This is a genomic window from Pseudomonas sp. MNR3A, assembly GCF_009650575.1.
In the GTDB taxonomy this organism is placed as follows: Bacteria; Pseudomonadota; Gammaproteobacteria; order Pseudomonadales; family Pseudomonadaceae; genus Aquipseudomonas; species Aquipseudomonas machongensis.
Genome location: NZ_VZZS01000008.1, coordinates 57672 through 170121 on the forward strand (window position 1 = coordinate 57672; position 112450 = coordinate 170121).

Below are 112450 nucleotides of genomic sequence, written 5' to 3' on the forward strand. Positions count from 1 at the left end.
AGCCGAGCAGCGACCAGTCCATGTTGCCCATGCCGGCATGGCCCAGGCCCGCGACCAGGGTCAGTGGCACGGCGTGGGCGATTTCGGTACCGACCAGGCGCCGGGTCACCAGGAACGGGTAGAGCAGGAACAGCGCCACGGTGCCCAGGGCGCCGGCACCGATCGAGGTCAGGGTGACCATGACCCCGAGCACTACACCGGTGATCACGGTGAGGAGGTTCAGGCTGCGGTCGCTGAGATGGTAGTGGTCGCCTGCATGCTTGCTGGCGAAGGCCTGCAGGCGCGACTTGAACAGGATCGCCAGGGCGGTAAGGATCAGCACCACCGCCAGGCCCTGCTTGATGATGGCGTTGAGTGCCGAGGTATCGGCATGCAGGGTGCTGAGGAACCACAGGGTCAGCGCTGCCGCGGGCACGCTGCCCAGGCTCAGCCAGCCGGTGATCTTCCAGTCGATGTTCTTGTTGCGTGCATGCACCCAGACGCCACTGGCCTTGGTGATTGCCGCGTAGAGCAGGTCGGTGCCCACGGCGGTGGCGGGATTGATACCGAACCACAGCAGGATCGGCGTCATCAGCGAACCGCCGCCGACGCCGGTCATGCCAACGATGAAGCCCACGACCAGCCCGGCAATGGTGAAACCGAAAGAACCTACATCCATACGCTACTCAATCTGCCCGCTAGCCCGTTGTCGGATGGCAGCAGGATATAGATTGTTCTTTATAGCCAAATAGAATTGTTGGTTATTAGGTTATAACGCGGCAGCGCGACAGGTCTCCTGTAGGAGCGGGCTTGCCCGCGAAAAGAACACCGCGGAGCATGGCACCGGCTGCGCCGGTGATCGCGGGGCAAGCCCGCTCCCACAGGGGATTGGGCTGACCTTTAGATTTTGAGTAAGACAGTGACTCCCACAGGGATTGAGCTGGCTGTCAGATTTTGAATAAGACAGCTGCTCCTCCAAGTGCAGTGAAGCAGTTTCAGATCCTGAAGCTGCCCACCAACTGCTTCAAGCGTCCCGCCTGCTGGGTCAGCGCATCGCAGTGGCGCAGGGTTTCGTTGAGGTTCTGCACCCCTTGCTGGTTGAGTGCGTTGATCTGGGTGATATCCAGGTTCAAGCTCTCGACCACCGCGCTCTGCTCCTCGGTCGCCGTGGCCACCGACTGGTTCATGCCATCGATCTCGCCGATGCGCAGGGTCACGCTGGCCAGGCGCTCGCCCGCCTGGTTGGCCACCTGCACGGTCTGCTCGCTGGAGACCTGGCTGGCGTTCATGGTGTGCACCGCCTCGCGCGAGCCAACCTGCAGGCTGGTGATCATGCGGTGGATCTCTTCGGCCGACTCCTGGGTGCGGTGTGCCAGGTTGCGCACCTCGTCGGCGACCACGGCGAAGCCTCGGCCCGCTTCCCCGGCGCGCGCGGCTTCGATGGCGGCGTTGAGCGCCAGCAGGTTGGTCTGCTGGGAGATGCCCTTGATCACGTCGAGGATCTTGCCGATCTCGTCGGTGCTGGCGTTGAGGGTTTCGATCTGCTCGCACGACTCGCTGATCTTGTGCGACAGCGCGGTCATGGCATTGATCGCATCCTCCACCACCTGGCGCCCGTCGTTGGCCTGATCGCTGGCGCCGCTGGCGTGCTGCGAGGCATCGGCGGCATTGCGTGCGATTTCCTGGGTGGCGGCGCCGAGCTGATTGATCGCTGCCGCCACGCTGTTGGTACGCAGGCTTTGTTCCTCAGAGCCGTTGATCGAGGCGTTGGAAGCACTCATCACCTGTTCGGACAGGTCGTGCACCTGCCGCGTGGCCGAGGCCACTTCGCTGATCGAGGCATGGATACGCTCGACGAAGCGGTTGAAGGCCATGGCCAGCTCGCCGAACTCGTCCTTGTGCTGCACCTGCAAGCGACGGGTGAGGTCGCCTTCGCCTTCGGCGATATCGTGCATGGCGCGGCCCATGGTGGTCAGCGGGCGCATCAGCAGTGGGATCAGCAGGCCGAGCACGGCAGCGATGGCGGCCACGGCAATGATCATGGCGATGATGGCCGAACTGCGGAACTGGCCGAGGGCGGCGTAGGCCTTGTCTTTGTCGATGGACAGGCCGATGTACCACTGCGCCGAGGGTAGCCCCTTGACCTGGGTGAAGGAGACGATCCGCTCTTCGCCGCCGAGGGTCACGTCCTGCATGCCCGGCTCGACCCGCAGGCCGCTGCCGGGGTAGATGTCCTTGAGGTTCTTCATCAGCTGGTCCTTGTCGGGGCTGACGATTACCTGGCCTTCACGGTCGACCAGGAAGGCATGGCCGATACCGCCGAAGTCCACCGCGTTGATGATGTCGACCAGGCTGTCCAGGCTCAGGTCGCCACCGACAACTCCGAGGAGCTCGCCATTGTTGCGGGCCTTGACCGGTATGGCGATGGTCACCACCAGGCCGCCCACCGATGCCTGGTAGGGCGGTGTCAGCAGGGTCTGGTTGGCGCTCACCGCGGCGGTATACCAAGGGCGTTTGCGCGGGTCGTAGCCTTCGGGCATCTGTGCGTCGGGGCGCTGGGTGAACAGCCCGGTGTTCTGGCCGAAGTAGGTGAACTGGAAGTTGCCGGTGTATGAGGGTTGGTCGACCAGCCCGGCGACCTGATTGCCGGTGCCTTGCTGGGCGATGTCCTGGGCGAGGTTCTCCAGGATCAGGATGCGTCCGCCCATCCAGTTCTGCACGCTGCTGGCGGTGAGCGCGCCGGCCTGCTGGACCGAGGATTCGATGTTCTGGCGGATGGTGTTGCGCTGCAGGTAGTCGTTGTAGAGGGTGAACAATGCGAATGCCAATACCACGACACCGCAGGCGCTGAGGAGGATCTTGTGGCGGAACTTCAGGTTCATGTTTCGAGACCTTGAGCCGATGCTGGGGAGGCCGCCATGCACTTTTGGCGCGTAGCGGCGCCTGTCGGGATCGGTATCGGCCTGCCGGTCAAAAGGTTGAGTTAGACGTTGTTCTGGCCGACGAGCGGCCATGTGCGGATCAACCGCCAGCCAGCAGCTCCACCAGCGCCCGCGCGGCCTGCCCGAGGGGCTGTTGCTTGAGCCACAGCGCATGCACCGGCAACTGCAGTTCGTTGCGGGTGTTGCGAAACGCCAGGCGCACCAGCCGCCCGGCTTCCACCAAGGGGGCGACCCGTGTTGCCGGCAGGTCGCCCCAGCCGAGGCCTGCTTCGACCATCTGCAGGGCCAGGTCGACGCTGTCGGTGCGCCAGTGCGTGGTGCCGATCAGCGAGCGGGTGTCGCGCAGCGGCAGGTCGCGGCTGTGTACCAGGATCTGACGGAGGCTGACCAGGTCTTCGAGGTCGCGGATGCGCCCCTGACGCAGGGCTGGATGGTTGGGCGACAATGCTGCCACCAGCGACTCGCTGCCCAGATGCTGGAAGCTGCGCTGCGGATCGACCTGCAATCCGGCAAAGGCCAGGCACAGCCCGACGCGGCCGCTGTCCAGCAGGTGCAGGGCGTCCTCCTGCGGTGCGCTGAGCAGTTCGATGTCGAGCAGCGGATAGCGTTCGCCCAGCCGCGCAATGGCGGCCAGTAGCGGACGCGGGTCGATGTCCGGCACCACGGCGATGGCCAGGCTGCTTTCCAGTCCTCGCGACAGCTCAAGCGCATGCACTTGCAGTAACCCCAGTTGCTCGGCGATCAGCCGTGCGTGCGGCTCCAGAGCGCGGGCGCGGTCTGTGGCGCGGACCTCGCGCGCTCCGCGCTCGAACAACGCGTAGCCGAGTTCGGCCTCGAGATTGCCGATGGCCATGCTCACCGCCGATGGCACTCGCCCCAGCACTCGTGCGGCAGCGGAGAACGAGCCGCGGTCGAGCACGGCGAGGAACAGTTGGATGTTGTCGCTGGAAAAGTTCATGCGGTTCTCCTTTCAGTCAATCTGAAAGGTGCTGACTTTTTCTGTCAAGAATATTGATTCAATCTCGTCGCCTTCATTCACTGCATTCCGAGGTAACCACGGTGCAAGGCGTCAAGCGCAAACTGGTCTACGTGACCTTCTATGAACTGATCGGCCTGGGCATGTCGACCCTGGGGCTGGCCTATCTCTCCGATACCCCGGCCTCGCACACCGGCCCCCTGGCGGTAATGATCACCACCATCGCCATGTTCTGGAACCTGGTCTACAACAGCCTGTTCGAACACTGGGAAAGCCGTCAGGCCAAGCGTGGGCGCAGCCTGGCACGTCGTGTGGCGCACGCGGTGGGCTTCCAGCTGACGCTGGTGCTGTACCTGATTCCGCTGATTGCCTGGTGGCTGGACATGAGCCTGGTCGAGGCGTTCGTGGTGGACCTGGCGTTCATCGTGCTGGTGCCGTGCTACACCTTCGCCTACAACTGGGCGTTCGACCGCATCTTCGGTCTGCCGACCTCGGCCATGGCAGTGGCCTGAGGCGTCAGGGCCGGCCTGTGCCCGACAACAGGCCATCCTCGATCTGCCCCGACAGGTAGTACACCCCCGAGAGCGCGCCGCTCTGGCGGTTTTCCATCAGCTCGCGCCATTCCTCGTTCAGCGCCACGTTGAGGATCACCCGCAGTTGCTCGACCATCTGCGGTTGTTCGCGGTCATGGGTCATCATGCCGAAACCGGCCACCGCCACCGAGATCATCGCCCCGGCGGCCTTGCCTACTGCGGCCGCCACCGCGCTGGCGATGCCGCGCGGAGCCAGGGTGGCGCCGAGTTTTTCGCTGGCGCGGGTGGCCACCGACGACAGCCCCACCTCGGTTTGCCCGGGAGCCTTGGCAGCCTGGTCGTGCAGGTGCTGGCGCAGCGCCTGCCAGGCGGGCTGCTGGTCCAGTGACTGGGCGCGCAGCAGTTGGTAGAGCGTCGCATCCCTGGCCGCGGGCGGCCCCAGGGCGATGGCCGCAAGGTGATTCAGACGCTGGCTGACCTGATCGGGCGGGGCGTTGTAGCGTTGGATGATTGTCGGCAACTGCTGGGCGAACAGTTCCAGGTACAGCGCGCTGGCACGGTCGCGGATGCCTTCGGGGTTGATCTGCTCGGCGACCGGTTCGATCACCCGCTCGTGGTACTGCGCCTGCAGGTAGAGCGCCAGGCGTTTTTCCGGCGGGTCACTGCCGTTGCCGCTGTTCATCTTGTACCAGGCAACCTTGAGGGTCAGCCATTGCTGGGTCCAGTAGCCGGTGAACCAGGGGATGAAGTCGCTTTCGGTGCGTTGCTGCACCTGTTCGCGCCAGACCCGCATCGAGCGACGGGCATAGTCGCTGGCCGAGCCGGTGGCGGCAACCGAGGCGCTAATCAGGTCCTGGTCGATCTGTTGCCAGAGGGCGGGGGTGAGCGTGGCCGGGGGCGGGGCGGGTGGGGTGCGTTTGCCGGCACAGCCAGCCAGGGCCAGCAGCAGGCACAGCAGCAAGAGGGGGATGCGCGGGTTCACGCCGGTAGCCTCCCTGGGTAGAGGCTGGATGAGGTCTTCTGATTATAGGAGCGGGAAGGGCCGCAGAGCGGCCCCTTTTTGCAGTGCGAAAGCCATGTTCAGCCCTCGCGTTTCAGATGCAGCAGCGGATACGGATCGCCCTGCCCATCGACTTCGCTGCGTCCGGTCTGGACGAAGCCCTGGCTGAGGTAGAAGCCCACGGCCTGCGGGTTCTGTTCGTTGACATCGACCTCACGCACGCCCAGCTCGGCGACGACGTCAGCCAACAGCGTCTTGCCGATGCCCTGGCCGCGGTAGATCGGATCGACGAAGAGCATCTCCAGCTTGCCCTCATGTACCCCGGCGAAGCCGAGGATCTGCCCCTGTTCATCGTATGCTGCGCGCAGCTGGACGAAGCCCAGGTACTGGTCGCGCACCAGCGGGCGCAGGCGTTCGATGTAGCCTTCGGGAAGAAAATCGTGCGTAGCCCGCACCGAAGCTTCCCACAGTTCGGTCAGTCGCTCGAACTGCTCTGCGCCAACTGGCGCGATGGTGTGTTGCATAAAACCTCCTGGCGTGTGATTTGCCGGGCGCATGGTAAGGCGCCCGGCAAGCCTTGGCCAGCGAGGCCTCAGCTCGGCCAGCAGGACTGGCGGATCACACTGCAGAAATTGCCGGGATGGAAACCCGGTTCCTTGTCGGCGATGACATCGCCCTTGACGTTGCCGAAGGTGGTCTGCGGCTTGTGGCGGATGCCATCGTAGAAGGCCTGGATGATCGCTTCCTTGAACTGCTCGCCGCGAGGGTGGGCCTGGACCACGGCGTCGCGCTCGGTGGCGCTCAGCCCCTCGTGGTGCAGGCCGAGGACGTCGGTCTCGACACCGGCGGTCACCAGTGCGATCAGCGGGTGCATGAACTCGGGAATACCCGGTGTGGTGTGCAGGGCGATGGCGGTCCAGACCCGCTCGATGTCGCGTTCGGCGATGCCATGGCCCTTGAGGAAGTCACGGGCGGCGTTGGCGCCGTCGACCTCGAAGCGGCAGCAGTCGCTGCTGTGCTGATGGGTCAGGCCCATATCGTGGAACATGCAGCCGCAGTACAGCAGTTCGCTGTCGAACTTCAGGCCCAGGCGCTTGCCGGCCAGGGCGGCGAAGTAGAACACCCGGCTGGAGTGGTGAAACAGCAGCGGCGAGGCGGTGTCGCGGACCAGTTCGGTGATTTCACGGGCCATGGCGCTGTCAGGCACCTGGATACCGGCGATGGAGGTGGACATGGGTGACTCCTGGGGTGGTGTGGTGGTGGAGTCAGTGTGGCGGGGCGGGTGGCTGTCCTCAATTGACGTTATGCGCCATATCCTGCCATTGTCGGTCTGCGACAGACATGGCCTGCGCATGGGGTCGGTCGGGGTTTTATGCTGTCGCTACCCACCCTTTTGCGTGCCTACAGGATCTCCAGATGCCCTCGCTGACCCTCGCCATCCTTGCCATGCCCGGCGTCCAGTTGCTCGATGCCAGCGGCCCGCTCGATGTCTTCGCCGAGGCCAACCGCCAGGCCGGTCGCGAGGTGTATCGCCTGCGCCTGCTGGCCTGCGAACCCGGCCCACTGGTCAGTTCATCCGGCGCACGCCTGCTGCCCGATGGCTGGATCGGCGACACCCACGAGCCCATCGACACCCTGCTGATCGCCGGTACGCCGCAGGCGGCCAGCCAGCACCTGCGCAGCGGCATCCTCGACTGGCTGCGGGGGCGCGCCGCCAGTTGTCGACGCTACGGATCAGTCTGTACTGGCGCCTTCGCCCTGGCGGCTGCCGGCCTGCTCGATGGCCGACGCATCACCACGCACTGGGCCGTCGCCGAGGCCTTGGCCGAGCGCTATCCCGAGGTGCAGGTGGACGCCGATGCGATCCAGGTCCATGACGGCAAGGTGCGCACTGCGGCGGGGGTGACGTCCGGGCTGGACCTGGCGTTGAGCCTGGTGGAGGAGGACCTGGGGCGAGAGCTCGCCAAGCAGGTGGCAGGGCAGTTGGTGATGTACTTCAAGCGTCCGGGCGGACAGTTGCAGTTCAGTCGCCAGGGCGCCTCGTCGCCGGTCGGGCGCTCGGTGCTTCAGGGGTTGCAGCGCTATGTGGCCGCCAATCCGGCCGAGGATCACAGCATCGCCAGCCTGGCGCAGCGGGCGGGTCTCAGCCCGCGGCACTTCGCCCGGCTGTTCCAGGCCGATGTGGGCATGACCCCGGCCGCCTGGGTGGAACTGGCACGGGTCAATGCCGCCCGTGAGCGCCTCGAGGGCGGACGCGAGCCGCCCAAGCAGGTGGCCGCCTTCTGTGGCTTCGCCAATGTCGACACCCTGCGCCGCGCTTTCGTGCGGCATGTCGGGGTCACCCCGGCGGACTACCGCAAACGTTACGCGCGCACGCTCTGATCGAGGTCGAGCTTGGCTTCGAGGCGGTCCAGGTGCTGGTGCATCAACGCCAGCGCCGCGGTGCTGTCGCCATCTTCCACCGCGTCGATGATTGCTGCGTGCTCTTCCCAGGCGCAGTGCTCGCAGCAGGGCGACTCGTAGCGGGCGATGATCAGCGAGGTCATCGGCACCAGGCCATTGAGAAAGCGCGCCAAGGGTGCGTTGTTGGCCATCTGCGCCAGCTTGAGGTGGAATTCGCCGCCCAGACGGATGGCCGTGCAGCGCTCGCCGCGTTCGTGGTGCAGGCGCTCGCGCTCGACCAGTTGGCGCAGTTGGCGGATCTGCCCCGGACGCGCGCGCTGGGTGGCCAGGCCGATCAGTGTGGTTTCAGCCAGGCGCCGTGCACTGAGCACCTGGCGCGCCTGCTGTGGATCGGGCGCGGCCAGGTGTGCGGTGTGGCTGGGGCGCTGCACCACCACCTGCTGGTCGGCCAGGCGCCCGAGCACCCGGCGGATCACTGTGCGGCTGACGCCGAAGGCATTGCCCAGCGCTTGCTCGGGCAGGGCGCTGCCAGGTGGCAGGCGCTGTTCGAGGATGGCGTCGAACAGGCGCGGGTAGATCTGTTCGGCTCCCAGGCGGCCTTCGCCGGTCTTGATCAACTGGGGCAGGCACGGGTCGGCGTGGGCGAAGGCGGTCATGATCGCTCTCCTGACGTCAAAGATGCGGGTCCGGATGGTCGTCCGGGATGTTCAGTTCGATGCCCATGCGCTGGCCTTCGGCGAGGATGTGCCGGCGCATCTGGGCGCTGGCCTGGGCGCTGTTGCGTGCGCGGATGGCGCGCACCACCGCCTCGTTCTCGTCGAGCCGTGCGGCCAGGTGTTCGGGGGAGTCGCGCAGCATGGCCGCGCTCTGCTTGAGCGCGTTGCTGGTCTGCTGCACCACGCTCTGGAAGATCGGGTTGGTGGTCAGCGCGAACAGCGCCTCGTGGAAGGCGATGTAGGCGGCTACGCCTGCCTCGCTGTCGCAGGCGTCAACGGCTTCGCGCAGGTCCATCAGGGTCAGGCGCAGCTGACCGATGTCCTGGTTGCCCGCCGATTGCGCGACCAGCCCGGCGATGAAGGGCTCGAGGGTGTAGCGCAGCTCCAGCACATCGGCCAGGCTGGCAGCGCCGACGCTATCGGTGCTTTGTACCAGCGTGGCGTCGGCGTCCAGCACCAGCACACCTTTGCCAGGCATCGAACGCACCAGCCCGAGGGTTTCCAGTACGGTCACCGCTTCACGCAGGCTGGGGCGGCTGATGCCCAATTGTTCGGCCAGCTCGCGCTGGCCTGGCAGCATTTCGCCGCTGCGCCACTGGCCGCGGGCCAGGGCCTTGCGCAGCTTTTCCACCACGGAGTTGACGACGGTCGATGAGCTGATCACGGTTCGCTCCCTGATTGAAACCTGAGTCTTGGCGCCTGTGGGCCGGCGCTGAACCCCGGCCCTGGCACGGTCAGAATTCCTGCTGATGGGCCTGGCCCGGTTTGCGCGCTACCGGTGCGAAGCCGGGCTTGCCGGCCAGCACGTTGTTGGCGCGCTCCATGTCGATGTCCTTCTCCCAACGGGCGATGGCCACGGTGGCGACACAGTTGCCGATCAGGTTGGTCAGTGCCCGGCCGATGCCCATGAACCAGTCCACGGCCAGCACCAGCACCAGGCCGACCACCGGGATCGCCGGCACAGCGGTCAGGGTGGCGGCCAGGATCACCAGCGCCGAGCCCGGGATGCCGTGGGCGCCCTTGGAGGTGACCAGCGACACCAGCAGGATGGTCAGCAGGTCGGTCATGGCCAGCGGCGTGCCGGTGGCGTTGGCGATGAACACGATGGCCAGGGTGAGGTAGATCGAGAAACCGTCCAGGTTGAACGAGTAGCCGGTCGGAATCACCAGTCCCACGGTGGAACTGCCGATCCCCAGGTGTTCGAGCTTGCGCATCACCTGTGGCAGTACGGCGTCGGAGGAGGCGGTGCCGAGGACGATGGTCAGTTCCTCGCGCAGGTACTTGATGAACGGGATCAGCTTCAGGCCCGACACGCGCATTACCGTGCCCAGGATCAGCAGCACGAAGCCTGCACAGGTGATGTAGAACAGCGCCACCAGCCCGCCCAGGTGCTGCAGCGATTCCAGGCCGTACTTGCTGGTGGTGAAGGCGATGGCGCCGAACACGCCGATCGGCGCCAGGCGCACGATCATGCCCATGATGCGGAAGATCACATGGCTGAGTTCGTTGATCAGGCGCGAGATGCCCGAGGCCGACTCGCCGACCAGGTTCAGTGCACTGCCGAACAGCACGGCGAACAGCAGGACCTGGAGGATGTTGTTGTCGGCGAAGGCACCGATCACCGAGGTCGGAATCAGCTCCATGAAGAACGCCGTGGCGCCGTGGATGTGCGCACCGCGATCGGCCAGGGCGCCGGCATCGGCGCTGGAGAGCTGGTCGAGGTGGATGTTGGCACCTTGACCAATGCCGGTGGAGAAGGCCAGCACCAGGCCGATGACCAGGGCGATGGTGGTGAGGATTTCGAAGTAGATCACCGACTTCAGGCCGATGCGTCCGACCTTCTTCAGGTCGCCCGCGCCGGAGATGCCGCTGACCACCACGCAGAACACGATGATGCCGATGAGCATCTTGATCAGCTTGATGAAGCCGTCACCGAGGGGTTTGAGCTGCAGGGAAACTTCGGGAAAGCTGAGACCGCAGATAACGCCCAGGGCTAGGCCCAGGACAACTTGGAGGAAGATCGAACGCGAGCACCATTTGAGCATGGGAGGGATCTCTGATTCGGTGTCCCTGCTTCGATGCACGCCAGGGGATGGCGGGCGAAAGAGCGCAGGACTTAATTATTGTGGTCTTACCGGTTTGTCCAGTGCGGGGTAAATGTAAGCGCGAATTTCCGAGCTTGGCAAGGGCTTTTGGACTTACCGGTCTGACCAGTTGCAGGCTGGTGCACTGCAGGCGCTCTGCGTGGGGTGTTGGAGGGAAAAATAAATTTTGACGGGTGTGGCGTCGCTGGATACCGGGCCGACAGGCGGCCCGATATCAGCGAATGGGGGATTTTGAAGGGGTCAGGCTTGTGGTGCGAGGCTCTTGACCGACGCCAGTTCCGGGTGGGCGACCAGCTTGTCGATATGCAGTTCGTCGTCGTTCATCCAGGCTTCGGTCAGCACCCGGTAGTGCTCCATGTCGCGGCAGCGCATGCGCAGGCTGTAGTCGAAATGGCCGCTGATCAGTTGGCATTCATAGACCTGCGGGCAGGCCCGCACGGTGGCCTCGAAGGCGCGCTGGGCGGAACGTCCGCTCTGGTTGGACAAGGCCACCAGGACCAGCAGCGACAGGCCAGGCGACACCTGCTGCAGGTCGATGATCGCACCGTAGCCGCGGATCACACCTCGGCGCTCCAGCTTGCGCACCCGCTCAAGGCAAGGCCTGGGCGTCAGGTGCACGAGGGTCGAGAGCTTCTCGTAGGTGATCCTGCCGTGGTGGCGCAGCACATCGATGATCGCTTCATCGATGCGGTCCAGCGGCGGGTTGGCGGGGGAGCGGGTGGCCTTGCTATCCATACGGCGTGACTTCACTTCAAACGGTTTGAGAGAAACTGTTGCAGGCGCGCGCTCTGCGGGTGGTCCAGGATGTCGGCACTGCCGTGCTCCTCCACCAGTCCCTGGTGCAGGAACAGCACCTGGCTGGACACCTGGCGGGCAAAGCCCATCTCGTGGGTGACCATGAGCATGGTACGTCCTTCCTCGGCGAGCGTCTGTATCACCTTGAGCACTTCGCCGACCAGCTCGGGGTCGAGCGCCGAGGTCGGTTCGTCGAACAGGATGATCTCCGGCTCCATGGCCAGTGCGCGGGCGATCGCCACCCGCTGCTGTTGGCCGCCGGAGAGGAATGCAGGGTATTGCTCGGCGGCGCGCGCGGGCAGGCCGACCTTGTCCAGGTAGGTGCGCGCTCGCGCCTGGGCCTCGGCGGCACTGATGCCCAGTACCTTGCGCGGCGCCAGGCAGATGTTTTCCAGCACGGTCAGGTGGCTCCACAGGTTGAAATGCTGGAACACCATCGCCAGGCGTGTGCGCAGGTTCTGCAGTTGTGCAGGTGGCGGTGTGCGGGTGCCGGGGCGGATCTGCAGGGTCTGGCCGTCGAGGGTGATGCTGCCGGCATCGGGCTGTTCGAGGAAGTTGATGCAGCGCAGGAAGGTGCTCTTGCCCGAGCCACTGGCGCCGATCAGGCTGATCACGTCGCCCTTGCGGGCTTGCAGCGATACGCCCTTGAGCACCTGGTGCTCGCCGTAGTGCTTGTGCAGGCCGTCGACGCTGAGCTTGATCGCGCTCGCATGGGCCTGGGTGGAGGGCGCGTGTTCGAAGTTCAAAGGCAGTGCGGTGGCGGTCATGGAATCAGCCTCGTACGGGATCAAGGAAGCGCATCCAGCGGCGCTCGGCGAGTCGGAACAGGCCGACCAGGGCGAAGGACAGCAACATGTACAGCAGCGCAGCCACGCCGAAGGCCTGGAAGGTCAGGAAGGTCGCGGCGTTGGCGTCGCGCGCCACCTTGAGGATGTCGGCGACGGTGGCGGTGAAGGCCAGCGAGGTGGCATGCAGCATGAGGATCAGCTCGTTGCTGTAGGCCGGCAGCGAGCGGCGCAGGGCCGCCGGCAGTACCAGGAACAGGTTCAGCTTCCATCCGCGTAGGCCATAGGCCTGGGCCGCCTCCAGTTCGCCGGCGGGCAGGTTGCGGATCGCCCCGGCGAAGATCTCCACGGTGTAGGCGCCGGTGTTGAGCACGAACGCAAGCAGGGTGCAGTTGAGTGCGTTGCGCAAGAACTGGTCGAGCACCGCGTGTTCGCGTACCACCTCCAGGCTGTAGAGGCCTGTGTAGCAGATCAGCAACTGGATATAGAGCGGTGTGCCGCGGAACACGAAGGTGTACACCTGCACCGGCACGCGCAGCCAGCTGTGGCGCGACACCCGCGCCAGCGCCAGGGGTAGCGAAAGGACGAAACCCAGGACCATGCTCGCCAGGAACAACCACAGCGTCATGGCCAGGCCCGACAGGCCACTGCCATCGTTGTACAGATAGGCGATGCCGTATTGCTGAAGGAGTTCGATCATCGTGCCAGTCCCCGCACGCCGGTGTTGTAGCGCCGCTCAAGGTGCTTGAACAGACGATTGGAAAGGGTGGTGATCAGCAGGTAGACCAACCCGGCCACGCACAGGAAGAACAGCATGTCATTGGTGGTCTTGCCGGCGTTCTGCGCGGCCTTGACCAGGTCGGCCAGGCCGATGATCGACACCAGTGCAGTGGACTTGAGCAACACCAGCCAGTTGTTGCCAAGGCCTGGCAGGGCGAAACGCATCAGTTGCGGGAACAGCACCAGGCGAAAGCGCTGGGCACGGCTCAGGCCGTAGGCGGTGGCTGCCTCCAGTTGACCCGCTGGCACACTGAGGATCGCGCCGCGAAAGTTCTCGGTGAAGTAGGCGCCGTAGATGAAGCCCAGGGTCAGCACGCCGGCGCCGAAGGGGTCGATCTCCACGTAGTCCCAACCCAGTGCTTCGGTGAGGTCGTTGAGCCAGATCTGCATGCTGTAGAACAGCAACAGGATCAGCACCAGGTCCGGGACGCTGCGGATCAGTGTGGTGTAGAGGGTGGCCGGGATACGCAGCAGCTTGGAGTGCGACAGCTTGGCGCTGGCGCCGACCAGGCCGAGCAGCAGGCTGAGCAGCAACGACAGGAATGCCAGCTTCAGGGTCATCCAGGTGCCTTGGGCCAGCAACGGGCCGAAGCCTTGCAGAGAAAGCAAGTCGTTCATGAGAGGGGTCTCGTGCGACGGGATGGCTTGGGGATTGAAGCTGTCTGCGCTGGCCGCTTCGCGGGCAAGTCGGGGCCAGCGCTGGCAGCGACGATCACTCGTTGTAGATGTCCAGGTCGCCCACGTACTTCTTCTGGATTTCGGCGTAGGTGCCATCGGCGTGGATCGCCGCGATACCCTTGTCGAGCAGGGCCTTGAGCTCCGGATCGGTCTTGCGCAGGCCCATGGCGATGTCCAGCGGCAGGCTTGGGTCCTTGATCGCCGGGCCGCTCTTGAAATCGGCGCCCTCAGGCTTGGAGAGGAAATTCAGCTGGGCTTCGAGGCGGTCGGTGACGGTAGCGTCGAGACGACCGTTCTGCAGGTCGGCGTAGTTCTGGTCCTGGGACTGGTAGGCCTTGACCTGCGCGCCGAGCGGAGTCAGCACGGCGCGGGCATAGGCCTCCTGCAGCGAACCCTGCAGCACGCCAACCTGCTTGCCCTTGAGCGACTCGGGGGTGTCGCCGAAGGTGGCGGACTTGCGCGCCACTACCGAAGTGGGGCTGAGGAACAGACGGTCGGTGAAATCGATCTGCTTCAGGCGCGCGGGCGTGACCGCCATCGATGACATGATGGCGTCGAACTTGCGCGCACGCAGCGCCGGGATCATGCCGTCGAACTCGTTGTGCACCCAGGTGCACTTGACCTGCAGCTTGGCGAAGATGGCATTGCCCAGCTCGATGTCGAAGCCTTGCAGGCTGCCATCGGCGGCGACGGATTCGAAGGGTGGGTATTCGGGGAAGACGCCGAAGCGGATTTCTGTCCATTCCTTGGCCTGGACGGCAGTGGCACACAGCGAGAACAGCAGGACGCCGAAGCGTTTTCGCATGGAGAGCATAGGTGTGGTCCCTGGGTGTTGTTATTGGTTGTAGGGCGGCGCAAGTGCGTAGGTCTGTCCGTGACTCTGGAGTCGGGGTCAGGATGCGCGAGGCAGAGGGGTTTTTTGTGTCGTTTGTGCGGGTGCTGGAGACCGGATTCGGTCGTTAACGGCGGAGCGACGGCGGAATCCGCTGTCATGACATCGATTTACAGATGTGCGACAGCGGTTTTGGTGGGTGGGCCCGGAAATAGGGCGGGTGCGATCCTGGTCGTCGCTATTCGGTCGCCGCTATTCCAGGGTGCGTCCGGCCCGCCAGTAGCCCATCAGCGTCAGGCTGTCGCGTGCCAGGCCACGCTCTTTGATCAGGTAGCGGCGGATCTCCATCACCGTCGCTGACTCGCCGGCGATCCAGGCGTGAAAGGCGGCGGCCTGGTCGCTGGCCAGCTCCCAGAGGCGCTGGTCGATGTCGACCTCCTCGAGCTCGGCGTTGCGGGGCGCTGTCGCGTTCGGCAGCGTGGCAAGTTCGTGTATCGCGTGCAGCATGCCTTGGCCGTGATCGCAGGCCAGCACGTCGCGGGGCAGCCAGTGCACCCGGGTGGCCGGGCCATGGCGCAGATCAAGGCAGTCGAGTTCCAGGGGAACCTCGATAAAGGCTTCGACCGCCAGGTGCGGGCGGTTGTCGGCCAACTGTTCGAGCGCCCCGGCGATCGCCGGCAGCGCGGTCTCGTCGCCTACCAGCAGAATTTGCCGTGCCTCGCGTGGGGGCTTCCACTCATAACCGCCGGGGTCGCCGTCATAGGCGAGGTTCGGTGCAACCATCTGCAGCCGATCACCGGGACGCGCATGGGTCGCCCAGGCCGAGGCGGGGCCATTGATCCCATGCAGGACGAAATCCACCTCCACCTCATGCTGCTCGCGCCGCAGCGCGCGCAACGTGTAGGTGCGCATTGGGGGCGTCTGCTCCGCAGGGAGGTCGCGCCGTGCCTGCTGCCATTTCTCGTGCCGGGGGAGTCGTGGCGGCTGGCCGTCAGGGGAGGGGAAAAACAACTTGATGCGCTGGTCCGGCGCCAGGGTGGTCATCTGCCCGATGTCTTCGCCGGTGAAGACGAAGCGACACAGCGAAGGGCTCAAAGGCACGATGGTCTTGAGTTCGACATCGAAGATCCGGTAGGCGCTGGCGCGATGCGGGCGTATCAGGCGCGATAGGAAGGAGGTCATCGGCAGCCTCTGCTGGCAAGGAGTCTTCTGAAGGAACGAGTGCCACCTGCGGTGAATTAGCCCCGGTAAATTTTGCCCGCCAGCGTACGTTCTAGCTTGGATAGAAGCCGCAGCATGGCTGGAACGGATAGAGGCGCAATGACCATTTCCCGACGAGGATTCATCGCAGGCCTGGCAGTGGCGGGGGCCGCGGGTACCGCCGCCTACTATGCGCACAAGGAGCTGACCCACGACCCTGAAGACGACATCGTCACCCCGGGCGAGGCCAGCGTCGAGCTTGCCGACCTTGCCGGGCAACTGCTGGCCGACCATTTGCGCGGTGTCTGGGATATCCGTTTCGAAGGCGCCGATGGCGGCCTTGAAGGCCTGCCGCGTGAGGGGGTCGAAGTGTTCTTCGACGTCGCCACCAAAGGCCGTGGCCTGCGCGGTTTCGTCGATACCGGCGAGCGCCTGCGGGCTGATGGGCCCGCCGCCTACCGGGTGCTGGGCGATCTGGTCGGCGCGTCGTCTGCCCAGGTGCGCTGGCGTCTGCTCAGTGAGAAAGGCGGGCCGGGCTATGAGTGCGTGGCCAGCCTCGACGAGGTCTGGGGCGAGTTCGCCAACGCCGGCAGCGGCACCCTCAGCGGCCGCTTGCAGCGCCTGGATCGGCCCTTGACCTTGCCGGTGGCGGACAGCCGTTTCGTTGCCGTCAAGCGCCTGTTCCCAGAGGCGCGTGAGCGCCTGCCCTATACCCCGGCCATGCAGGCCTGGGTCATCAGCCCCGAGCACCGTCTTTTCCATCAGCTCTGGCATGCGACCCGCGATCAGTGGCACAAGATTCCCGAAGACAAGCGCAATGCGTTGCGCGGCCTGGGCTGGCAGCCAGGGCCGCGGGACCGCGAACGCGATGCCCGCGGGCCGCGCAAGCACCGCAATGGTTCGGGCGTGGACTTTCTGTTCATGCACCGGCACATGCTCGATGCTGCACGCGCCCTGCAGGACCTGCCCTCCTGGCAGCGCTTTCCGCTGCCGCAGCCCAATGTCGAGTTCGACCGGCAGGGTTTTGCCCGCTATTACGACAACCACGACGGCTGCTGCGTGCCGCCGCCCTGGCAAGCGCCGGGCGACGACGAGTATGGCCAGTGGGTGTCGGCGATCAAGGCCGGGGAGACCTTCTGCAGCAATTTCCAGGTCTGGGAATCGCAATACCAGGACCCGCAGTACCTGTCGAAGCTGAGCCTGGGCACCTTCGGTTCGGAAGTGGAAATGAACCTGCACGACTGGCTGCACATGTGCTGGGCCTCGGTCCCTCGGGACCCGTCCAACAGTGCACCGGTGCCCTTTGCGCGCGACCCGTCGGATTTCGCCGGGCGCTGGTTCGGCCGCGAGAACGACTTCCTGGGCGATCCGTTTTCCTCCCACGTACACCCGGTGTTCTGGGGTTTCCACGGCTGGATCGACGACCGGATCGAAGATTGGTATCGCGCCCATGAGCGCTATCACCCGGGCCAGGTGCGGCGCCTGGAGGTCAATGGCGTGAAGTGGTTCGCGCCGGGCCCTTGGGTGGAAGTCGCAGACCCTTGGCTGGGGCCGGACACGCATGGGTGCAGCACCACGCCGGGGATTCGTCCGGGCAAGACGGTGGAGATGGATGTCGAGGTGATGAAGCTTGCGCTGCGTATCACCTTCGGCGAAGAGGACGGCATCGCCGACCTGCTGCGGCGGGTGCCGCGTCGGCCTTGGTACGCGCGTAACCTGTCGATGAAAAATATTCTTTCCTGAGTAACACCGAGTCGTGCTTTTCGCGGGCAAGTCGCAGCGGCGGTTCGCCGCTGCGACTTGCCCGCGAAGAAGACAACCCGCGCCTTCTCAAAGCCTCCACCCTCCGCCCAACGCCTTGTACAGCGCCACGCTCCCCTGCAACCTGGCCAGGCGCAGTTGCGCCTGCTGGTCTTCAGCCAGGTACAGGGTGCGCTGGGTTTCCAGTACCGTCAGCAATGTCTCGGCCCCCGAGGCATAGCGCTGTTCGGCGAGGCTGAAGGCGATGCGCGCCTGTTCCACTTCCTGATCCTGCCACTGGCGTTGCCGGTCGACGCCGTCGATCGCATTGAGCGCCTTTTCCACGTCGGCAAATCCCGCCACGATCTGAGCGCGATAATTTTCCAGCAATTCTTCCTGGCGCGCCTTGGCCTGGTCACGTTCGGCGCCGCGTCGGCCTCGGTCGAAGATGGGCGCGGTGAGGGCGGTGGTGAGGGTATAGAAGGGGCTGTCGAGCACGTTGGCGAAGGTCCGGGCGCCACTGCCCAGGTCGGCGCCCAGTACCACGCGCGGCAGCATGGCGGCCCTGGCGACCTGCACGTCGGCGCTGGCCGCCGCCAGGCGTGCCTCGGCGGCGGCGATGTCCGGGCGGCGACTGAGCAGTGCGCTGGGTACGCCGCTGCCGATGTCTGGCCAGTTCAGAGCACTGATCGACTCCTGGCTGGTGGCCAGGCTCTGCACCGGGTCACCGAGCAGGGTGGCGAGTGTGACGCGGTTGTCCTGCCACTGTTGCTCCAGCAACGGCACCTGGCGCTCCTGGGCGGCGACCAGGCCGCGTTGCTGGGCCAGTTCCAACCGGGTCGCCGAACCGGAGCGTTCACGGGCTTCGACCAGGCGCAGGACATCGCGCGCGTTGTCCAGGTTGAGCCGGGCGATACGCCGCTGCTCTTGCAATGCCAGCCCTTGCAGGTAGCTGTCGGCGACAGCGCTGAACAAGGTGAGCTCGACCGTCTGGCGATCGAATCGGCTGGCGTCGAGGTTGCGCAATGCACTGTCGCGGGCGGCGCGCAGGCCGCCCCAGAAATCGATTTCGTAGCTGGCGCTCAGGCGCGTGGCGAAGGCGGTACTGGTGCGTTCGCTGCTGGTGGCGTCGAGTTGGTCGTTACCGTCGCCGCGCAGCAGGCGTTGGCGGCTGCCGTCCACCCCCAATTGCAGTTCGGGCAACAACGGCGCTCCGGCGATCACGGCGCGGGCCTGGGCCTGGCGCACCCGTGCGGCAGCGGCCGCCAGGTCGTGGCTGTTGCTGCGGGCGCGCTCGATCAGGCGATCCAGTTCGCGGCTGGCGAACGCCTGCCACCAGGCGCTGTCCGGCAGCGCCTGGTGGGTGTCGGTGGCGCCTTGCCAGGTGGGCGGTGGTGTGATGTCGGCCTGCGGCGGCGGTGTGCTGTTGCAGGCGGCGAGGCAGAGGCTCAGGGTCAACAGGCTGATGCGGCTTGGCAATGTCATGGGCTACACGCTGGTAAGGGCTTTGACCGGGTCGAGTCGGGCGGCTTTGCGCGCCGGCATGAAGCCGAACACGACACCGGTGATCACGGCGCAGGCAAAGGCGCCGAGGATGGCGGGCAGGGCGAAGGCCACGGCGATATCGGCCAGCAGCAGCGCACCGCCGATGGTCAGGGCCAGGGCGATGCCGGTCACGCCGCCGACCATCGACAGCATCACCGCCTCGGTGAGGAACTGGCGCAGGATGTCGCGCTGGCGAGCGCCGGTGGCCATGCGGATACCGATCTCGCGGGTACGTTCACGCACGGTCATGAGCATGATGTTCATCACCCCGATGCCGCCGACCAACAGCGAGATGGCGGCAATCGCGCCGAGCATCAGCGACAGGCTGTTCTGGGTGCGCGCCTCGGCCTGGATCAGCGCCGCGTCGTTGGTCAGGTCGAAATCCTGCTTGCCCTGGTGACGCTTGCGCATCAGGTGGGCGATGGCCGCTTCGGTCTCCGAGATCCGGCTGGAGTCGGCAGCGGTGATGATCACGTATTCGGGATCGTGCTTGCCGAACAGGCGCATGGAGGCGGCCGAGTAGGGCACCACGATGCGCTCGTCGCTGTCCTGGTTGCCAGAGCTTGCGCCTTTGGCCGCGAGCACGCCGACGATCTGGAAGGGCACGTTCTCGATCAGCAGGTACTGGCCCAGCGGATTGCTGCCGGGGGGCAGGAGCTTTTCCTTGACCTTCTGGCCGATCACCGCCACGGCGGCGCCGCTGCGCTCGTCGGCGTCGCTGAACAGGCTGCCTTCGACCACCGGCCAGTTGAGAATGTGCGGGAACTCGGTGTTGTTGCCCCCCACGTAGAACGACTGGTTGTTGTTGCCGTGGCGAACCATCAGCTCGCCACCGATCACCGGCATGATGCGCTGCACCTGGGGCAGGCCGGCGATGGCGGCAACGTCGTCGAGGGAGACCAGGCCCGCCGCTTCGCGGGCGGTGGCGTGCTTGCCGCTCAGATAGAGGATGTTGGAGCCGAAGGCGGCCATCTGCGCCATCACCTGGCGCTTGCTGCCTTCGCCGACGGCGAGCATCACCACCACCGAGGCCACGCCGATGACGATGCCGAGCAGGGTCAGGGCGGTGCGGAAGCGGTTGATCCACATGACCCGCCAGGCGGCCTGCAGCGATTCGACCAGCTCGCCTTTCCAGGCGCCGCGCAGGCTGGCGCCGCGGTCCAGACGCCGGCGCAGATCATCGGCCTGCAAGCCAGGTGTGGGCGCAGCGGGGGAGCGATCGGCGGCCGAGTCGCTGATGATCGCGCCGTCGCGGATCTCGATGATCCGCCGCGCCCGCGCCGCCACCTCACGGTCGTGGGTGATGAGGATGATCACGTGACCTTGGCTGGCCAGTTCGTCCAGCAGTGTCATGACCTCGGCGCCGCTGTGGCTGTCGAGGGCGCCGGTGGGTTCGTCGGCGAGAATGATGTGGCCGCCATTCATCAGTGCCCGGGCGATCGATACCCGTTGCTGCTGGCCCCCGGACAACTGGTGCGGGCGGTTGCCGGTGCGGCTGGCCAGGCCAAGGCGTTCGAGCAGCGCGGCGGCGCGAGCATGGCGTTCGGCTGCAGGGGTACCGGCGTAGATCGCCGGCATCTCGACGTTCTCCTGGGCCGAGCCTGAGGGAATCAGGTGATAGCCCTGGAACACGAAACCGAAGGCCTCGCGGCGCAGCCAGGCCAGTTCGTCGCTGTCGAGTTCGGCGACGTCACGGCCAGCGAAGCGATAGCTGCCTCGGGAGGGGCGGTCGAGGCAGCCCAGGATGTTCATCAGGGTGGATTTGCCGGACCCGGAGGCGCCGACGATGGCGACGAACTCGCCAGGCTGGATGCTCAGGCTGATACCACGCAGCACCTGGACCTCGGGCGAGTCGATGCCGCCGTAGACCTTGTGGATGTCATCGAGCTCGATCAGCGGTGCGTTCATTCAGCCTCCGCTGGCGCGTGGTGCGCCGATGACCAGCTGTTCGCCTTCGCTCAGGCCGTCGAGGATCTGTACCCGCAGGCGATCGCTCAAGCCGGTGCGTACCTGGCGCTGTTCGACCTTGCCGTTACGGTTCAGGACCTGCGCCAGGCGCATGCCTTCGGTGGGCGCGTCGTCCAGCGCCGCCAGCGGCGCGGTGAGCACCTGGCTGGCCTGGCCTGCGACGAAGAACACCTGGGTGGTCATCTCGGCCATCAGTGCGCCGTCAGGGTTTTCCACGTCGAGCAGTACCGTGTACTGCACCACCTTGCTGCCGGTGGTGCCGCTGCTGGCGCTGGCCGGGCTGCCGCCGCCCTGGCTGGTCTGGTCGAGCGGCTTGGGTGGGATCGGCAGGATCTGGCGCACGGTGCTGGTCCAGCGGCGTTTGCCACCGGCCAGTGTCGTGAAGTAGGCGGTCATGCCAGGCTTGACCTGGCCAATGTCGGCCTCCGAAACCTGGGCCCAGACGGTCATCGGCGACAGGCGGGCAATGCGCAGGATCAGCGGGGTCTGCTGCTGGGCGTTGAGGGTCTGGCCCTCGCGCGCGTCCACCGCCACCACGGTGCCGTCCATCGGTGCGTAGATCCGCGTATAGCCGAGTTCTGCCTCGTCGCTGCGCAGGCTGGCCTGGGCCTGGCGGATCTGCGCCTGGTACATGTCGATGCGTGCCTGGGTCACCTTGAGCTGTGCCTGGGCCTGCTGGACATCCTCCTGGCGGGTCGCGCCGGCCCTGGCCAGTTCGTGCTGGCGCTGAAACTGCTGTTGGGCCAGCAGGTACTGGGCACGCTGTTCGGCAAGCTGGGCCTTGAGGTTCTCGATCGAGTAGCGGCCGGCGTCCAGGCGCGCCTGTTGAGTGGAGGGGTCGATCTCCACCAGCAGTTGGCCCTTGCGCACTTCATCGCCGGCTTCCACGTGCAGTTTGCGGATCTGCCCGGAGGCCTGGGCGCCGACATCCACGTAGCGACGGGGCTGCAGGGTGCCAAGGGCGGTGACGCTGCTTTCGATGTCGCCGCGGGTGACCTGCACGGTGCTGACCGGCAGAGTGCCGAACGGCAAGGCTTTCCAGGCCAGCAGGCTGCCCAGCGCGATCAGGCCCAGGCCGCCGAGAACGAGGCGGCGACGGAGTGTGGATGTACGTCTCATGCAGACTTCCAGCCAGGGATGAAGGGCGTGTCGCGCCTTACAGGGCACGCACGGAGGTCACAGTTAGACGAACGCTGGGGAAACGGATTTAGCCGCAGGTGAGAGGGTGTGTTGCTGAGAATGGTTGTAATTTGTAAGATGACACGCTGATATCACTGATGTGTATTTTCAATCGCATTGACGTTGCCCAACGGGAGAGGCAAGGGCCGTGGTGGAACATTACTATCGCGAACTGGTGAGTTTCCTCTCCTCGCGTCTGGGCAGCCGGCACGCGGCAGAAGATGTTGCCCATGACGCCTGCCTGCGCCTGCTCGAGCGCGGCGGTCACCCGCCGATCGAGCGACCCCGTTCCTTCCTCTATCGCACGGCGCTGAACCTGGTGATCGACCGGCACCGGCGTCAGTCGGTGCGCCAGTCCGAGCCGCTTGAAGTGCTGGACAGCGACGAGCGCTGGCACAGTCCGGCACCGTCCCAGCTGCTGCACCTCGATGAGCGCCTGGAGATGGTTCGGCGCGCACTGGACGAGTTGAGTGCGCCGTGCCGCGAGAGTTTCCTGCTGCGCAAGCTCGAGGGTCTGTCGCATCCGCAGATCGCCGAGCGCCTCGGGGTTTCGCAGAGCGTGGTGGAAAAGCACATTGTCAATGCCATGAAGCACTGTCGCCTGCGCATGCGTCAGTGGGAGCAGTGAAAAGCGCGTGAAACAGGGGTGAAAAATCCCTGTGCAGCGCCTTGATTTATCGTCGGTTCCCGACAACTATCAAGACAGAGACCCGTCATTGCCCGCACAGGCGCAGCAAGGCCAGGCAGTGTCTCTGACCACCTTGCCGCCAGGGTCCGGACCATGCCGAACAAGTCCATGCGTATCCTCATCGCCGACGAGCATCCCGCTCAGCGCCTGCAGCTGGAACGCATGCTCAATGGCCTGGGCTATTACCGGATCGCCCCGGTTGAAAACTTCGAAGACCTGCAGCGCCTGGTGCAGAGCGCGTTGCACCCGTTCCAGCTGTTGGTGGGCAATATCGAACTGGGCAGCCATGCCGGCGTCGATCTGGCCCGCTTCTGCCGCGTCAGCCCGCAGATCCAGCATGTGCTGCTGTACCACTCCCAGCATCTGAAAGTGCCGAGCGTCGCGCAGAGCGAACGCCAGGCGGTCAGTGTCAGCCTGCCCAAGGTGCCCGATAGCGAGGCACTGGAATCGTTCATGGCGATCATCGACACCCCGCAGTTGCTGGGGCAGGTTGCGCTGCCGTCGGCGCTGGCTGGCGGCGCAGGCTGCTCCTGGCGGCGGATGAACTTCTCGCACACCGCCTTCAGCCGTTCCAGCTGAGACGCATCGGCTTTTGCTATCCTCTTGCCCTTTGCCGATCTGCGGAACCCAGAAATGACTGCCATCGATACCGCCCGCGCGCCTCGTTTCAGCCGCGGCGATCACCGTACCCTGGGCCTTGCGGCCCTTGGCGGCGCGCTGGAGATCTACGATTTCATCATCTTCGTGTTCTTCGCCCTGACCCTGAGCCAGCTGTTCTTCCCGCCACAGATGCCGGAGTGGCTGCGCCTGCTGCAGAGCTTCGGGATCTTCGTCACCGGCTACCTGGCACGCCCTCTGGGCGGCATTCTCATGGCGCACTTCGCCGACCACCTTGGGCGCAAGCGCGTGTTCAGCCTGAGCATCCTGATGATGGCCCTGCCATGCCTGCTGATCGGAGTCATGCCGACCTACGCCGACATCGGCTACGCCGCTCCTCTGCTGCTGCTGGCCCTGCGCATCCTGCAGGGCGCTGCGGTCGGCGGCGAGGTGCCCAGCGCCTGGACCTTCGTGGCCGAGCACGCACCGCCTGGGCGTCGCGGCTACGCCCTGGGCTTCCTGCAGGCGGGGCTGACCTTCGGTTACCTGCTTGGCGCGCTGGTCGCCACCTTGCTGGCGCGGCTCTACACCCCACAGGAAATCCTCGACTTCGCCTGGCGTTATCCCTTCCTGCTCGGTGGGGTGTTCGGCGTGTTCGGTGTCTGGCTGCGCCGTTGGCTGAGCGAGACGCCAGTGTTTCTTGCCCTGCGTGAGCGGCAGGCGCCGCCCGTGGCTTTTCCGCTGCGCACGGTGCTCACCGGCCACCGCGCTTCGCTGATCCCGGCCGCGCTGCTGACGTGCGTGTTGACCTCTGCGGTGGTGGTGCTGGTGGTGATCACCCCGACGGTCATGCAGCAGCGCTTCGGGATCGACGCCGGGCATACCTTCGCGCTCAGCAGTGTGGGTATCGTCTTTCTCAATATCGGTTGCGTACTGGCGGGGCTGCTGGTCGACCGCATCGGCGCCTGGCGCGCGGTGACGATCTACAGCCTGTTGCTGCCGCTGGGGATCGGCGTGCTGTATGCCAGCCTGGTAGGGCAGTGGGGCTGGACCTGGGCGGCTTATGCGTTAGCCGGGTTGTCGTGTGGCGTGGTGGGGGTGGTGCCATCGGTGATGGTCGGGCTGTTCCCGGCGCAGATCCGGGTGTCGGGGATTTCCTTCACCTACAACCTGGCCTATGCCCTTTGGGCGAGCACCACGCCCTTGGCGCTGATTGCGCTGATGCCGTGGAGCCCCTGGGTGTGCGTCGGGTTCTGCCTGATCATGGGCGTGGTCGGGGCCTTGACCAGTGTCTTCTACGCCCAGGCCACGCCCCTGTGTGCCGAGGAGCGTGCGGTCGGTTGTTGAGTGTGCAGGCGCGCGGCACGTCGGGGCGCCGAACCGGCGCCCCACAAGGAGGGTCAGGACTTGAAGTGCCCGACCAGGCCGTTCAACTCTTCCGATAGCTGCGACAGCCTGCCCGAGTCCGATTGCGCCGAGCTGGCCAGGCCTTCCACCAGCCTTGCCTCGTCGTAGATCTGCTGGATGTGCCGGTTGATCTCTTCGGCCACGCTGTGCTGCTCTTCGGCAGCCGCCGAGATCTGCAGGTTCTGATCGCGGATCTCGTTCACCGACAGTTGGATACCCTCGAAGCTGTCCCGCGCACGTGCGATCGACGACACGCTGGCCCGCGACAGGTCCAGGCAGCTTTCCATCTTCTGCGACACCTCCTGGGTCTTGTTGCCCAGGGTGTTGAGCAATTGGTCGATCTCGCCGGTGGAGTCGGCGGTACGCTTGGCCAGCGCCCGCACTTCATCGGCGACCACGGCGAAACCGCGGCCCTGGTCACCGGCACGGGCAGCCTCGATCGCTGCGTTCAGTGCCAGCAGGTTGGTTTGTTCGGCGATGGCGCGGATGGTGCCGAGGATCTGGTTGATGTTGCGGCTGCCTTCCTCGAGCTCGACCATCGCCTGCGACGACTCGCTCAGACGGCTACCCAGGCGATTGACGTTGTCGGTGGTCAATTCGATCTGCTGCTTGCCCTCGGCGACGCGGTGATGGCCGTTCTCTGCGGCGTCGGCTGCGCTGCTGCAGGACCGCGCGACCTCGTTGGCGGTGGCGACCATCTCGTTGAAGGCGGTGGACACCAGTTCCACGGCTTCACGCTGGCGCCCTGCGGCTTCGTTCATGTTGCCGGCCAGTTCGCTGTTGGCCCGCGATGCCTCGTGCAGGTTGCCCGAGGCGGCGCCGATGTGCTGGATGAGTTGGCGGATCGCCGCGAGGAACTTGTTGAACCAGCCGGCCAGCTCGGCGGTTTCGTCCTTGCCCTGGATCACCAGGTCCTGGCGCAGGTCGCCTTCGCCCTGGGCGATCTGCTGCAAGCCCGTGCTGACCTGGCCGATAGGCTTGACGATGACCCGCGAGAACGCGGCTGCAACCAGGGCGAAGACCAGTGCCAGCACCAGCACGATGACGGCGGTGAGGTAGGTCATGTGGGTGGCGGCGCCCATCACTTCGCTGTACTCGATCAGGCCGACGAAGCGCCAGCCCAGGTCAGGCGAGGTCCAGACATTGGCCATGTAGCGCACACCATCGATCACCACCTCGGTGGATCCTTGCTCGGTGGCTGCCAGTTGTGCGTAGGGCTCGCCCAGGTCCTTCAGTTGCTTGAAGCCATGGCTGGCATCACGTGGATCAACCAGTACGGTGCCGTTCTCGATCAGCATCACGTAGCCGCTCTTGCCCAGCTTGATGCTCTTGACCAGCTCGGTGAGGTTCTTCAGCGACACGCTGACCACGAACACCCCCTTGGGCTTGCCGCCGGCATCGTTGAGCGTACGCGCGGTGCCGACCAGGGCGACGTCGTCCTTGTCGTAGTAGTAGGCGGCGGTGCGCACGGTCTTGCCTGGGGTCGCCATGGCGGCCTTGTACCAGGGGCGTGCGCGTGGATCGTAGCTGGCCAGTTTCGGGTCATCCGGCCATTTGGCGTAGGTGCCATCTTCGAGGCCGATGGAGATGATGGCGGCCGCAGGATGAGTGGCGCCGTAGCGGGCAAAGGCGTCGATGACCTGTTGGGTGGCTGCAGGCAGGGGGTGGCTGGCAGCGTCGGCAGAGGTGTAATCCTTGAGTGTACCCACTGATGTGTATACAGGATCCGTCGCCATTTGTTCTACGTTCTGCAGCGTGCCGTCGAAGAACTGCCGCATGTTGCCGTCGATCTGGCGAATTTCGCGGGTGCTGCCGTCTAGGAACTGATCCACCGCCTCAGCGCGGATGTTCACTACGGAAATCACACCGACCAGGGCCACCGGGATGAAAGCCACCAATACGAACGCAAGCACCAGCTTATTTTTTATCTTCATCGGGACGAACCATTCGTGGGAGTGAAAAGCAGGGAGCCATTTCGCATGCGTGATGGCTATCTGCTATTTATCCTGTTTCGGCGCGTCTCTGGGAAATCTTTAACGCATATTTCGTATACAAAAAAATAAATGATTGTTCCGGGTTGTCGGGCCTGCCCGGGGCGCAGAAACGAAAAACCCGGCGCGAGCGCCGGGTTGTAAGGGATTCATTGGCTTTTCAAGCCTTGCGGACTTTCTCCACCCGGCTCTCCTCGAGTTCCTTGCAGGCCTTCTGGATCATCTGCTCGGTGATCGGAACCTCACGGCCCTGGGCATCGATGATCGAGCCACACACCTGCGGCTTCGGGGGCTGGGCGTTTTTCACGGTGTCGCTGCTATGTTGCAAGCTCATTTCCTGTCTCCTCATCAGGTTGCAAGCTCAGGGTAACCACTCGCCGTGACTGACCTGTGACAGCTCCTTCGGTATCACGACAGGCACAGTGCAACAGAAAGTGCAGTAAAGCTCCAGTGACGGGTTAGATCGATAAGCTATAGCCACTGGCCCTACCGAACTGCGACCCCGCGGCGGCTGCAGGCGTTCCACTCGGGCAGATGAATGGTAGTCTGCAGGTTTCCCGCTCACCGGTCCGCACCATGTCCGATCCGCTTTCCTCCCGCCAGCGCCGCGCCTTGGGGCTGGCCTGGCAATTCGTGCGTCCCTATCGCCGACAGGCCATGCTGGCCTTGCTGGCGCTGATCGTCACGGCAGCCATCACCCTGTCCATGGGCCAGGGTATTCGCCTGCTGGTGGATCAGGGTTTCATGACCGGTTCAGCGCACCAGCTCAACCAGACGATTGCGCTGTTCATGGTGCTGGTGCTGGCCTTGGCGGTTGGAACCTTCAGCCGCTTCTACCTGGTGTCGTGGATTGGCGAGCGTTGCGTCGCCGATATCCGCCGTGCGGTGTTCGATCACTTGATCAGCCTGCATCCGGGGTTCTTCGAGGATAACCGCAGCTCGGAGATCCAGTCGCGGCTGACTGCTGATACCACGCTGCTGCAATCGGTGATCGGCTCGTCGCTGTCGATGTTCCTGCGTAATGCGCTGATGGTGCTGGGCGGGGTGGTGTTGCTGTTCGTCACCAATCCCAAGTTGACCAGTATCGTGGTGCTGGCGCTGCCGCTGGTGCTGTCGCCGATCCTGCTGTTCGGCCGCCGGGTGCGCAGCCTGTCACGCCAGAGCCAGGACAGGGTCGCTGACGTCGGCAGCTACGTCGCCGAGACGCTCGGGCAGATCAAGACCGTGCAGGCCTACAACCACCAGGCCCATGATCGCCAGTTGTTCACCGATACCGTCGAGGCGGCTTTCGATGTGGCGCGCCGGCGCATTGCCCAGCGGGCCTGGTTGATCACCGTGGTGATCGTTCTGGTCCTGGGCGCCGTGGCCGTGATGCTCTGGGTGGGCGGCATGGATGTGATCGCCGGGCGCATCTCCGGGGGCGAGCTGGCCGCGTTCGTGTTCTACAGCCTGATCGTGGGCAGCGCCGTGGGCACCTTGAGCGAAGTGATCGGTGAGTTACAGCGGGCTGCCGGGGCCGCCGAGCGTATTGCCGAGTTGCTCGCGGCAAGCAGCGCGATCGTACCGCCGTCGCAGCCCTCGACACTGCCCGGCGCACGGGCCAGCGGGCAGATCGAGTTGCGCGATGTGCACTTCGCCTATCCGTCACGCCCGTCGGTGGCTGCCATCGATGGCCTGAGCCTGGTCATAGCACCTGGGCAGACCGTGGCGTTGGTGGGGCCATCGGGGGCGGGCAAGTCGACGCTGTTCGACCTGCTGCTGCGTTTTCACGATCCACAGTCCGGTAGCATTCTGCTCGATGGACAGCCGATTGCAGCGCTCGACCCCGACGACCTGCGTCGCCAGTTCGCCCTGGTGGCGCAGAACCCTGCGCTGTTTCGTGGCACGGTCGAGGCCAATATCCGCTACGGAAGGCCGCAGGCGAGTGCCGCCCAGGTCGAGGCGGCGGCGCGCAGTGCCCATGCTCACGAATTCATCCAGCAATTGCCCCAGGGCTACCAGACGCCGCTGGGCGAGGGTGGCGTCGGCCTATCGGGTGGTCAGCGCCAGCGCCTGGCGATTGCCCGGGCGCTGCTGGTGGATGCGCCGGTGCTGTTGCTCGATGAGGCCACCAGCGCGCTCGACGCGCAGAGCGAGCACCTGATCCAGCAGGCCTTGCCGCAGTTGATGGCCGGGCGTACCACCTTGGTGATCGCCCACAGGCTGGCGACCGTGCAGCATGCCGATCGCATTGCGGTGATCGACCAGGGTAGGGTGGTTGCTGTCGGCAGTCATCGCCAACTGGTCGAGGAAAACCCACTCTATGCCAGGTTGGCGGCGCTGCAATTCGCTGCAGGCAGCGCCTGAATGGCGATCACCCAGGCACGAAAAAGCCCGCACTAGGCGGGCTTTTTCGAAGGATCTGGTCGGAGAGACAGGATTCGAACCTGCGGCCTTCTCGTCCCGAACGAGACGCGCTACCTGGCTGCGCTACACTCCGATTTCGAAAATCCTACTGCATCGTATTTTTGAACGCAAGCCCTTGTTGTTAAAAGGCCGTTTGCTCAAAACGAGGTGCAGATCAGAGCTCTTTCACGGTGCGAATCTGATCCTTGTTGATGCGTGTACGCTTGCCATCGAGTTGTTCGAATTCGTAGAAGCCGGAGTCTTCGTCATAGGAAGGTTTGTCCACGGCCTGAATCTCGCGGCCGTCGTTCAACGTGATGACGGTTGGCGAAGCGCAACCGGCGAGGGTGGCCAGGCCCAGGGCGAGCATGAAGGCGGGAATTGTCCGTTGAATCATCGTGTTTCTCCAGTGCGATGGTGCTTGATGACGTTATGACGCGAGGCGTCCTTGCAAAGTTCCTCGCATAGTCGAGCATAGCGGCAATCAGCGGGCATTGACCAAGAACAAGGCTGCGCTGTGATATAACTGGCGCATTCTTTCCCCCTGCGACGGACCCTCATGAAAGCCAAGGCAGATACCCCCTTCGTGCCATTGAACATTGCCGTGCTGACGGTCAGCGACACCCGTACCTTCGACAACGACACCTCCGGGCAGATGTTCGTCGATCGCCTCAGCGCCGCAGGCCACCGCCTTGCAGAACGGGTGCTGCTCAAGGATGACCTTTACAAGATCCGCGCCCAGGTCGCCACCTGGATCGCCGACGACCAGGTACAGGTGGTGCTGATCACCGGCGGCACCGGCTTCACTGGCCGCGACAGCACCCCCGAAGCCGTCGCCTGCCTGCTGGACAAGCAGGTCGATGGCTTCGGCGAGCTGTTCCGGCAGATCTCGGTGCCGGACATCGGCACGTCCACCGTACAGTCCCGCGCCCTTGCGGGCCTGGCCAACGGCACCCTGGTGTGCTGCCTGCCCGGCTCGACCAACGCGGTGCGCACGGGCTGGGACGGCATCCTCGCCGAGCAGCTCGACGCCCGCCATCGTCCCTGCAATTTCGTCGCGCACCTGAAGCAGGCGCAGGCCTGTGACAGCCGTGGCTGAGGCTGCGCCGAGCCGGCCGTTGATGCCGGTGGAAGAAGCGCTGGAGCGCCTGCTGGCGCTGGCCGAGGCGGCGCCGATCAGTGAAACCGAAGAGGTCGAGCTGGCCGATGCCGAAGGCCGTGTACTGGCGCACGACCTGTTCGCCAGCGTCGACCTGCCGCCCTGGCCGAACAGCGCCATGGACGGCTACGCCTTGCGTCTTGCCGACTGGCAGGGCGAACCGCTGCCGGTGAGCCAGCGCATCTTTGCCGGTCACGCTCCGGCACCGCTGCAACCTGGCACCTGCGCGCGGATCTTCACCGGTGCGCCGCTGCCTGAAGGTGCCGACTGCGTCGAAATGCAGGAAAACGCCGAGGTGCTCGACGATGGCCGCGTGCGCTTTGTCGAAGCTTTGGCGCCGCACCAGAATGTGCGCCCCCAGGGCCAGGAAACCCGCGCTGGCGAGCAGGTGATGAACGCCGGCACGCTGTTGGGCCCGATCGAACTGGGTCTTGCCGCCACCCTGGGCCACGGCTACCTGCGTGTGCGGCGCCGGGTGCGGGTCGCGGTGTTGTCGACCGGAGACGAGCTGGTCGAGCCGGGGCTGCCGCTGGGCCCGGGGCAGATCTACAACAGCAACCGCCGACTGCTGGTCAGCTGGTTGCAGCGCATGGGCTGCGAGGTCATCGATGCCGGCATCCTCGCCGATGACCTGGCGCTGACCCGCCAATGCCTGGCCAGTCTGGGCGACGTCGACCTGATTCTTTCTACCGGCGGTGTGTCGGTAGGGGAGGCCGACTACCTGGGCATGGCCCTGCGCGAGGCTGGCGAGCTGGCGCTGTGGAAGCTGGCGATCAAGCCGGGCAAGCCACTGACCTTCGGGCATTTCCGTGGCGTGCCGGTGATCGGCCTGCCGGGGAATCCGGCGTCCACCTTGGTTACCTTCGCCTTGCTGACACGTCCCTACTTGCTGCGTCGCCTGGGCGTCGAGCAGGTCACGCCGCTGCGTTTCGACGTGCCGGCAGGTTTCGACTGGCCCAAGCCGGGCAATCGTCGCGAATACCTGCGTGCGCGGATCGAGGGTGGGCAGGTACGCATCTACTCGAACCAGAGCTCGGGTGTACTGCGCAGCGCAGCCTGGGCCGAGGGGCTGGTCGAGGTGCGTGAGGGCACGACGGTGAGCCCAGGCGACAGCGTGACGTTCATCCCCTTCAGCGAGCTACTTGGCTAGCATCCCGCCGAGCGGCGCGGCCTGCGCCGGTGCCAGTTGGGTCAGGCGCATGTGCACGTTCTCCAGTTGCTGGGCGGCAACGCTCCAGTCATGGCGCTGCCGGGCGAACTGTCGCCCGGCTTCCCCCAGTTGGGTCATGCGCCAGGGCTGGTTGAGCAACTGGGTCAGCAGCAGCGCCAGTTGGCTGCTGTCGTCACTGCCCAGGTAGTGTTCGCCATTGTTCACTGCCAGGCCCGAAGCGCCCTTGCCGGTGGTGATCACCGGCATCCCGGCGGCCATCGCCTCGAGAATTTTCACCTTCGACCCGCCGGCATAGCGCAGCGGCGCGAAGAACAGCGCCGAGCGCCGTTGCACTTCGCGAAGGTCGGGGCGGTAGCCAAGCCATTCGATGCGCGGGTCGTTCCAGTGCAGCTTCCAGTGCGCGGGCAGGGCGTGCCCGGCGATGGCCAGGCGCACTGCCGGATTGCTCTGCCAGACCTGGGGCAGGATGTCTTCCAGTGCCCACTCGATGGCCTCCAGGTTCGCGCCGTATTCGAAGTTGCCCACGAACAGCAGACGCTGACTGTGCAGGGCCGGTTGCACGTGCTGGTAGTGATCGCAGTCAACGCCATTGACCACCACGTTCACCGTCCGCCCGCTGATCTGCCCGATCAGCTCGGCGTCGTGCGGGCTGACCGCCACGACTTCGTTGGGCTGGCGCAGCACGCGCTGCTCCCAGCGCCGGTAGCGCCAGCGATCGAAGGCGTTGAGCGGACGCAACCACAAGGGCAGGCGATCATGGCAGGCTGCGCCCATCACCGACTCGAGGGTGTGTTCGCTGAGCAGGTAGGGCAGGCCGCGCCGTTGCAGGGCCTTCTCGAAGGGCTGGAAGGCGTAGCTGTGTTCGATCTGGATGACATCCCAGGGCTCGTCGAGCAACTGCTCGAAGCGGTGCCGAAGGCAGGGCGCCAAGCCATTGATGATGGCGCGCATGGGGTAGTCGATGATGGGCGAGGCGAGCAGGTTAAGCGGGCTCTGCACGGGGCGCCGTGGCAACACGATCAGGCGTTCGAGCAGCGGTTCGAGGGCTTGGCGCGCGGGATCGGACAGAGGCACCTTCGATTGCACCAGCAACGTGATGCGGTGGCCGTGATGTGCCAGTTCGCGCAGCAAGTGGTACTGGCGGGTCTTGCTGCCGCTGGTGGTGGGCCAGGGCAGGTAGGGCAATGTCCAGAGAATACGCATGACCGCTCCTGTCAGGTGAGGCTGCACAAGGGTCAATAATATGACTGTGTGGCGGGGCTCTCTTAAGCGTAGCCAATTATTTGTCGAGTGATGGCCTGGGTTGAATTTTGCGTTGCCGTGCAGCAATTGCCGGTTGCCTGTGGTCGAGATTGAGGTTGGCGTGTTCTAAGGAGAATCTCGTATGCACGGGCACAAGGCGATGTTGATCCTGCATGGCAAGCAGGCCATGAACGAAGAGGTGCGCAGCGCCGTGGGCGTGCGACGCGAGCGCGGGCAGGTACTGGATGTGCGTCTGACATGGGAGGCGGGCGATGCCCGGCGCTTGGTCGAAGAAGCCCTGGCGGGCGGTTACACGCACGTGGTAGCCGGCGGTGGCGACGGTACCCTTCGCGATATCGCCGAGGCCATGGCCCAAATGCAGGCCGACGCCAGCCTGGCCTTGCTGCCGCTGGGCACTGCCAACGACTTTGCCCGCGCCGCCGGTGTGCCGTTGGAGCCGGCGGCCGCCCTGGCCTTGCTGGATGTACCGGCCCGTCCCATCGACCTGGGGCGGGTGGGTGAGCAGATGTTCCTCAACATGGCCACCGGCGGCTTTGGCAGCCAGGTGACAGCCAATACGTCCGAAGACTTGAAGAAGGTACTGGGTGGGGCGGCGTACCTGTTCACCGGGCTGTCGCGCTTCAGTGAGTTGCAGGCTGCTTCGGCGACCCTGCACGGGCCTGATTTCCACTGGCAGGGGCAGTTGCTGGCCTTGGCCATCGGCAACGGTCGCCAGGCCGGCGGCGGCCATGTGCTGTGCCCCGAGGCGCTGGTCGATGATGGCTTGCTGGAGGTCGCGATTCTGCCTGCACCCGAGGCGATGGTGGGCGCACTGCGTGACTTGCTGACGGGCGAGGAGCTGTTCGTGCGTGCGCGCCTGCCCTGGGTCGAGATCGGCCAGGCCGAGGGGCTGGACATCAACCTGGACGGTGAGCCGTTGCAGGCCGGCAGCCTGCGTTTCGAGGCGGCGCCGGGCGCCCTGCGCGTGCACCTGCCCGCCGATTCGCCGCTGTTCAGTCGTCCAGGCTGATGATTTTCTCGCGCACCGCGAACAGCACCAGGCCCGCGACATCGTAGATCTGCAGACGCTTCATGATTTGCGAGCGGTGAGTTTCAACGGTCTTGATCGACAGCCCCAAGCCTGCGGCGATCTCGCGCGTGGACTTGCCACGCACGATCAGGCGCAGGATTTCCAGTTGTCGGGCGGTGAGGTTGTGGCGATCGCTGCTCGGCTGCTTGCTGGCCTGCGCGCGCAGCAGGGCCTGGTTGATTACCGTGTGGGCGATGGCCGGGCTGAGGTAGCGCTCGCCGTTGCGCAACGCGGCCAGGGCGTGCTCCAGCTCGTTGGCGGTGGTGTCCTTGAGCAGGTAGCCGTGGGCGCCGCTTTCGAGGGCGCGCATGATCAGGTCGGGGTCGGTGTGCATCGACAGGATCAGCACCTTGCAGGTGCAACCGTTTGCGCGCAATTGCGTCAGAGCGTCGAGGCCGTTGGTCGAGCGCATCGAGATGTCCAGCAGGACGATGTCGGGGCTCAGGCGCTGGACCATCTCCAGCAGGTGCTGGCCGTCGTCGGCTTCACCGACCACGGTGTAGTCGGGAATATCGGACACCAGTGCGCGCACGCCCGCGCGAATCAGCGAATGGTCGTCGATCAACAGCAGTCTAATCATCGGTGGCGGGTGTCCTGGCACGTTCCTGGCTGCGTGCAGGCCAGGGGAACAGCGCTTCGATTCGGGTGCCCGCTCCAGGCTGGCTGGTCACGCTCAGACTGCCCTGCAGGGCGGTGGCCCGCTCCTGCATGCCGGCCATGCCACGTTGCCCGACTTCGCCCGGTTTGCTGGCCGGGACGAAGCCCACACCGTCATCGAGGATCGTCAGCAGCAACCCGGCGGGGGTGCGTTGCAGGCTGATCAGCAAGTTGCGGGCCTGGGCATGGCGCAGCACGTTGGTGACCGCTTCCTGGGTGATGCGAAAGGCGGCCATGGTCACTTCCTCGGAGATGCCGCCCAAGCGCTGTTTGCATTCCAGGCTCCAGTGCACCTCGCTGTTCTCGAGGGCACGCAGCAGGTGCGCGCGCAGGCTGGCCTCCAGGCCCAGGCTGGCCAGTTGCCGTGGGTTGAGCAACGCCGAGACGTCACGCACGTTGCCCAGGGTGTCGTCGAGGGTCTTGCGCAGCGTGTCGCACTGCGCCTGCAGCGGTGCAGGCACGCGACGTTGCAACCAGTCGAGCTGAAGCTTGGCGGCGGTGAGCAACTGGCCGATGTCATCATGCAACTCGCGGCTCAGGTGCTGGCGTTCGCTTTCCTGGACTTTGAGCATGCGGTCGGCCAGCTCCGCCGGCAGCAGGTTGATCGATCGGGCGCCACGGCGCAGGTGCCAGCCGGCCCCGAGCAGGGCGGCCAACTGCAGCGCCAGGGCACCGGCCGATACAGGTTGCCCGCTGCTGTAGAGCACCAGGTTGGTGACCAGCGATGCCACGCACAGCACGGCGGTTGCCGCACGCAGCAAGGCGGTGCGAGAGCGACAACGCAGGGAAATCTTCAAGCGTGGAAGCATAGATAGGAAAGCCACTGAATTATTGCTGGCGCAGGTCGCCAATCTTTCTGAAGAATCGTGAATGTCCTGCCTTTCAACCAGGTACGAGCCCTGTTGTAATCGCTGAAGATCCGTTGGGCGTTCGTTCATTTGCGCGCATGGTATCACTTCGAGTTGGTTTGGTCCCGGCTGGTTAGTTGCCTGAAACCAAGGTGTTTCCGAGGCATGGCAGTGGGGTGCAATGCCTGTAGAAGTGGCAATAAGCCATTATCGTTTGAGAAGGCAGTAACTTCCAAACTCAACTAACGCGGCGAGTCTGCGGAACTAGACAGAACTTGTACAAACTTGCCAAGTTGCCATGTGTTTGGGGCCGCCCAGTCACACGAGTTACGCGGGGCCACATCACTAGGGGTCTGTCTGAAATGTGTCTGCACATTTCAGACAGACCCCTAGTCTTTGCGAGTTGATGTGCCGTAGGCGTGCTTGGGCTCAATGGGCATATTAAGCAGCTGGGGGTGCACGCAGTGGCGCTCGTTTTCGTCGCACAGGGCACAGGCCTGCGGGAGTGGCTGATCCAGCACACCCGCCAGGGTGACCAGCAGCAGGTGTTGCTCGCTGCTGTCCAGGTTCAGGTGTCCGGTGCGTTCATCGACCAGTTCCAGTTGCCAGGCCAGCAGTGTCAGGCAGTCGGCCAGTGCCGGCAGCGCGCCCTGCGGCAGGTTGCGGCTGGTGCAGCCAGGCGCCAGCAGGCGGTGCAGGGCCGAGGCGTAGTGGGCGATCTCGAGTACGCCCGAGGCGTCTGCTCGACGGGCGAGTGTCTCGAGGGCTTTGCTCAGGCAATGGCAGGCGTCAGCGTCATTGCTGATCAGCTCCAGGTGTTGCAGGCATTCCTGGGACTCGTTCAGCAGGACCTGCGCATCCAGCAGGAAGTCCTGCAGGACCGCTGTGTTCGAGAGCACCCGCTCCATCATGAAACTCCAACGTGCGGGGTTGGAGCAGGGGTTGGCCACACCGAGATGTTCGCTGACAAGAGCCTGACTCCGTTCATGCAGTGAGAATGGCGTCACATTAATGGCTAATGGATATTGCGAATATCAGGTTGCTCCCGATTGCTCCTAGGGGTTTCCCTGATGAGGTCTCAGAGGCAGTGGTACGTCCGCAGCGCGGCGGATGAGGAGGGATGTGGCAGCAGTAAAGCATGATGGTAAAGTGATATCAATCGCCGTTCAGGCATTTTTCTGCAGGGGTCAAGCTCTGGCGGATTGTGCCGATACAGGGCGGATGTATCCACTTTTTCCGGCTCAGAGCCAGGGGGTTGCGCAATGGCTGGCATTCTCGACACGGTAGATCAACGCACGCAATTGGTAGGCGAGAACCGCCTGGAAATCCTCATGTTCCGCCTGGCGGGGCGACAGCTGTTCGCGATCAACGTGTTCAAGGTGCAGGAGGTGCTGCAACTGCCCAAGCTGACCCTGATGCCGCAGCGCCACACCTTCGTCTGTGGCGTGGTCAACCTGCGCGGCCAGACGCTGCCGGTGATCGACCTGTCCCAGGCGATCGGCATGCGCCCGCTGCAGCCAGGGCCGGACAGCACCATCATCGTCACCGAGTATAATCGCTCGGTACAGGCCTTCCTGGTGGGCGGCGTCGACCGCATCGTCAACATGAACTGGGAAGCCATCATGCCACCGCCTACCAGCGCCGGCCGCCAGCATTACCTGACCGCGATCACCAAGGTCGACGAGAAACTGGTGGAGATCATCGACGTGGAGAAAGTGCTGGCCGAGATCGTGCCCTACAGCGCCAAGGTGTCGCGCGACAAGCTCGAAGACCCGGTGCTCGCCCGTGCCCGCGGTCGTGAAGTGCTGCTGGTGGATGACTCCAGCGTGGCCCTGGCCCAACTGCGTGACACCTTGTCGCAACTGGGTGTGAAGCTGCACATCGCCAGTGATGGCCTGAAGGCGCTGCGTATGCTCAAGGGCTGGGCCGATGCCGGAGAGGACGTCTGCGAAAAACTGCTGATGATCTTCACCGATGCCGAAATGCCGGAGATGGACGGTTACCGCCTGACCACCGAGATCCGCAATGACCCGCGTCTGCGCGGGCTCTACGTGGTGCTGCACACGTCGCTGTCGGGCAGCTTCAACGAGTCGATGGTGAAGAAGGTCGGCTGCGACAACTTCCTCTCCAAGTTCCAGCCGGACCGCCTGGTAGATGTGGTGCGCGAGCGTCTGTCGCTCGATCATGCGCCAGCCTGATACCTGCACACGCCCCGTGGTGGGTATAAGCTTGGCTTTTTGACTGGCACAAGGCGGGCGGGGATGTTTCTGAGTGCGTTGTATCGGTATCCGGTGAAGTCTTGCCAGGCGCAGAGCCTGGGCGAGTCGACGGTGGATGCCATGGGGCTGTCGGGCGACCGGCGCTGGATGGTGGTCGAGCAGGACACCGGGCGCTTCCTTACCCAGCGCGCCTGGCCGCAATTGGGACGGCTCACGGCCACCGCTGGCGATGAAGAAAGCCTGCTGCTGCAAACCCCTGGGCAGGCGCCGCTGACGGTCAAGGTGCCGGGTGCCGACGACGACCTGCGCGGGGTGACCATCTGGCGCGACACCTTGCGCGTGCCCGATGCCGGCGACGAGGCCGCTGCGTGGCTCAGTCAGATGCTCGGCAAGGCGGTACGCCTGGTGCACTGTCCGCAGCAGCGAGCACGCTACCTGCCCAGCGGCTATGGGCTCAACAGTGACCGTGCGGCCTTCCCCGACGGCTTTCCTTTATTACTGATCGGCCAGGGCTCGCTCGATGAGCTCAACCGGCGCATCGGCCGGCCGATGCAGATGCTGCGTTTTCGTCCCAACCTGGTGGTCGAGGGCGCCGAGGCGTTTGCCGAAGACGGCTGGAAGCGTATCCGTATCGGCGACCTGACCCTGCGGGTGCTCAAGCCCAGTGTGCGCTGCATCCTTACGACCCTCGACCCACAGACGGGTGAGCGCAGTAGCGACCGGGAGCCGTTGACCACCCTCAAGACCTTTCGTGAGCGGGAAGGGGACGTACTGTTCGGGCAGAACCTGGCGGTCGATGGCAGCGGGCGACTTGAAGTCGGCATGCCGGTCGAGGTACTCGAGTAATCGACGGCTGGCGCAGGCGACGAAACGCGGGGTGAGGTTCATAATCGGCGCTTAATCCCGTTTTGTTGCACTGCGCATCCACCTACCCGGAGATTTCCCATGCACGTACTGCTCTGCGAGGACGACGACCTGATCGCCAGCGGCATCTGCGCCGGCCTCACGGCCCAGGGCCTGACCGTCGATCGGGTCGCCAGCGCCTCGGCGGCACGTGCACTGCTCCAGGCGGCCCAGTTCGACGTGATGATCCTCGACCTGGGGTTGCCCGACGAAGACGGCCTCAAGCTGTTGCGCCGCCTGCGCCAGCAGGGCGAGGTGCTGCCAGTGCTGGTGCTCACGGCCCGTGATGCGGTCACCGACCGGGTCGATGGTCTGCAGGCCGGCGCCGACGACTACCTGCTCAAACCTTTCGACCTGCGCGAGCTGGCGGCGCGCCTGCACACGCTCCTGCGCCGCGTGGCCGGGCGCGCCGTGAATGTCATCGAGCACGGCCCCTTGGTCTATAACCCCAGCAGTTGCGAGGCGACCCTGGCCGGTCGTGCGGTCGATCTGTCCCGACGCGAGCAGGCCTTGCTTCAGGCCTTGCTGCAGAATCCCGGGCGCGTGCTGTCCAGCGAACAGCTCAAGGATTGCGTCTATGGCTTCAGCGATGAAGTCGAGAGCAATGCCCTGAACGTTCACATCCACCACCTGCGGCGCAAGCTTGGTAACAGTATCGTCGAGACCGTACGCGGGCTGGGCTATCGCCTGGGTGCAGCGCAGGCCCCGCAGGAGACCGCGCCATGAGCCTGCGGGTTCGTCTGTCGCTGATCCTGGGCAGTGCCTTCATCCTGATCTGGATCCTGGCCGCGGCCTGGATGTTGCGCGACCTGCGCCAGCAGATGATGTTCTCCCTCGACCAGCGCCTGGTGGCTTCGGCACGGATGGTGGCGGGCCTGGTCGACCAGTTGCCGCAGCCGTTGGGGGCCAAGGGCCGGGACGCGCACTTTGCGGCCGACCAGTTCAGCGTGCCGGACGGCATGGCCTGCCAAGTCAGTTCCCTGCGCGGCGAGATCCTGGCCAGCAACCACAAACACGATGGCAGCATGGACGATCAGCGCAGCGGCTTCCGTGACCAGACGATCGATGGCAGTTCATGGCGCACCTTCACCTACAACCACGGCGATGTGCGGATCACCACGGCCGATCGCCATCAGGAACGCGAGGCGCTCAACCAGTCGATCCTGCTGGCCGCTTCGGCACCGGTGCTGATGGCCTTGCTCGGCAGCCTGGGGCTGCTGTGGATTGGTCTGGGCAAGGGGCTGGAGCCGCTCAACCGCATGCGCGATGCCCTGCGCAAGCGCCGCGCAGACAGCGTCGAACCCTTGCAGGTGGCGGGCATGCCCAGCGAGCTGCAGCCATTGCTGGAAACCCAGAACCAGCTGTTCCTGCGGATCGCCCAGACCATCGAGCGCGAGCGACGCCTGACCGATGATGCCGCGCACGAACTGCGCAGTCCTCTGACCGCCATCAAGACCCACCTGCAAGTGGCGCGCATGACCGATGGAAGCGTGCGCGAGCAGGCCCTGGAGCACGCCGAGCAGGGCGCCGACCGCATGCACCGGACCTTGGAGCAACTGCTGATGCTGGCCCGGGTCGAGGGTAGCCTGTCGTTCGAAGATGGCGTGCTGTGCAGTGCCGAGCAAGTCGCGCGCCAGGCGGTGCAGGACGCTGGTGGCGGCGACAACCGGCGGATCGTCCTGCGCCTGCCCGAAGAGGCCACCCGCATCTACCTGGGCATGCCCGCGCCCCTGGCGGTGGCGGCGCTGCGCAACCTGCTGGACAACGCCCTGCGCCATGGTGGCAATGAGGCGGTGGAGCTGGAGGTGCAGATGGCCGATGGGCAGGTGGGCTTCCTGGTTCGCGATCATGGCCCGGGCATTGCCGACGAGGATCTCAAGCACCTGACCGAGCGTTTCTGGCGCAACAGCAAGAGTGTCGGCAGTGGGCTGGGATTGGCGATTGTCCAGGCGATCGTCCAGCGCTGCGCGGGCAGCTTGCGTTTCGACAGTCGCAGTGACGGGCTGCGGGTCTGGCTGCAGGTGCCTGCGCGGGAGGCTCGGGCCTGATCATCGGTGCATGTGGCTTTTCGCGGGTGCGTCTGTGAAAAGCCACCTTGGCCCCAAAATGTGCTAAATCCACACCCTACTCAAGCGTCTCCCAAGCGATGACTTCCCGACACACATCCGGTTACAGGGACGTGGCGGGCATTCCTACTTGCTTGCGAGGGTTCGCCGATGTCTACCGCTTCCAGCCTTGCCCAGGCACTGCCGGCTGTTGCGCCGGAATCTCTGTACCAGTTCGAGGATTCAGCCTTGCTGCTGCGCCAGCAGCAACAGGAGTCCAATGCCCGCAGCTACCCACGTCGCATTCCGCTGGCGCTCAAGCGCGCCCGGGGCATCCATGTCGAGGACGTCGAAGGCCGTCAGTTCATCGACTGCCTGGCCGGTGCCGGTACCCTGGCGCTGGGGCACAATCACCCGGTTGTGGTCGAAGCGATCCAGCGCGTGCTGGCCGATGAGCTGCCGCTGCACACCCTCGACCTGACCACGCCGGTCAAGGATCGATTCGTTCAGGACCTGTTTGCGGTACTGCCCGAGGCATTGCGTCGCGAGGCGAAGATCCAGTTCTGCGGGCCGACTGGCACCGATGCGGTGGAAGCTGCGTTGAAGCTGGTGCGTACCGCCACCGGGCGCAGCACGGTGCTGGCTTTCCAGGGGGCGTACCACGGGATGACCCAGGGCGCCCTGAGCCTGATGGGCAGCCTGGGGCCGAAAAAGCCCCTGGGTGCACTGCTCAACAGCGGCGTGCAGTTCATGCCCTATCCCTATGACTACCGCTGCCCGTTCGGTTTGGGCGGCGAGGCGGGGGTGCGTGCCAACCTGCATTACCTGGAAAACCTGCTGCTCGACCCGGAGGCCGGGGTACAGCTGCCGGCGGCGGTGATTCTTGAGGTGGTGCAGGGCGAGGGCGGTGTGATTCCGGCCGATATCGAGTGGCTGCGCGGTGTGCGCCGTATCACCGAGCAGGCTGGGGTGGCGCTGATCGTCGACGAGATCCAGAGCGGCTTCGCCCGCACCGGGCGTATGTTCGCCTTCGAGCACGCGGGCATCGTGCCGGACGTGGTGACCCTGTCCAAAGCCATTGGCGGCAGCCTGCCGCTGGCAGTAGTGGTCTACCGTGACTGGCTCGACACCTGGGCGCCTGGGGCTCACGCCGGGACCTTCCGTGGCAACCAGATGGCCATGGCCGCAGGGTCGGCGGTGATCAATTACCTGGTGGAGCATCGCCTGGACGAACACGCCGCCGCCATGGGCCAGCGCCTGCGCGGCCATCTGCAACTCCTGCAGCGTGACTACCCGCACCTGGGCGATATTCGCGGCCGAGGCTTGATGCTGGGGGTCGAGTTGATCGATCCGGACGGTGCGCTGGATGCCCTCGGCCACCCGGCGGCCTCACGCAGCCTGGCACCGAAGGTTCAGCGCGAGTGCCTCAAGCGCGGCCTGATTCTCGAACTGGGTGGCCGGCATGGCGCTGTAGTGCGTTTCCTGCCGCCGCTGATCATCAGCGCCGAGCAGATCGACGAAGTGGCCGACCGCTTCGCCCGTGCCGTCCAGGCTGCAGTAGCCGGCGACTGAACCAGGCCTGCGGGGCTGTGCACTACAGCCCCCCGCTTTTTTATGCTGCGCTGGCCTTGCGCGCCGAGGCTTGTGGTTGCAGCAGGGCGAACAGGTCCTTCGGGTTCTCGAGCTCGGGCACCAGGGCAATGTCGTGGCCGATATCCAGCGCCTTGGCCACATCCAGCACATAGCGCAGCGCGGAGTAATCCTCCAGGGCAAAGCCCACCGAATCGAACAGGGTCACCTGCGCGGCGTTCTCGCGACCGGCAGCGATCCCTTCGACCACCTGCCAGAATTCTGTGGTCGGCGAGTCCGCCGGCATCTGCTGGATTTCACCCTCGATGCGGCTCTGCGGTTCGTACTCGACGATCACCCGTGCGCGCTCGACGATCTCGCGGTGCAGTTCGGTCTTGCCCGGGCAGTCGCCGCCCACGGCGTTGAGGTGCATGCCCGGTTCGATCATTTCGGGGGTGAGAATGGTGGCATAGGCCTTGTCGGCAGTGACCGTGGTGACGATGTCGGCACCGCGTACCGCATCGGCCACGGATGCTGCGATGATCAGCTTGAGCTTGGGGTAGCCGGCCAGGTTGGCCGCGAGTTTCTGCGAGGCGGCGCGGTCGATGTCGAACAGGCGGATCTCTTCGATGCCCAGCAGGGTGTGGAAGGCGATGGCCTGGAACTCGCTTTGCGAACCGTTGCCGATCAGCGCCATGCTTCGGCTGTCCTTGCGTGCCAGGTAGCCTGCGGCCAGGGCCGAGGTGGCGGCGGTGCGAATAGCGGTGGTCAGGGTCATTTCGCTGAGCAGCACCGGGGCGCCGGTGTCGACATCGCCCAGCGCACCGAACGCCATCACGGTCAGCAGCCCGTTGTGGGTGTTCTTCGGGTGGCCGTTGACGTACTTGAAGGCGTACAGGTTGGCGTCGGACACCGGCATCAGTTCGATCACGCCATCGGGCGAGTGGTTGGCCAGGCGCGGGCACTTTTCGAAGTCGTGCCAGCGCAGGTAGTCGTCACGAATGTATTCGGCCATCTCGGCCAGGCAGGTGGGCAGGCCCTTGCGGTTGACCAGGCGGGCGAGGTCTTGCACGTCGATATAGCGGGTCATGGGGTGCTCCTTTGGGGCTCAGTGGCGCGAGGGAAGGTGGACTTCGGCGAGCATGCAGCGTGCACTGCCCCCGCCAATGCGTTCGATGTGGTCGATATCGACCACCAGCGGATGACTGTGACGCTCGACCTGGCGGCGTTGGCTGGCGTCCAGCGAGCGCCAGGCGTTGCGCGACATCACCAGCAGCGAGCGACCGCTGCGGTCGTGCACTTCGAGCATGTTGCCGGCGAAGCCCTCCAGCTGGTCGAAACCCAGTGCCAGCACCTCCTTGCCGGTGTCGCGCAGGGAACGTTCGAGGGTGCGGCGTTCGTCGGCGTGGGGCAGGGCGTCAAGACAGGCCACGGCCAGGGTGCGGCCGACGTTCATCATCACGTTGCTGTGGTAGATCGGTGTCTGCTGGCGATCGAGGGCGTGGAACAGGCACAGGCGGTAGCCGAGGCGTTCGGCGAACTGGCGCAGCGCCTGTTCGTGGGTGCGGCCGGAATGGCAGGCGTAGCTGATACGGTGCTCGCGATCCAGAACCATGCTGCCAGTGCCTTCGAGGAACAGATTCTGCTGTTCCAGTGGGCTCAGGTCGATGGTGCGTTCGATGGCGAAGCGTTCCTCGATCACCTGCAGCACACCCTTTTCGCGCTCCAGGCGACGGTTGTGACCTTCCATCGGGTAGAGCACCAGGCTGCCATCGGCATGGCTGCTCCACCAGTTGTTGGGGAAGATCGAATCGGGTGTGTGCGGTTCGGGCGTGTCCTGCACCACCAGAACCTCGACGCCGTGCTGGCGCAGGGTCTGCACATAGCCGTCGAACTCTTCGAGGGCTTTGCTGCTGGCCGCGTCAGGGTCCAGCGGTGCGTTCTGGAAGCGGTTGTTCAGGGCGGTGTCGGGGTTGAAGGCGAACCGCGCCGGGCGAATCATGAGGACGGTATTTGTTGTTTGCATTGGGCACGCATCCACAGGTGGCTGTGTGTCCATTTTCCGGTGCGGAAGTAGGAAAAGCCTGCTGAACGGCAGGTGACGGGCAGCGGCTCCAGCTGAAATGGTGGGCGTTGCAGCGGAATCGGCTGCGCTGCCCTGGCTCAGCCTGCGGCCGTCGAGCGCAGCCGCTTGTACAGTGTCGTACGGCTGATCCCCAGCGCCCGCGCCACTGAGGAAAGATTACCGTTGGCTTCGCGCAGCAGCGTATTGAGGTCTTGCCCGGTGTCGGCCCGTTCGGGTGCAGGCAGGGGGGCCGAAGCTTCCACCAGGAACGCCGCTGGCAGGTGCTCTTCGCCGATGGCATCAGGCCCCGCCAACGCCAGGGCCACCTGCATCACGGTCACCAGCTCGCGCAGGTTTCCCGGCCAGGGATGCTGCTCGAGCAGCGCCAGCATCCGTGGCGACAAGCGTTGTACCTGTCCGGGTTCGCGGTAACGTGCGTGCACCTGCTCGATCAGTGCCCGCCGATCGCTGCGCTCGCGCAACGGGGGCAGTACCAGTGCCAGCCCGGCGATGCGGTAGTAGAGGTCCTGGCGAAAACGCCCGGCGCGGACTTCGGCAGCCAGGTCGAGGTTGCTCGCCGAGACCACGCGAATGTCCACCGCCACCGGCTCGCCGCTGCCCAGCGGCTGTATGCAGCGCGACTGCAGCACACGCAACAGTCGGGCCTGGGTTGGAAGGGGCATGTCGCCAATTTCGTCGAGAAAAAGGATGCCGCCGTCAGCCTTGCGGATCAGCCCGGTGTTGCCTTTGTGGTGGGCACCGGTGAAGGCGCCTTTCTCGTAGCCGAACAGCTCCGACTCCACCAGTTCTGCCGGGATCGCTGCGCAGTTCACCGCGATCAACGGCTGGCCGACGCGGCTGCTGGCCTGATACAGGGCATTGACGAAGACCTCCTTGCCGACGCCCGTCTCGCCCTGAATCAGCACCGGAATATCCTTCTCCAGCAGCAGGCCGGCCTGGGCCAGCGCCTTGCTCACGCGCGGGTCGCTGCTTGGCGGTGTGCTGCGCATGGGTTGATGCGGTGCGCGCCACTGGCAGTGGAAACGGTGGCGACCGGCGACTTGCAGGGCGAAGGCGCTCTCCTGAGGGTGGGCGAGGATCTGTTTGAGCGAGGTCTGGAATAGCTGTTCGAGCGTGCATTGCCGCGGATCCTGGCCCAGCAGGCTGTCTGCGCGATGATTGGCTGCCAGCACCCGGCCACGTTCGTCGAACAGCAGCAAGCCGGCCCAGGGGCTGTCGAGGTTGTCGGGCGCGGTATTGAACACCAGTTGCCCATGCCGGTCGCCGTGGGCGGCGAGGATCAGGCGGTTCTCCAGGCTCTGGCCCATCATGCGCACCAGGCCGAGGGTCTGGGCGACGGGCAGGTAGCCATCGCTTGAGACATCCAGTACGCCCACCAGGCGGCGCTCGGCATCGAACAGGGGCGCGGCAGCACTGGCCATGTAGCGGTTCTGGCGCAGGAAGTGTTCGTCCTGGCCGACGTGGATGGCCTCACCGCAGGCCAATGCCGTGCCCAGCGCGTTGGTGCCCACGCCGCGCTCCTGCCAGTGTGCACCCGGTATGAAACCGTGCTGCTGGCGCGGTTCGACGAAGCGCCGCGTGCCCCAGGCGTCGAGCAGGCAGCCTCCGGCGTCGGCGAGCATCACCAGGTAGCTGGAATTGCCCAGCAGGTGCGTGTACTGCGGCAGCACGGCGTCGCGGGTCAGTTGCAGCAGGGCCTGGCGGTGCTCGAGCAGTTCGCTCAGTTGCGCGCCGGTCAGGCAGTCGAAATCCGGCGCGCTGTGCGGTTGCAGGCCGTATTCGCGGCAGCGGGCCCAGGAGGCCTGGATCAGGTGGGCGTGGGTCGGGGTATCAGCGGCCATGGGCCTGTCCCTGTGTGATTGTTGTTGTCGACGACCGCCCTTGAGTGTCGTTCACAACTGTTCATTGTCAATGCCGTGGTTGTTCAACTGTCCAGCGAAACTGTTCATTTGTGTTCGCAGGCGAACAGGGCGCTGCTGCGTGGAGCCGGTGCCAGAGCGTTCGGCGGTTTCTGGCACGGTTCTGGCTCCGTTCGGCGGACAACAATCACAAGAAGGCTACGCCATGACCCTGGTGCTGGAGCAGGTCAGCCGCCACGTCGATAACCAGGCCTGGATCGCCGAGGCCAGCCTGCGTTTCGAGCCGGGCTCGTTCAATGTGTTGCTTGGCCGTACCTTGTCTGGCAAGACCAGCCTGATGCGCCTGATGGCCGGCCTGGATCGGCCGGACAGCGGGCGGGTGCTGATGGACGGCGAGGACGTTACCGGGCGCCCGGTGCGTGAACGCAATGTGTCGATGGTCTATCAGCAGTTCATCAATTACCCCACCCTCAGCGTGTTCGAGAACATCGCCTCACCGCTGCGCCAGGCGCGCCTGCCAGAGGCGCAGATTCGCCAGCGGGTGCTCCAGACCGCCGAGATGTTGCGTATCGAAGCCTACCTGCAGCGCTTGCCGCTGGAGCTCTCCGGTGGCCAGCAGCAGCGCACGGCAATGGCTCGCGCGCTGGTCAAGGACGCTTCGCTGATCCTCTTCGACGAGCCGCTGGTCAACCTCGACTACAAGCTGCGTGAAGGGCTGCGCCAGGAGCTGCGCGCGCTGTTCGCCGAACGCAACTGCATCGCCGTGTACGCCACCACCGAGCCGAACGAAGCCTTGGCCCTGGGTGGCACCACCACCATCCTCCACGAAGGGCGGCTGCTGCAGAGCGGCCCGACCGCCGAGGTCTACCACAAGCCTTGCAACGTGCTGGCTGCCGAGCTGTTCTCGGAGCCGCCGATCAACCTGGTCAGCGGCCGGGTCGCGGGCAACGAGGTGAGTCTGGCCGGCGCCGTGCACTTCGCCCGTACCGATGATCTGCGCGCCCTGGCCGATGGCGACTACCGCTTCGGTGTGCGGCCCAGTCACATCACCCTGGTGCCCTCCCATGACGACGACCTCGAGCTGACCGTGCTGGTCGAGCTGGCTGAAATCAGCGGCTCGGAGACCTTCCTGCATGTGCGTAACGAGCACTGGCGGATGATCCTGCATCTGCCGGGGGTGCACGAATATCAGGTGGACACCCAGGTCCCGGTGTTCATCCCCACCCACAAGCTGTTCGTCTTCGACAGCACCGGTCAACTGGTACAGGCCCCCGGCCTGCGTCAGGGGAGGCGCCGCTGATGGCCGAGATCCGCTTGCATCGCCTGGCCCACAGCTACAGCCGCCAGCCCTCCGGCGCTGGCGACTATGCCTTGCACGAACTCGAGCATGTCTGGGAGCAGGGCGGGGCCTACGCCTTGCTCGGACCGTCCGGCTGCGGCAAGTCGACCTTGCTCAACATCATTTCCGGCCTGCTCAGTCCGTCCCAGGGGGAGGTGCAGTTCGACGGTCAGCCGGTCAATGCGCTGTCGCCGCAGCAGCGCAACATTGCCCAGGTGTTCCAGTTCCCGGTGGTGTACGACACCATGAGCGTATTCGACAACCTGGCCTTCCCCCTGCGTAACCAGGGCCTGGATGAGCAGCGGGTGAGGGCGCGCGTCGAAGAGATCGCCGAGGTGCTCGACCTGGGGCCGGTGCTGAAGAAAAAGGCGCGCAACCTGAGCGCCGACGAAAAGCAGAAGGTTTCGATGGGCCGCGGCCTGGTGCGCGACGATGTGTCGGCGATCCTTTTCGACGAGCCGCTGACGGTGATCGACCCGCACTTGAAGTGGAAGCTGCGGCGCAAGCTCAAGCAGATTCACGAGCAGTTCAACATCACCATGATCTATGTCACCCACGATCAACTGGAGGCATCGACCTTCGCTGACAAGATCGCGGTGATGCACGGTGGGCGCATTGTCCAGTTCGGCACCCCGCGCGAATTGTTCGAGCGCCCGCGCCATACCTTCGTGGGCTACTTCATTGGCAGCCCCGGGATGAATCTGATCGAAGTGCGTGCCGAAGCCGATGGCGTGAGTTTCGGCGGTCTGCACCTGCCATTGCCGGATGGCCTGCGCGAGCGCCTCGCCGAGCAACCGCGCGAGCGCTTGCAGGTAGGGATTCGCCCGGAGTTCGTGCAGGTCTGGGACCGTCCGATCGATGATGCCTTCGAGGCTCAGGTCCTGGATATAGAAGACCTGGGCACCTACCGCATCCTCACCCTGGAGCTGGCTGGCGTCACCCTCAAGGCTCGCATGGGTGAGGACCGTCCCCTGCCTGAAGGGCGCGCGTGGGTCAGCCTGCCAGCGCAATGGCTGATGCTCTATGCCGATGACCTGCTGCTGGAGGCCACGCCATGAACAAGGTGCCGAACAACAAGGCCTGGTGGCTGGTGCTGCCGGTGTTCCTGCTGGTGGCCTTCAGCGCCGTGGTGCCGATGATGACGGTGGTCAATTACTCGGTGCAGGACATCTTCGACGCCTCCAACCGCTATTTCGTTGGCGCCGACTGGTACCGCCAGGTGTTGCGCGACCCCGCGCTGCACGATGCACTGCTGCGTCAGTTCATCTATTCAGGCTGCGTGCTGCTGATCGAGATCCCGCTGGGGATCGCCATTGCCCTGACCATGCCGACCAAGGGGCGCATGGCCTCTGTGTGCCTGATCATCATGGCTATTCCGCTGCTGATCCCGTGGAACGTGGTCGGCACCATCTGGCAGATCTTCGGCCGCGCCGATATCGGGCTGCTTGGCGCCACCCTGGCCAAGCTTGGGGTCAGCTACAACTATGCGGGCGATCCGCTGGATGCCTGGGTCACCGTGCTGGTGATGGATGTCTGGCACTGGACCTCGCTGGTGGCACTGCTGTGCTACTCGGGGTTGCGCGCCATTCCCGACGTGTATTACCAGGCTGCACGCATCGACCGCGCCTCGGGTTGGGCGGTGTTTCGCCATATCCAGCTGCCAAAGCTCAAGAGCGTGCTGTTGATCGCGGTGATGCTGCGCTTCATGGACAGCTTCATGATCTATACCGAGCCTTTCGTGCTCACCGGTGGCGGGCCGGGCAATGCCACCACGTTCCTCAGCCAGACCCTCACGCGCATGGCGGTAGGGCAGTTCGACCTGGGGCCGGCGGCGGCGTTCTCGCTGGTGTACTTCCTGATCATCCTGCTGGTGTCGTGGCTGTTCTATACCGCCATGACCCACGCCGACAAGGATTAGGCCATGACTTTGCGCAAAGCGGTGCCGCTGCTGCTGTACTTCTTCTTCCTGCTGGTGCCGATCTACTGGCTGTTGAACATGTCGTTCAAGAGCAACACCGAGATACTGGGCGGGCTGACCCTGTGGCCGCAGGCGTTCACCTTTGACAACTATCGCGTCATTTTCACCGACCCGAGCTGGTACAGCGGCTACCTCAACTCGCTGTACTACGTGTGCCTGAACACGGTGATCTCACTGGCGGTGGCCTTGCCGGCCGCGTATGCCTTCTCGCGCTATCGCTTTCTCGGTGATCGCCATTTGTTCTTCTGGCTGCTGACCAACCGCATGGCGCCACCGGCGGTGTTCCTGCTGCCGTTCTTCCAGCTGTATTCGTCCATCGGCCTGTTCGATACCCACATTGCCGTGGCCCTGGCCCACTGCTTGTTCAACGTGCCACTGGCGGTATGGATCCTGGAGGGTTTCATGTCGGGGGTGCCGAAAGAGATCGATGAAACCGCCTACATCGATGGTTACAGCTTCCCGCGCTTCTTCGTGAAGATCTTCATACCGCTGATTGGCTCCGGGATCGGCGTGACGGCCTTCTTCTGCTTCATGTTCTCGTGGGTCGAGCTGCTGCTGGCGCGCACCCTGACATCGGTGAGTGCCAAGCCGATCGCGGCGGTGATGACCCGCACCGTGTCGGCCTCGGGGATCGACTGGGGGGTATTGGCTGCGGCCGGGGTGCTGACCATCCTGCCTGGCATGCTGGTGATCTGGTTTGTCCGCAACCATGTGGCCAAGGGCTTTGCCCTGGGTCGGGTATAGGAGGGCGCAACGATGGAGTGGATGGCCTGGACCTTGCCCACGGCGCTGTTCTTTGTCGCCGTCGGTGTGCTGCTGTCGTGCATGACAGTGTTCGAGCTGCGTCGCCCCTGCGTGGAGCGGCGCGGTTTCCTGCCGCTCGTCACCAGCCGTGGCGATCGGTTGTTCATCGGCCTGCTGGCCAGTGCCTACCTGCACCTTGCGGTGATCGGCGCCAGCGACTGGCCGCTGTGGGTGGCCTCGCTGCTGTCGCTGGCCTGGCTCGTGGTGGTGCTGCGCTGGGGTTAGCCCGGGGCGGCGGATCATTTCAATCGGGAGATCACAATGTTCGATAACGACAACAAGCGGCGACATTTGACTCTGGCCGCGGCGCTGCTGCTCGGCGGCCTGCAGGGCACGGCGTGGGCCGATCAGTACGAGGACGCGGCGAAAAAATGGATCGGCAGCGAGTTCAAGCCCTCCACCTTGAGTGCCGAGCAGCAGATGGCGGAGCTCAAGTGGTTCATCAAGGCCGCCGAACCGTTTCGTGGGATGAAGATCAACGTGGTGTCGGAAACCCTCACCACCCATGAGTATGAATCCAAGGTCCTGGCCAAGGCATTCAGCGAGATCACCGGCATCCAGCTCACCCACGATCTGTTGCAGGAAGGCGATGTGGTGGAGAAGCTGCAGACGCAGATGCAGTCGGACAAGAACATCTACGACGGCTGGGTCAACGATTCCGACCTGATCGGCACGCACTTTCGCTATGGCAAGGTGCAGTCGATCACTGACCTGATGGCCAACGAAGGCAAGGACTACACCTCGCCTACGCTCGACCTGAAAGACTTTATCGGCATTTCCTTCACCACCGCGCCAGACGGCAAGGTCTACCAGTTGCCTGACCAGCAGTTCGCCAACCTTTACTGGTTCCGCGCCGACTGGTTCGAACGCCCTGACCTGAAGGCCAAGTTCAAGGAAAAGTACGGCTACGAGCTGGGCGTGCCAGTGAACTGGTCGGCCTATGAAGACATTGCCAAGTTCTTCACCGAGGACGTCAAGGAGATCGATGGCAAGCGTGTCTACGGCCATATGGACTACGGCAAGAAAGATCCCTCGCTCGGCTGGCGTTTCACTGATGCCTGGTTCTCCATGGCCGGCGGCGGCGACAAGGGCCTGCCCAATGGCTTGCCGGTGGACGAGTGGGGCATTCGCGTTGAGGACTGCCACCCCGTTGGCTCCAGCGTCACCCGTGGTGGCGATACCAACGGCCCGGCAGCGGTGTTCGCGACGCAGAAGTACGTGGACTGGATGCGCGCCTATGCGCCGAAGGAAGCGCAGGGCATGACCTTCTCCGAGTCAGGCCCGGTGCCGGCCCAGGGCAATATCGCCCAGCAGATCTTCTGGTACACCGCCTTCACCGCCGATATGGTCAAGCCCGGGTTGCCGGTGGTCAACGCCGATGGCACGCCGAAGTGGCGCATGGCGCCGTCGCCGAAGGGGCCGTATTGGGAGGAGGGCATGAAATTGGGTTACCAGGACACCGGTTCCTGGACCTTCTTCAAGTCCACCCCGGAAAAGCAGCGTCTCGCGGCATGGCTGTACGCGCAGTTCGTGACCTCGAAAACCGTGTCGCTGAAGAAGACCATCGTCGGTCTGACGCCGATCCGCGAGTCGGACATCAACTCCCAGGCCATGACCGAGATGGCGCCCAAGCTGGGTGGGCTGGTGGAGTTCTATCGCAGCCCGGCACGGGTGCAGTGGACCCCGACCGGCACCAACGTGCCCGACTATCCGCGCCTGGCGCAGCTGTGGTGGAGTCATATCGCCGAGGTGGCCAGTGGCGAGAAGACCCCGCAGGAGGCCCTCGACGGCCTGGCCCGCGACCAGGACCGCATGATGGAGCGGCTGCAGCGTTCCAATGCCCAGGCCACCTGTGCGCCGAAGCTCAACCCAGAGCGTGATGCGCAGTACTGGTTCGACCAGCCAGGTGCGCCGAAACCGAAGCTGGCCAACGAAAAGCCCAAGGGCGAGACGGTCAGCTACAACGAGCTGCTCAAGTCGTGGGAGGAGGCGCGCAAGTGATCAGTTGCCGAGCGTACTGACCTCTACGCAGGCAGCCCTGCGCTCCCGCAATAGCGTCGGTAGATTCACCGCTTGATGAAAAACGGCACCCTTGGGGTGCCGTTTTTCATTGCTGCGCCGCTGGAACCTAAATCCAGTGTGCCAAGAACAGTTACTTGTGCAGCTCTTCAGCCGCATACAAGGTGTTCTCCAGCAGGCACGCACGGGTCATGGGCCCGACGCCACCTGGAACCGGCGTGATCCAGCCGGCGCGGGGCAGGGCGGTCTCGTAGACCACATCGCCCACCAGCTTGCCGTCTTCCTGGCGGTTGATGCCCACGTCGATGACGATGGCGCCTTCCTTGACCCACTCACCCTTGACCAGGCCCGGTTTGCCGGCCGCTACCACCAGCAGGTCGGCGCGGCCGACGTGGCCGGCCAGGTCCTTGGTGAAGCGGTGGCAGACGGTGACGGTGCAACCGGCCAGCAGCAGTTCCATGGCCATCGGGCGACCGACGATGTTGGAGGCGCCGACGATCACCGCGTTCATGCCGTACAGGTCTTGCCCGGTGCTCTCCAGCAGGGTGATGATTCCCTTCGGGGTGCATGGGCGCAGCAGCGGGATGCGTTGGGCCAGGCGACCGATGTTGTAGGGGTGGAAACCATCGACGTCCTTGTCCGGACGAATGCGCTCGAGCAGCAGCGAAGCGTCCAGATGCGCTGGCAGCGGCAGTTGCAGCAGGATGCCATCGACGGCCGGGTCGTCGTTGAGACGGTCGATCAGCTCGGTCAGGGCTTGCTGCGTGGTGTCGCTGGGCAGGTCGAACGCCTGGGAGATGAAGCCGACTTCCTCACAGTCCTTGCGCTTGTGCGAAACGTAGACTTGGGAGGCCGGGTCGGTGCCGACCAGGATCACCGCCAGGCCTGGCGTGCGCAGGCCTTGCTGGCGGCGCTCGGCGACACGTTGGGCGATCTGCTTGCGCAGGTTGGCGGCGATCGCCTTGCCATCTATAAGGTGTGCAGTCATAGACGCGTGATTAACCATCGAGAAGGGAACAATAAAGAGGGCGCATTCTCGCACGAGCCGGGCCGAGGGCAAAGGCGCGTGGTCGGGCAAATCCCCTAACCCCTTAAATAATTTAAATTTTTTTGAAAAAAGTGTTGACGACCTTTCGGCTCGTCTATAACATTCGTCGCACTTGTCGGGCACAACCTAGCACTGGTTAGCAAAGTCAGGCAGAATGAGCGGATTTGCTAGCTCGTTCGGTAAGGCTGAAAATTGATTTGCAATCGTAATGGAAAGCAGATTGAATATGCGCCCGTAGCTCAGCTGGATAGAGCATCCGCCTTCTAAGCGGATGGTCGCAGGTTCGAGTCCTGCCGGGTGCGCCATAAGGCAGCTTAGGCAAGCAAGTAGGTAACGTAACACCGCAATATGGTGGGCGTAGCTCAGTTGGTAGAGCGCTGGATTGTGATTCCAGTTGTCGTGGGTTCGATTCCCATCGTCCACCCCATATTCTTCGAAGGCGCCTTGATTGTATAATCAGGCGCCTTTGTTTTAAGCGCATCACGCGGACGTGGTGAAATTGGTAGACACACTGGATTTAGGTTCCAGCGGCGCAAGCTGTAAGAGTTCGAGTCTCTTCGTCCGCACCATCTTCTGTTTTCAATGCGCGCTCAAACGCATGAAAACCTCCTGAAAATGCCGCCTTGTGCGGCATTTTTCATTTCTGCAGCAAATTCCCAGGGCAGCGGAATTCTGGCGCATCCGTGTCAGTTCGCTGGCGCGATTTTTTGTGTTCATCATTCGGCATCACCTCCCAGCCCAGTGTTCATGCGGGTTGTGCCTCGGTGTTGGCGCCTGGTCGGATTCTTGCTTGGCGTTTGGCGTTGATGCGATTCCGCGAATAAAAGGAACGAACATGAAAGTCTGCAGCACGCATAGGGACAGTCTGTATTACGTGGTTGGCGCGGTCTTCAATGCGCTGGAAAAACGCCCGGTGGTTGCCGAGCTTGGCGTGCTGCGCGGCGAGAACGCCCTCAAGCTGCGCGCAGCCCTGACGCCAGAACGCATGGTGCTGGCCGACAGCTGGAGCAAGGAGTCGAACAAGGCTTACAGTCCATTCGATCAGTTGCCGCCCTGGGTCTCTCCGGTGGAGGACTACGAGTACTACTATGGTGGCTCGCTGCACGATGACGCGACCTGGGACCGCTTGTACGAAGAGTGCGTGTCCAAGTTCCTCGATATGCCCGAGGTCACGGTGATTCGCTCCGACACCATCGGTGCGATCGACAGGATCCGCGAGCGGACCGGCATCGAGCAGTTCGATTTCGTCTACGTGGATGCCAACCACCAGTACGAGTACGTCCTGCGCGACATGATGTATTACCAGGAAATGCTTGGTCCGGACGGCATCATGATGCTCAACGACTGCTGCTTCAGTGCCAATGGCACCAAGCAGAACCTGGGCGTGCTCGAAGCGCTCGGCAGCTTCATGAAGCGTTCGGACTTCATTCCGGTGGCGATGACCAATACCGATTGGTCTGATGTGATCCTGGTGCGCCGCAATTCCGTGCTGGTGCAGCTGTTCGACATGGCGCTGAGCAACTCCGACGTTCCTTACGTCGAGATCCCTCACCAACTGATCACCGCTGCACGCGTGGTCTATGGCGCGCAGCGTCACAACCTCAGCTTCGTCTGATTTCGATGTGGGGCAGGGGTGTACTGGCTGTTGTGGGTGCTCTTGTGCTCGCTGCGTGCCAGTCGCCGCGCGAATCGCTGGAGCACAGGGCTGCCGAGTACGGTCGTGAGGTACAGGTGCTGGCGCTGGGAAGCTTTCCACTGCTGATCGTGGCGCCCGCGCGGATGCCCGCAGCCAACGTGCTGCGGGTTTATCTGGAGGGTGATGGCCATGCCTGGGTCACGCCCTCGCAGCCGAGTCTGGATCCTACGCCGCGGCAGACTCTGGTGGTCGACCTGGCGATGCAGGATCCGACACCTTCCTTATATATGGCCAGGCCCTGTCAGTTCGTCAGCGTCCCTGGATGCACGCCGGCGCTGTGGACCAGTCGGCGCTTCTCCCCTGAGGTGCTGGGCGCTCTTGGTCGGGCGCTCGATGACGTGAAGTCGCGTTATGGCAATCAGGGCTTCGAGCTGGTGGGCTACTCCGGCGGCGGAGCGCTTGCCTTGTTGCTGGCGGGTCGGCGTGAGGATGTGTGGCAGGTCCAGACCCTTGCCGGCAATCTGAGTCCGGCCGAATGGGCGCGAATGCTTGAGCTGACGCCGCTGGAAGGTTCGCTCGAGCCTTTACAGTATCGGGAACGCCTGGCGCGTATTCCCCAGCGCCATTTGCTGGGTGCCGAGGATCGCCAGATGCCTGCTGGCGTTGCGGCGTTTTATGCTCGGCAGTTGGGAGAGGCGCCTTGCCTCGAACTGGTTTCCCTGTCGGGTGTGACGCATGAGCGGGGTTGGCAACAGGCCTGGCCGAGCTGGCGGCAGCGGTCGCTGGCGTGTGCACCTGTCGAGCGGAAGGATTGAGGGGCTTGCCCTCTGGTGGCCACGCTATAAAAGCTGATAGATTTCAGCCGGTTGAAACACCGGTCGGTGACCGGCAGGGGAAATATCGATGATTGCCAAAGAAGCGCGCCAGGCGTTGGCGCTGCAGCGCTTTCGCGAAGCCAACCCGCAATTGCTCGAGGAGATCCGCGAGCTTGACGCGCGCGAGCAGGCCCAGCAGGTCGAGTGGGCGTTCGAGGATGCGGCTCAGGAGCAGGGTATCGAGCCCTGGGAGCTGGCCTTGCAGTTGATCGCCGAAAACCCGGAGCAATTGCAGGCCATGCGCCTGGAGACTCACCGCGAGGTGGCCGAGGCGCTGGGCATGTCTTGGGAAGAATATTGCCAGTTCAATGAAATCGACTCGCAGTAACGGGCCGATTCTGCAGTTGTAACTGTTTGACAGGTTTTTTCGGCATGCGCCTCAAAGATGGCGCGCAGCCCTTGAGTAACGAGGCCTGGCGCGTTTTTGCGCCGGCCTGTAAACGAAATCGACCGGCGTGGTTGTCCGTCGTCCCGAGTGGGGTGACTTCTGGTGCGTGAGTCACTAGAATATTCGCCCTTGATTCTGGAGTCGGGCTATCGCCGGCTAACGTCTGTGCAACGAGGAATATCCATGCAAGTTTCTGTTGAAAACACTTCCGCTCTCGAGCGCCGCATGACCATCGCCGTTCCGGCCGAGCGCGTCGAGAACGAAGTCAACAAGCGTCTGCAACAGACTGCCCGTCGCGCCAAGGTCCCGGGCTTCCGTCCAGGCAAGGTGCCAATGAGCGTTATCCGTCAGCGTTACGAAGACGCTGCCCGCCAGGAAGCCTTCGGTGACCTGGTCCAGGCCTCCTTCTATGAAGCCGTGGTCGAGCAGAAGCTGAACCCGGCTGGCGCCCCGGCTGTCGAGCCTAAGTCGTTCGAGAAAGGCAAGGACCTCGAGTTCGTCGCCGTCTTCGAAGTCTTCCCTGAATTCACCGTTGCCGGCTTCGAGTCGATCAACGTCGAGCGCCTGAGCGCCGACGTCGCTGACGCCGACCTGGACAACATGCTGGAAGTGCTGCGCAAGCAGAACGTCCGTTTCGAAGCCGTCGAGCGCGCTGCCGAGAAAGACGACCAGGTCAACATCGACTTCGTCGGCAAGATCGACGGTGAGGCCTTCGCCGGTGGTTCGGCCAAGGGCACCCAGCTGGTACTGGGTTCCGGCCGCATGATCCCAGGCTTCGAAGATGGCCTGGTTGGCGCCAAGGCCGGTGAAGAGCGCGTCGTCAACGTGACCTTCCCCGAGGACTACCAGAACCTGGATCTGGCCAACAAGGCCGCCGAGTTCACCATCACTGTCAACAGCGTTTCCGCACCTGTGCTGCCAGAGCTGAACGAAGCCTTCTTCGCCCAGTTCGGCATCAAGGAATCCACCCTGGAAGGCTTCCGCACCGAGGTTCGCAAGAACATGGAGCGCGAACTGCGCCAGGCCATCAAGGCCAAGGTCAAGAACCAGGTCATGGACGGTCTGCTGGCCGCCAACCCGGTAGACGTGCCGAAAGCCCTGCTGGAAAACGAAGTCAACCGTCTGCGCGTGCAGGCTGTCCAGCAGTTCGGTGGCAACATCAAGCCTGAGCAACTGCCGGCCGAGCTGTTCGAAGAGCAAGCCAAGCGCCGTGTGGTCCTGGGCCTGATCGTCGCCGAGGTGGTCAAGCAGTTCGAGCTGAAGCCGGACGATGCCAAGGTTCGCGAGATGATCGAGGAAATGGCTTCCGCTTACCAGGAGCCTGAGCAGGTCATCAACTGGTACTACAAGAACGACCAGCAACTGAACGAAGTCCGTTCGGTTGTGCTGGAAGAGCAAGTTGTAGATACTGTCCTGCAGAAAGCGACTGTGACCGACAAGTCGGTCTCGTACGAAGAGGCTGTCAAGCCAGCACAGGCTCCTGCCGAAGCTGAGTGATTTGCTACTCTCGTAGGAAACCCCACAAGCCAGCCTTCGGGCTGGCTTGTGCGTTATTAAAGCCATGACTATTTGGGAGTGAGTGCAGGACATGTCCCGCAATTCTTATATTCAGCAGAGCTCTGACATCCAGGCCGCAGGCGGTCTGGTCCCGATGGTTATCGAGCAGTCCGCCCGTGGCGAACGTGCCTACGACATCTACTCGCGCCTGTTGAAGGAGCGTGTGATCTTCCTGGTGGGTCCTGTAGAGGACTACATGGCCAACCTGGTTGTGGCGCAGCTGCTGTTCCTTGAAGCGGAAAACCCGGACAAGGATATCCATCTGTACATCAACTCGCCGGGTGGCTCGGTCACCGCAGGCATGTCGATCTACGACACCATGCAATTCATCAAGCCGGACGTCTCCACCATCTGCATCGGCCAGGCCTGCAGCATGGGCGCCTTCCTGCTGGCAGCCGGTGCGGCAGGCAAGCGTCACTGCCTGCCGAACTCGCGCGTGATGATTCACCAGCCGCTGGGCGGCTTCCAGGGCCAGGCGACCGATATCGAGATCCATGCCCAGGAAATCCTCAGCATCAAGGCGCGCCTGAACGAGCTGCTGGCCTTCCACACCGGCCAGGACCTCGAGACCATCAAGCGCGACACCGAGCGTGACAACTTCATGAGCGCCTCGCGCGCGGCCGAGTACGGCCTGGTCGACTCGGTCTACGACAAGCGGCAACTGGTATCCTGAGCCCAGGCGCCAGAGCGGGCGGGCGCCGAAAGGGCCCGCCTGCGGACTTGAAAAAGCCCGCAATTGCCTTCATCTTGTGTTGCAAGCCTACCGGATTGGATCGATCGAATGACTGACACCCGTAACGGCGAGGACAACGGCAAATTGCTCTATTGCTCCTTCTGCGGCAAAAGCCAGCACGAAGTGCGCAAATTGATTGCCGGGCCCTCGGTATTTATCTGCGACGAGTGCGTCGACCTGTGCAACGACATCATCCGAGAGGAGGTGCAGGAAGCCCAGGCCGAGAGCAACGCGCACAAATTACCTTCGCCGAAAGAAATCAGCGGTATCCTGGACCAGTACGTCATTGGTCAGGAGCGCGCCAAGAAGGTGCTTGCCGTAGCGGTGTACAACCACTACAAGCGCCTGAACCAGCGTGACAAGAAGGGCGACGAGGTCGAACTCGGCAAGAGCAACATCCTCCTGATCGGGCCTACCGGCTCGGGCAAGACCCTGCTCGCCGAAACCCTCGCGCGCCTGTTGAACGTGCCGTTCACCATCGCCGACGCCACCACCCTGACCGAAGCCGGTTATGTGGGTGAGGACGTCGAGAACATCATTCAGAAGCTGTTGCAGAAGTGCGACTACGATGTGGAAAAGGCCCAGATGGGCATCGTCTACATCGACGAGATCGACAAGATCTCGCGCAAGTCGGACAACCCGTCCATCACCCGTGACGTCTCGGGCGAGGGCGTGCAGCAGGCATTGCTGAAGCTGATCGAGGGCACCGTGGCTTCCGTGCCGCCCCAGGGTGGCCGCAAGCACCCGCAGCAGGAGTTCCTGCAGGTCGACACGCGTAACATCCTGTTCATCTGCGGTGGCGCATTCTCGGGTCTCGAGAAGGTCATCCAGAACCGCTCCACCAAAGGTGGTATCGGTTTCGGCGCGGAAGTGCGCAGCAAGCAGGAAGGCAAGAAGGTGGGTGAGTCGCTGCGCGAAGTCGAGCCGGACGATCTGGTCAAGTTTGGCCTGATTCCGGAATTCGTCGGTCGCTTGCCGGTTCTGGCCACGCTCGACGAGCTGGACGAAGCTGCGTTGATGCAGATTCTCACCGAGCCGAAGAACGCCCTGACCAAGCAGTACGCCAGGCTGTTCGAGATGGAAAGCGTGGACCTCGAGTTCCGCAGCGACGCGCTCAAGGCCGTTGCTCGCAAGGCTCTGGAGCGCAAGACCGGCGCCCGTGGCCTGCGTTCGATCCTCGAAGGCGTGCTGCTCGACACCATGTACGAGATTCCTTCGCAGAAGGATGTCAGCAAGGTGGTGATCGACGAGAGCGTCATCGACGGTACTTCGCAGCCGCTGCTGATCTACGAGAACAGCGAGCCGCAAGCCAAGGCCGTGCCTGACGCCTGAGTCGCACGCCTGACACGTTGAAGCAGAAAGGGGCCGCGGGCCCCTTTCTGCTTTTCTGGCGCCAGCGCTTGTATTTTTGCGGACCTGCCCCCACATTAGCTCCAAGCACTATTTCCACCGGTTTCCGGCCCCAAGGCCGCTGTAGAGGCGAAATCATGAAGACCACCCTCGACTTGCCTCTTTTGCCATTGCGCGATGTCGTCGTCTATCCGCACATGGTTATCCCGCTGTTCGTGGGACGCGAGAAGTCCATCGAAGCCCTAGAGGCCGCAATGACGGGCGAAAAGCAGATCCTCCTGCTGGCCCAGAAGAATCCAGCCGACGATGATCCGGGCGAAGATGCCCTGTATCGCGTCGGCACCATCGCTACCGTCCTGCAACTGCTCAAGCTGCCTGATGGCACCGTCAAGGTGCTGGTCGAAGGCGAGCAGCGCGGTGCGGTCGAGCGCTTCACCGAGGTCGAAGGCCACGTTCGCGCCGAAGTCAGCCTGATCGACGAGGTCGAGGCGGCCGAGCGCGAGTCCGAAGTGTTCGTGCGCAGCCTGCTGTCGCAGTTCGAGCAGTACGTTCAGCTGGGCAAGAAAGTGCCTGCCGAGGTGCTGTCCTCGCTCAACAGCATCGAAGAGCCGGGGCGCCTGGTCGATACCATGGCCGCGCACATGGCGCTGAAGATCGAGCAGAAGCAGGAAATCCTCGAGATCATCGACCTGTCTGCCCGTGTCGAACACGTACTGGCGCTGCTGGACGCCGAAATCGACTTGCTGCAGGTCGAGAAGCGCATCCGTGGCCGGGTCAAGAAGCAGATGGAGCGCAGCCAGCGCGAGTACTACCTGAATGAGCAGATGAAGGCCATTCAGAAGGAGCTCGGCGACGGCGACGAAGGCCACAACGAAGTCGAGGAGCTGAAAAAGCGTATCGATGCTGCTGGCCTGCCCAAGGATGCCCTCACCAAGGCCCAGGCCGAGCTGAACAAGCTCAAGCAGATGTCGCCGATGTCCGCCGAGGCCACGGTGGTGCGCTCTTACCTCGATTGGCTGGTGCAGGTGCCCTGGAAAGCCCAGAGCAAGGTGCGTCTGGATCTGGCCAAGGCTGAAGAGATCCTAGATTCGGACCACTACGGCCTGGAAGAGGTGAAGGAGCGTATCCTCGAGTACCTCGCGGTCCAGAAGCGCGTGAAGAAGATCCGTGGCCCCGTCCTGTGCCTCGTCGGGCCGCCCGGCGTGGGCAAGACATCGCTGGCCGAGTCGATCGCCGCGGCCACCAATCGCAAGTTCGTGCGCATGGCCTTGGGTGGTGTGCGTGACGAGGCCGAGATCCGTGGTCACCGCCGTACCTACATCGGCTCGATGCCGGGTCGCCTGATTCAGAAGATGACCAAGGTCGGGGTGCGCAACCCGCTGTTCCTGCTCGACGAGATCGACAAGATGGGCAGCGACATGCGCGGCGATCCGGCCTCGGCACTGCTCGAGGTGCTCGACCCGGAGCAGAATCACAACTTCAACGATCACTACCTGGAAGTCGACTACGACCTCTCGGACGTGATGTTCCTGTGCACCTCCAACTCGATGAACATTCCGCCAGCGTTGCTGGACCGGATGGAGATCATTCGTCTGCCGGGCTACACCGAGGACGAGAAGGTCAACATTGCGGTCAAGTACCTGGTGCCCAAGCAGGTCAAGGCCAACGGCCTCAAGAAGGAAGAGCTGGAGGTCGACGTCGCCGCGATCCGCGACATCATCCGCTACTACACTCGAGAAGCCGGTGTGCGTGGTCTGGAGCGCCAGATTGCCAAGGTCTGCCGCAAGGTGGTCAAGGAGCATGCGGGCAACAAGCAGGTGAAGGTCAAGGTCACCGGCGACCAGCTCGAACACCTGCTGGGTGTGCGCAAGTTCCGTTATGGTCTGGCCGAAACCCAGGACCAGATCGGCCAGGTCACAGGCCTTGCCTGGACCCAGGTCGGCGGTGAGCTGCTGACCATCGAGGCGGTCGTGATTCCTGGCAAGGGGCAGTTGATCAAGACCGGCTCGCTCGGCGATGTCATGGTCGAATCGATCACTGCCGCACAGACCGTGGTACGCAGCCGCGCCCGCAGCCTGGGTATCGCTGCCGATTTCCACGAGAAGCACGACGTGCACATCCACATGCCTGAGGGCGCCACGCCGAAGGATGGCCCGAGTGCCGGTATCGGCATGTGCACTGCACTGGTCTCGGCGCTGACCCAGATTCCGGTGCGTGCCGACGTGGCGATGACCGGTGAAATCACCCTGCGCGGTCAGGTGCTTGCCATCGGCGGGCTGAAGGAAAAACTGCTTGCGGCGCACCGCGGCGGGATCAAGACAGTCATCATTCCCGAGGAAAATGTGCGTGACCTGAAGGAGATTCCTGAAAATATAAAACAGGATCTGCAAATCAAACCGGTTAAATGGATTGACGAGGTCCTGCAAATTGCGCTGCAATACGCCCCGGAGCCCTTGCCAGATGTGGCTCCGGAGATTGTCGCGAAAGAAGAGAAGCGCGACAGCGATGCTAAGGAAAGAATTAGCACGCACTAGTTCGTATCTCATTGGGGGCCTTCGGTTGACAGCTTTTTCGGGCCCTTGCTATAAAGCGGCACGCCAGTGTCAACAGGCCACCCAATGATCGTTTCATAAGCTTTTCATTACATACTTAGAAACAAACTCAATAGAGATATGAGGGGACTTAGAGTGAACAAGTCGGAACTGATTGACGCTATCGCCGCTTCTGCTGACATCCCGAAAGCTGTAGCCGGCCGCGCGCTGGACGCAGTAATTGACTCCGTAACCGGTGCCCTGAAAGCAGGCGACGACGTCGTTCTGGTTGGCTTTGGTACCTTCTCCGTCAAGGAGCGCGCTGAGCGCACCGGCCGTAACCCGCAAACCGGCAAGGCGATCAAGATCGCTGCTGCCAAGGTTCCAGGCTTCAAAGCTGGCAAAGGCCTGAAAGACGCCGTCAACTAAGTCGTCTCTTTCAGCCGGACCCGGCCTGGCCAGGTCCGAGCACGTAGCGGCGGGGGCCGCAAACGTTCCCGCCTGCCACGTTTGCTAAGAAAAGGCGCATCCTCGGATGCGCCTTTCTTTTATCAGGATTCTACCCACTCTCCGCGGTTGTCGATGCAGTGGTACGACCGTTTCTGGGGGACGCATGCTGCAGAATATCAGGGACAATTCACAGGGTTGGATTGCCAAGACCATCATTGGCCTCATCGTCGTGCTGATGGCACTGACCGGTTTCGAGGCCATCTTCCAGGCCGCCAGCCACAGCCAGGATGCCGCCAAGGTGAATGGCCAGACCATCAGCCAGAACGAGCTGAGCCAGGCCGTCGACATGCAGCGCCGCCAGCTGATGCAACAGCTGGGCAAGGATTTCGATCCGGCGATGCTGGACGAGAAGATGCTGCGTGAGGCCGCACTCAAGGGGCTGATCGACCGCAAGCTGCTGTTGCAGGGTGCCGAAGACGCCAAGTTCGCTTTCTCCGAGGCGGCACTGGATCAGTTGATCCTGCAGACGCCTGAGTTCCAGGTCGATGGCAAGTTCAGCGCCGAGCGCTTCGACGCCGTCATCCGCCAGATGGGCTACGGCCGCATGCAGTTCCGCGAAATGCTCGCCCAGGAAATGCTCATCGGCCAGCTGCGTACCGGCCTGGCAGGCAGCAGCTTCGTTACCGACAAACAAGTCGACGCCTTCGCCCGTCTGGAAAACCAGACCCGCGATTTCGCTTCGCTGACCTTCAAGGCCAACCCGGCCGCAGTCAAGGTGAGCGATGAAGAGATCAAGGCTCATTACGATCAGCACGCCAAGGAATTCATGACCCCTGATCAGGTGGTCATCGATTACATCGAGCTCAAGAAAGCTGCGTTCTTCGACCAGGTTTCGGTCAACGAAGACGAGCTCAAGGCGCTGTACGAAAAGGAAATCGCCAACCTCGCGGAACAGCGCCGCGCTGCGCACATCCTGGTCGAAGTCAACGACAAGACCGATGATGCCCAGGCCAAGGCCCGCATCGAAGAGATCCAGCAGCGCCTGTCCAAGGGTGAAGACTTCGCCAAGTTGGCCAAGGAGTTCTCCCAGGATCCGGGCTCGGCGGCCAATGGCGGTGACCTCGGCTTCGCAGGTCCGGGTGTCTATGACCCGGCCTTCGAGGATGCCCTGTACAAGTTGAACAAGGACCAGGTGTCGGCACCGGTTCGCACCGAGTACGGCTACCACCTGATCAAGCTGCTGGGCGTCGAGGCGCCTGAAGTGCCTACCTTCGCCAGCCTGAAGGACAAGCTGACCCACGAGCTGAAAACCCAGCAGGTCGAGCAGAAGTTCGTCGAAGTCACCAAGCAACTGGAAGACTCGGCCTTCGAAGCCTCCGACCTGGCGCAGCCTGCGCAGGAACTGGGCTTGAAGGTACAGACCTCGGCACCGTTCGGCCGTGAGGGCGGCGAGGGCATCACTGCCAACCGTTCGGTGATCCAGGCTGCGTTCAGTGAAGAGGTGATGGACGAAGGCGCCAACAGCAGTGCCCTGGAGCTGGACCCTGAGACCGTGGTGGTACTGCGTGTGAAAGAGCACCGCAAGCCGGAGCAACTGGTGCTGGAAGTCGTGTCGAAGAACATCAGAGAACACCTGGCCAAGGAGAAGGCGACCGCCGAGCTCAAGGCCAAGGCGGACAAGCTGATTGCCGGCCTGCGTGATGGTTCGATCGCCAAGGGCGCCGACCAGGAAGGGCAGAAGTGGAAGGTGCAGGAGGCGGTGACCCGCAACCAGGAAGGCATCGACCCAGCCGAACTGCAGGCCGCGTTCCGCATGGCCAAGCCTGAGTCCAAGGACAAGCCGGTCTACGGCAGTGTCGTCCTGGGTGACGGCAGCCTGGTAGTGCTGCAGCTCAAGGGTGTCAACGAAGGTGCTGCCGCCTCCGACGAGGAGAAGGTGCAGATTCGTCGCTACCTCGCTTCGCGCGCAGGCCAGCAGGACTTCGCTGCCTTCCGCAAGCAACTGGAAGCCAGCGCCGACATCACCCGTTACTGAGTGCTTTCGTCGTGACGAAACAGGCCGCTTAAGCGGCCTGTTTCGTTTTCGGCATCTCCAGGTATTTTCGCGGTCAGGCCCGCGAAAAAGTCAGCGCCGATACTCCTGCCTAGCGCGGCTCCCCCTCATGACTGTCCAGGGTATCCCGCGCAATCTCACGCCCCAGTGCGATCAGCTCCGGCGCCTTGTAAAACTCGAAGAACCGGCATACCCGCTTCGGCACGTTGATCAGTACATCCGGCGGATACCCGGCGATCTTGTACTGTGCCAGCGAGGTCTGCATCACCTCGAAGCTCTGGTTGATCAGGTCGAGTAGCGATGCAGGTCCGACGTTATCGATGATGAACGAACCGGTCGCCGACTTGGGGGCGCCGTCGCGTTCCGGGGCCGCTGCCGGTTGCTGGCTTTCCGGGTCGGCGGGGTCGCTCAGCCACGGGTTTGTCTGGCTCATGCGTTCGGCGACGATTTCCTGCTCGATGCGCATCAGCTGCTCGGCCGGCTTGCGGCGAAACGGCATGCGCGACCCCAGCGAACTGATCACCGATTCGAAACGCATCCTGAACGCCGCCGGGCGTTCGATCACCGGCAACTGGTACTGTTTCTGATTGGTGGCGTTGAGGTTGACCGCGATGATCAGGTCGCAGTGACTGGACACCACCGGCACGATCGGCAATGGATTGAGAATACCGCCATCGACCAGCATGCGGTTGCCCTGCATGACGGGCGTGAACAGGCTGGGAATCGCCGCCGAGGCGCGCATGGCCTGGTGCAGGCAGCCTTCCTGGAACCAGATTTCCTGCTGGTTGGTCAGGTCGGTGGCGACGGCGGTATAGGGGATTCGCAGTTGTTCGATGTTGATCTCGCCGACGATCTTGCGGATTTGTCCAAATACCTTGTCACCACGAATGGCGCCCAGGCGAAAGCTCACATCCACCAGGCGCAGCACGTCGAGGTAGTCCAGGCTTTCTATCCAGCGACGGTATTCGTCGAGCTTGCCGGCGGCATAGATGCCACCAATCACCGCGCCCATCGAGCAACCGGCGATGCAGGCGATTTCGTAGCCGCGACGCTCGATCTCCTCGATCACGCCGATGTGCGCATATCCCCGGGCACCGCCCGAACCGAGCACCAGTGCGACACGCTTGCTCATACTTTTCCCCCCAAGGCATTTCGCGCGTATTCCAACAATGCACCCATTGGTGCCGGTGCTTCAATGTCGTTGCGTGCTGGGCTACGCTGAGCATGGCACTTTTCACGTTGCCGGCCGTCGAACAGCGACTGTTTTGTCCTTCTTGAGGTAATGCCCGATGAAAGCCTGGATCTGCCTTCCCCTGATTGCCCTGGCCCTTGCTGGCTGTGCGGGCAAGACGGCCTATCGCGACAGTTGCGCGACTCAGTTGGATGCGGCCTGGAAGGAGCTCGACCTCGCCAAGGCCGAAGGGTTTGCCGGTACCGTGAGCTACTCCAAGGCGCTGTCATTGCTGACTGGAGCCAAGACCCAGCAGCAGTTCGAGGCGTTCGAGGGGTGCAGCAGCAAAGCCGAGCGAGCACGTTTCTATATCCGTGAGTCCCGTGCAGGCCGTTGACCGAGGAGGCTGATATGCCCGCGATGCTCGATCATGTAGTCGCTCAGGTCCTGGCCCTGCAGGTGCGTCTACTGGCCTGCCGGGAACGCCTGGCCGCCGATACCGACAGCGAAGCCCTGCACGACCTGCGCACCAGTGTCAGGCGCCTGCGCAGTCTGCTGCGACCCTTGCGCGCGCTGCCGGGTGTCGAACAGTTGGAGGATGCAGCGAAATCGCTGGGCACGCTCACCACGCCTCTGCGCGACCGTGAGGTGCTGGCCGATCAGTTGATCTCTGCTGGGTACGCGCAGGCCGGGCAGCGGCGTTTGCAGGGCAGGGCAGCGACGTTCGCCAGCGTGGCTGCCAGCCCGCAGTTGACCCGGCTGCTGGCGATACTGGATTCATTCCCCCTGTTCCTGCGTGCTTCGCAACGCGAAGGCCTGGCGAATGACTTGGGCACGCGCATCGACAACCGCCTGCGCAAGCAATGGCGCAAGCTGGAAGCGGCCATCGACGATCCGGCCCACGACCGGCATCGCTTGCGTCTGTTGATCAAACGGGTGCGCTACGGCGATGAGGCCTACCCGCAGTTGCGCCATGCAGGGAAGAAGCTTCAGAGGCTGCTCAAGCAGGCGCAAGGCGACCTGGGCGATTGGCATGATCGTGTTCAATGGCTGCTGCAATTGCGCGAGCATCCCGACCTGGCGCCGTGCGAGGCGGCTTGGGAAACCGAGTTGCATGAGACCGAGCGTGCCAGCGATGCCACCTTGGCGTCGTTGCGCAAAGCCCTGTCGCGTCGATAACTCCAGTAAATGACCGATATGCGGGCTGCCCTGTGCCAGCCTGCTGGTTACCATGCGCCTTGACCCCGTTGTCGATAGAGGCCAAGGACTTCCATGAATTTCGATGAACTGCTAGAGGCCGTGCGCCGCCACCCGGCGTCGGTCAGTATCCCACCAGACTGGGCCCAGGGCCGCGCTTCGTTTGGCGGGTTGATGGCGGCGTTGGTCTATGAGGTGATGTGCCAGAAGATCAGCGATGGGCGGCCAGTGCGCTCTTTGGCCATCAGTTTCGTCGGCCCGGCGGCACCGGATGTGCCGATACGCTTCGAGGCCGAGGTGCTGCGTGAGGGCAAGGCTGTGAGCACGCTGCTGGGGCGTGCGATCCAGGATGGGCAGGTGGTGACGTTGGTGCAGGGCAACTTCGGTGCTGGACGCCCGTCGGTGGTAGAGGTGCAGGCCGAGCCAGCGCCACCGTTCAAGGCTCTGGAGGATTCGGCGCCGGAGTTACCCTACATCAAGGGCGTCATGCCTGAATTCATGCGCAAGGTGGCGCTGCGCTGGGCGATCGGGGGGCTACCCTTCAGCGGAAACGCATCGCGCCAGATGGGCGGTTGGGTGCGTCTGCGCGACCTGCCGGAGGCCCCGCTCGAAGTGTCGCACCTGCTGGCGCTGGTCGATGCCTGGCCGCCGAGCCTGATGCCTTATCTCAAGCAACCTGCCGCAGGCAGCACCCTGACCTGGACCATCGAGTTCGTCCAGCCATTGCCGGAGCTGAGCACGCACGACTGGTACCAGTATTGTGTAGAGACCGAGCACGCCCGTGATGGTTATGGGCATGCCGCAGCCCGCTTATGGTCGGCCGATGGCCGTTTGTTGGCCTTGAGCCGGCAGACGGTGACGGTGTTTGCCTGAGCCTTGCCGCGTGTTCAGGGCCGATGCTTGTGTCTCTCGCGCCAGGCACGCCACCAGCCACCGCTCAGGACGAAACGTGGGAAGGTGATGAACTGTTCGGTCAACAGACGTTTCAGGGCGTCCTGTCGATCACTGAACGGCTCGGGTTGCTCGGCCTCCAGGCGATGGCCCTGGCGCTGCATGGCAAGCCCTGCGATCAGCGCGATCACGCCTACGGCAAGCTGGGTGATGTCGAGCGAGAACAGGCCTGAAAGCACCAGCAGGGCACCAAGGATGAACAGCGGTACGGCAATCAGGTGCAGCACCAGGTTGGTCGGGTGGCGGTGATTATGGTGGTAGCCGCGCCATTGCCAGGCGTGCAGATTCGGCAGACGTTTGCTCATGGACGATTCCCCTTGGTCATGTCCAAAGCTTAGTGCGGCCCCCCGCAGGGGGCCAATCGAGGCTGTTTATCGGGACTATAGCTTGAGCTGGCCGATGGCTTTGTTCAGTTCGCCGGCGAGGGTCGCCAACGCATTGCTGGTGGTGGCCGATCCAACGGTCTGCTGTACGGTTTCTTCGGTAACGTCGCGGATGCTCACCACTGCCCGGTTCATCTCCTCGGCGACCTGGCTTTGCTGCTCGGCGGCCACGGCGATCTGTGTGTTGCTCTCGCGCATCTGCGCCACCGCGCGGGTGATTTCGGCCAGCGCATCGCCGGCTTCGCGGGCCTGCTTGACGCAGTCGTCGGCCTTGTAGGAGCTCTCTTGCATGTACTCCACGGCATCACGGGTGCCGTCCTGAAGCGCGGACACCATGGTGGTGATCTCGTTGGTGGAGTTCTGCACGCGCTTGGCCAGGTTGCGTACTTCGTCGGCCACCACCGCGAAGCCGCGACCCAGGTCGCCGGCGCGTGCGGCTTCGATGGCGGCGTTGAGGGCCAGCAGGTTGGTCTGCTCGGCGATACTGTGGATCACGCTGACCACGCCGTTGATCTTCTGGCTGTCGTCGGCCAGTTGGCGAATCATCTCGGCAGTCTGCTGCACGCCACTGGACAGCCCGGCAATGGAATCTTGTACCCGGCTGACCACTTCCTGGCCGCTGCCGGCGAGGCTGTCGGCGCTTTGCGACAGGTCGCGGGTGGCGCCGGCGTGCTGGGCGATGTGATGCACGGTGGCGGACATCTCGTTGATCGCTGTCGCGGCCTGGTCGGTCTCGCTCTGCTGGCCGATCATGCCGTGGCGTACTTCGTCCATGCTTGTGGCCAGACGTGCGGCGCCTGAGTCCAGTTGCGCGGCAGTGTGGGCCACGGTGCTGACCACGCGGTGGTAGGTCGTCTGCATGGCATTGAAGGCCCCGGCCATCTGGCCCACTTCGTCGCCACAGGCCAGCGGCACGCGCGCCGACAGGTCGCCGGTTTTTTCCACGTGCAGCATCACATCCTTGAGGGTGTTGAGCTGGCTGAGCAGGAAGCGGATCAGCAGCTGCGAAGCGCAAAGCATCGCCAGCATGAGAATCAGTACGCACACCGCGTAGTTGCTGAATCGGTCGATGAATACCTGGCGCAGGCTTGGCGATTGCGCCAGCACGGCGATGTGCTGGTTGCCCTGGCGCAGCACCTGGGCGCCGCGCAGCGGATCGTCGCCAAACAGCCAGGCGGCGGGCAACGCGACCCAGCCTTGGCCGTCACGCAGTGCCTCGACGGGCTCGCCTTTGAAGCTCGGGGTCTGGCCTTCCTGCCAAGTGATCATATGTGGCAGGTGGGGGAAGGGTTGTGCAGCGGGCCAGGTGGCCAGCAGTTCGGCCTGGGCGACGGCATGCGCCTGGGCCGATTCGGCGCGGGCCTGCTGCTCCAGGTAGACCGCGTAGAGCACCAGCAGCAAGGTGGTGACGAAGGCCACCGCATTGACTGCCCAGAATTTGTACTTCAGGGAAATATTGCTAAGCCAGGCACCCATGGTAGGTCTTCTCTGAGTTGAGCGGAAACATTATTGGCAAGGTGCCATCATTGTGTCCGCTCGCGCGCGAAGCCTTCATGACATGCGTCAAGGGAGCTTGAAGAAATCCTTGGCCGTGGCCGTGGTGTGCTGGGCGCAGTGCTCAAGGCTTTCACCCCGGTGCAAGGCGACTTCACGCAGTACTTCAGGCAGGAACGCCGGTTCGTTGCGTCCGCTCTTCGGTTTCGGCCGCAGGGTGCGCGGCAGCAGGTAGGGCGCATCGCTTTCGAGCATCAGTCGGCCTTCGGGAATATTGCCTACCAGTGGATGCAGGTGCGTCCCGCGTCGCTCGTCACAGATCCACCCGGTGATGCCGATGTGCAGGTCCAGGTCGAGGTAGGCGAACAGCGCCTGGCGCTCGCCAGTGAAGCAATGCACCACGGCGGCTGGCAACTGGTCGCGGTAGTGCCTGAGGATTGCCAATAGCCGCTCGCTGGCATCGCGTTCATGCAGGAAGACCGGCAACTGCACTTCGGCGGCCAGGGCCAGTTGAGCTTCCAGGGCTTTTTCCTGCTGTGGACGGGGGGAGAAGTCACGGTTGAAGTCCAACCCGCATTCACCCACGGCAAGCACCCGCGGCTGAGCCAGCAGATCGCGCAGGGTGCGTTCGCTGGCGCCTTCCCAATGGCTGGCATCGTGAGGGTGGACGCCGGCCGTGCTGAACAGGTGTTGGCCAGCCTCATCCAGGCGCTGGCACAGGGCCACGGCCTCTTCGCTGACAGCCAGGCTGGTGCCGGTCAAAACCATCTGCGCCACGCCGGCGGCCAGGGCGCGTTCGACGATCGCCGCCTGCTGGTCGTGAAAGCTGCTGTTGGTCAGGTTGACGCCGATATCGATCAGTTGCATGGTGCTACCTCGTGCCGCGGGGCGGCCAGCATAGCAAAATCTGCAAGTTCGCAGAAAAACCAAGAACTTCAAACGTTTGCCATGGTCTCTTGCCGTCATTTGTCATGCGCACCGCTCGGCGCATGGTTTCGCCAACCGCTTCTGGACCCTTCTTCATGCTGCGAACCCTGCTGACGACCTTGCTGTTGCTCGGGCTGATCGCCGCGGCGCCTGCCATCGCCCGCGAAACCGGCCCGTTGCAGCATGTGCCGGCGAGCCAGAGTCGCGACCTTGCGCAGATTCGAGCGAGCAAGGTGTTGCGGGTGCTGGTCAACCAGAGCCGCAACAGCTCAGGCGAGGTCAAGGGCGAACCGGTGGGTATCGAGTACTATCGCCTGCGCGCGCTGGAGCATTTTCTCAATGCGCGGGTCGCGGACGGTCAGGAAATCACGCTGCAGATCGTCCCGCGCGCCAAGGAACAACTGATAGGCGCCCTGCAGCGCGGTGAAGGCGACCTTGCCGCGCCTGGCGAATTGCTCGATGCGGGGCTGGTGCAGGGCGTCGGAGTCAGTGCGCCGGTGCTTGACCAGGTGCCGCTGATGCTGGTCGGACGCAAGGGTGAGCGAGCCTTCAGCCGGGTCGAGCAGCTGTCCGGGCGCACCATCGCCCTGACCACCGCCAGCGCTGCCGGTGCGGTGATCGAGCAGATCAACCAGCAGCTGGCCCTGCGCAAGCGCCCGCTGGTGAAGATCGAGTGGGTCGACCCGACCCTGGCAGTCGAGGATGTACTGGAGATGGTCCAGGCCGGCATCTATCACCTGACCGTGGTGGAGCGTCCCATCGCACAGCGCTGGGCGCGGGTGATGCCCAAGCTGCGCCTGGACACCCAGTTGCGTCTGAGCCAACCTCAGGCCATGCGCTGGTATGTGCGCAAGGATGCCGAGCAGTTGCTGGCCAGCGTGGACCGCTTCCTTGCCGTTTACCGCGCGCCGGACAACCAGGATGCAGCCTTCGAGCGCATCTATCGACGCCAGTACCGCGTGCACAATCCGCTGGCCCGCCAGGACCGCCAGCGCCTGGAGTCGCTGCGCGCGGTGTTGCAGAAGCACGGCGCCGAGCAGCAGATCGACTGGCTCAACCTAGCGGCCCTGGCGTTCAAGGAGTCGACATTCGATCCCAAGGCCCGTGGTACAGGAGGCGCCCATGGGCTGATGCAGATCACCCCGGCCGCCGCGCAACGGGTGGGCGTGAGCAATACGGCCACGGTCGACGGAAATGTTCAGGCCAGCGCGCGCTACCTCGCGCTGATCCGACGCAAGTTCTTCTCCAACCCGCAGCTCAATGAGCGTGAGCGCATGGCCTTCATTCTTGCCGCCTACAACCTCGGCCCGGAACGCGTCCAGGCAATGCGCGCCGAGGCCCGTCGCCGTGGCCTCAACGGTAACCAGTGGTTTTTCCAGACCGAGCGCATCGCCATGGAGCAGGTGGGTATGGGGCCGGTGAACTTCGTCAACAGCGTCAACAAGTACTTCCTGGCATTCAACCGGGAGCGCAGCGCCTTGGAGCGGGTCGCGAAACGCTGATAAATCGACTTTTTCGATTTGTTTGTTAGGTTTTTTGCGGTTTTCTTATTCGTTGGTTTGATTAAGATGGCGGCCATTCCAACCTGACATTTCAAGGAAGCTCACCCGATGAACCCCTCCCTCAACGCCCTGTTCGTCACCCGTGCCGGTTTCGGCCTCAGCATCATCCGCATCCTGGTCGGCATCATCTTCATGGCGCATGGCTCACAGAAGCTGTTCGGCCTGTTCGGTGGCTATGGCCTGGAAGGCACCGGTCAATGGATGGAGAGCATTGGCCTGGCCCCTGGCTATCTGATGGCCCTGCTCTCGGGCAGCGCGGAATTCTTTGGCGGCCTGGCACTGCTGCTCGGCCTGCTGGCCCGCCCGGCTGCGCTGGCGCTGAGCGTGACACTGGTGGTCGCGATCTTCTCGGTGCACATCGGCAATGGCCTGTTCATGTCCAACAACGGCTACGAGTTCGCCCTGGCGCTGTTGGGCGGCACGCTGGCGGTGCTGGTCGAAGGGGCAGGGCGCCTGTCGCTGGATCGCCTGATCGCCCGCTGACATCTCGCTGCAACCCGGCTGCGGCAAGCTGCAAGTGAACGCCCACTTGCAGCTTGCCGTTCGACGCTCTACGATACCGCTTGCGCCGATTTAAACAGCTACTTGCGGGGCGCAGGAGAGTCCCCAGGGCAATCCAAAATACCGCTAAAGCGCTGGTTCGGTGACGCCTCCCACCGCTGCCCAGCGGGATTTGCGAGGCGCAGAGATACCACCATGAGTTGCCCACGTACCAGTGTTTGCCTGACCCCACTGCCTGCTGACCAGGCATCCCGCACACCGCGCATCCTGCTCGGTGGCCAGCATCAACCCACACTTCTGCGTAACCTCGACGGCTTTTCGCGCCGCAAGGGCCAGGCCCGTGCCTTCCTCATCCAGTTCGCCGAAGCGGCTTGCAACCTTGCCCATTACGCCAACGACCGCTTTGACCTGGCTGTGATCCAAGCCCCGATCGGCGAGGATGCCGGCGAGATCATCGGCCAGTTGACCCGCATTGCACGCCAGGGCCTGATCACCCGCCGCTGAGCGAGATGTGGCGGCGCCTGTTTTTGGTTAAGCTCGGTAACCCGGCAGGCCCAAGGCGCCTGCTGTGGCTGTGCCGAGGAGAGCAAGCGGTTTGAGTACCAACATCATCACCACCGAAGGTCATGAAGCCCTCAAGAAGGAGCTGGATCACCTGTGGCGCGTCTACCGCCCCGAGATCACCCAGAAGGTGACCTGGGCTGCGTCGCTGGGGGATCGCAGCGAAAACGCCGATTACCAGTACAACAAGAAATTGCTGCGCGAGATCGATCGGCGGGTCCGCTACCTGCGCAAGCGCCTCGAGGATGTGAAAGTCGTCGCCTATTCCCCGGAGCAGGAAGGCAAGGTGTTCTTCGGTGCCTGGGTCGAGATCGAGAACGACGACGGCGAAACCCTGACGTTTCGCATCGTCGGTTACGACGAGATCTATGGCCGTAACGACTACATTTCCATCGACTCGCCCATGGCCCGTGCGCTGCTGAAAAAAGAAGAGGGCGATGAGTTGCTGGTGCAAACGCCCACGGGTGAAGCGACCTGGTACATCAATCGCATCCACTACGGCGCCCAGTGAGCGCATTCAGGTACAGCCGCCCCAATGTGTCCCCCGCCACCGCAATCTGCGCCTCGCTCAACGAGGCGTAACCCACCAGTACGCCCGCCGGCCAGGCATGTTCACGGGTGAACAGTCCGAGCGGCTGAAGCATCAGGCCCTGCTCGTGGGCCTGTTGGCAAAATTGCTGTTCGTTGCAGCCTTCAGGCAACCAGAGGATGAAATGCAGCCCTGACTGCTCGCCTGCAATCCGCACCTCAGTGTGCCGGCGCAGCCTGTCGATGAGCAGGTCGCGGCGCTGCTGGTAGGTCTGCCGGGCAATGCGCAGGTGGCGTGCATACTGGCCGTTGCCGAGCATCTGCTCCAGCGCCCGCTGGCCGAGGGCGCCAGGCGCCTGCCCGGAGATCGTCAGCGTGTCCAGCATTTCGGCGTGCAGGCGCCGGGGAACCACGGCAAAGCCCAGGCGCAGGTTACTGAACAAGGTCTTGTTGAAACTGCCGCAGAACAGCACTTGGTCGTGGTGGTCGATCGCCTTGATCGCCGGCAGCGGTGCACTCGCATAGTTGTACTCGCTGTCGTAATCGTCCTCGATGATTATCGCGTCCCGAGCCTGCGCCCAGTCGAGCAGGGCCTGGCGGCGTTCGACGCTCATGCAGATGCCCAGTGGCGCTTGATGGGCGGGCGTAACCTGTACCGCCCCGAGTGTTTCATGGTCGGCAAGGGCATCGACGCGCAGGCCCTGTTCGTCGAGCGGCGTGCTGAACAGCCTGTGCCCCGAACGCTCGAAAATCCGCCTGGCCCAGGCATAGCCTGGGTCCTCAACGGCGAGCGCTCGGTGCTTGGGCAGCACGCGGCTGAACAGGTCGAGGGTGTGACGAATGCCGTGGGTGACCAGGATGTCATCCGCCTCGCAGTCGATACCCCGATAGAGCTTCAAGTGCGCTGCGATGGCCTGGCGCAGGCGTGGGTCACCCTGCGCAGGGAGGCTTTCAAGCAGGCCGGCGCCGTCCAGGCGTGCCGGAAAAAGAGGCTGCTCCAGCAAGTTCGGGTCGGGCAGGCGGGCGACGAAGGGGACCCGCGCTTGCACCTGCGCCTGCACCGACTGCGGGTCGGGCATCGGCCGAGGTAGCGACGCCTGGCCGGCCGGGTTGCCGGATGCGATCAGGGTATCGGGCAGTTGCAGGGTGACCTGCGACCCTGCGCCCTGGCGCCGCTCGATGAAGCCTTCCAGCTTGAGCTGCTCGAACACCGCCTCCAGCGTGCCACGCGCCACGCCCCAGCGCTGTGCCAACGTGCGTGTGGAGGGCAGCAGGGTGCCGGGTGGCAGATGGCCGCTGACCACCAGCTCCTGGAGAAATCCATGCAGCAGCCGGTGCTTGCCGGTAGCGCTACCGGCAGACAGCTCGAACGGCAGGGCGAGATCGAGGGCAATGGCTTGTTTGCCTCTGGCCATAGTGGTCCATATTCGGGAACGCCTAATGGGCCTTCATCTTATGCAGCGCCGCCCCTAACCTCAATCGCGTGACGCAGAGCCTTTGCGTCGTACCTGCAGGACCTCCTGACCTTCATTCAAGGAACATCGAATCATGTGTATAGCGGTGGGGCTGCGTTCGCCCGTCCGATTGTCTTTTGCCTTGCGGGTGCAGCCATGAACCGGCCCGGATTGTCAGTGGCCTTGCTGGCCGCAGTGGTAGTGCCGCAGGTCGGGCTGGGCATCATGGTGCCGGCCTCGGCGCAACTGGCCGAGCAGTTGCAGGTTGGCCTTGGCCAGGTGCAGAGCACACTGGTGATGTACATGGTCGGCTATGCGCTGTCGATGGTGCTGGCCGGGCTGCTGTGTGATCGCTACGGCCCGCGGGCAGTACAACTGGGCGGGCTGCTGCTGGCAGCGTGCGGTACCGGGCTTGCGGCCAGCGCCACGTCCTTCCTGCCCTTCATGATCGGCCGCCTGCTGCAAGCATTGGGCGGCTGCGTCGGCACGGTGACCACCCGTATGGTGGTGCGCGAGGTGTTCACCGAGCGCGAGCGCATGGGCATTCTCACCACGCTGGCTTCGGCCATCGCCATCACCCCGTGCCTGGCGCCGTTGCTGGGTGGCGCGTTGCTGCCGCCGTTTGGCTGGCGCGGGATTCTGGGGCTGGTGGGGGTATTCAACCTGCTGGTACTGCTGGTGTTCTGGCGTCTGGTGCCGAGCCTGCCGGGGGCAGGCCAGGGCGTTACTCCGGGCCTGGTGCTGCGGGTGTACGGACGCAACCTGGGCAACGCTGCGTTCGTTTTTCATGCAGCCTGCATTAGCCTGGTTTGGATGAGCTACTTCGGCTTCCTGTCTTCATCGTCCTACGCCTTCCAGGTTGTCCTGGGGTTCAGCGCATTCGAGTACGGCGCGCTGATCGCCATCTGTGCACTGGGTTATGTCACCGGCAGCTTTCTGGCCCGGCGCCTGAGTCGCCAGCATGACCTGGCGCTGATCCTGGCGGTCGGGGCCGCTGTCGGTACTGTCGGCTGGGTTGGCCTGTGGTTGGCCGTTCACCTGGCAGGGCCGGTGGCGGGAGCGTTCGTGGCTCCGATGATGGCAATCCTGTTGAGCACTGGCATGGTGATTCCGGCGACCCAGGCAGGGCTGCTGCGTTGTGTGCAGCGGGATATCGGGCTGTCCACCGGTCAGTTCTTCTTCCTGCAGATGGTCAGCGGTGCGGCGTATGGCTTTCTTGCCAGCCACTGGCCGCATTTGGATGTGAGCCAGTTGGCATGGCTGGTGGGCGCGCCGATGGTGCTGCTCACCGCGCTCACAGGCACGGCGAGCATGCGCCGTCGGCTCAGGTCTCGCGCAGAACGCTCAGTGGCGTTGCATTGAGTGCCCGCCGGGTGCCGAAGACACCGGCCCCGCCGACCAGGACCGCGCCCAGCACGGGCAGTACCAGCAGCCAGGGATGCGGCGCCCAGTGCAGGTCGAAGGCATAGCGGTACAGGGCCCAGGTGATCAGTTCGCAGCCCAGGGCAGCGAGCAGGCCGCTGGCGGCGCCAAGCAGGCCGAACTCGATGCGCCGGGCCTTGACCAGTAGCGCACGGCCGGCGCCCAGGGCGCGCAGTAGCGCGCCTTGGCGGATACGCTCGTCCAGGGTGGCCTGCAGGCCGGCGAACAACACCGCAAGGCCCGCCGCGAGCACGAACAGCAGTACGTACTCCACCGCCAAGGTGACCTGGGCGAGGATGCTGCGCAGTTGCCCAAGCAGCGCATCGACCTGGAGGATGGTCACCGCCGGAAACGCCCGCGACAGGGCGACCACGTCGGTATCGTGCCCGGGCGCGAGGTAGAAGCTGGTCAGGTAGGTGGCGGGCAAACCTTGCAAGGTGCCGGGCTGGAAGATCATGTAGAAGTTCGGCTGGAAGCTGTCCCAGTGCACCGTACGCAAACTGCTGACCCGTGCCTGGCGGTGCTCGCCGCCGATGTCGAAGGTCAGCAGGTCACCCAGCTTGAGCTTGAGGCTTGCGGCCAGCTCGGCTTCGACCGATACCGCGGGTGGTCCATCGGTCGGCGGTGGCGTCTGCCACCAATCGCCTTCGCTCAAGGCATTGCCCTGGGGCAGGTCGGCGGCCCAGGTCAGGCTCAGGTCGCGCTGTACGGCACGATCGCCCGTAGATTCCTTGCTCACCAGTTGCCGTACCGGCTGATCGTTGATGTGGGTGAGGCGCCCGGGGATCACCGGGTACAGCGGCGCCGAGGTGGCATTGACCTCGCGCAGGCGCTGGGCAAAGGGTTCGCGCTCGTCTGGCAGGATGTTCAGCGCGAAGTGGTTGGGGGCATCCTTGGGTAGTTGCGCCTGCCAGTTATCCAGCAGCTCGGCGCGCAGTAGCGCGACCAGGGCCATGGCCAGCAGGATCAAGCCGAAGGCCAACGCCTGGCCGGCGGCTGCCAGCGGATGGCGCAGCAACTGACCCAGCCCCAGGCGCCAGGGCAGCGGCGAGCCGACCAGCAACCGGCGTAGGCTGCGCAGGCCCAGCAGTAGCAGGCCACCAAGCAGCAGCGCGGCGATCAGGCCGCCGCCGAGCAGGGCGAAGGTCAGCAGCAGGTCCAGGCTCAGGCGCCACATGATCAGGCCAAGGGCGAACAATGCGGCGCCATAGACCAGCCAACTGCTGGGCGGTACCGGCAGCAGGTCACGGCGCAGCACGCGCAAGGGCGGTACCCGGCCCAGAGCGGCGAGCGGAGGCAGGGCGAAGCCGGCCAGCGCCACCAGGCCGGTGCCGATGCCAGCCAGTGCCGGGGCGATGCCGCCCGGCGGAACGGTACTGGGCAGCAGCCCCTGCAGGAGGGCGAACAGACCCAGTTGCGCGAGCCAGCCAAGCAGGGCGCCGGCGAGCGCCGCCACCAGCCCCAGCATCGCCAGTTGCAGCGAGTACAGGCCCAGCGCCTGGTGTCGTGACAGCCCCAGGCAGCGCAGCAGGGCGCTGGCGTCCAGGCGGCGGGCGGCATAGCGACTGGCCGACAGCGCCACGGCCACACCGGCCAGCAGCACCGCGACCAGGCTGGCCATGTTCAGGTAGCGTTCGGCGCGACCAAGGGCGCCGCCGATCTGGCGGTTGCCGTCACGGGTGTCGAGCAGCCGCTGGTTGGCGGCAAGATCCTTCTCCACCGCCTGGCGATATTGCACCAGGGTGTCCGGCTCGCCGCGCCACAGGTCGCGATAGGTGACACGGCTTCCTGGCTGGATCACACCGGTGGCGTCCAGGTCTGCGATGTTCATCAGCACGCGTGGGGTGAGGCTGTAGAAGTTGCCGGCGCGATCCGGTTCGTAGGTCAGCACGCGGGTCATGCGCAGGGTCTTCATGCCGACGTCGATGCTGTCGCCCAGTGTCAGCCCCAGTGCCGCCAACAGGCGCGCCTCGACCCAGGCTTCGCCGGCCGCCGGCCCCCCGCCGGGCGTCTCGCTGCCATAGGGCGTGGCGGCGCTGCGCAGTTGGCCACGCAGTGGATAGGCCGGGTCGATGGCCTTGATGCTCGACAACTGGATACCGGCATCGGCGGCCACCACGCTGGTGAACTCCACCACGCGGGCGTGGGTCAGGCCACGCGAAGTACCGGCATCGATCTGCGCCGCCTGGGCGGCGGACGACCCTTGCAGCACAAGGTCAGCAGCGAGGAATTCGCTGGCCCGCAATTGCATGGCACCGTTGAGGCGGGCGCCGAAGTAACCAATGGCGGTGCTGGCGGCGACGGCCACCAGGAGCGCGAAGAACAGTACTCGCACTTCACTGGCGCGGGCGTCACGCAGCAGTTGGCGCAGGGCCAGGGCGCACAGGCGCATGAACGGCAGGCGGGTCATCATGGCTCCAGGGGCGCCACCAGGCGTCCGGCGTCCAGGCGGATCAGGCGACGGCAGCGCTTGGCCAGCCGCTCGTCATGGGTCACCAGCACCAAGGTGGTGCCGCGTTCCTTGTTGAGCTCGAACAGCAGGTCGCTGATGCGCTCGCCGGTATGGCTGTCGAGATTGCCGGTGGGCTCGTCGGCGAACAGTACTGCCGGGTGCGCCGCGAACGCACGGGCAATCGCCACCCGTTGCTGCTCGCCGCCGGACAGCTGGCGTGGGGTGTGGCTCAGGCGCTGGCCCAGGCCGACCCGTTCGAGCAGGGTGCGGGCCTGCTCGCGGGCGTCGCGGCGACCGTCCAGCTCCAGGGGCAGCATGACGTTTTCCAGGGCATTGAGGCTGTCGAGCAACTGGAACGACTGGAACACGAAACCGACGTGTTCGGCACGCACCCGTGCGCGCCGGTCTTCGTCCAGGGGGCCAAGGTCGTGGCCGGCGAGCACGACACTGCCATCACTGGGGCGGTCAAGACCTGCGAGCAGGCCGAGCAGGGTCGACTTGCCCGAGCCGGATGCACCGACGATGGCCAGGCTGTCGCCCTGGTCGAGGTCGAGAGAAAGCGGGTGGAGGATGGTGAGGTCGCCTTCCGCGCTGGGGACCACTTTGCTAAGGTTCTGCGCAACGAGAATGCTGGGGCCCATGGAGAATCCGATGCGAATGTGGTGGTTGAGTGCCGGTCTGGCCCTGTGTTGCCTGGCCCAAAGCGCGGCGGCGGGAACGTTGCTGGTTGTCGGCGATAGTATCAGTGCCGGTTTTGGCCTGGATACCCGCCAGGGATGGGTCACGCTCCTGGAACAACGCCTGAAGGACGAGGGTTTCACCGACCGTGTGGTCAATGCCTCGATCAGTGGCGACACCAGCGCAGGTGGCCAGGCGCGGCTGCCGGCGCTGCTTGCAGCGCACAAGCCTGATCTGGTGGTGCTGGAGTTGGGCGGGAACGACGGGCTGCGTGGGCAACCTCCACAACAATTGCAACAAAATCTTGCCTCGATGATCGATCGCTCCCGTGAGGCCGGCGCCAAGGTGGTGTTGCTCGGCATGCGCCTGCCGCCGAATTATGGCGTGCGCTACACCACCGCGTTCGCCCAGGTCTATGAGCAGCTGGCGAAGGAAAAGAAGGTGGCCTTGGTGCCGTTCTTTCTGGAGGGCATAGGTGGGGTGGCGGAGATGATGCAGGCCGATGGCATCCATCCGGCCCAGGGCGCCCAGCAGCGCTTGCTCGATAATGCCTGGCCGACGATAAAACCCTTGCTCTGACGCTTTTATCGGGGGCCGCTTTCGGCTAATGTTGCGCCCCCCGTTTCGAGTGCCCCCGATGCCACGCCCCGCCTGGTCCCTGTATGCCTACCAATTGATCGAGCCCGACGAGCAGCTCGACCTGTTCGCCTGCCAGGAAGTCCGTGTCCATCTCGCCGCCCGCCAGCTCGAACTGGGCGCTCCGGTCGACCGCACTTTGTGTGGCGGCCTGCTGCCGGCGCAGCCGCGCTGGTCGTCGGTCGAGCGCGCGGTCTATCGCGACGAACGCCTGTGCCCGCTATGCCGGGCCATTCTCGATGCCCAGCGGCGGGGTACGCGTCCGGTGTGGCCGGAGCTCTGAGCTCACCTTTCATCATTTGTAACCCTTGCAACGCCTGCCGATGCCTCCCGCTTGAATCCGGGCGGGTGTACAATCGAATGTCTTGAACCCTCTTTCGAAGGATTTACCGGATGTTGCCGCGCTTTCCCGCCGTCACCCGTTGCCTGTCCCTGGCCGCCTTGCTGCTGACCGGCCCTGCCGTCGCGCTGGAGCTGCCATTGCCACCGCCCGGCGAAGACGTCGTCGGCCAGGTCCGGACGATCAAGGCCAAGTACGAAGACACCTTCGCCGACATCGGCACCGCCAACGACCTGGGCTACCTGGAGATGATCGCCGCGAACCCTGGCGTCGATCCCTGGTTGCCTGGCGCCGGTACCGAAATCATCCTGCCGACCCGTTACGTCCTGCCACCCGGGCCACGCGAGGGGATCGTCATCAACCTGGCCGAGTACCGCCTGTACTACTATCCGAAAGGCGAGAACGTGGTGCACACCTTCCCGTTGGGGATCGGTCGTGAAGGCTGGGGTTCGCCGATCGCGATCACCAAGATCACTGCCAAGACACCAAACCCGACCTGGACGCCGCCGGCCTCGATTCGCGCCGAACACGCCGCTGACGGCGATATCCTGCCTGCCGTCGTACCGGCTGGCCCGGATAACCCGCTGGGTCCGTTCAAGTTCACCCTGGGCCTGCCGGGCTACCTGATCCACGGCTCGAACAAGAAGTTCGGCATCGGCATGCGCACCAGCCATGGCTGCTTCCGCATGCTCAACAACAATGTTGTGGCACTCTCCAAGATGGTGCCGGTGGGCACCCCGGTGCGGATCATCAACGAGCCTTACAAGTTCGGTGTGAGTGGTGGCAAAGTCTATCTCGAAGCTCACACGCCGTTGGACGACCACGGCAATCCGTCGGTGGTCGACAAACATACGGCCGTCATCAATGCGCTGCTCAAGCGTGAAGACCTGGCCAACAACCTGCGCATGAACTGGGACATGGTTCGTGACGTGGTGGCCGCCGAGGATGGCATGCCGGTCGAAATCGCCGTCCCGGTGAATGGCCAGGGTGCCGCACCGATGGTGTCGAGCATCCCGCCAGAGCTACAGTAAGCCCTTGCCTGCGTGAACCGAAAGGCCTGCCATCGTGCAGGCCTTTTTGTTTTTCGGGTGACGGGAGTGGCGTGGAGAAGGGGCGTTCTTCGGGCAATAAAAAAGCCGGCCCACAAGTGGGCCGGCTCCATAACAATCCGTGAGGATTATTACTTGCGGCTGGCTTTGTCCAGCATACGCAGAGCGCGCTCGTTGGCTTCGTCAGCGGTCTGCTGAGCCTTCTGAGCGGCTGCCAGAGCGTCGTCAGCCTTACGGTAGGCTTCGTCAGCACGGGCTTGAGCGCGAGCTGCTGCGTCTTCAGTCGCAGTCAGACGAGCTTCGGTTTCTTTGGATACGCTGCTGCAACCGGTAGCCAGAACTGCGGCCAGAGCCAGAGCAGAGAATTTCAGAACGTTGTTCATCGTGTTCCCCTTCAAGGACTTTCTATTAAATAGCCATCTCTCGGAAAAGAGAAACTGGCCGGCGTACATAGTACCCATTACTTGTAGTAAGTAAACTGACAGAGCGCAAGAACTGCAAAAAAAATGTTGCCAGGGGCCGCGTGTGACGGGGTTTGTAAAGAAAGTGTGAAGGCCATGCAAATCGGACGCAAGCGGTTGTACCAAGGAAACTTTTTGTTGAACTAAGGGTGACTTTCACGGTCCTCAAACGTCTTAACCCGTAGAACATCCGGCAGGCTGTTTGGTGTCGACCGGCGCCGGCGGCCCAACCCGCTTTCATGGAATTTTTAGCCATGTGCACCTTGAGCAATCCCGCGTTGCACGCCTACTATTTGGGTGTCCCGGGCGTCGAACGATTGCTGATGGACCACGGTCCAAGGGGCATGAGTGGCGTTGAGGTTCCTCCGCCGGATAAACCATCGGTCAAGGCAAAGGTCTGCCAAAAGACCTGCGAGGAGTAGTGATGAGTGAAGCGCTGACCATCCACCATGACCAGGCCGGTCATCAGTTCGAGACCAATGTGGACGGTCATCGTGCCTACCTGACGTACATGGACCTGGGCAAGCAGACGCTGGATATCTATCGCACCTTCGTTCCGAACGCCCTGCGCGGTCGCGGTATCGCCGCGGCCCTGACTGAAAAGGCCCTTGAGTACGCCGAGCAGATGGGCTACACCGTCATTCCATCATGCTCATATGTCGAGCGTTACATGGAACGCCAGCAGCGCCATTCGACCAAGGCCTGAATCGACACCGCACCAACGAAAACGCCGGGCAGATGCCCGGCGTTTTCGTTGGTGCGTATCAGCCGCGCTGGCGCTTGGGCAGCACGTCCTTGAGCTTGGCGTGCATGCTGCGCAGGCTCTTCTCGGTGGCCGCCCAGTCGATGCAGGCGTCGGTCACCGAAACACCGTATTGCAGGTCTTCCAGGTTTTTCGGGATGGCCTGGCAGCCCCAGTTCAGGTGGCTTTCGACCATCAGGCCGATGATCGACTGGTTGCCTTCCAGAATCTGGTTGGCCACGTTCTCCATCACCAGCGGTTGCAGCGCCGGGTCCTTGTTGGAGTTGGCGTGGCTGCAGTCGACCATGATGTTGGCCTTGATCTTGGCCTTGGCCAGATCCTGTTCGCACAGGGCAACGCTGACCGAATCGTAGTTGGGTTTGCCGTTGCCGCCACGCAGCACCACGTGGCCGTAGGCGTTGCCTTTGGTGGTGACGATCGACACGCCGCCTTCCTGGTTGATGCCCAGGAAGCGGTGGGGCTTGGACACCGACTGCAGGGCATTGATCGCCACGGTCAGGCCGCCGTCGGTGCCGTTCTTGAAGCCGACCGCCGAAGACAGGCCCGAGGCCATTTCACGGTGGGTTTGCGATTCGGTGGTACGGGCACCGATGGCCGACCAGCTGATCAGGTCCTGAAGGTATTGCGGGGAGATCGGGTCGAGGGCTTCGGTCGCGGTCGGCAGACCCTTCTCGGCCAGGTCCAGCAGCAATTGGCGACCAATGTGCAGGCCGTCCTGGATCTTGAACGAGTCATCCAGGTACGGATCGTTGATCAAGCCTTTCCAGCCGACGGTGGTACGAGGCTTCTCGAAATACACACGCATGACCAGATAGAGGGTGTCGGAGACTTCTTCGGCCAGTACCTTGAGGCGATCGGCGTACTCGTGGGCGGCCTTGATGTCGTGGATCGAGCAGGGGCCGATCACGACGAACAGGCGATGGTCCTTGCCGTCGAGGATGTTGCGCACCACTTCACGGCCGGCAGTCACGGTCTGCAGGGCCTTGGCGCTGAGGGGAATCTCTTTCTTCAGCTGATCGGGGGTGATCAGGGTCTCGTTGGAGGCAACGTTGAGGTCATCGATCGGTAAATCAGCCATCGTGTTACTCGTCAGGTCACGGGTGCCGGCCGCCAGCAAACCCCGTGCGGCCCAGCAGCAGATTGTTCGCAGCGGGGAGCCGAACCTTAGCGCGTTACATCGGGCGCGACAATGGGCAGGGGGCCGTCAGCGCTGAAAAGGTGCCCTGGCCGTGCGCGAGCTGCCTTGCAGGCCGATCGCGATACAAGGATCGCGCAGGGGGCTCGCCGAGGGGGTCGACATCAGGGGGTGTTCGCCCACCAGCGCTGCTTCGGAAAATTCGGCGCCATGCTGGGCGATCCACTGCTGCGCCAGCACCTGCGCCTGTTCGCCGTGCAGGTCATGTTGCTGATGCACTTGGCAATAATGATGAATATGGCAAACCTGCTCACCCATGCGCGCGCCGAACAGGGCCTGGTCGTCGGTGAAGGCAATGCCCACGCGGTAGCCTGCATCCAGCTGCTGGCACCAGGCAACATAACCGGCATAGCGCGCCTGTGCGCCCAGTGACGGAATGACCACTTCCACCGCAGTGCCGCGACGGTAGGCACGCGGGTGGTTGCAAGCGATGCCGCCAAGCCCCAGGGTATGCAGGTGCCGACGGAACAGGCTGGGAGACGGGCGAAGATTCAGCTCGAGCGGAATCCCGTCAGGGTGCGGCAGAAATCCACACATCGTCGACTCCGTGTCGATTATTTGACCTTTATCGCCTGAGTATAGTGAAGGATCGCAAACCGGCTGATTCGCTGTAAAAAATCGGACAGACAGTCATCGCTTCGACAGGAGAGCGGTATGGATCCTCGTAACAAACGCATCGGCATCATCGGTAGCGGTGCCATCGGTGGCTTCTATGGGCTGATGCTGGCGCGTGCCGGTTTTGACGTGCACTTTCTGCTGCGCAGCGAATATGGCGTGGTGCATGAGCACGGGCTTACGCTGCGCAGCGCTGTGCACGGGGAGTTGCAGATGGACGTCCAGGCTTATGCCTCGGCCAGCGACATGCCGCCGTGCGACTGGTTGCTGATCGGCACCAAGGCCACCAGTAACGCCGAATTGGCGCCGCTGATCGTCCAGGCGGCTGCGCCCGGTGCCAGGGTGGTGTTGCTGCAGAATGGCCTGGGCGTCGAGGAGCAGTTGCGTGGCGCGTTGCGCGACGACATGCACCTGCTCGGGGGGCTGTGCTTTATCTGTGTGAACCGTGAAGCGCCCGGGGTGATCCGCCACCAGGCGCTTGGCGCGGTCAACCTGGGTTACCACAGCGGTCCCAGCGATGACCGCGGCGCAGCCATCGTCGCCGAGGGCGCCGAATTGTTCCGCGCGGCGGGCGTCGACTCGCAGCCAATGGACAACCTCGCTCAAGCGCGCTGGCAGAAGCTGGTGTGGAATGTGCCGTACAACGGCCTGTCGGTGTTGCTGCAGGCCAGCACGACGCCTCTGATGACTGATCCCGACAGCCGCGCGCTGGTTCGCGGGCTGATGGCCGAAGTGGTCGAGGGCGCACGGGCCTGCGGGCATATCCTGCCGGAGGGCTATGCCGAGCACCTGTTCCGGGTCACCGAGCAGATGCCTGACTACTGGCCGAGCATGTACCACGATCACGCTCAGCAGCGGCCGCTGGAGTTGCAGGTGATCTACGGCGAGCCCCTGGCCCGTGCTCGCGAGGCCGGTTGCCACTTGCCGAAGATGGAGGCGCTGTACCAGGCGCTGGCGTTCATCGACCGGCGCAACTGCGCGGGCTGAAGCCTATGGCTGGCCGCTGCGCCGGACGGCGAAGCGGCTCTCCACGGCACTGCTAAGCTGTAGCTTGCTCTGCCCCCGCGGCAGTGGAGGAGGCCGAATGATCCGTTCCATGCTGTACGCCACCGATCTCGGCGTGTATGCGCCCTTCGTCATGCAACACGCCCTGGCCTTGGCGCGGACCTTCAACGCAGAGTTGTACGTGATCCACGCCGTCGAACCCATGGGCCAGTTCGCCGAGTCGTTGCTGCAAAGCTATCTCGATGAGCAGACCCTCGACCGCCTGCACTCGCAGGGGGTCAATACGGTGATGGCCAACATCGAGCAGCAGGTGCTGGAAAATTTTCGCGAGGAATTGGGCGAGGCGGCCGATCTGGCGGTGATCAAGGCCGTGCGCGTGCGCCAGGGCGATCCGGCGCAAGTGATTCTGGAGCAGGCCCAGCGCCTGGCGGTCGACCTGTTGATCTTCGGCAGTCATGCCGAGGGCGCGGGTGTCGATGTACCGATTGGTCGCACAGCGGTGCGGCTGCTGCAACTGTCCCCGGTGCCGGTGTACATGGTGCCGTTGGCACAGCATTTGGGGCGTAGGAAAGTCTGATGCTGGCGGTAGGTCTTTTCCTTGGGGTGTAACAAAATAGTTCTAGATTTATTTCTCTTACCACTAATATAGTTATAAATCGTTGCTGCCAGCAGCCGGTGACCTACCGCTGATTCGAGGGGAATCTATGAAGCTTCAACAACTGCGCTATATCTGGGAAGTAGCGCACCACGACCTCAACGTCTCCGCGACTGCGCAGAGCCTGTACACGTCTCAGCCCGGGATCAGCAAGCAGATCCGTCTCCTCGAGGACGAACTGGGCGTAGAAGTCTTCGCCCGCAGCGGCAAGCACCTGACCCGCGTCACCCCGGCGGGCGAGCGCATCATCACCACCGCTGGCGAGATCCTGCGCAAGGTCGAAAGCATCAAGCAGATCGCCCAGGAGTTCTCCAACGAGAAGAAGGGCACGCTGTCCATCGCGACCACCCACACCCAGGCCCGCTATGCCCTGCCTCCGGTGATCAGCAACTTCATCAAGCAGTACCCCGAAGTATCCCTGCACATGCACCAGGGCTCGCCGATGCAGATCGCCGAGATGGCCGCTGACGGCACTGTCGATTTCGCCATCGCTACCGAGGCGCTGGAGCTGTTCGGCGATCTGATCATGATGCCGTGCTACAAATGGAATCGTTGCGTGGTGGTGCCCCAGGGGCATCCGCTGACCAAGCTGCCGAAGCTGACCCTCGAAGCGGTGGCCGAGTACCCGATCGTCACCTATGTGTTCGGTTTCACGGGCCGCTCCAAGCTCGACGAAGCGTTCAACCATCGCGGCCTGACGCCGAAGGTGGTGTTCACCGCCGCAGACGCCGACGTGATCAAGACGTATGTGCGCCTCGGTCTGGGCGTGGGTATCGTCGCGAAGATGGCGGTCGATCCGAAGCTCGACAGCGACCTGGTGTGCCTGGATGCGAGCGAGCTGTTCGAAGCCAGCATCACCAAGATCGGCTTCCGCCGTGGCACCTTCCTGCGTGGCTTCATGTGCGATTTCATCGAGAAGTTCGCACCGCACCTGACCCGAGAAGTGATGGCCAAGGCCATCCAGTGCCACAACAAGCAGGAGCTCGAAGAGCTGTTTGAAGGGGTTGAGTTACCCGTGCACTGAGTTGGTATGAAGCAGGGGCCGCGTTGCGGCCCCGTCGCGGGGCGAGCCCGCGCCTACAGGTCTTGTGTAGGCGCGGGCTTGCCCCGTTTGTTTTCAGGCCTTGCTGATCAGGTTGCCCGCGTGCAAGCCGCATTCCTTCTGCGTCGACTCCTCCCACCACCAGCGCCCCTCGCGCTCGTGCTGGTTCGGCAGCACCGGGCGCGTGCAAGGTTCGCAGCCGATGCTGATGAAGCCGCGCTCATGCAGGCTGTTGTACGGCAGCTCGAGCATGCGGATATAACCCCAGACTTCCGCGCTGCTCATCTGTGCCAGAGGGTTGAACTTGTACAGGGTGCGTTCGGGCGTCGAGAATGCCGAATCGATCTCCAGTGCTGCAACCTGACTGCGGGTGCCAGGGCTCTGATCGCGGCGCTGGCCGGTTGCCCAGGCGCTGACGGTGGCCAGCTTGCGACGCAGCGGCTCGATCTTGCGGATGCCACAGCATTCGCCATGGCCATCCTTGTAGAAGCTGAACAGGCCCTTTTCCTTGACGAATGGGTCGAGCTTGGCGCGGTCCGGGCTGAGGATCTCGATCGGCAGGTTGTACTGCTCGCGAACCTGATCGATGAAGCGGTAGGTTTCCGGGTGCAGGCGACCGGTGTCGAGGCTGAACACCTTCACTTGCTTGTTCAGCTTCCAGGCCATGTCGACCAGCACCACGTCCTCGGCACCGCTGAAGGAGATCCACAGGTCGTCGCCGAAGTGTTCGAAGGCGAGCTTGAGAATGTCCTGCGGGGACTTGCTGGCATAGGTCGCGGCCAGGGCGGCGACGTCGAAGGGTTGGCTCATCAGGCGGTTTCCATCGTGTGTATGGCGCTGTGCGCTCGTAATGGGTCGATGGTAACAAAAAATGGCGGGGTAGACGGGCTCGAATAGGTGACGCCCGCTTTGCGGGCGGATCATCGGCTATAGCCCCTGCAAGGTCTCCATCAGCACCCGCACTTTGGCGATCGACTCCTCGTACTCGGCCTCCCACGCCGAATCAGCCACCACCGCGCCACCGCCCCAGCAACTGACCTGACCCTCCTTGACCAGCAGGCTGCGGATGGCGATCGAGCTGTCCATCTCGCCGCGCACGTCGATGTATAGCAGCGAGCCGCAGTACAGGGCCCGGCGTGTCGGCTCCAGTTCATCGATGATCTGCATGGCACGGATCTTCGGAGCCCCGGTGATCGAGCCGCCGGGAAAACTGCCGGCGATCAGGTCCAGTGCATCCTTGTCGGCGGCCAGGCGCCCGGTGACGCTGCTGACCAGGTGGTGGACGTTGGGGTAGCTCTCGAGGCTGAACAGCTCCGGCACCTTCACCGAGCCGATCTCGCAGGTACGGCCGATGTCGTTGCGCAACAGGTCAACGATCATCAGGTTCTCCGAGCGGTCCTTGGTGCTGGCTTGCAGCTCGCGGGCGTTGCGCAGGTCTTGCTCCGGGTCCGCCGAGCGTGGTCGGGTGCCCTTGATCGGGCGGGTCTCGACGTCGCCCTGGCTGACGCGGATGAAGCGCTCCGGCGAAAAGCTCAGCAGCGCGCTGTCGGGGCTCAGTTGCTGGAAGCCCGAGAACGGCGTCGGGCAGGCGCTGCGCAGCGCCTGGTAGGCGTGCCACGGATCGCCCTGGCAGGGGGCGCGAAAGCGCTGGGTGAGGTTGATCTGGTAGCAGTCGCCGGCGTGGATATAGCGTTGTACCTGATCGAAGGCTGCGTGGTACTGCTCGGCACGAAGGTCGCCCTGCATTGGAGACAGCAGCTTGAAGGTTCCGCTGAGTGACGCGTCATCCTCCTCGAACAGGCGGATCAGGCGCTGGCGTTCGCTGTCGGCCAAGGCGGGATGGAACACCAATTGGCTGGTGCGCAGTTGATGGTCGGTGATGGCGGCCCAGGCGTACAGGCCCAGTTGCGCATCGGGCAGGCCGAGGTCGTCTGTCGCCTGCTGCGGTAGATGCTCCAGGCGCCTGCCGAAGTCATAGCTCAGGTAGCCGATCAGTCCGCCGGCGAACGGCAGTTCGCTATCGTCGGGCAATGTAGCCTCGCCGAGTCCTGCCAGGGCCTGGCGCAGCCGCTGCAGATAGTGTTCACCGCTTTCGCCGTCCTGCGCTTGCAGTTGTTGCAGTGGCCAGGCACTGAACAGGTCGAAGCGCCCGCGCTCGGCGACCGGGCGGGCGCTGTCGAGCAGAATGGCGCCGGGGGCCAGGCGCAAGCGGCTGAAGTAGTGCGCAGGGTCGGGCTGGTAGGGCAGGGGGTGCAGCGTACAGGTCGGCATCGGAATGGACGGCGATGAAAATCAAGGACGGGGATTGTAGGCCGCTGTAGGAAAAGTGCCTAGCACCAGTTGGAGCAGGCCGCCCCTGCAGGGACGGCCTGTCCTGGCATCACTGCTGGACGACGTGCCCGAACAGCCCCTGAGCCACTCGCACCCGGGTCTCGGCATCTTCGCTGATGCCGTCCTTGGCCAGCGCCTCGATATGCGCCTCGATGGCGTGGGTACGCTGGGTCAGGCCGCAGTCATTGGCGATCTGGATGTTAAGGCCGGGGCGGGCGTTGAGCTCCAGGATCAGCGGGCCTTTGTCCTGGTCCAGCACCATGTCCACGCCGATGTAGCCCAGCCCGCACAGCTCGTAGCAGCTGGCAGCCAGCTTCATGAAACCGTCCCAGTTCGGCAACTGCACGCCATCCACCGCGTTGGTGGTGTCCGGGTGTTTGCTGATGATCCGGTTCAGCCAGGTGCCGCGCAGGGTGACGCCGGTGGCGAGGTCCACGCCGACCCCGATCGCGCCCTGGTGCAGGTTGGCCTTGCCGCCGGACTGGCGGGTCGGCAGGCGCAGCATGGCCATCACCGGGTAGCCCATCAGCACGATGATGCGGATGTCGGGTACACCTTCGTAGCTGATGCTCTTGAAGATCTGGTCCGGGGTGACGCGGTACTCGATCAGGGCGCGGTCGCGGTGCCCACCCAGCGAATACAGCCCGGTGAGGATGCTCGAGATCTGGTGCTCGATTTCCTCATGGCTGATGATCTTGCCCGAGACCGTGCGGTAACGGTCCTCGAAGCGGTCGGCGACCACCAGGATGCCATCGCCGCCAGCGCCTTGCGCCGGCTTGATGACGAAGTCGCTGCGCCCGCCGATGATCTCGTCGAGCTTCTCGATCTCTTTTTCGGTTTCGATGATGCCGTACATCTCCGGCACATGGATGCCGGCCGCCAGTGCGCGCTCCTTGGTGATGATCTTGTCGTCGACGATCGGGTACAGGTGGCGCTTGTTGTACTTCAGGACATAGTCCGCGTTGCGCCGGTTGATACCCATGATGCCCCGGGCCTCCAGGGCTTTCCACGTCTTGATCAGTCCGAACATCAGGCGTCAGCCTTCTTCAGGAATGCCTTGAAGCGAACGAGCTCGGTCAGGCGGTAGCCGCGGTAGCGACCCATCGCCAGCATGAAGCCCACCAGGATCAGCAGCACGGCCGGGAAGGTGAAGACGAAGTACACGGCTTCCGGCACGGTCATCAGCAGGTGCGCCAAGGAGGCTGCGAACAGGGTGCCGACGGCGACTTTCATTGCATGGCCGCCGCCACGTTCTTCCCAGGTGATCGACAGGCGCTCGATGGTCATGGTCAGGATCACCATCGGGAACAGTGCCACCGACAGCCCGCGCTCCAGGCCCAGCTTGTGGCTGAACAGGCTGATTGCGGCGATCAGCACCACGACGAAGGTCAGCACCACCGACAGGCGCGGCAGCATCTGCAGCTTCAGGTGTTCAAGATAGGAGCGCAGCGAAAGGCCCAGGGCGGTGATCACCGTGAACAGCACGATGCCGAAGCCTAGCTGCGTTTCGCGGAAGGCCAGGGCAATCAGCACCGGGGTGAAGGTGCCGAGGGTCTGAATGCCGATCAGGTTGCGCAGCACGAGGATGACCAGCACGCCGATCGGGATCATCACCATGATCATGAAGGTCTGCTGGGTTTGCAGCGGCAGGCCGTACAGGGAGTACTCGAGGAAGTCGGCGTCGGTGTTCTCGTCGGTCAGCTTGGCCAGGCGGATGGCGTTCATCTCGCTGTTGTTCATGCTGAAGGTGACGGTGGCCTTCTTGCCGCCATCGACGGTGATCAGGTTTTCATCGCCGGTCCACCACAGCAGGCGGTCATTGGGCAGGCCCTGCTCGCCGGTTTCCGGGTTGAAGTACAGCCAGGCGTTGCCGTTGAAACTGCGCAGCCACAGTTCAGGGCTTTGCGGGGTGTCGGCAACCAGGCGGATGGTGTGGACCTTTTCCATCGGCACGTGGGCGATCGACAGCAGCAGGTCGATGACCTGGGCTTTCTTCATGGGGGAGTTGTCGCCGGCCAGCAGCAGCTTGGCGTTGTCATCGTTGGGGTTGTTGACGCGCTTGATGGTCTCGCTGACGAAGGTCTCGACGTCGGCAGAGTGCTGGCGGATCGGTGCCATCAGCGCTTCGGCGGCAATTTTCTCGGGGCCTTCGACCGCCAGGCTGTCACGGAAGGTCGGGCCCTTGATCTTGGCTTTTTCGGTGCTGTAGCGCTTGGTCAGGACCAGGCGGTAGTAGAGGGTCTGATTGCCGCTGGCGCGGCGAGCCGACCAGGTGACCTTGCGATTGCCATCGGTGCGGTTGACGCTGACCCCGTAGTTGTTGGAGATGAAGCTCTCGTTGAGGCTCACGTAGTCGCGGTTCAGCGGCGGCACGAACATCTGGATCTTTACCGGGTCCTTGGGACTGGCAACGAACTCGACCTTGGCGTCGATGTTCCACAGGTCGTCGGTCTCGTCTTCGGTTACCGGGATGCCCAGGATGAAGATCTGGTAGCAGGTGACCGTCACGCCCAGCAGCACCAGGATGGTGATCAGGACTTTCAGGTGCAGGGTAAGAGAGCGCATCGGAATTACTCTACTTTGGGAGCTTCGGTGGCACAGGCAGGTTTGCCGGCCGCGTATTTGAGGCTGGGGTCGACCAGCGCGTCGAAGTGCTTGAGTGCCTCGGAGCCGATCAGCAGCGGGAACTGGAAGGCGCTGCGGTCGGTGAGGTTGACTTCGATGGTGCGCAGGGCCTGGCCCATGCAGATGTTCAGTTCGATCACCGGGCGGGCGGTGTAGGCCTTGCCTTCGTCCGGATTGTAGTCACCGGCGCGCCGCTTGATCTTGCTCACGCGGGCCAGTGGGCGTTCGATGGGGTGCTTGTGGGCGGCGTCGATGGCCAGGTAGAAACGCACCCAGCTTTCGCCGTCGCGCTTGAAGCGCTTGATGTCGCGCGCGCTGAGCGACGCGGTCTTGGCGCCGGTGTCGAGCTTGGCGGCCACTTCAAGGTCAAGATCGCCCAGGCGGGCGTACTCGTTCAGGCCGTACACGGTCTTTTCGGCCGCATGGCCAAGCGCCGGCAGCAAGGCGAGGCTGAACAACAGTGAATAAAACGTGGGTCTCATAGTCCTGGCGCGGTGCTGTCTGTGTTCGGGGCAGGGCGCAAGCGCCTCGTTCATCTGTCAACAGCATGAAATGATGACAGGCACACTATCCGTAATCCTTGGGAAGCGCGGCATTCTATCACGCCGACGTCTTGACGCCAGCGCGCTGCGATCTGACCGCGGCAGCGTGGGGTAAGTTCGTTATTAGACAATTGTCGACAATGTTGTTTTTGTCTTTGACTGCGCGCCTTTATTTGGCTAGTTTTGGCGCTATCAAGTTACAAGGTGTCGACAATCATGCTGGAAGCGCCCCAGGCCCTCGCACCGGTTGCAGATGATTCCGAAACGCTTTCAGAGAATGTCTTTCGGCGCATCCAGGCGGCCATCGTGAAGGGGGATATCGCCCCGGGCAGCAAGATTTCCGAGCCGGAGCTGGCCCGCACCTACGGCATCAGCCGCGGTCCGCTGCGCGAGGCCATTCATCGACTGGAGGGCCAGCGCCTGCTGGTGCGTGTGCCGCATGTCGGTGCACGGGTGGTATCGCTCAACCACGCCGAGCTGATCGAGCTGTACGAAATCCGCGAATCGCTCGAAGGCATGGCCTGCAGGCTCGCCGCTGAACGCATGAGCGTGGCCCAGATCGACGAACTGCGCCAAGTGCTCGATACCCACGAGCGCGATGCGGCATTCCAGGCCGGGCTTGGCTACTACCAACAGGAAGGCGATTTCGACTTCCACTATCGGATCATCCAGGGCAGCGGCAACCAGACCCTGGTCAAGATGCTGTGTGGCGAGCTGTACCAGCTGGTGCGCATGTACCGCATCCAGTTCTCGGCCACCCCCAACCGTCCGCGCCAGGCTTTCGCCGAACACCACCGCATACTCGATGCCATCGCCGACCGTGACGGCGAGCTGGCCGAACTCCTGATGCGCCGTCATATCGGTGCGTCCAAGCGCAATATCGAGCGTCACTACCAGGACGCCCACAACAACAGCCCACGAGGTGAGTCATGACTGTGAAGAGCACCCCCGGTCAGCGTTTTCGCGACGCCGTAGCCGCCGAGCATCCGCTGCAGGTAGTCGGAGCCATCAACGCCAACCATGCGCTGCTGGCCAAGCGCGCCGGGTTCAAGGCCATCTACCTGTCCGGTGGCGGGGTCGCTGCCGGCTCCCTGGGGCTGCCGGACCTGGGCATCAGCGGGCTGGACGACGTGCTGACCGATGTTCGCCGGATCACCGATGTATGCGACTTGCCGCTGCTGGTGGATGTCGACACCGGCTTTGGTGCCTCGGCGTTCAACGTCGCCCGCACGGTGCGCTCGATGTGCAAGTTCGGCGCCGCGGCCATTCACATCGAGGACCAGGTCGGCGCCAAGCGCTGTGGTCATCGGCCGAACAAGGAGATCGTCTCGCAGCAGGAGATGGTCGACCGGATCAAGGCAGCGGTGGATGCGCGCACTGACGACAGCTTCGTGATCATGGCACGTACCGACGCCCTGGCAGTGGAAGGCTTGAATGCGGCATTGGACCGTGCCGAGGCGTGCGTCGAGGCCGGCGCCGACATGGTCTTCCCCGAAGCCATCACCGAGCTGCAGATGTACAAGACCTTCGCCGACCGGGTGAAGGCGCCGATCCTGGCCAATATCACCGAGTTTGGTGCCACGCCGCTGTACACCACCGACGAGCTGGCGTCGGTCGATGTGTCGCTGGTGCTGTACCCACTGTCGGCGTTCCGCGCCATGAACAAGGCTGCCGAGAACGTCTACGCCGCCCTGCGCCGCGACGGCACGCAGAAGAATGTGATCGACACCATGCAGACCCGCATGGAGCTCTACGATGCCATTGGTTATCACGCGTTCGAGCAGAGCCTCGATGCGCTGTTTGCGCAGAAGAAGGGCTGAGGATTTTTGTTGAAGCGGCTGGCCTGTTCGCGGGCAAGCCCGCTCCCACAGTGTCACTTGCCCTGACAGCTTCATGGAAAAGCACTACCCCTGTAGGAGCGGGCTTGCCCGCGAACAGGCCGGTACAGACAAACCCGATTAGCTCGCTAGATTTCCATAACAAGTTCAAGAAAGGAGAAACACCATGGCCGAAGCAAAAGTACTCAGTGGTGCCGGCCTGCGTGGCCAGGTGGCCGGGCAGACCGCGCTGTCGACCGTGGGCCAGGCCGGTGCCGGCCTGACCTATCGTGGCTACGACGTGCGCGACCTGGCCGCTGGCGCCGAGTTCGAGGAAGTCGCCTACCTGCTGCTCTATGGTGAGCTGCCGAGCAAGGCCGAGCTGGATGACTACAAACACAAGCTCAAGGGACTGCGCGACCTGCCGCAAGCGCTCAAGGAAGTGCTCGAACGCATCCCGCGCGACGCCCATCCAATGGACGTGATGCGCACGGGCTGCTCGGTGCTCGGTACCCTGGAGCCGGAGCTGACCTTCGAGGCCCAGCGCGACAAGACCGATCGCCTGCTGGCACTGTTCCCGGCGGTGATGTGCTACTGGTACCGCTTCACCCACCACGGCGTGCGCATCGACTGCAGCAGCGACGAGGACACCCTCGGTGGCCACTTCCTGCACCTGCTGCACGGCAAGAAGCCGAGCGAGCTGCACGTGAAGGTGATGAACGTCTCGCTGATCCTTTACGCCGAGCACGAATTCAACGCCTCGACCTTCACTGCGCGGGTCTGTGCCTCGACCCTGTCGGACCTGTACTCCTGCGTCACGGCCGCCATCGGCTCGCTGCGCGGCCCGTTGCACGGCGGTGCCAACGAGGCGGCGATGGAGCTGATCGAGCGCTTCCAGAGCCCGCAGGAGGCGACCGCCGAACTGCTGCGCATGCTCGAGCGCAAGGACAAGATCATGGGCTTCGGCCACGCCATCTACAAAGAGTCCGACCCGCGCAACGAGGTGATCAAGGGCTGGTCGAAGCAGTTGGCCGACGAGGTGGGCGACAAGGTCCTGTACCCGGTATCCGAGGCCATCGACAAGACGATGTGGGAGCAGAAGCGCTTGTTCCCCAACGCCGATTTCTACCATGCCTCGGCGTACCATTTCATGGGCATCCCGACCAAGCTGTTCACCCCGATCTTCGTCTGCTCGCGCCTGACCGGCTGGGCGGCGCACGTGTTCGAGCAGCGCGCCAACAACCGCATCATTCGTCCGAGCGCCGAGTACACCGGCGTCGAGCAGCGCCAGTTCGTGCCGATCGACAAGCGCTGACAAAAGGCGCGCCGCGCGCCCTGTAGGAGCGGGCTTGCCCCGCGATAGCGTCAGACCAGACAGCATCATTGGCACGACTGACGCCATCGCGGGACAAGCCCGCTCCTACAAGAGCGACCGCGGCCCTTGGATAACCGTGACCGAGCCTGATAACGATATGAACACCGCATACCGCAAGAACCTGCCAGGCACTGCCCTGGACTACTTCGACACCCGCGCGGCGGTCGAGGCTATCAAGCCCGGCGCCTACGACGGCCTTCCCTATACCTCCCGCGTGCTCGCCGAAAACCTGGTACGCCGCTGCGATCCGGCCACCCTCGACGCCTCGCTCGGACAATTGATCGAGCGCAAGCGCGACCTCGACTTCCCTTGGTTCCCGGCGCGCGTGGTGTGCCACGACATTCTCGGCCAGACCGCCCTGGTCGACCTGGCGGGCCTGCGCGATGCCATCGCCGACAAGGGTGGCGATCCAGCGCAGGTCAATCCAGTGGTGCCGGTGCAATTGATCGTCGACCACTCGCTGGCCGTGGAGTGCGGCGGTTTCGATCCGCAAGCATTCGAGAAGAACCGCGCCATCGAAGACCGTCGAAACGAAGACCGTTTCCACTTCATCAACTGGACCAAGCAGGCGTTCAAGAACGTCGACGTGATCCAGCCGGGCAACGGCATCATGCACCAGATCAACCTGGAGAAGATGTCGCCAGTGATCCACAGCGATCGCGGCGTGGCCTACCCGGACACTTGCGTCGGCACCGACAGTCACACGCCGCATGTGGACGCCCTGGGCGTGATCGCCATCGGCGTGGGTGGCCTTGAGGCCGAGAACGTCATGCTCGGTCGCGCCTCGTGGATGCGCCTGCCGGAAATCGTCGGCGTCGAGCTGACCGGTCGACTGGCACCGAACATCACCGCTACCGACCTGGTACTGGCTCTGACCGAGTTCCTGCGCAAGCAGAAAGTGGTTGGCGCCTACCTCGAATTCCATGGCGAGGGTGCCCGGGCGCTGACCCTGGGCGACCGTGCCACCATTTCCAACATGGCACCTGAATACGGCGCCACTGCGGCGATGTTCGCCATCGACCAGCAGACCATCGACTACCTGCGCCTGACCGGTCGTGATGACCAGCAGGTGCAACTGGTCGAGACCTACGCCAAGGTCGCCGGCTTGTGGGCCGACAGCCTGGCCAAGGCCGAATACGAGCGCACGCTGACCTTCGACCTGTCGAGTGTGGTGCGCAACATGGCCGGCCCGTCCAACCCGCACGCCCGCGTGGCTACCAGCGATCTGGCGGCAAAGGGCATTGCCGGGGCTTGGGAAGAAGTGCCGGGGCAGATGCCCGATGGTGCAGTGATCATCGCCGCCATCACCAGTTGCACCAACACCAGCAACCCGCGCAACGTCATCGCCGCCGGCCTGCTGGCGCGCAACGCCAACCGGCTCGGCCTGGGGCGCAAACCCTGGGTCAAGTCCTCGCTGGCGCCGGGCTCCAAGGCGGTACAGCTGTATCTGAAAGAGGCCGGCCTGGAACAGGAACTCGAGCAGTTGGGCTTCGGTATCGTCGCCTTCGCCTGCACCACCTGCAATGGCATGTCTGGCGCACTGGATCCGGTGATCCAGCAGGAGATCATTGACCGTGATCTCTATGCCACGGCAGTGCTCTCGGGTAACCGCAACTTCGACGGGCGTATCCATCCCTACGCCAAGCAGGCATTCCTGGCGTCGCCGCCGCTGGTGGTGGCCTATGCCATCGCCGGCACCATCCGCTTCGATATCGAGAAGGATGTACTAGGCGTGGTCGACGGCAAGGAAATCCGCCTGAAGGATATCTGGCCAAGCGATGAAGAGATCGACGCGGTGGTACGTGCTTCGGTCAAGCCCGAGCAGTTCCGCCAGGTGTACATCCCGATGTTCACCATCGAGGAAGACAAGGGGCCGAAGGTTGCGCCGTTGTACGAATGGCGCCCGATGAGCACCTATATTCGGCGTCCCCCTTACTGGGAAGGCGCCCTGGCCGGTGAGCGCACCCTGCGCGGCATGCGTCCGCTGGCGGTGCTGCCCGACAACATCACCACCGACCACCTGTCGCCGTCGAACGCCATCATGCTCGACAGCGCGGCGGGCGAGTACCTGGCGAAGATGGGCCTGCCGGAGGAGGACTTCAACTCCTACGCCACCCACCGCGGCGACCACCTCACCGCGCAGCGCGCGACCTTCGCCAACCCCAAGCTGTTCAACGAGATGGTGCGCAACGAAGACGGCAGCGTGAAGCAGGGCTCGCTGGCGCGCATCGAGCCGGAAGGCAAGGTGACGCGCATGTGGGAGGCGATCGAGACCTACATGGCGCGCAAGCAGCCGCTGATCATTGTCGCCGGTGCTGACTACGGGCAGGGCTCGTCGCGGGACTGGGCGGCCAAGGGCGTGCGTCTGGCGGGCGTCGAGGCGATCGTCGCCGAAGGCTTCGAGCGCATCCACCGCACCAACCTGATCGGCATGGGTGTGTTGCCGCTGGAGTTCCAGCCGGGCACAACGCGCATGACCCTGGGCCTGGACGGCAGCGAGACCTACGATGTGGTCGGTGCGCGCACGCCGCGCGCAACCCTGACGCTGGTGGTGACCCGCCGCGATGGCGAGCGTGTCGAAGTGCCGGTGACCTGCCGTCTGGACACCGCTGAAGAAGTGTCGATCTACGAGGCGGGCGGGGTGCTGCAGCGCTTTGCCCAGGACTTCCTCGAAGCGACGGCCTAATGACCTGAACCCCGCTTTTACCCTGTAGAAGCGGGCTAGTCCCGCGATTGCGTCAGCAGGAGCAATAACGCTGTCTGTTCTGACGCCATCGCGGGGCAAGCCCGCTCCCACGGGGGCGTGTGGGGCCTTGAAGGATGAGTGCTCATGGCATCTATAGCGCAAGTGAAAATCCCCGCCACCTACATCCGTGGTGGCACCAGCAAGGGCGTGTTCTTCCGCCTGCAAGACCTTCCCGAGCGCGCCCAGGTGCCAGGCCCTGCGCGCGATGCCTTGCTGTTGCGAGTGATCGGCAGTCCCGACCCCTATGCCAAGCAGATCGACGGCATGGGTGGTGCGACCTCCAGCACCAGCAAGACCGTGATTCTTTCGCCAAGCAGCAAGGCCGATCACGATGTCGACTACTTGTTCGGCCAGGTCGCCATCGACAAGGCCTTCGTCGACTGGAGCGGCAACTGCGGCAACCTCTCGGCGGCCGTAGGTTCGTTCGCCATCGCCGGTGGCATGGTGGACCCGGCACGCATCCCGCGCAACGGCATGGCGACAGTGCGCATCTGGCAGGCCAATATCGGCAAGACCATCATTGCTCATGTACCGATCACCGAGGGTGAGGTGCAGGAAACCGGCGACTTCGAGCTCGATGGCGTGACCTTCCCGGCGGCCGAAGTGCAACTGGAGTTCCTCGACCCTGCAGCCGATGAAGACGGCGAGGGCGGCGGGGCGATGTTCCCAACCGGCAACCTGGTTGACGATCTCGAGGTGCCAGGTGTCGGCACGTTCAAGGCGACCCTGATCAATGCCGGCATCCCGACCATCTTCGTCAATGCCGCCGACATCGGTTACACCGGAACCGAGCTTCAGGATGCGATCAATGGCGATGCCGCCGCGCTGGCGCGTTTCGAGACCATCCGTGCCCATGGCGCGGTACGTATGGGCCTGATCGAGCACATCGACCAGGCCGCCGGCCGCCAGCACACGCCGAAGGTCGCTTTCGTCGCGCCTGCTACGTCGTATACCGCTTCCAGCGGCAAGGCTGTGGCGGCGAGCGATATCGATCTGGTGGTGCGGGCGCTATCCATGGGCAAGTTGCATCACGCGATGATGGGGACGGCGGCGGTGGCCATTGGCACGGCGGCGGCGATTCCCGGCACTCTGGTGAACCTGGCGGCCGGTGGAGGAGAGCGTAGCGCGGTGCGTTTCGGTCACCCGTCCGGGACGTTGCGGGTGGGCGCCGAGGCGCGCAAGGCGGAGGGTGAGTGGACGGTGATCAAGGCCATCATGAGCCGCAGTGCGCGGGTGTTGATGGAAGGGTGGGTGAGGGTGCCTGGCGACGCCTTCTAGGCCTCCAGCCTGCGCCTCACCTGTGTGTAGGAGCAGCTGTCTTGCTCAAAAATCTGAGGCCTGCCCAATCCCGGTGGGAGCGGCGGTTCGCCGCTGCGACTTGTCCCGCGATCACCGGCGTAGCCGGTGCCATGCATCGCGGTGTTTCTTTCGCGGGCAAGCCCGCTCCCACAGGGACCTGCGCTCCTACTGGGATCCTTCCGGAATTGAAAAAGCCCCGGTATTTCTACCGGGGCTTTTCATTTACAACCGACTGCTCAGCTTACGCCTGAACCACCGGGATCTTGGCGTTGGCCGCCGCTTCACGGAACTCGGCGATCTGATCGAAGCTCAGGTAGCGGTAGACGTCGGCAGCCATGCTGTCGATATCCTTGGCGTACTGCAGGTACTCTTCGACGGTCGGCAGCTTGCCGAGGATCGACGCGACTGCAGCCAGCTCCGCCGACGCCAGGTAGACGTTGGTGGCATCGCCCAGACGGTTCGGGAAGTTACGGGTCGAGGTGGAGACCACGGTCGAACCGGTCTGAACACGTGCCTGGTTACCCATGCACAGCGAGCAGCCTGGCATTTCCATGCGCGCGCCAGCCTTGCCGTAGATGCCGTAGTAGCCTTCCTCGGTCAGCTGGTGGGCGTCCATCTTGGTGGGCGGCGCCAGCCACAGACGGGTCGGGATACCGCCCTTGACCTTGTCCAGCAGCTTGCCGGCAGCGCGGAAGTGACCGATGTTGGTCATGCACGAACCGATGAACACTTCGTCGATCTTCTCGCCTTGTACCTGCGATAGCAGGCGGGCGTCGTCCGGGTCGTTCGGCGCGCAGAGCACAGGCTCCTTGACGTCGGCCAGGTCGATTTCGATGATCTCGGCGTATTCGGCATCGGCGTCGGCCGACAGCAGCTCAGGGTTGGCCAGCCAGGCTTCCATCGCTTGCGCACGGCGCTCCATGGTGCGAGCGTCGCCGTAGCCTTCGCTGATCATCCAGCGCAGCAGGGTGATGTTCGACTGCAGGTACTCGGCGATGGCCTTTTCCGGCAGCTTGATGGTGCAACCGGCAGCCGAACGCTCGGCCGAAGCGTCGGACAGCTCGAACGCCTGCTCGACGGTCAGCTCGTCCAGGCCTTCGATTTCCAGGATGCGGCCGGAGAAGGCGTTCTTCTTGCCTTTCTTCTCGACGGTCAGCAGGCCCTTCTGGATGGCGTAGTAAGGGATGGCGTGGACCAGGTCACGCAGGGTGATGCCAGGTTGCAGCTTGCCCTTGAAGCGCACCAGTACCGACTCCGGCATGTCCAGCGGCATGACGCCGGTGGCAGCGGCGAAGGCGACCAGGCCGGAACCGGCCGGGAACGAGATGCCGATCGGGAAGCGGGTGTGCGAGTCGCCACCGGTGCCGACGGTGTCAGGCAGCAGCATGCGGTTCAGCCAGCTGTGGATGATGCCGTCGCCTGGACGCAGGGACACGCCGCCACGGGTGCGGATGAAATCCGGCAGGGTGTGGTGGGTGGTGACGTCGATCGGTTTCGGGTAGGCCGCGGTGTGGCAGAACGACTGCATGACCAGGTCGGCGGAGAAGCCCAGGCATGCCAGGTCTTTCAGCTCGTCACGGGTCATCGGGCCGGTGGTGTCCTGGGAACCGACGGTGGTCATCTTCGGTTCGCAGTAGGCACCCGGGCGTACGCCTTGGCCTTCCGGCAGGCCGCAGGCGCGACCGACCATCTTCTGTGCCAGGGTGAAGCCCTTGCCGGTGTCGGCAGGCTGTTCTGGCTTCTTGAACAGGTCCGAAGCACCCAGGCACAGTTCGGCACGGGCTTTTTCGGTCAGGCCACGGCCGACGATCAGCGGGATACGGCCGCCAGCGCGGACTTCGTCCAGCAGCACTTCGGTTTTCAGTTCGAAGGTGGTGACCAGCTCGCCGCTGTCGTGACGCTTGACTTCACCTTTGAACGGGTAGACGTCGATGACATCGCCCATGGCCAGGTTGGTGCAGTCGAATTCGATCGGCAGGGCGCCGGCGTCTTCCATGGTGTTGTAGAAGATCGGGGCGATCTTGGTGCCGAAGCAGAAACCACCGGCGCGCTTGTTCGGCACGTACGGGATGTCGTCGCCGAAGAACCACAGCACCGAGTTGGTGGCGGATTTACGCGAGGAGCCGGTACCGACCACGTCGCCGACGTAGGCAACCGGGAAGCCCTTGGCCTTGACCGCTTCGATCTGGGCCAGTGGGCCGACCGAACCAGGCTGCTGCGGTTCGATGCCATCACGGGCCATCTTCAGCATGGCCAGGGCGTGCAGTGGGATGTCAGGGCGCGACCAGGCGTCCGGGGCAGGGGACAGGTCATCGGTGTTGGTTTCGCCTGGCACCTTGAATACGGTCAGGGTGTACTTGTCGGCGATGGCTGGGCGCGAGGTGAACCACTCGCCGGCAGCCCAGGACTCCAGGACGGCCTTGGCGTGCACGTTGCCGGCCTTGGCTTTTTCGGCCACGTCGTGGAAGGCGTCGAACATCAGCAGGGTGTGCTTGAGCTGTTCGCCCGCGACGGCGCCCAGTTCGGCGTCGTCCAGCAGCGCGACCAGCGTCTCGATGTTGTAGCCACCCTGCATGGTGCCCAGCAGCTCGGTGGCGTGCTTGCGGTCGATCAGTGGCGACTTGGCTTCGCCCTTGGCGACAGCGGAGAGGAACGCGGCCTTGACGTAGGCAGCTTCGTCGACTCCTGGCGGAACGCGATTGGTGATCAGGTCTACGAGGAAGGCTTCTTCGCCGGCCGGCGGGTTTTTCAGCAGCTCGACCAGGCCTGCAGTTTGTTCGGCGTTCAGCGGCTGGGGCACGATACCCAGGGCGGCACGCTCTTCGATGTGTTTGCGGTAGGCTTCAAGCACAGTTATTACCCTCATCAGTGGTCCCTAAAGGGAGTCCGGGACGCTCATCCAGCATTCCCTGCACCCATGCGCGGATCACGGCTTTTTGAGCCGTCCAGCCAGGGTCGCAGAGAATCCTTACAGAAGCTGCTTTCAAAGTTTTACGCCTGTAGAACGGAGCGTTGATGAGGGGTTGGCGCGGGCCATGCGGGGAGCATGGCCTGGGCCAACACCGTTCTACCGGATGAACTGTGCTCGTGACGCTTTGAAAACAGCTTCCAACGGACATTGTTGCCTTGAAAAGGCGGGGTGATTCTACGGCAAAAAAACACGGAAGGTAAGTTGCCGACGATGACTTTAACGAGTGACCCCGGTTAGACAAAGGGCTAACATGACGCCGTGTTCCACCGCCAAGCCGTTGTTTTTCCATGTCCAACCAGTCCATCAAGACCCCTTGCGTCGGCCTTTGCTCAACTGTCTACGGAGACACCGTCTGCCGTGGCTGCAAGCGCTTTCACCATGAAGTGATCAATTGGAACGGTTATGACGAGGAGCAGAAGCGTGCCGTCTGGCTGCGCCTGGAGCAGTTGCTGGTGCAGGTGATGATGGCCAAGCTTGAAGTGTTCGACAAAGACCGTCTGCGCGAGCAACTCGAACAGCGCTCGATCCGCTTTCTTGCACACCAGTCCGAATACTGCTGGGCCTACCAGTTGATCGCCCGCGGTGCCCGCATGATCCGTGACCTGGAAGCCTACGGCATGGCCCTGCTGCCGGAGTTCCGCGATTGGGAGCTGCCGCAGTTGCGCGACGCCATCGACCGCGAGTTCTTCCTGCTTTCCGAGGCCCATTACCAGCGCTACATCGCGCCTGCTTTCCTGCAGCAGTCGCTGGGGTAAGACTTCAGGCTGCTGCGCCGCGCTCGTACTTTTTAGCGTTGACGCTCCCTCACTTCCAGGAGCGCCGTATGTCTAGTTTCGAGTTTCAACCCCTGCTGAGTTTCAACGCGCGTTGCCAATGGCAGCTTCATGATCGCCCTATTACCGTCGGCCAATGGAAAGAGAACAGTGACATGTTCCGGCCGTTCTGGGTCGAGTTCGATGACTGGAATGGAGACGATGGCTGGCTGATCACCAGTTGGGACTACGGCGAGGAGATGATCCAGTCGTTTCTGCTCGAAGGCTTGTTCGGCAAGGACGCGCACAAACGCTATGTGAGTGACTGCTTCTGGTTCGGTGTCTACCGCCATGCCGACGGCTATGTGTACGAGATCCGTCCCGCCTACGAAGGGCGCAACGAGCATGCCTGGCCCGAACTCGACTACTGGCTCGACACCAGTCGCAATGGCTACCTGGGGTTCTACAGCGCCGGATCGCCGGCGGGCGTGAACGTGGACGAGCCGGCCAGGGTCGAGATCAACGACCCTATCGGGACTTCGTTCGAGCTGCCTATTGACCCACCCATTCAGTTGACCACTCCGCTATACACCCTTACATCTGCACAGCGAACGCCCCTGTGGCATATTCCGGGCCTGAACCCCGCCGCATTGCGAGACAACGATGTGTTGCCGAACCTGACGCTCTACAGCCCGAAGGGACGCCAGGTCAGGCGTCAGGTGGAGAATGTCGCCTACCTCAACGACCAGATCGGCAAGCGCGGTGGCTTTACGCTGATTGTCAGTCAGTCTGGCGTTCCGCCTCATCGCAACCCACAGCCCTGACGGCCGGGTGGTCAGTCGCCGGTGTATTCGCAACCACTGGTGCAGGTCTCGTGGATACGCACTTTCGACAGTTCCGGCAGCAGCGGCTTGACCTGTTCCCAGATCCACTTGGCGATCACTTCGCTGGTCGGGTTTTCCAGGCCGGGAATGTCGTTCAGGTAGTTGTGGTCGAGGCGATCGTAGATCGGCTTGAAGATCGCCTTGACCTCGGCGAAGTCTCGGATCCAGCCGGTATGCGGGTCGAGCGGGCCAGTCAGGTGCAGGGCGACCTTGAACGAATGGCCGTGCAGGCGACCGCATTTGTGTCCTTCGGGGACGTGGGGCAGGCGGTGAGCGGACTCGAAGGTGAACTCTTTGAAAATTTCCACGCTGGCAGAACTCTGTGTGAATCAGGAATGCGCGCAGTCTACCAGCATGCTTGCTACAAGGCTTGCAACCGTTCATGCAGCCGCCCGGTGGCGACCAGCTCCAGCAGCTCGTCGCCCAGGCGCTGGCTTTCGGCGATGGCCTTGTACCAGTAACGCTTGCGTGTCGGCGCATCCCCCATGAAGCGCTTGAAGTCGTTGCGGTCTGGCAGCTTGCCATAGGGCAGGGCGGCCAGGTACTGCGGCGATGGGGTCATCAGCAGCACATTGTGCAGGCGTGTGGCATCGCCGCGACGCCAGGGCAGGGCCTTGTCGAACCAGCCGGGCACGACCTTGTCGGTGAAGTGCGGATAGAGCACCAGGTCGTCGCCTCGATAGGGCAGGTCGAGGTGGTAGTCCAGCAGGCCGCCGTCACGGTAGGTGCCGTTGCCAGCGCCGGGAATATCGCGCACGCCCTCCATCACCATCGGGATCGAGCCCGACGCGAGCAGCGCCTGTCGCAGGTTGCCCAGGTCCAGGGGCAGGCAGCGCGAGGGAAAGTCGGTCAGTGCGTCCAGTGGTGGTGCGCTACGGCCGTCATGCAGGATGATGCGTTCGAAGTGACGGGCCAGGCGCGAACGCCCGAGCAGGTTGCTGGCAATCACCGAGGACAGGCCCATGCCCAGCCGCGCGGGGTGATCATGGGCAAGCTGGCCATGGCTCTTCACCACCAGGATATTCAGGCGATAGTTCGGATTGGCCAGGATCTGGCCGTCACGACCCTGTAGCAGATCGTCGAGCATGCGCTGGCAGCTCTGGCTGATCTGCGCAGGGGTTACGCCCTTGGCGAAATCCTGCTCGGTGTACAGTTCGCCCAGGCGCCGCAGGCCGGCCACGGGGTCGTCCAGGCAGGCGCTGGCAAAGCGCCAGGAGCCGATCGAGGCGCCGATCAGCGAGCGCTGCCGCGGTGCCGACGGCAGCAACTGGCCGAACAATGCCAGGTCCAGGCCCTGTATACCCAGCGGCTTGGGGCCGCCGGCCGCCCCCGGGAGCACCCCGACATCGACAGCCCGCAGGCCGCGCTCGCGGATCTGCGCCAGGGCGCGTCGGCCGGCCTTGAAGGTCAGGGCGGGATACTTGATATGGATGGCGCTCATGGCTGTCTCTTGAAGGGCAGGGACGCATTATAGGCAATTGGGGTTCGACAGACGCTCGGAGGCTGCGAACGGCGCTATCATGTCGCCAGCTGTTTTCAGGTTGAGTTAAGGACCGGTGGTTAATCTTAACCCCGTAGACAACATACGCACCTCGATGGAGAGACCCTATGAAAACGTTGACCGCCCTGTTCACCGCCGCTGCCCTGACCTTCGGTGCCACTGCCGCCTTCGCCAAGGACGTGCAGCCCGACGAAGTGGTCAAACTGGTGAATGCTAAGACCATCAAGTCGCTGGATGAGCTCAAGGCCGCTGCCGTGGCCAAGCATCCCGGCTCGACCGTGACCGACTCCGAGCTCGAAGACGAATACGGCCGCTATGTCTACAAGGTCGAACTGCGCGATGCGCAGAACGTCGAATGGGACGTGGCCCTGGACGCCAAGACCGGTGAAGTGCTGAAGGACGAACGAGACAACTGATGAACACCCTGCCGCGAGCGGTGCCCTGTCTGGCACTGGCATTATGGGTCGCCTGCTCGCCGGCGACCGCCCGCGACCTGGACCAGGACGAAGCCCTGGAGCTGCGTCAGCAGGGCATCATCCTCCCGCTTGAGCAACTGCTCGACGCAGCCCTGGGGCGCTACCCCGGGGCGCGTTTGCTGGAGGCCGAGCTGGAAGAGAAGCACGGCCGTTACGAGTACGAGGTCGAACTGCTGACCCCGGCCGGTGTGGTGCGTGAAATCAAGTACGACGCCCGTACCGGCGTTTTGATCAAGGACGAGGAAGACGACTGAATGCGCCTGTTGCTTGTCGAGGACAATGTGCCGCTGGCCGACGAATTGATCGCCAGCCTGCAACGCCAGGGCTATGCCGTGGACTGGCTGGCCGACGGTCGTGACGCGGTCTACCAGGGGCAGAGCGAGCCTTATGACCTGATCATCCTCGACCTCGGCCTGCCCGGCCTGCCGGGGTTGGAGGTACTGACGCAGTGGCGTGCCGCTGCGCTGGCCACCCCCGTGCTCATTCTCACCGCTCGCGGTTCCTGGGCCGAACGCATCGAAGGGCTGAAGGCCGGAGCCGACGACTACCTCACCAAACCCTTCCACCCCGAAGAACTGCAACTGCGCATCCAGGCTCTGCTGCGTCGTGCCCGTGGCCTGGCCAACCAGCCGCGCCTGGAGGCGGCGGGCCTGCACCTGGACGAAGGGCGCCAGTGCGTCGTGCGCGAGGGTGTGGATGTGCAACTGACCGCCGCCGAGTTTCGCCTGCTGCGCTATTTCATGCTGCACCCGCAGCAGGTCCTGTCCAAAAGCCACTTGGCCGAGCATCTCTACGACGGGGAAACCGAGCGTGACTCCAACGTGCTCGAGGTGCACGTCAATCACCTGCGGCGCAAGCTGGGACGCAGCGTGATCGAGACCCGTCGCGGCCAGGGCTATGTCTACGCCGGGAGCAGCAACGGGTGAAGTCGATCCAGGCACGCCTGAGCCTCGGCCTGGTGGCCGTGCTGGTGGTGGTCGGCGTGGTGATGGCGCAGGTGACCCTGTGGTTGTTCGAGGCCGGGTTGCAGCGCTATCTCGAAGCCGGGCTGCGCAAGGAGAGCGAGAACCTGCTGGTGGCGCTGGTCCGGGGCCCCAACGGCCTGCAACTGGACGAGCGGCGTATCTCGGCGGCCTACCAACGGCCGTTTTCAGGGTATTACTTTCGCATCGATTTCGAGCAGGGCACCTGGCGCTCCCGTTCGCTATGGGACCTGGACATGCCCAAGCTCGCGCGCCCGGGGCTGGAGGATGGCCATGAGCTGGGCCCGGAAGGCCAGCAACTATTGGCCTATCGCGGAGATTACCGGCGCCTGGGGCAGGATATCTCGATCAGCGTCGCTCAGGATTATTCACCCGTACGCGAGGGGTTCAGGCGCTTGCAGCAGATCGGCCTGGGCATGGGTGTGCTGGCGCTGCTGTTGATCCTGGTCCTGCAGCGCATCACCGTGACCCGCTCGTTGCGTCCGCTGGAGCGCGCCCGTCAGCAGATCGCCCAATTGCAACAGGGGCAGCGCTCCCAACTCGATGCCCAGGTGCCCAGCGAACTGCAACCGCTGGTGGACCAGGTCAACCACCTGCTGGCGCACACCGAAGACAGCCTGCGTCGCTCACGCAATGCGCTGGGTAACCTCGGCCATGCCTTGAAGACCCCTCTGGCGGTGCTGCTGAGCCTGGCGTCGAGCGAGCGCCTGCGCGATCTGCCTGAAGTGCAGGCGCAACTGCGCGAACAACTGGAGCAGATCCAACAGCGCCTGGCCCGTGAACTGAACCGCGCACGCCTGGCGGGCGATGCCTTGCCAGGCGCGCAGTTCGACTGCGATGCGGAGCTGCCTGGGCTGCTCTCCACGCTTGGCATGATCCATGGCGAGGGGCTGCTGCTGGCGCGTGATGTACCACCGGGGTTGTTGCTGCCCTGGGATCGCGAGGACCTGCTGGAGCTGCTGGGCAACCTGCTCGACAACGCCTGCAAATGGGCTGACAGCGAGGTACGCCTGGGTATCGAGGCAACCGCCGAGGGTTACCGCCTCTGGGTCGACGACGATGGGCCAGGAATTCCGGATGAGGCGCGGGAGCAGGTACTGGAGCGTGGTTCGCGGCTCGACGAGCAGGTGGATGGTCATGGCCTGGGGCTGGGCATCGTGCGGGACATCGTCGAGGCCTGGGAGGGGCGGATCACCTTGCTCGAGAGCACGCTGGGAGGGCTGCGCGTCAGCATCGAGTTGCCACGCAAGGGACGCTGACACGCCTCTTGGCCCTTGAAAGATCGATCAAGGGCAGATCCAGCAAAAAAATTGCAGTCCAGGCGCATTTTTTTGAATTGGCCCCAAAACGGTGCGTTCGGCACAATCCTCGCCACGAAACCCTCCGGTTTCCATCTCTCCACGGACGGAGCCCATTGTCATTGCCTTGGTAATGCAGGGCCCAGACCCTCTCGGCTGGGCTTTCTTTTTAACTATTCCAATACGATTGCGCTTGATTCGATGCCTGCCTCACGTCCTGAAAACCGTTTGCAGCGCCTGTTGCCGGCGCCTTTGAATATTCCCCCGCGGGAATGGCTGCGTGCCGCTGTCGGCGCGCTGCTGGGTCTGTTCCTCGCCGGATGGCTGTGCAGCATGGCGTACGGCCCCTCCGTGGCCTTGCACCTGCTTGGCCCGTTGGCCGCCTCGGCGGTACTGGTGTTTGCCGTGCATTCCGGCCCGCTGGCGCAGCCCTGGCCGGTGCTCGGCAGCTATGCCCTGGCCGGGATCCTCGGGTTGGCGATGCGCCAGGGCCTGGGCAGCGAGCTCTGGGTGGCCGCAGCGGCCCTGGGGGGCTCGCTGCTGCTGATGTGCGGGTTGCGTTGCCTGCACCCTCCGGGCGGCGGTGTGGCGGCCAGCGTGGTGCTGGCTGACCCAGGGCTGGTGGCGATGGGCGACCATTTGCTCGAGCCAGTGCTGCTCAACGCATTGATTCTGGTGGCCGTTGCGGTGCTCTACAACCGCCTGACCGGGGTGCGTTATCCCAAGGGCGCCGTACCGCGCAAAGACCCGCATCACACCCATGACCCACTGCCCGGTGCACGCGTCGGCATCAGCGCAGAAGACCTGGATCTGGCGCTGGAGGAGCTGGGGGAGTTCGTCGATGTCACCCGCGATGAGCTCGAACGTATCATCCTGGCCACCGAGCAGCACGCCCTGCAGCGCAGCCTGGGCGGGATCACGGCGGCCGCGGTGATGTCTCGCGACGTACAGTTCGCCTCGCCGGACACGACCCTGGAACAGGCCTGGAAGATGCTCGCCAGCCATCACCTGAAGACGCTTCCGGTGCTGGAACACGGGCGTTTGGTCGGTATCGTCAGTCTCAGCGACCTGGTTGGCCCTGCGATGGCCCGGGGGCGCTTCAGTTGGCGAGGCCTGTTCCGTCGCCCGTCGACACGCATGGCGCAGGTCATGAGCCGCCAAGTGGTCAGCGTCGGTAGCGAGTATCCATTGGAACGTCTCCTGCCGCTGCTCAGCGAGCACGGATTGCACTGCTTGCCGGTGCTGGACGACGGGCGACTGGTTGGAGTGATCACCCAGACCGACCTTATCGCCGGCCTGAAACGTCACCTGCTCAACGCTGCAACGCAGCGCTCAGACCAGCGGGTCCCAGCGTTGTGACCAGTCGCTGGCGCCGTCGGCCACCTGACGGCGCAGCAGCGCGAGCGCCTGTTGCAGCGCCTCGCTGTCACGTTCACGGGCATAGACCAGGAACGTCGGGTAGGTGAACTCCGGCGCCTGTGGCACGCGCTCCAGCACGCCGCTATCCAGATAGGCCTGCACCACACGGGTACGGAAATAGCCGCTGCCGCCCTGGTCGAGGATGAACTGTAGCGCCAGGGGGCCGAGGTTGAAGCTCAGCGCCGGCCGCGCGCAGTGGGGCAGGGCTGCGTCGTGCTGGCGTCGGAAGGCTTCGCCCCAGTCGACATAGATGTAAGGCTCGGGCAGGTCGACGCGGCGGATGCGGATCAGCTTTTCTTCCATCAACTGTTCGACTTGCAACCCCGGGACATAGGTCGGTTGATAGACCAGCGCCGCATCCAGCAAGCCCATTTCCACTTTGCGCAGCAACGCTTCGCCGTCGCTCACTTCGCTGCGGATCGCATGGTCGGGCAGGGCCCCATGCAGTGCGCTGACCCAATCGAGCATCAGCGGATTGCCCAGGCTCACCTCGCCCCCCAGGTGCAGGACCTTCTGGCAGCCCTGTGGCAGCGGCAGGTCACGGCGTGCCGCTTCCCAGGTGTGTACCAGTTGGTTGGCGTAGGTGACGAAGGCCTCGCCGTCGCCGGTCAAGCTGGCGCCGTTGCGGCTGCGCACGAACAGCTGACAGCCGAGTTGTTGCTCCAGGCGCTGCACTCGGGCCGAAATGGCAGTCTGTGAGACGAACAGGCGCTCGGCTGCGGCCACCAGGCTGCCGCAGCGCACGATTTCCAGAAAGGTACGGGCCTGATCGATGTCCATTGGGTGCTCGGCTGTGGGTCAGTGCGTCATTCTAGGGGCTTTGCACCGGATTGGGGCAGGTAAATGATCCAAGGCCCCCGTGCTCTCAATGGCTGCGCAGCGCCTCGCTCACCTGGGTGAACGCTGGGCGTCGCAGCACATCCGCTTGCTGGCAGTGCTCGGCCAGGGCGCGCAGCCTGGTGTCGTCTTCTTCGCAGCAGTCCAGCAGTTCGTCGATGAGAATACCGAAGGCGCGCACCTCCAGGCGCTCGATGGCCTCGCCAGCCGCGCCTGCTGTCGGCGAGTGGAACGACGCCGCGCCGAAGTCCCCGAGCAGACAGTCACCGGCTGCTGCACAGAGGATGTTGTGTGCATACAAGTCGCCATGGTTCACGCCCCGTGCATGCAGGTGCGCGGCCACCGAAGCGACACCGGCCAGCAGGTGCTGCACAGCATCCAGGCTGAAATGGCGTTCTGCGGGGTAGCGGTCGCGCGTGCAACTGTCCAGGCTCGGTGGGCCTGCAAGGTTGAACCAGCTCGGATCGATCAGTTGCATCACCAGCGCCGGGCGAAGCTGGGGATGGTTGTCGATACGCCCGAGCAGCCGCACCAGTTGCGGATGGTCGCCCGCTGCCAGGCAGGCGCTCATCTCTGCCAGGGGTGAGCCATCGCTGGTGATCTCGCCCTTGTACAGCTTGACCGCCACCGGTGCCTGCTGTGCGCGCCAATGCGCCAGGTGAATCACCCCCGAGGCACCACGACCGAGTTCTTCGCCCAGTGTGAGATCCGCCCAGTCG

Annotated in this window: 105 protein-coding genes, 4 tRNA genes and 2 pseudogenes (2 of these 111 only partly in view); 60 read left to right on the top strand and 51 right to left on the bottom strand. The window is 63.9% G+C overall.

Going from position 1 to position 112450, the window contains the following annotated elements; genetic code table 11:
* From F6X62_RS05650 to F6X62_RS05660, 4 genes and pseudogenes are all read right to left on the bottom strand, one after another.
* Positions 1 to 658, bottom strand: the 5' portion of a protein-coding gene (locus F6X62_RS05650) for a sulfite exporter TauE/SafE family protein (RefSeq protein ID WP_054892440.1). The gene continues 128 nt to the left of window position 1, outside the view; only the first 658 of its 786 coding nucleotides appear in the window; its start codon is at positions 656 to 658; its stop codon lies beyond the left edge, outside the window.
* A 316-nt stretch (positions 659 to 974) separates the two neighbouring features.
* Positions 975 to 1853: a methyl-accepting chemotaxis protein gene (locus F6X62_RS25590; protein ID WP_371926246.1), complete on the bottom strand. Its 879-nt coding sequence runs from the start codon at positions 1851 to 1853 to the stop codon at positions 975 to 977.
* Positions 1830 to 3074, bottom strand: a pseudogene (locus F6X62_RS25595) (cache domain-containing protein); the annotation flags it as partial. The gene F6X62_RS25590 and the pseudogene F6X62_RS25595, both read right to left, overlap by 24 nt.
* Positions 3001 to 3879 (bottom strand): LysR family transcriptional regulator, encoded by an 879-nt coding sequence (locus F6X62_RS05660; RefSeq protein WP_063544036.1) that lies wholly within the window; start codon positions 3877 to 3879, stop codon positions 3001 to 3003. The pseudogene F6X62_RS25595 and the gene F6X62_RS05660, both read right to left, overlap by 74 nt.
* Before the next feature lie 101 nt (positions 3880 to 3980).
* Here F6X62_RS05660 and F6X62_RS05665 point away from each other — a divergent pair, with 101 nt between their 5' ends.
* Positions 3981 to 4409: a PACE efflux transporter gene (locus tag F6X62_RS05665; protein WP_054892437.1), complete on the top strand. Its 429-nt coding sequence runs from the start codon at positions 3981 to 3983 to the stop codon at positions 4407 to 4409.
* Between the two features lie 4 nt (positions 4410 to 4413).
* On the opposite strand, the gene F6X62_RS05670 is transcribed toward F6X62_RS05665, so the two are convergent.
* The 3 genes from F6X62_RS05670 to F6X62_RS05680 all read right to left on the bottom strand — a co-directional run bounded on the left by F6X62_RS05670 (position 4414) and on the right by F6X62_RS05680 (position 6664).
* Positions 4414 to 5412: a hypothetical protein gene (locus tag F6X62_RS05670; protein ID WP_153772927.1), complete on the bottom strand. Its 999-nt coding sequence runs from the start codon at positions 5410 to 5412 to the stop codon at positions 4414 to 4416.
* Between the two features lie 98 nt (positions 5413 to 5510).
* Positions 5511 to 5954 (bottom strand): GNAT family N-acetyltransferase, encoded by a 444-nt coding sequence (locus tag F6X62_RS05675; protein ID WP_112897857.1) that lies wholly within the window; start codon positions 5952 to 5954, stop codon positions 5511 to 5513.
* A 68-nt stretch (positions 5955 to 6022) separates the two neighbouring features.
* Complete coding sequence (locus F6X62_RS05680; RefSeq protein WP_054892434.1) at positions 6023 to 6664, bottom strand: HD domain-containing protein; 642 nt, start codon at positions 6662 to 6664, stop codon at positions 6023 to 6025.
* Positions 6665 to 6846: 182 nt separating this feature from the next.
* On the opposite strand from F6X62_RS05680, the gene F6X62_RS05685 reads away from it, so the two are divergent.
* Positions 6847 to 7812 (top strand): GlxA family transcriptional regulator, encoded by a 966-nt coding sequence (locus F6X62_RS05685; protein ID WP_153772928.1) that lies wholly within the window; start codon positions 6847 to 6849, stop codon positions 7810 to 7812.
* Here the strand turns inward: F6X62_RS05685 and F6X62_RS05690 are convergent.
* The 9 genes from F6X62_RS05690 to F6X62_RS05730 form a co-directional block, all read right to left on the bottom strand.
* The gene (locus F6X62_RS05690; RefSeq protein ID WP_054892432.1) at positions 7794 to 8489 is read right to left on the bottom strand and encodes a GntR family transcriptional regulator; all 696 of its coding nucleotides are present in this window, start codon (positions 8487 to 8489) and stop codon (positions 7794 to 7796) included. The genes F6X62_RS05685 and F6X62_RS05690 overlap by 19 nt on opposite strands.
* A 16-nt stretch (positions 8490 to 8505) precedes the next feature.
* The gene (locus tag F6X62_RS05695; RefSeq protein WP_153772929.1) at positions 8506 to 9213 is read right to left on the bottom strand and encodes a FadR/GntR family transcriptional regulator; all 708 of its coding nucleotides are present in this window, start codon (positions 9211 to 9213) and stop codon (positions 8506 to 8508) included.
* A 70-nt stretch (positions 9214 to 9283) separates the two neighbouring features.
* Positions 9284 to 10594, bottom strand: coding sequence for a C4-dicarboxylate transporter DctA (locus tag F6X62_RS05700; protein WP_054892430.1), 1311 nt, complete (start codon positions 10592 to 10594; stop codon positions 9284 to 9286).
* Between the two features lie 300 nt (positions 10595 to 10894).
* Entirely contained in the window at positions 10895 to 11389 is a 495-nt protein-coding gene (locus F6X62_RS05705; protein ID WP_054892429.1) for an Lrp/AsnC family transcriptional regulator, read from the bottom strand.
* An 11-nt stretch (positions 11390 to 11400) separates the two neighbouring features.
* Positions 11401 to 12216 (bottom strand): ABC transporter ATP-binding protein, encoded by an 816-nt coding sequence (locus F6X62_RS05710; protein WP_232233559.1) that lies wholly within the window; start codon positions 12214 to 12216, stop codon positions 11401 to 11403.
* 4 nt (positions 12217 to 12220) lie between these two features.
* A complete protein-coding gene (locus F6X62_RS05715; RefSeq protein ID WP_153772930.1) occupies positions 12221 to 12934 on the bottom strand; it encodes an ABC transporter permease in 714 nt (237 codons plus the stop codon).
* A complete protein-coding gene (locus F6X62_RS05720) occupies positions 12931 to 13632 on the bottom strand; it encodes an ABC transporter permease (protein ID WP_151924094.1) in 702 nt (233 codons plus the stop codon). The genes F6X62_RS05715 and F6X62_RS05720 overlap by 4 nt, the downstream gene beginning before the upstream one ends.
* Positions 13633 to 13726: 94 nt before the next feature.
* Positions 13727 to 14506: an ABC transporter substrate-binding protein gene (locus F6X62_RS05725; protein ID WP_153772931.1), complete on the bottom strand. Its 780-nt coding sequence runs from the start codon at positions 14504 to 14506 to the stop codon at positions 13727 to 13729.
* A gap of 270 nt (positions 14507 to 14776) precedes the next feature.
* Positions 14777 to 15706, bottom strand: a complete 930-nt coding sequence (locus tag F6X62_RS05730; protein ID WP_153772932.1) for a siderophore-interacting protein — start codon at positions 15704 to 15706, stop codon at positions 14777 to 14779.
* Positions 15707 to 15844: 138 nt separating this feature from the next.
* Here F6X62_RS05730 and F6X62_RS05735 point away from each other — a divergent pair, with 138 nt between their 5' ends.
* Positions 15845 to 17467, top strand: a complete 1623-nt coding sequence (locus tag F6X62_RS05735; protein ID WP_054892424.1) for a twin-arginine translocation signal domain-containing protein — start codon at positions 15845 to 15847, stop codon at positions 17465 to 17467.
* An 87-nt stretch (positions 17468 to 17554) separates the two neighbouring features.
* Here F6X62_RS05735 and F6X62_RS05740 read toward each other — a convergent pair whose 3' ends face one another.
* From F6X62_RS05740 to F6X62_RS05750, 3 genes are read right to left on the bottom strand one after another with little or no spacing between them, the layout of a single operon-like run.
* Positions 17555 to 18949 carry an efflux transporter outer membrane subunit gene (locus tag F6X62_RS05740; RefSeq protein WP_153772933.1) on the bottom strand — a complete coding sequence of 465 codons (1395 nt, stop codon included), beginning with the start codon at positions 18947 to 18949 and terminating at the stop codon, positions 17555 to 17557.
* Between the two features lie 3 nt (positions 18950 to 18952).
* A complete protein-coding gene (locus tag F6X62_RS05745) occupies positions 18953 to 20917 on the bottom strand; it encodes a MacB family efflux pump subunit (protein WP_153772934.1) in 1965 nt (654 codons plus the stop codon).
* The gene (locus F6X62_RS05750; RefSeq protein WP_125930358.1) at positions 20918 to 22096 is read right to left on the bottom strand and encodes an efflux RND transporter periplasmic adaptor subunit; all 1179 of its coding nucleotides are present in this window, start codon (positions 22094 to 22096) and stop codon (positions 20918 to 20920) included.
* Positions 22097 to 22307: 211 nt separating this feature from the next.
* Between F6X62_RS05750 and F6X62_RS05755 the strand changes: the two genes are divergently transcribed.
* The 3 genes from F6X62_RS05755 (at position 22308) to F6X62_RS05765 (ending at position 24788) form a co-directional block, all read left to right on the top strand.
* On the top strand, positions 22308 to 22784 hold the full coding sequence (locus F6X62_RS05755; RefSeq protein ID WP_054892480.1) for a sigma-70 family RNA polymerase sigma factor: 477 nt from the start codon (positions 22308 to 22310) through the stop codon (positions 22782 to 22784).
* 153 nt (positions 22785 to 22937) lie between these two features.
* Entirely contained in the window at positions 22938 to 23423 is a 486-nt protein-coding gene (locus F6X62_RS05760) for a response regulator (RefSeq protein ID WP_153772935.1), read from the top strand.
* Between the two features lie 54 nt (positions 23424 to 23477).
* On the top strand, positions 23478 to 24788 hold the full coding sequence (locus F6X62_RS05765) for an MFS transporter (RefSeq protein ID WP_151924087.1): 1311 nt from the start codon (positions 23478 to 23480) through the stop codon (positions 24786 to 24788).
* Between the two features lie 53 nt (positions 24789 to 24841).
* Here the strand turns inward: F6X62_RS05765 and F6X62_RS05770 are convergent, their stop codons facing one another.
* A complete protein-coding gene (locus F6X62_RS05770) occupies positions 24842 to 26782 on the bottom strand; it encodes a methyl-accepting chemotaxis protein (protein ID WP_153772936.1) in 1941 nt (646 codons plus the stop codon).
* Positions 26783 to 26999: 217 nt separating this feature from the next.
* Entirely contained in the window at positions 27000 to 27173 is a 174-nt protein-coding gene (locus tag F6X62_RS25170) for a PA1571 family protein (RefSeq protein ID WP_176717846.1), read from the bottom strand.
* A 242-nt stretch (positions 27174 to 27415) separates the two neighbouring features.
* On the opposite strand from F6X62_RS25170, the gene F6X62_RS05775 reads away from it, so the two are divergent.
* Positions 27416 to 29185: an ABC transporter transmembrane domain-containing protein gene (locus F6X62_RS05775; protein ID WP_063544068.1), complete on the top strand. Its 1770-nt coding sequence runs from the start codon at positions 27416 to 27418 to the stop codon at positions 29183 to 29185.
* A 56-nt stretch (positions 29186 to 29241) separates the two neighbouring features.
* Here the strand turns inward: F6X62_RS05775 and F6X62_RS05780 are convergent.
* Positions 29242 to 29318: transfer RNA gene (locus F6X62_RS05780), tRNA-Pro, on the bottom strand.
* Positions 29319 to 29399: 81 nt separating this feature from the next.
* Positions 29400 to 29621 carry a YgdI/YgdR family lipoprotein gene (locus F6X62_RS05785; RefSeq protein WP_054892416.1) on the bottom strand — a complete coding sequence of 74 codons (222 nt, stop codon included), beginning with the start codon at positions 29619 to 29621 and terminating at the stop codon, positions 29400 to 29402.
* A gap of 162 nt (positions 29622 to 29783) precedes the next feature.
* On the opposite strand from F6X62_RS05785, the gene moaB reads away from it, so the two are divergent.
* Both moaB and glp read left to right on the top strand, forming a co-directional pair.
* The gene (moaB, locus tag F6X62_RS05790) at positions 29784 to 30323 is read left to right on the top strand and encodes a molybdenum cofactor biosynthesis protein B (RefSeq protein WP_054892415.1); all 540 of its coding nucleotides are present in this window, start codon (positions 29784 to 29786) and stop codon (positions 30321 to 30323) included.
* A 22-nt stretch (positions 30324 to 30345) separates the two neighbouring features.
* Positions 30346 to 31533: a gephyrin-like molybdotransferase Glp gene (gene glp, locus F6X62_RS05795; RefSeq protein ID WP_153773088.1), complete on the top strand. Its 1188-nt coding sequence runs from the start codon at positions 30346 to 30348 to the stop codon at positions 31531 to 31533.
* Here the strand turns inward: glp and F6X62_RS05800 are convergent.
* Positions 31522 to 32757, bottom strand: coding sequence for a glycosyltransferase family 4 protein (locus F6X62_RS05800; RefSeq protein WP_153772937.1), 1236 nt, complete (start codon positions 32755 to 32757; stop codon positions 31522 to 31524). The genes glp and F6X62_RS05800 overlap by 12 nt on opposite strands.
* 181 nt (positions 32758 to 32938) lie before the next feature.
* Here F6X62_RS05800 and yegS point away from each other — a divergent pair, with 181 nt between their 5' ends.
* Positions 32939 to 33826 (top strand): lipid kinase YegS, encoded by an 888-nt coding sequence (gene yegS / locus F6X62_RS05805; protein WP_153772938.1) that lies wholly within the window; start codon positions 32939 to 32941, stop codon positions 33824 to 33826.
* On the opposite strand, the gene F6X62_RS05810 is transcribed toward yegS, so the two are convergent.
* The 3 genes from F6X62_RS05810 to F6X62_RS05820 form a co-directional block, all read right to left on the bottom strand.
* Positions 33810 to 34466, bottom strand: coding sequence for a response regulator transcription factor (locus tag F6X62_RS05810; protein WP_054892411.1), 657 nt, complete (start codon positions 34464 to 34466; stop codon positions 33810 to 33812). The genes yegS and F6X62_RS05810 overlap by 17 nt on opposite strands.
* Positions 34459 to 35352, bottom strand: coding sequence for a sensor histidine kinase (locus F6X62_RS05815; RefSeq protein ID WP_153772939.1), 894 nt, complete (start codon positions 35350 to 35352; stop codon positions 34459 to 34461). The genes F6X62_RS05810 and F6X62_RS05815 overlap by 8 nt, the downstream gene beginning before the upstream one ends.
* 428 nt (positions 35353 to 35780) lie before the next feature.
* A complete protein-coding gene (locus F6X62_RS05820) occupies positions 35781 to 36299 on the bottom strand; it encodes a histidine kinase (protein ID WP_371926247.1) in 519 nt (172 codons plus the stop codon).
* A 354-nt stretch (positions 36300 to 36653) separates the two neighbouring features.
* On the opposite strand from F6X62_RS05820, the gene F6X62_RS05825 reads away from it, so the two are divergent.
* From F6X62_RS05825 to F6X62_RS05845, 5 genes are all read left to right on the top strand, one after another.
* Positions 36654 to 37589 carry a chemotaxis protein CheV gene (locus F6X62_RS05825; protein ID WP_054892408.1) on the top strand — a complete coding sequence of 312 codons (936 nt, stop codon included), beginning with the start codon at positions 36654 to 36656 and terminating at the stop codon, positions 37587 to 37589.
* A 63-nt stretch (positions 37590 to 37652) separates the two neighbouring features.
* The gene (locus F6X62_RS05830; protein ID WP_153772940.1) at positions 37653 to 38456 is read left to right on the top strand and encodes an MOSC domain-containing protein; all 804 of its coding nucleotides are present in this window, start codon (positions 37653 to 37655) and stop codon (positions 38454 to 38456) included.
* A 99-nt stretch (positions 38457 to 38555) separates the two neighbouring features.
* Positions 38556 to 39239 carry a response regulator transcription factor gene (locus F6X62_RS05835; protein WP_054892406.1) on the top strand — a complete coding sequence of 228 codons (684 nt, stop codon included), beginning with the start codon at positions 38556 to 38558 and terminating at the stop codon, positions 39237 to 39239.
* Entirely contained in the window at positions 39236 to 40561 is a 1326-nt protein-coding gene (locus F6X62_RS05840) for an ATP-binding protein (RefSeq protein ID WP_054892405.1), read from the top strand. Before F6X62_RS05835 ends, F6X62_RS05840 begins: the two co-directional genes overlap by 4 nt.
* Before the next feature lie 168 nt (positions 40562 to 40729).
* The gene (locus F6X62_RS05845) at positions 40730 to 42130 is read left to right on the top strand and encodes an aspartate aminotransferase family protein (protein WP_153772941.1); all 1401 of its coding nucleotides are present in this window, start codon (positions 40730 to 40732) and stop codon (positions 42128 to 42130) included.
* 40 nt (positions 42131 to 42170) lie between these two features.
* Here the strand turns inward: F6X62_RS05845 and F6X62_RS05850 are convergent, their stop codons facing one another.
* The 3 genes from F6X62_RS05850 to F6X62_RS05860 form a co-directional block, all read right to left on the bottom strand.
* Positions 42171 to 43217, bottom strand: a complete 1047-nt coding sequence (locus F6X62_RS05850; protein WP_153772942.1) for an ornithine cyclodeaminase — start codon at positions 43215 to 43217, stop codon at positions 42171 to 42173.
* Positions 43218 to 43235: 18 nt separating this feature from the next.
* Complete coding sequence (gene ctlX, locus F6X62_RS05855; RefSeq protein WP_153772943.1) at positions 43236 to 44153, bottom strand: citrulline utilization hydrolase CtlX; 918 nt, start codon at positions 44151 to 44153, stop codon at positions 43236 to 43238.
* A gap of 137 nt (positions 44154 to 44290) precedes the next feature.
* Entirely contained in the window at positions 44291 to 46054 is a 1764-nt protein-coding gene (locus tag F6X62_RS05860) for a sigma-54-dependent Fis family transcriptional regulator (RefSeq protein WP_153772944.1), read from the bottom strand.
* A gap of 223 nt (positions 46055 to 46277) precedes the next feature.
* Between F6X62_RS05860 and F6X62_RS05865 the strand changes: the two genes are divergently transcribed.
* Genes F6X62_RS05865 through F6X62_RS05890 form a run of 6 tightly spaced genes read left to right on the top strand, consistent with a single transcriptional unit; the run spans position 46278 to position 52194 of the window.
* Positions 46278 to 47372: an ABC transporter ATP-binding protein gene (locus tag F6X62_RS05865; RefSeq protein WP_153772945.1), complete on the top strand. Its 1095-nt coding sequence runs from the start codon at positions 46278 to 46280 to the stop codon at positions 47370 to 47372.
* Positions 47372 to 48469 carry an ABC transporter ATP-binding protein gene (locus F6X62_RS05870; RefSeq protein ID WP_153772946.1) on the top strand — a complete coding sequence of 366 codons (1098 nt, stop codon included), beginning with the start codon at positions 47372 to 47374 and terminating at the stop codon, positions 48467 to 48469. Before F6X62_RS05865 ends, F6X62_RS05870 begins: the two co-directional genes overlap by 1 nt.
* Positions 48466 to 49329: a carbohydrate ABC transporter permease gene (locus tag F6X62_RS05875; protein ID WP_054892398.1), complete on the top strand. Its 864-nt coding sequence runs from the start codon at positions 48466 to 48468 to the stop codon at positions 49327 to 49329. The genes F6X62_RS05870 and F6X62_RS05875 overlap by 4 nt, the downstream gene beginning before the upstream one ends.
* A 3-nt stretch (positions 49330 to 49332) precedes the next feature.
* A complete protein-coding gene (locus F6X62_RS05880) occupies positions 49333 to 50133 on the top strand; it encodes a carbohydrate ABC transporter permease (RefSeq protein WP_054892397.1) in 801 nt (266 codons plus the stop codon).
* Positions 50134 to 50145: 12 nt separating this feature from the next.
* Positions 50146 to 50418, top strand: coding sequence for a DUF2160 domain-containing protein (locus tag F6X62_RS05885; RefSeq protein WP_054892396.1), 273 nt, complete (start codon positions 50146 to 50148; stop codon positions 50416 to 50418).
* A gap of 36 nt (positions 50419 to 50454) precedes the next feature.
* Complete coding sequence (locus tag F6X62_RS05890; protein ID WP_054892395.1) at positions 50455 to 52194, top strand: ABC transporter substrate-binding protein; 1740 nt, start codon at positions 50455 to 50457, stop codon at positions 52192 to 52194.
* A gap of 151 nt (positions 52195 to 52345) precedes the next feature.
* Here the strand turns inward: F6X62_RS05890 and folD are convergent, their stop codons facing one another.
* Entirely contained in the window at positions 52346 to 53200 is an 855-nt protein-coding gene (gene folD, locus F6X62_RS05895) for a bifunctional methylenetetrahydrofolate dehydrogenase/methenyltetrahydrofolate cyclohydrolase FolD (RefSeq protein WP_054892394.1), read from the bottom strand.
* Positions 53201 to 53488: 288 nt separating this feature from the next.
* Between folD and F6X62_RS05900 the strand changes: the two genes are divergently transcribed.
* The 12 genes from F6X62_RS05900 (at position 53489) to F6X62_RS05955 (ending at position 64815) form a co-directional block, all read left to right on the top strand.
* Positions 53489 to 53565, top strand: a tRNA-Arg gene (locus tag F6X62_RS05900).
* A gap of 46 nt (positions 53566 to 53611) precedes the next feature.
* A tRNA-His gene (locus tag F6X62_RS05905) sits at positions 53612 to 53687 on the top strand.
* A 57-nt stretch (positions 53688 to 53744) separates the two neighbouring features.
* A tRNA-Leu gene (locus F6X62_RS05910) sits at positions 53745 to 53829 on the top strand.
* Positions 53830 to 54095: 266 nt separating this feature from the next.
* Positions 54096 to 54875 carry a class I SAM-dependent methyltransferase gene (locus F6X62_RS05915; RefSeq protein ID WP_153772947.1) on the top strand — a complete coding sequence of 260 codons (780 nt, stop codon included), beginning with the start codon at positions 54096 to 54098 and terminating at the stop codon, positions 54873 to 54875.
* Between the two features lie 5 nt (positions 54876 to 54880).
* Positions 54881 to 55711: an alpha/beta hydrolase gene (locus F6X62_RS05920; RefSeq protein WP_153772948.1), complete on the top strand. Its 831-nt coding sequence runs from the start codon at positions 54881 to 54883 to the stop codon at positions 55709 to 55711.
* An 88-nt stretch (positions 55712 to 55799) separates the two neighbouring features.
* Entirely contained in the window at positions 55800 to 56099 is a 300-nt protein-coding gene (locus F6X62_RS05925; RefSeq protein ID WP_153772949.1) for a DUF6388 family protein, read from the top strand.
* Positions 56100 to 56342: 243 nt separating this feature from the next.
* Positions 56343 to 57656 carry a trigger factor gene (gene tig / locus F6X62_RS05930; protein WP_054892390.1) on the top strand — a complete coding sequence of 438 codons (1314 nt, stop codon included), beginning with the start codon at positions 56343 to 56345 and terminating at the stop codon, positions 57654 to 57656.
* A gap of 91 nt (positions 57657 to 57747) precedes the next feature.
* Positions 57748 to 58389, top strand: a complete 642-nt coding sequence (clpP, locus tag F6X62_RS05935; protein ID WP_029613529.1) for an ATP-dependent Clp endopeptidase proteolytic subunit ClpP — start codon at positions 57748 to 57750, stop codon at positions 58387 to 58389.
* A gap of 108 nt (positions 58390 to 58497) precedes the next feature.
* Positions 58498 to 59781: an ATP-dependent Clp protease ATP-binding subunit ClpX gene (gene clpX, locus F6X62_RS05940; protein ID WP_054892389.1), complete on the top strand. Its 1284-nt coding sequence runs from the start codon at positions 58498 to 58500 to the stop codon at positions 59779 to 59781.
* Between the two features lie 155 nt (positions 59782 to 59936).
* Entirely contained in the window at positions 59937 to 62333 is a 2397-nt protein-coding gene (gene lon / locus F6X62_RS05945; protein ID WP_054892388.1) for an endopeptidase La, read from the top strand.
* 153 nt (positions 62334 to 62486) lie between these two features.
* Complete coding sequence (hupB, locus tag F6X62_RS05950) at positions 62487 to 62759, top strand: nucleoid-associated protein HU-beta (RefSeq protein ID WP_054892387.1); 273 nt, start codon at positions 62487 to 62489, stop codon at positions 62757 to 62759.
* Positions 62760 to 62943: 184 nt separating this feature from the next.
* Positions 62944 to 64815, top strand: coding sequence for a SurA N-terminal domain-containing protein (locus tag F6X62_RS05955; RefSeq protein ID WP_153772950.1), 1872 nt, complete (start codon positions 62944 to 62946; stop codon positions 64813 to 64815).
* Positions 64816 to 64924: 109 nt separating this feature from the next.
* Here the strand turns inward: F6X62_RS05955 and F6X62_RS05960 are convergent, their stop codons facing one another.
* Complete coding sequence (locus F6X62_RS05960) at positions 64925 to 65965, bottom strand: patatin-like phospholipase family protein (RefSeq protein WP_153772951.1); 1041 nt, start codon at positions 65963 to 65965, stop codon at positions 64925 to 64927.
* 157 nt (positions 65966 to 66122) lie between these two features.
* On the opposite strand from F6X62_RS05960, the gene F6X62_RS05965 reads away from it, so the two are divergent.
* The 3 genes from F6X62_RS05965 to F6X62_RS05975 all read left to right on the top strand — a co-directional run bounded on the left by F6X62_RS05965 (position 66123) and on the right by F6X62_RS05975 (position 68074).
* Positions 66123 to 66401 (top strand): hypothetical protein, encoded by a 279-nt coding sequence (locus F6X62_RS05965; RefSeq protein ID WP_054892384.1) that lies wholly within the window; start codon positions 66123 to 66125, stop codon positions 66399 to 66401.
* 14 nt (positions 66402 to 66415) lie between these two features.
* Entirely contained in the window at positions 66416 to 67183 is a 768-nt protein-coding gene (locus tag F6X62_RS05970) for a CHAD domain-containing protein (protein ID WP_153772952.1), read from the top strand.
* A gap of 93 nt (positions 67184 to 67276) precedes the next feature.
* On the top strand, positions 67277 to 68074 hold the full coding sequence (locus tag F6X62_RS05975; RefSeq protein ID WP_153772953.1) for an acyl-CoA thioesterase II: 798 nt from the start codon (positions 67277 to 67279) through the stop codon (positions 68072 to 68074).
* A gap of 14 nt (positions 68075 to 68088) precedes the next feature.
* Here the strand turns inward: F6X62_RS05975 and F6X62_RS05980 are convergent, their stop codons facing one another.
* The 3 genes from F6X62_RS05980 to F6X62_RS05990 all read right to left on the bottom strand — a co-directional run bounded on the left by F6X62_RS05980 (position 68089) and on the right by F6X62_RS05990 (position 70896).
* Positions 68089 to 68457, bottom strand: a complete 369-nt coding sequence (locus F6X62_RS05980; RefSeq protein WP_153772954.1) for an Mpo1-like protein — start codon at positions 68455 to 68457, stop codon at positions 68089 to 68091.
* Between the two features lie 75 nt (positions 68458 to 68532).
* Positions 68533 to 70011: a methyl-accepting chemotaxis protein gene (locus F6X62_RS05985; protein WP_063544120.1), complete on the bottom strand. Its 1479-nt coding sequence runs from the start codon at positions 70009 to 70011 to the stop codon at positions 68533 to 68535.
* 87 nt (positions 70012 to 70098) lie between these two features.
* On the bottom strand, positions 70099 to 70896 hold the full coding sequence (locus tag F6X62_RS05990; protein ID WP_153772955.1) for a TatD family hydrolase: 798 nt from the start codon (positions 70894 to 70896) through the stop codon (positions 70099 to 70101).
* 155 nt (positions 70897 to 71051) lie between these two features.
* On the opposite strand from F6X62_RS05990, the gene F6X62_RS05995 reads away from it, so the two are divergent.
* The 4 genes from F6X62_RS05995 (at position 71052) to greB (ending at position 74091) form a co-directional block, all read left to right on the top strand.
* Positions 71052 to 72458, top strand: coding sequence for a transglycosylase SLT domain-containing protein (locus tag F6X62_RS05995; RefSeq protein ID WP_153772956.1), 1407 nt, complete (start codon positions 71052 to 71054; stop codon positions 72456 to 72458).
* Positions 72459 to 72566: 108 nt separating this feature from the next.
* Entirely contained in the window at positions 72567 to 73001 is a 435-nt protein-coding gene (locus F6X62_RS06000) for a DoxX family protein (protein WP_054892377.1), read from the top strand.
* A gap of 213 nt (positions 73002 to 73214) precedes the next feature.
* Positions 73215 to 73523: a hypothetical protein gene (locus F6X62_RS06005; RefSeq protein ID WP_054892376.1), complete on the top strand. Its 309-nt coding sequence runs from the start codon at positions 73215 to 73217 to the stop codon at positions 73521 to 73523.
* Between the two features lie 91 nt (positions 73524 to 73614).
* Positions 73615 to 74091 carry a transcription elongation factor GreB gene (gene greB, locus F6X62_RS06010; RefSeq protein ID WP_153772957.1) on the top strand — a complete coding sequence of 159 codons (477 nt, stop codon included), beginning with the start codon at positions 73615 to 73617 and terminating at the stop codon, positions 74089 to 74091.
* Here greB and F6X62_RS06015 read toward each other — a convergent pair.
* Entirely contained in the window at positions 74063 to 75523 is a 1461-nt protein-coding gene (locus F6X62_RS06015; RefSeq protein WP_153772958.1) for a PLP-dependent aminotransferase family protein, read from the bottom strand. The two genes, greB and F6X62_RS06015, sit on opposite strands and share 29 nt — an antisense overlap.
* 195 nt (positions 75524 to 75718) lie before the next feature.
* On the opposite strand from F6X62_RS06015, the gene F6X62_RS06020 reads away from it, so the two are divergent.
* Complete coding sequence (locus F6X62_RS06020; protein ID WP_153772959.1) at positions 75719 to 76924, top strand: MFS transporter; 1206 nt, start codon at positions 75719 to 75721, stop codon at positions 76922 to 76924.
* Here F6X62_RS06020 and F6X62_RS06025 read toward each other — a convergent pair.
* Both F6X62_RS06025 and F6X62_RS06030 read right to left on the bottom strand, forming a co-directional pair.
* Positions 76887 to 79394 carry an ABC transporter permease gene (locus F6X62_RS06025; RefSeq protein ID WP_153773089.1) on the bottom strand — a complete coding sequence of 836 codons (2508 nt, stop codon included), beginning with the start codon at positions 79392 to 79394 and terminating at the stop codon, positions 76887 to 76889. The two genes, F6X62_RS06020 and F6X62_RS06025, sit on opposite strands and share 38 nt — an antisense overlap.
* Positions 79394 to 80077 carry an ABC transporter ATP-binding protein gene (locus tag F6X62_RS06030; RefSeq protein ID WP_153772960.1) on the bottom strand — a complete coding sequence of 228 codons (684 nt, stop codon included), beginning with the start codon at positions 80075 to 80077 and terminating at the stop codon, positions 79394 to 79396. The genes F6X62_RS06025 and F6X62_RS06030 overlap by 1 nt, the downstream gene beginning before the upstream one ends.
* Before the next feature lie 10 nt (positions 80078 to 80087).
* On the opposite strand from F6X62_RS06030, the gene F6X62_RS06035 reads away from it, so the two are divergent.
* From F6X62_RS06035 to F6X62_RS06045, 3 genes are all read left to right on the top strand, one after another.
* Entirely contained in the window at positions 80088 to 80693 is a 606-nt protein-coding gene (locus tag F6X62_RS06035; RefSeq protein WP_153772961.1) for an arylesterase, read from the top strand.
* Between the two features lie 58 nt (positions 80694 to 80751).
* A complete protein-coding gene (locus F6X62_RS06040; RefSeq protein WP_054895440.1) occupies positions 80752 to 81033 on the top strand; it encodes a hypothetical protein in 282 nt (93 codons plus the stop codon).
* A 110-nt stretch (positions 81034 to 81143) separates the two neighbouring features.
* On the top strand, positions 81144 to 82121 hold the full coding sequence (locus F6X62_RS06045) for a L,D-transpeptidase family protein (RefSeq protein ID WP_054895441.1): 978 nt from the start codon (positions 81144 to 81146) through the stop codon (positions 82119 to 82121).
* 149 nt (positions 82122 to 82270) lie between these two features.
* On the opposite strand, the gene oprI is transcribed toward F6X62_RS06045, so the two are convergent.
* Positions 82271 to 82522: an outer membrane lipoprotei OprI gene (gene oprI / locus F6X62_RS06050; RefSeq protein ID WP_003259780.1), complete on the bottom strand. Its 252-nt coding sequence runs from the start codon at positions 82520 to 82522 to the stop codon at positions 82271 to 82273.
* Positions 82523 to 83024: 502 nt separating this feature from the next.
* Here oprI and F6X62_RS06055 point away from each other — a divergent pair.
* Positions 83025 to 83306, top strand: a complete 282-nt coding sequence (locus tag F6X62_RS06055; RefSeq protein ID WP_054895442.1) for a GNAT family N-acetyltransferase — start codon at positions 83025 to 83027, stop codon at positions 83304 to 83306.
* Positions 83307 to 83364: 58 nt separating this feature from the next.
* Here the strand turns inward: F6X62_RS06055 and F6X62_RS06060 are convergent, their stop codons facing one another.
* Together F6X62_RS06060 and F6X62_RS06065 are read right to left on the bottom strand one after the other, a co-directional pair.
* Positions 83365 to 84441 (bottom strand): 3-deoxy-7-phosphoheptulonate synthase, encoded by a 1077-nt coding sequence (locus F6X62_RS06060; protein ID WP_054895443.1) that lies wholly within the window; start codon positions 84439 to 84441, stop codon positions 83365 to 83367.
* 237 nt (positions 84442 to 84678) lie between these two features.
* Positions 84679 to 85095: pseudogene (locus F6X62_RS06065) on the bottom strand (PilZ domain-containing protein); the annotation flags it as partial.
* 117 nt (positions 85096 to 85212) lie between these two features.
* Here F6X62_RS06065 and F6X62_RS06070 point away from each other — a divergent pair.
* From F6X62_RS06070 to cysB, 3 genes are all read left to right on the top strand, one after another.
* Positions 85213 to 86160: a putative 2-dehydropantoate 2-reductase gene (locus F6X62_RS06070; RefSeq protein WP_063544137.1), complete on the top strand. Its 948-nt coding sequence runs from the start codon at positions 85213 to 85215 to the stop codon at positions 86158 to 86160.
* Positions 86161 to 86257: 97 nt separating this feature from the next.
* Complete coding sequence (locus F6X62_RS06075; protein WP_054895445.1) at positions 86258 to 86755, top strand: universal stress protein; 498 nt, start codon at positions 86258 to 86260, stop codon at positions 86753 to 86755.
* 127 nt (positions 86756 to 86882) lie between these two features.
* Positions 86883 to 87857 (top strand): HTH-type transcriptional regulator CysB, encoded by a 975-nt coding sequence (gene cysB, locus F6X62_RS06080; RefSeq protein ID WP_054895446.1) that lies wholly within the window; start codon positions 86883 to 86885, stop codon positions 87855 to 87857.
* 93 nt (positions 87858 to 87950) lie between these two features.
* Here cysB and F6X62_RS06085 read toward each other — a convergent pair whose 3' ends face one another.
* From F6X62_RS06085 to F6X62_RS06105, 5 genes are all read right to left on the bottom strand, one after another.
* On the bottom strand, positions 87951 to 88685 hold the full coding sequence (locus F6X62_RS06085; protein ID WP_054895447.1) for a phosphoadenylyl-sulfate reductase: 735 nt from the start codon (positions 88683 to 88685) through the stop codon (positions 87951 to 87953).
* Between the two features lie 117 nt (positions 88686 to 88802).
* Positions 88803 to 90146, bottom strand: coding sequence for an aminodeoxychorismate synthase component I (pabB, locus tag F6X62_RS06090; protein ID WP_153772963.1), 1344 nt, complete (start codon positions 90144 to 90146; stop codon positions 88803 to 88805).
* Positions 90147 to 90255: 109 nt separating this feature from the next.
* Positions 90256 to 91236 (bottom strand): alpha-L-glutamate ligase-like protein, encoded by a 981-nt coding sequence (locus F6X62_RS06095; protein ID WP_063544141.1) that lies wholly within the window; start codon positions 91234 to 91236, stop codon positions 90256 to 90258.
* Positions 91236 to 92771: an inactive transglutaminase family protein gene (locus F6X62_RS06100; protein ID WP_054895450.1), complete on the bottom strand. Its 1536-nt coding sequence runs from the start codon at positions 92769 to 92771 to the stop codon at positions 91236 to 91238. Before F6X62_RS06100 ends, F6X62_RS06095 begins: the two co-directional genes overlap by 1 nt.
* A 5-nt stretch (positions 92772 to 92776) precedes the next feature.
* Positions 92777 to 93313: an ATP-dependent zinc protease gene (locus F6X62_RS06105; protein ID WP_054895451.1), complete on the bottom strand. Its 537-nt coding sequence runs from the start codon at positions 93311 to 93313 to the stop codon at positions 92777 to 92779.
* Between the two features lie 276 nt (positions 93314 to 93589).
* Between F6X62_RS06105 and F6X62_RS06110 the strand changes: the two genes are divergently transcribed.
* The 5 genes from F6X62_RS06110 (at position 93590) to prpF (ending at position 100589) form a co-directional block, all read left to right on the top strand.
* On the top strand, positions 93590 to 94306 hold the full coding sequence (locus F6X62_RS06110; RefSeq protein WP_054895452.1) for a GntR family transcriptional regulator: 717 nt from the start codon (positions 93590 to 93592) through the stop codon (positions 94304 to 94306).
* The gene (gene prpB / locus F6X62_RS06115; RefSeq protein ID WP_153772964.1) at positions 94303 to 95193 is read left to right on the top strand and encodes a methylisocitrate lyase; all 891 of its coding nucleotides are present in this window, start codon (positions 94303 to 94305) and stop codon (positions 95191 to 95193) included. The genes F6X62_RS06110 and prpB overlap by 4 nt, the downstream gene beginning before the upstream one ends.
* A gap of 184 nt (positions 95194 to 95377) precedes the next feature.
* Positions 95378 to 96505 (top strand): 2-methylcitrate synthase, encoded by a 1128-nt coding sequence (gene prpC / locus F6X62_RS06120; RefSeq protein WP_054895454.1) that lies wholly within the window; start codon positions 95378 to 95380, stop codon positions 96503 to 96505.
* Between the two features lie 157 nt (positions 96506 to 96662).
* Positions 96663 to 99251: a Fe/S-dependent 2-methylisocitrate dehydratase AcnD gene (gene acnD, locus F6X62_RS06125; RefSeq protein ID WP_153772965.1), complete on the top strand. Its 2589-nt coding sequence runs from the start codon at positions 96663 to 96665 to the stop codon at positions 99249 to 99251.
* Between the two features lie 144 nt (positions 99252 to 99395).
* Entirely contained in the window at positions 99396 to 100589 is a 1194-nt protein-coding gene (prpF, locus tag F6X62_RS06130) for a 2-methylaconitate cis-trans isomerase PrpF (protein WP_153772966.1), read from the top strand.
* A 262-nt stretch (positions 100590 to 100851) separates the two neighbouring features.
* Here prpF and acnB read toward each other — a convergent pair whose 3' ends face one another.
* Positions 100852 to 103461 (bottom strand): bifunctional aconitate hydratase 2/2-methylisocitrate dehydratase, encoded by a 2610-nt coding sequence (acnB, locus tag F6X62_RS06135; protein ID WP_153773090.1) that lies wholly within the window; start codon positions 103459 to 103461, stop codon positions 100852 to 100854.
* Between the two features lie 407 nt (positions 103462 to 103868).
* Here acnB and F6X62_RS06140 point away from each other — a divergent pair, with 407 nt between their 5' ends.
* Positions 103869 to 104336 (top strand): DUF1289 domain-containing protein, encoded by a 468-nt coding sequence (locus F6X62_RS06140; protein ID WP_125930324.1) that lies wholly within the window; start codon positions 103869 to 103871, stop codon positions 104334 to 104336.
* Between the two features lie 68 nt (positions 104337 to 104404).
* Positions 104405 to 105157: a hypothetical protein gene (locus tag F6X62_RS06145; protein WP_153772967.1), complete on the top strand. Its 753-nt coding sequence runs from the start codon at positions 104405 to 104407 to the stop codon at positions 105155 to 105157.
* An 11-nt stretch (positions 105158 to 105168) separates the two neighbouring features.
* On the opposite strand, the gene queD is transcribed toward F6X62_RS06145, so the two are convergent.
* Together queD and F6X62_RS06155 are read right to left on the bottom strand one after the other, a co-directional pair.
* A complete protein-coding gene (gene queD, locus F6X62_RS06150; RefSeq protein WP_028634508.1) occupies positions 105169 to 105525 on the bottom strand; it encodes a 6-carboxytetrahydropterin synthase QueD in 357 nt (118 codons plus the stop codon).
* Positions 105526 to 105578: 53 nt separating this feature from the next.
* Positions 105579 to 106658, bottom strand: coding sequence for a patatin-like phospholipase family protein (locus tag F6X62_RS06155; protein WP_063544157.1), 1080 nt, complete (start codon positions 106656 to 106658; stop codon positions 105579 to 105581).
* A gap of 167 nt (positions 106659 to 106825) precedes the next feature.
* Between F6X62_RS06155 and F6X62_RS06160 the strand changes: the two genes are divergently transcribed.
* From F6X62_RS06160 to F6X62_RS06180, 5 genes are all read left to right on the top strand, one after another.
* The gene (locus tag F6X62_RS06160; protein ID WP_054894716.1) at positions 106826 to 107134 is read left to right on the top strand and encodes a PepSY domain-containing protein; all 309 of its coding nucleotides are present in this window, start codon (positions 106826 to 106828) and stop codon (positions 107132 to 107134) included.
* On the top strand, positions 107134 to 107448 hold the full coding sequence (locus tag F6X62_RS06165; protein ID WP_054894717.1) for a PepSY domain-containing protein: 315 nt from the start codon (positions 107134 to 107136) through the stop codon (positions 107446 to 107448). Before F6X62_RS06160 ends, F6X62_RS06165 begins: the two co-directional genes overlap by 1 nt.
* The gene (locus F6X62_RS06170) at positions 107449 to 108120 is read left to right on the top strand and encodes a response regulator transcription factor (protein ID WP_153772968.1); all 672 of its coding nucleotides are present in this window, start codon (positions 107449 to 107451) and stop codon (positions 108118 to 108120) included.
* A complete protein-coding gene (locus F6X62_RS06175) occupies positions 108117 to 109436 on the top strand; it encodes a sensor histidine kinase (RefSeq protein WP_153772969.1) in 1320 nt (439 codons plus the stop codon). The genes F6X62_RS06170 and F6X62_RS06175 overlap by 4 nt, the downstream gene beginning before the upstream one ends.
* 240 nt (positions 109437 to 109676) lie before the next feature.
* Positions 109677 to 110834: a CBS domain-containing protein gene (locus tag F6X62_RS06180; protein ID WP_153772970.1), complete on the top strand. Its 1158-nt coding sequence runs from the start codon at positions 109677 to 109679 to the stop codon at positions 110832 to 110834.
* Here the strand turns inward: F6X62_RS06180 and F6X62_RS06185 are convergent.
* Positions 110808 to 111674, bottom strand: coding sequence for a LysR family transcriptional regulator (locus tag F6X62_RS06185; RefSeq protein ID WP_054894721.1), 867 nt, complete (start codon positions 111672 to 111674; stop codon positions 110808 to 110810). The genes F6X62_RS06180 and F6X62_RS06185 overlap by 27 nt on opposite strands.
* An 85-nt stretch (positions 111675 to 111759) precedes the next feature.
* Positions 111760 to 112450: the 3' portion of a leucine-rich repeat-containing protein kinase family protein gene (locus tag F6X62_RS06190; protein ID WP_153772971.1), read on the bottom strand. 602 nt of this gene lie beyond the right edge of the window; 691 of the gene's 1293 nt are visible here — the last part of the coding sequence; its start codon lies off the right edge, out of view — the gene reads right to left on this strand; its stop codon occupies positions 111760 to 111762.

Coding starts and splice junctions, on each gene's coding strand:
- F6X62_RS25590 (WP_371926246.1), bottom strand. CDS start 1,853: ATGGCCTTCAACCGCTTCGTCGAGCGTATCCATGCCTCGATCAGCGAA.
- F6X62_RS05675 (WP_112897857.1), bottom strand. CDS start 5,954: ATGCAACACACCATCGCGCCAGTTGGCGCAGAGCAGTTCGAGCGACTG.
- F6X62_RS05660 (WP_063544036.1), bottom strand. CDS start 3,879: ATGAACTTTTCCAGCGACAACATCCAACTGTTCCTCGCCGTGCTCGAC.
- F6X62_RS05740 (WP_153772933.1), bottom strand. CDS start 18,949: ATGACATTGCCAAGCCGCATCAGCCTGTTGACCCTGAGCCTCTGCCTC.
- F6X62_RS06180 (WP_153772970.1), top strand. CDS start 109,677: ATGCCTGCCTCACGTCCTGAAAACCGTTTGCAGCGCCTGTTGCCGGCG.
- oprI (WP_003259780.1), bottom strand. CDS start 82,522: ATGAACAACGTTCTGAAATTCTCTGCTCTGGCTCTGGCCGCAGTTCTG.
- cysB (WP_054895446.1), top strand. CDS start 86,883: ATGAAGCTTCAACAACTGCGCTATATCTGGGAAGTAGCGCACCACGAC.
- F6X62_RS06095 (WP_063544141.1), bottom strand. CDS start 91,236: ATGTTCGGACTGATCAAGACGTGGAAAGCCCTGGAGGCCCGGGGCATC.
- tig (WP_054892390.1), top strand. CDS start 56,343: ATGCAAGTTTCTGTTGAAAACACTTCCGCTCTCGAGCGCCGCATGACC.
- F6X62_RS05735 (WP_054892424.1), top strand. CDS start 15,845: ATGACCATTTCCCGACGAGGATTCATCGCAGGCCTGGCAGTGGCGGGG.
- F6X62_RS06055 (WP_054895442.1), top strand. CDS start 83,025: ATGAGTGAAGCGCTGACCATCCACCATGACCAGGCCGGTCATCAGTTC.
- F6X62_RS06015 (WP_153772958.1), bottom strand. CDS start 75,523: ATGGCCAGAGGCAAACAAGCCATTGCCCTCGATCTCGCCCTGCCGTTC.
- F6X62_RS05840 (WP_054892405.1), top strand. CDS start 39,236: ATGAGCCTGCGGGTTCGTCTGTCGCTGATCCTGGGCAGTGCCTTCATC.
- F6X62_RS05965 (WP_054892384.1), top strand. CDS start 66,123: ATGAAAGCCTGGATCTGCCTTCCCCTGATTGCCCTGGCCCTTGCTGGC.
- F6X62_RS05990 (WP_153772955.1), bottom strand. CDS start 70,896: ATGCAACTGATCGATATCGGCGTCAACCTGACCAACAGCAGCTTTCAC.
- F6X62_RS25170 (WP_176717846.1), bottom strand. CDS start 27,173: ATGAGCTTGCAACATAGCAGCGACACCGTGAAAAACGCCCAGCCCCCG.
- F6X62_RS05885 (WP_054892396.1), top strand. CDS start 50,146: ATGGAGTGGATGGCCTGGACCTTGCCCACGGCGCTGTTCTTTGTCGCC.
- F6X62_RS06100 (WP_054895450.1), bottom strand. CDS start 92,771: ATGCGCTCTCTTACCCTGCACCTGAAAGTCCTGATCACCATCCTGGTG.
- F6X62_RS06040 (WP_054895440.1), top strand. CDS start 80,752: ATGCCACGCCCCGCCTGGTCCCTGTATGCCTACCAATTGATCGAGCCC.
- F6X62_RS05960 (WP_153772951.1), bottom strand. CDS start 65,965: ATGAGCAAGCGTGTCGCACTGGTGCTCGGTTCGGGCGGTGCCCGGGGA.
- F6X62_RS05865 (WP_153772945.1), top strand. CDS start 46,278: ATGACCCTGGTGCTGGAGCAGGTCAGCCGCCACGTCGATAACCAGGCC.
- folD (WP_054892394.1), bottom strand. CDS start 53,200: ATGACTGCACACCTTATAGATGGCAAGGCGATCGCCGCCAACCTGCGC.
- F6X62_RS06005 (WP_054892376.1), top strand. CDS start 73,215: ATGAGTTGCCCACGTACCAGTGTTTGCCTGACCCCACTGCCTGCTGAC.
- F6X62_RS05870 (WP_153772946.1), top strand. CDS start 47,372: ATGGCCGAGATCCGCTTGCATCGCCTGGCCCACAGCTACAGCCGCCAG.
- F6X62_RS06060 (WP_054895443.1), bottom strand. CDS start 84,441: ATGGCTGATTTACCGATCGATGACCTCAACGTTGCCTCCAACGAGACC.
- F6X62_RS05995 (WP_153772956.1), top strand. CDS start 71,052: ATGCTGCGAACCCTGCTGACGACCTTGCTGTTGCTCGGGCTGATCGCC.
- F6X62_RS06045 (WP_054895441.1), top strand. CDS start 81,144: ATGTTGCCGCGCTTTCCCGCCGTCACCCGTTGCCTGTCCCTGGCCGCC.
- F6X62_RS05975 (WP_153772953.1), top strand. CDS start 67,277: ATGAATTTCGATGAACTGCTAGAGGCCGTGCGCCGCCACCCGGCGTCG.
- clpP (WP_029613529.1), top strand. CDS start 57,748: ATGTCCCGCAATTCTTATATTCAGCAGAGCTCTGACATCCAGGCCGCA.
- F6X62_RS06155 (WP_063544157.1), bottom strand. CDS start 106,658: ATGAGCGCCATCCATATCAAGTATCCCGCCCTGACCTTCAAGGCCGGC.
- F6X62_RS06035 (WP_153772961.1), top strand. CDS start 80,088: ATGCGAATGTGGTGGTTGAGTGCCGGTCTGGCCCTGTGTTGCCTGGCC.
- F6X62_RS05825 (WP_054892408.1), top strand. CDS start 36,654: ATGGCTGGCATTCTCGACACGGTAGATCAACGCACGCAATTGGTAGGC.
- F6X62_RS06000 (WP_054892377.1), top strand. CDS start 72,567: ATGAACCCCTCCCTCAACGCCCTGTTCGTCACCCGTGCCGGTTTCGGC.
- F6X62_RS06110 (WP_054895452.1), top strand. CDS start 93,590: ATGCTGGAAGCGCCCCAGGCCCTCGCACCGGTTGCAGATGATTCCGAA.
- clpX (WP_054892389.1), top strand. CDS start 58,498: ATGACTGACACCCGTAACGGCGAGGACAACGGCAAATTGCTCTATTGC.
- F6X62_RS05925 (WP_153772949.1), top strand. CDS start 55,800: ATGATTGCCAAAGAAGCGCGCCAGGCGTTGGCGCTGCAGCGCTTTCGC.
- ctlX (WP_153772943.1), bottom strand. CDS start 44,153: ATGCAAACAACAAATACCGTCCTCATGATTCGCCCGGCGCGGTTCGCC.
- F6X62_RS06170 (WP_153772968.1), top strand. CDS start 107,449: ATGCGCCTGTTGCTTGTCGAGGACAATGTGCCGCTGGCCGACGAATTG.
- F6X62_RS05920 (WP_153772948.1), top strand. CDS start 54,881: ATGTGGGGCAGGGGTGTACTGGCTGTTGTGGGTGCTCTTGTGCTCGCT.
- F6X62_RS06075 (WP_054895445.1), top strand. CDS start 86,258: ATGATCCGTTCCATGCTGTACGCCACCGATCTCGGCGTGTATGCGCCC.
- F6X62_RS06145 (WP_153772967.1), top strand. CDS start 104,405: ATGTCTAGTTTCGAGTTTCAACCCCTGCTGAGTTTCAACGCGCGTTGC.
- F6X62_RS05685 (WP_153772928.1), top strand. CDS start 6,847: ATGCCCTCGCTGACCCTCGCCATCCTTGCCATGCCCGGCGTCCAGTTG.
- F6X62_RS05875 (WP_054892398.1), top strand. CDS start 48,466: ATGAACAAGGTGCCGAACAACAAGGCCTGGTGGCTGGTGCTGCCGGTG.
- F6X62_RS06025 (WP_153773089.1), bottom strand. CDS start 79,394: ATGACCCGCCTGCCGTTCATGCGCCTGTGCGCCCTGGCCCTGCGCCAA.
- prpB (WP_153772964.1), top strand. CDS start 94,303: ATGACTGTGAAGAGCACCCCCGGTCAGCGTTTTCGCGACGCCGTAGCC.
- F6X62_RS05860 (WP_153772944.1), bottom strand. CDS start 46,054: ATGGCCGCTGATACCCCGACCCACGCCCACCTGATCCAGGCCTCCTGG.
- F6X62_RS05720 (WP_151924094.1), bottom strand. CDS start 13,632: ATGAACGACTTGCTTTCTCTGCAAGGCTTCGGCCCGTTGCTGGCCCAA.
- acnD (WP_153772965.1), top strand. CDS start 96,663: ATGAACACCGCATACCGCAAGAACCTGCCAGGCACTGCCCTGGACTAC.
- F6X62_RS06140 (WP_125930324.1), top strand. CDS start 103,869: ATGTCCAACCAGTCCATCAAGACCCCTTGCGTCGGCCTTTGCTCAACT.
- F6X62_RS05915 (WP_153772947.1), top strand. CDS start 54,096: ATGAAAGTCTGCAGCACGCATAGGGACAGTCTGTATTACGTGGTTGGC.
- F6X62_RS05830 (WP_153772940.1), top strand. CDS start 37,653: ATGTTTCTGAGTGCGTTGTATCGGTATCCGGTGAAGTCTTGCCAGGCG.
- prpC (WP_054895454.1), top strand. CDS start 95,378: ATGGCCGAAGCAAAAGTACTCAGTGGTGCCGGCCTGCGTGGCCAGGTG.
- F6X62_RS05745 (WP_153772934.1), bottom strand. CDS start 20,917: ATGAACGCACCGCTGATCGAGCTCGATGACATCCACAAGGTCTACGGC.
- F6X62_RS06165 (WP_054894717.1), top strand. CDS start 107,134: ATGAACACCCTGCCGCGAGCGGTGCCCTGTCTGGCACTGGCATTATGG.
- F6X62_RS06185 (WP_054894721.1), bottom strand. CDS start 111,674: ATGGACATCGATCAGGCCCGTACCTTTCTGGAAATCGTGCGCTGCGGC.
- F6X62_RS05775 (WP_063544068.1), top strand. CDS start 27,416: ATGTCCGATCCGCTTTCCTCCCGCCAGCGCCGCGCCTTGGGGCTGGCC.
- F6X62_RS06030 (WP_153772960.1), bottom strand. CDS start 80,077: ATGGGCCCCAGCATTCTCGTTGCGCAGAACCTTAGCAAAGTGGTCCCC.
- F6X62_RS05680 (WP_054892434.1), bottom strand. CDS start 6,664: ATGTCCACCTCCATCGCCGGTATCCAGGTGCCTGACAGCGCCATGGCC.
- F6X62_RS05815 (WP_153772939.1), bottom strand. CDS start 35,352: ATGCTTCCACGCTTGAAGATTTCCCTGCGTTGTCGCTCTCGCACCGCC.
- lon (WP_054892388.1), top strand. CDS start 59,937: ATGAAGACCACCCTCGACTTGCCTCTTTTGCCATTGCGCGATGTCGTC.
- F6X62_RS05785 (WP_054892416.1), bottom strand. CDS start 29,621: ATGATTCAACGGACAATTCCCGCCTTCATGCTCGCCCTGGGCCTGGCC.
- F6X62_RS06020 (WP_153772959.1), top strand. CDS start 75,719: ATGAACCGGCCCGGATTGTCAGTGGCCTTGCTGGCCGCAGTGGTAGTG.
- F6X62_RS05730 (WP_153772932.1), bottom strand. CDS start 15,706: ATGACCTCCTTCCTATCGCGCCTGATACGCCCGCATCGCGCCAGCGCC.
- F6X62_RS05880 (WP_054892397.1), top strand. CDS start 49,333: ATGACTTTGCGCAAAGCGGTGCCGCTGCTGCTGTACTTCTTCTTCCTG.
- F6X62_RS05810 (WP_054892411.1), bottom strand. CDS start 34,466: ATGATTAGACTGCTGTTGATCGACGACCATTCGCTGATTCGCGCGGGC.
- F6X62_RS06105 (WP_054895451.1), bottom strand. CDS start 93,313: ATGAGACCCACGTTTTATTCACTGTTGTTCAGCCTCGCCTTGCTGCCG.
- F6X62_RS05850 (WP_153772942.1), bottom strand. CDS start 43,217: ATGACCCGCTATATCGACGTGCAAGACCTCGCCCGCCTGGTCAACCGC.
- F6X62_RS05765 (WP_151924087.1), top strand. CDS start 23,478: ATGACTGCCATCGATACCGCCCGCGCGCCTCGTTTCAGCCGCGGCGAT.
- F6X62_RS05800 (WP_153772937.1), bottom strand. CDS start 32,757: ATGCGTATTCTCTGGACATTGCCCTACCTGCCCTGGCCCACCACCAGC.
- F6X62_RS06085 (WP_054895447.1), bottom strand. CDS start 88,685: ATGAGCCAACCCTTCGACGTCGCCGCCCTGGCCGCGACCTATGCCAGC.
- moaB (WP_054892415.1), top strand. CDS start 29,784: ATGAAAGCCAAGGCAGATACCCCCTTCGTGCCATTGAACATTGCCGTG.
- F6X62_RS05715 (WP_153772930.1), bottom strand. CDS start 12,934: ATGATCGAACTCCTTCAGCAATACGGCATCGCCTATCTGTACAACGAT.
- F6X62_RS06070 (WP_063544137.1), top strand. CDS start 85,213: ATGGATCCTCGTAACAAACGCATCGGCATCATCGGTAGCGGTGCCATC.
- F6X62_RS05705 (WP_054892429.1), bottom strand. CDS start 11,389: ATGGATAGCAAGGCCACCCGCTCCCCCGCCAACCCGCCGCTGGACCGC.
- F6X62_RS05955 (WP_153772950.1), top strand. CDS start 62,944: ATGCTGCAGAATATCAGGGACAATTCACAGGGTTGGATTGCCAAGACC.
- F6X62_RS05820 (WP_371926247.1), bottom strand. CDS start 36,299: ATGGAGCGGGTGCTCTCGAACACAGCGGTCCTGCAGGACTTCCTGCTG.
- F6X62_RS05985 (WP_063544120.1), bottom strand. CDS start 70,011: ATGGGTGCCTGGCTTAGCAATATTTCCCTGAAGTACAAATTCTGGGCA.
- F6X62_RS05760 (WP_153772935.1), top strand. CDS start 22,938: ATGCCGAACAAGTCCATGCGTATCCTCATCGCCGACGAGCATCCCGCT.
- F6X62_RS05890 (WP_054892395.1), top strand. CDS start 50,455: ATGTTCGATAACGACAACAAGCGGCGACATTTGACTCTGGCCGCGGCG.
- pabB (WP_153772963.1), bottom strand. CDS start 90,146: ATGCCGACCTGTACGCTGCACCCCCTGCCCTACCAGCCCGACCCTGCG.
- F6X62_RS05750 (WP_125930358.1), bottom strand. CDS start 22,096: ATGAGACGTACATCCACACTCCGTCGCCGCCTCGTTCTCGGCGGCCTG.
- F6X62_RS05845 (WP_153772941.1), top strand. CDS start 40,730: ATGTCTACCGCTTCCAGCCTTGCCCAGGCACTGCCGGCTGTTGCGCCG.
- F6X62_RS05835 (WP_054892406.1), top strand. CDS start 38,556: ATGCACGTACTGCTCTGCGAGGACGACGACCTGATCGCCAGCGGCATC.
- F6X62_RS05690 (WP_054892432.1), bottom strand. CDS start 8,489: ATGACCGCCTTCGCCCACGCCGACCCGTGCCTGCCCCAGTTGATCAAG.
- F6X62_RS05970 (WP_153772952.1), top strand. CDS start 66,416: ATGCCCGCGATGCTCGATCATGTAGTCGCTCAGGTCCTGGCCCTGCAG.
- F6X62_RS05710 (WP_232233559.1), bottom strand. CDS start 12,216: ATGACCGCCACCGCACTGCCTTTGAACTTCGAACACGCGCCCTCCACC.
- glp (WP_153773088.1), top strand. CDS start 30,346: ATGCCGGTGGAAGAAGCGCTGGAGCGCCTGCTGGCGCTGGCCGAGGCG.
- yegS (WP_153772938.1), top strand. CDS start 32,939: ATGCACGGGCACAAGGCGATGTTGATCCTGCATGGCAAGCAGGCCATG.
- F6X62_RS05980 (WP_153772954.1), bottom strand. CDS start 68,457: ATGAGCAAACGTCTGCCGAATCTGCACGCCTGGCAATGGCGCGGCTAC.
- F6X62_RS05725 (WP_153772931.1), bottom strand. CDS start 14,506: ATGCTCTCCATGCGAAAACGCTTCGGCGTCCTGCTGTTCTCGCTGTGT.
- prpF (WP_153772966.1), top strand. CDS start 99,396: ATGGCATCTATAGCGCAAGTGAAAATCCCCGCCACCTACATCCGTGGT.
- F6X62_RS05700 (WP_054892430.1), bottom strand. CDS start 10,594: ATGCTCAAATGGTGCTCGCGTTCGATCTTCCTCCAAGTTGTCCTGGGC.
- F6X62_RS06160 (WP_054894716.1), top strand. CDS start 106,826: ATGAAAACGTTGACCGCCCTGTTCACCGCCGCTGCCCTGACCTTCGGT.
- F6X62_RS05770 (WP_153772936.1), bottom strand. CDS start 26,782: ATGAAGATAAAAAATAAGCTGGTGCTTGCGTTCGTATTGGTGGCTTTC.